Origin of the sequence: Sedimentitalea sp. XS_ASV28 (genome assembly GCF_041224545.1) — a bacterium.
Lineage (GTDB): Bacteria > Pseudomonadota > Alphaproteobacteria > Rhodobacterales > Rhodobacteraceae > Sedimentitalea.
Map to the genome: position 1 here is coordinate 1 of NZ_JBGFGP010000178.1, position 81,806 is coordinate 81,806.

86 protein-coding genes, 2 tRNA genes, 1 pseudogene and 1 riboswitch are annotated in these 81,806 nt (G+C 61.0%); of the genes and pseudogenes, 44 read left to right on the forward strand and 45 right to left on the reverse strand.

The window, feature by feature from the left end:
- The coding region (locus AB9K34_RS23955; RefSeq protein WP_369957413.1) for a transposase domain-containing protein at window positions 1–111 on the forward strand (111 nt) is incomplete at its 5' end.
- Window positions 112–481: 370 nt separating this feature from the next.
- Here the strand turns inward: AB9K34_RS23955 and AB9K34_RS23960 are convergent.
- From AB9K34_RS23960 to AB9K34_RS23970, 3 genes are all read right to left on the reverse strand, one after another.
- A tRNA-Thr gene (locus AB9K34_RS23960) sits at window positions 482–557 on the reverse strand.
- A gap of 203 nt (window positions 558–760) precedes the next feature.
- Window positions 761–1,183 (reverse strand): hypothetical protein, encoded by a 423-nt coding sequence (locus AB9K34_RS23965; RefSeq protein WP_369957281.1) that lies wholly within the window; start codon window positions 1,181–1,183, stop codon window positions 761–763.
- On the reverse strand, window positions 1,177–1,806 hold the full coding sequence (locus AB9K34_RS23970) for a hypothetical protein (RefSeq protein ID WP_369957283.1): 630 nt from the start codon (window positions 1,804–1,806) through the stop codon (window positions 1,177–1,179). The genes AB9K34_RS23965 and AB9K34_RS23970 overlap by 7 nt, the downstream gene beginning before the upstream one ends.
- A 929-nt stretch (window positions 1,807–2,735) precedes the next feature.
- Here AB9K34_RS23970 and AB9K34_RS23975 point away from each other — a divergent pair.
- From AB9K34_RS23975 to AB9K34_RS24000, 6 genes are all read left to right on the forward strand, one after another.
- A tRNA-Ser gene (locus tag AB9K34_RS23975) sits at window positions 2,736–2,825 on the forward strand.
- A gap of 117 nt (window positions 2,826–2,942) precedes the next feature.
- Complete coding sequence (locus tag AB9K34_RS23980; protein WP_369957414.1) at window positions 2,943–3,224, forward strand: isocitrate lyase/phosphoenolpyruvate mutase family protein; 282 nt, start codon at window positions 2,943–2,945, stop codon at window positions 3,222–3,224.
- Window positions 3,225–3,248: 24 nt separating this feature from the next.
- On the forward strand, window positions 3,249–3,491 hold the full coding sequence (locus AB9K34_RS23985; protein ID WP_369957285.1) for a hypothetical protein: 243 nt from the start codon (window positions 3,249–3,251) through the stop codon (window positions 3,489–3,491).
- Window positions 3,492–3,780: 289 nt separating this feature from the next.
- Window positions 3,781–4,839 (forward strand): bifunctional DNA-binding transcriptional regulator/O6-methylguanine-DNA methyltransferase Ada, encoded by a 1,059-nt coding sequence (ada, locus tag AB9K34_RS23990; RefSeq protein ID WP_369957287.1) that lies wholly within the window; start codon window positions 3,781–3,783, stop codon window positions 4,837–4,839.
- The gene (locus AB9K34_RS23995) at window positions 4,836–4,982 is read left to right on the forward strand and encodes a hypothetical protein (protein ID WP_369957288.1); all 147 of its coding nucleotides are present in this window, start codon (window positions 4,836–4,838) and stop codon (window positions 4,980–4,982) included. The genes ada and AB9K34_RS23995 overlap by 4 nt, the downstream gene beginning before the upstream one ends.
- Before the next feature lie 57 nt (window positions 4,983–5,039).
- Window positions 5,040–5,585 (forward strand): 2OG-Fe(II) oxygenase, encoded by a 546-nt coding sequence (locus AB9K34_RS24000; RefSeq protein ID WP_369957289.1) that lies wholly within the window; start codon window positions 5,040–5,042, stop codon window positions 5,583–5,585.
- Between the two features lie 156 nt (window positions 5,586–5,741).
- On the opposite strand, the gene AB9K34_RS24005 is transcribed toward AB9K34_RS24000, so the two are convergent.
- Together AB9K34_RS24005 and AB9K34_RS24010 are read right to left on the reverse strand one after the other, a co-directional pair.
- Window positions 5,742–6,215 (reverse strand): DUF4440 domain-containing protein, encoded by a 474-nt coding sequence (locus tag AB9K34_RS24005; RefSeq protein ID WP_369957290.1) that lies wholly within the window; start codon window positions 6,213–6,215, stop codon window positions 5,742–5,744.
- Window positions 6,216–6,287: 72 nt separating this feature from the next.
- Window positions 6,288–7,268 carry a quinone oxidoreductase gene (locus tag AB9K34_RS24010; RefSeq protein WP_369957291.1) on the reverse strand — a complete coding sequence of 327 codons (981 nt, stop codon included), beginning with the start codon at window positions 7,266–7,268 and terminating at the stop codon, window positions 6,288–6,290.
- Between the two features lie 105 nt (window positions 7,269–7,373).
- Here AB9K34_RS24010 and AB9K34_RS24015 point away from each other — a divergent pair, with 105 nt between their 5' ends.
- Entirely contained in the window at window positions 7,374–8,267 is an 894-nt protein-coding gene (locus AB9K34_RS24015; RefSeq protein ID WP_369957292.1) for a LysR family transcriptional regulator, read from the forward strand.
- 41 nt (window positions 8,268–8,308) lie between these two features.
- Here AB9K34_RS24015 and AB9K34_RS24020 read toward each other — a convergent pair.
- The 5 genes and pseudogenes from AB9K34_RS24020 to metZ all read right to left on the reverse strand — a co-directional run.
- Window positions 8,309–8,830 (reverse strand): annotated as a pseudogene (locus AB9K34_RS24020) (transposase); the annotation flags it as partial.
- A gap of 763 nt (window positions 8,831–9,593) precedes the next feature.
- Window positions 9,594–10,223, reverse strand: a complete 630-nt coding sequence (locus AB9K34_RS24025) for a hypothetical protein (protein WP_369957293.1) — start codon at window positions 10,221–10,223, stop codon at window positions 9,594–9,596.
- A gap of 26 nt (window positions 10,224–10,249) precedes the next feature.
- Window positions 10,250–10,588: an antifreeze protein gene (locus AB9K34_RS24030; RefSeq protein WP_369957294.1), complete on the reverse strand. Its 339-nt coding sequence runs from the start codon at window positions 10,586–10,588 to the stop codon at window positions 10,250–10,252.
- A gap of 216 nt (window positions 10,589–10,804) precedes the next feature.
- Entirely contained in the window at window positions 10,805–11,905 is a 1,101-nt protein-coding gene (gene folE2 / locus AB9K34_RS24035) for a GTP cyclohydrolase FolE2 (RefSeq protein ID WP_369957295.1), read from the reverse strand.
- Window positions 11,906–12,223: 318 nt separating this feature from the next.
- Complete coding sequence (gene metZ, locus AB9K34_RS24040) at window positions 12,224–13,408, reverse strand: O-succinylhomoserine sulfhydrylase (RefSeq protein ID WP_369957296.1); 1,185 nt, start codon at window positions 13,406–13,408, stop codon at window positions 12,224–12,226.
- Between the two features lie 60 nt (window positions 13,409–13,468).
- A riboswitch (SAM riboswitch) is annotated at window positions 13,469–13,546 on the reverse strand.
- Between the two features lie 136 nt (window positions 13,547–13,682).
- On the opposite strand from metZ, the gene AB9K34_RS24045 reads away from it, so the two are divergent.
- Window positions 13,683–14,618, forward strand: a complete 936-nt coding sequence (locus AB9K34_RS24045; protein ID WP_369957297.1) for an alpha/beta hydrolase — start codon at window positions 13,683–13,685, stop codon at window positions 14,616–14,618.
- Window positions 14,619–14,644: 26 nt separating this feature from the next.
- Here the strand turns inward: AB9K34_RS24045 and AB9K34_RS24050 are convergent, their stop codons facing one another.
- From AB9K34_RS24050 to ftsY, 3 genes are read right to left on the reverse strand one after another with little or no spacing between them, the layout of a single operon-like run.
- Entirely contained in the window at window positions 14,645–15,277 is a 633-nt protein-coding gene (locus tag AB9K34_RS24050) for an inner membrane-spanning protein YciB (RefSeq protein WP_369957298.1), read from the reverse strand.
- Between the two features lie 8 nt (window positions 15,278–15,285).
- Window positions 15,286–16,188: an EamA family transporter gene (locus tag AB9K34_RS24055; protein ID WP_369957299.1), complete on the reverse strand. Its 903-nt coding sequence runs from the start codon at window positions 16,186–16,188 to the stop codon at window positions 15,286–15,288.
- A 48-nt stretch (window positions 16,189–16,236) separates the two neighbouring features.
- A complete protein-coding gene (gene ftsY, locus AB9K34_RS24060) occupies window positions 16,237–17,448 on the reverse strand; it encodes a signal recognition particle-docking protein FtsY (protein WP_369957300.1) in 1,212 nt (403 codons plus the stop codon).
- A gap of 127 nt (window positions 17,449–17,575) precedes the next feature.
- Here ftsY and AB9K34_RS24065 point away from each other — a divergent pair, with 127 nt between their 5' ends.
- Window positions 17,576–17,977 (forward strand): hypothetical protein, encoded by a 402-nt coding sequence (locus AB9K34_RS24065; RefSeq protein WP_369957415.1) that lies wholly within the window; start codon window positions 17,576–17,578, stop codon window positions 17,975–17,977.
- 26 nt (window positions 17,978–18,003) lie between these two features.
- Here the strand turns inward: AB9K34_RS24065 and xseA are convergent, their stop codons facing one another.
- On the reverse strand, window positions 18,004–19,551 hold the full coding sequence (xseA, locus tag AB9K34_RS24070; RefSeq protein WP_369957302.1) for an exodeoxyribonuclease VII large subunit: 1,548 nt from the start codon (window positions 19,549–19,551) through the stop codon (window positions 18,004–18,006).
- Window positions 19,552–19,628: 77 nt separating this feature from the next.
- Between xseA and purD the strand changes: the two genes are divergently transcribed.
- Window positions 19,629–20,891, forward strand: a complete 1,263-nt coding sequence (gene purD, locus AB9K34_RS24075) for a phosphoribosylamine--glycine ligase (RefSeq protein ID WP_369957303.1) — start codon at window positions 19,629–19,631, stop codon at window positions 20,889–20,891.
- 248 nt (window positions 20,892–21,139) lie between these two features.
- On the opposite strand, the gene AB9K34_RS24080 is transcribed toward purD, so the two are convergent.
- Complete coding sequence (locus tag AB9K34_RS24080) at window positions 21,140–21,463, reverse strand: 2Fe-2S iron-sulfur cluster-binding protein (protein WP_369957304.1); 324 nt, start codon at window positions 21,461–21,463, stop codon at window positions 21,140–21,142.
- A gap of 263 nt (window positions 21,464–21,726) precedes the next feature.
- Between AB9K34_RS24080 and AB9K34_RS24085 the strand changes: the two genes are divergently transcribed.
- Entirely contained in the window at window positions 21,727–22,401 is a 675-nt protein-coding gene (locus tag AB9K34_RS24085) for a Crp/Fnr family transcriptional regulator (protein ID WP_369957305.1), read from the forward strand.
- Window positions 22,402–22,865: 464 nt separating this feature from the next.
- On the opposite strand, the gene AB9K34_RS24090 is transcribed toward AB9K34_RS24085, so the two are convergent.
- From AB9K34_RS24090 to rpiA, 6 genes are all read right to left on the reverse strand, one after another.
- A complete protein-coding gene (locus AB9K34_RS24090) occupies window positions 22,866–24,284 on the reverse strand; it encodes a Do family serine endopeptidase (RefSeq protein WP_369957416.1) in 1,419 nt (472 codons plus the stop codon).
- A 209-nt stretch (window positions 24,285–24,493) separates the two neighbouring features.
- Entirely contained in the window at window positions 24,494–24,691 is a 198-nt protein-coding gene (locus AB9K34_RS24095; protein ID WP_369957307.1) for a DUF2065 family protein, read from the reverse strand.
- A gap of 9 nt (window positions 24,692–24,700) precedes the next feature.
- A complete protein-coding gene (hflC, locus tag AB9K34_RS24100; protein WP_369957309.1) occupies window positions 24,701–25,582 on the reverse strand; it encodes a protease modulator HflC in 882 nt (293 codons plus the stop codon).
- Window positions 25,582–26,763, reverse strand: a complete 1,182-nt coding sequence (hflK, locus tag AB9K34_RS24105; protein ID WP_369957310.1) for an FtsH protease activity modulator HflK — start codon at window positions 26,761–26,763, stop codon at window positions 25,582–25,584. Before hflK ends, hflC begins: the two co-directional genes overlap by 1 nt.
- Window positions 26,764–26,860: 97 nt before the next feature.
- Complete coding sequence (gene gorA / locus AB9K34_RS24110) at window positions 26,861–28,237, reverse strand: glutathione-disulfide reductase (RefSeq protein WP_369957311.1); 1,377 nt, start codon at window positions 28,235–28,237, stop codon at window positions 26,861–26,863.
- Between the two features lie 55 nt (window positions 28,238–28,292).
- Window positions 28,293–29,045, reverse strand: a complete 753-nt coding sequence (gene rpiA, locus AB9K34_RS24115) for a ribose-5-phosphate isomerase RpiA (RefSeq protein WP_369957312.1) — start codon at window positions 29,043–29,045, stop codon at window positions 28,293–28,295.
- Window positions 29,046–29,235: 190 nt separating this feature from the next.
- Between rpiA and AB9K34_RS24120 the strand changes: the two genes are divergently transcribed.
- From AB9K34_RS24120 to AB9K34_RS24130, 3 genes are all read left to right on the forward strand, one after another.
- Entirely contained in the window at window positions 29,236–29,943 is a 708-nt protein-coding gene (locus AB9K34_RS24120; RefSeq protein ID WP_369957314.1) for a glutathione S-transferase family protein, read from the forward strand.
- A gap of 105 nt (window positions 29,944–30,048) precedes the next feature.
- The gene (locus AB9K34_RS24125; RefSeq protein WP_369957316.1) at window positions 30,049–31,422 is read left to right on the forward strand and encodes an L-serine ammonia-lyase; all 1,374 of its coding nucleotides are present in this window, start codon (window positions 30,049–30,051) and stop codon (window positions 31,420–31,422) included.
- Between the two features lie 219 nt (window positions 31,423–31,641).
- Window positions 31,642–32,577 (forward strand): DMT family transporter, encoded by a 936-nt coding sequence (locus AB9K34_RS24130; protein ID WP_369957318.1) that lies wholly within the window; start codon window positions 31,642–31,644, stop codon window positions 32,575–32,577.
- Here AB9K34_RS24130 and AB9K34_RS24135 read toward each other — a convergent pair.
- Window positions 32,504–33,217: a thiamine diphosphokinase gene (locus AB9K34_RS24135; RefSeq protein ID WP_369957320.1), complete on the reverse strand. Its 714-nt coding sequence runs from the start codon at window positions 33,215–33,217 to the stop codon at window positions 32,504–32,506. The genes AB9K34_RS24130 and AB9K34_RS24135 overlap by 74 nt on opposite strands.
- Window positions 33,218–33,375: 158 nt before the next feature.
- On the opposite strand from AB9K34_RS24135, the gene AB9K34_RS24140 reads away from it, so the two are divergent.
- Window positions 33,376–35,073, forward strand: coding sequence for a hypothetical protein (locus tag AB9K34_RS24140; RefSeq protein ID WP_369957322.1), 1,698 nt, complete (start codon window positions 33,376–33,378; stop codon window positions 35,071–35,073).
- Window positions 35,074–35,226: 153 nt separating this feature from the next.
- Here AB9K34_RS24140 and AB9K34_RS24145 read toward each other — a convergent pair whose 3' ends face one another.
- The 7 genes from AB9K34_RS24145 to nthA all read right to left on the reverse strand — a co-directional run bounded on the left by AB9K34_RS24145 (window position 35,227) and on the right by nthA (window position 40,905).
- Window positions 35,227–36,780, reverse strand: a complete 1,554-nt coding sequence (locus AB9K34_RS24145; protein WP_369957324.1) for an alanine/glycine:cation symporter family protein — start codon at window positions 36,778–36,780, stop codon at window positions 35,227–35,229.
- 12 nt (window positions 36,781–36,792) lie between these two features.
- The gene (locus AB9K34_RS24150; protein ID WP_369957326.1) at window positions 36,793–37,230 is read right to left on the reverse strand and encodes a universal stress protein; all 438 of its coding nucleotides are present in this window, start codon (window positions 37,228–37,230) and stop codon (window positions 36,793–36,795) included.
- Window positions 37,231–37,650: 420 nt separating this feature from the next.
- Complete coding sequence (locus AB9K34_RS24155; protein ID WP_369957328.1) at window positions 37,651–37,908, reverse strand: DUF2842 domain-containing protein; 258 nt, start codon at window positions 37,906–37,908, stop codon at window positions 37,651–37,653.
- A gap of 1 nt (window position 37,909) precedes the next feature.
- Window positions 37,910–39,205, reverse strand: coding sequence for an adenylosuccinate synthase (locus tag AB9K34_RS24160; RefSeq protein ID WP_369957330.1), 1,296 nt, complete (start codon window positions 39,203–39,205; stop codon window positions 37,910–37,912).
- A gap of 91 nt (window positions 39,206–39,296) precedes the next feature.
- The gene (locus AB9K34_RS24165; RefSeq protein WP_369957332.1) at window positions 39,297–39,614 is read right to left on the reverse strand and encodes a nitrile hydratase accessory protein; all 318 of its coding nucleotides are present in this window, start codon (window positions 39,612–39,614) and stop codon (window positions 39,297–39,299) included.
- Complete coding sequence (gene nthB / locus AB9K34_RS24170; protein WP_369957334.1) at window positions 39,611–40,288, reverse strand: nitrile hydratase subunit beta; 678 nt, start codon at window positions 40,286–40,288, stop codon at window positions 39,611–39,613. The genes AB9K34_RS24165 and nthB overlap by 4 nt, the downstream gene beginning before the upstream one ends.
- Window positions 40,285–40,905: a nitrile hydratase subunit alpha gene (gene nthA, locus AB9K34_RS24175; RefSeq protein ID WP_369957335.1), complete on the reverse strand. Its 621-nt coding sequence runs from the start codon at window positions 40,903–40,905 to the stop codon at window positions 40,285–40,287. Before nthA ends, nthB begins: the two co-directional genes overlap by 4 nt.
- A gap of 116 nt (window positions 40,906–41,021) precedes the next feature.
- On the opposite strand from nthA, the gene secG reads away from it, so the two are divergent.
- The 18 genes from secG to AB9K34_RS24265 all read left to right on the forward strand — a co-directional run bounded on the left by secG (window position 41,022) and on the right by AB9K34_RS24265 (window position 57,501).
- Window positions 41,022–41,378: a preprotein translocase subunit SecG gene (gene secG / locus AB9K34_RS24180; RefSeq protein ID WP_369957337.1), complete on the forward strand. Its 357-nt coding sequence runs from the start codon at window positions 41,022–41,024 to the stop codon at window positions 41,376–41,378.
- 165 nt (window positions 41,379–41,543) lie between these two features.
- Window positions 41,544–43,187 (forward strand): CTP synthase, encoded by a 1,644-nt coding sequence (locus tag AB9K34_RS24185; RefSeq protein WP_369957339.1) that lies wholly within the window; start codon window positions 41,544–41,546, stop codon window positions 43,185–43,187.
- Window positions 43,188–43,244: 57 nt separating this feature from the next.
- Window positions 43,245–43,895: a DUF1007 family protein gene (locus AB9K34_RS24190; RefSeq protein ID WP_369957341.1), complete on the forward strand. Its 651-nt coding sequence runs from the start codon at window positions 43,245–43,247 to the stop codon at window positions 43,893–43,895.
- Window positions 43,880–44,818, forward strand: coding sequence for a nickel/cobalt transporter (locus AB9K34_RS24195; RefSeq protein WP_369957343.1), 939 nt, complete (start codon window positions 43,880–43,882; stop codon window positions 44,816–44,818). The genes AB9K34_RS24190 and AB9K34_RS24195 overlap by 16 nt, the downstream gene beginning before the upstream one ends.
- Before the next feature lie 81 nt (window positions 44,819–44,899).
- Window positions 44,900–45,193: a DUF1330 domain-containing protein gene (locus tag AB9K34_RS24200; protein WP_369957418.1), complete on the forward strand. Its 294-nt coding sequence runs from the start codon at window positions 44,900–44,902 to the stop codon at window positions 45,191–45,193.
- A gap of 142 nt (window positions 45,194–45,335) precedes the next feature.
- Entirely contained in the window at window positions 45,336–45,788 is a 453-nt protein-coding gene (locus AB9K34_RS24205; protein ID WP_369957345.1) for a TerB family tellurite resistance protein, read from the forward strand.
- Between the two features lie 54 nt (window positions 45,789–45,842).
- Window positions 45,843–46,280 carry a TerB family tellurite resistance protein gene (locus AB9K34_RS24210; RefSeq protein ID WP_369957419.1) on the forward strand — a complete coding sequence of 146 codons (438 nt, stop codon included), beginning with the start codon at window positions 45,843–45,845 and terminating at the stop codon, window positions 46,278–46,280.
- Window positions 46,277–47,011 (forward strand): phosphate/phosphite/phosphonate ABC transporter substrate-binding protein, encoded by a 735-nt coding sequence (locus tag AB9K34_RS24215; protein ID WP_369957347.1) that lies wholly within the window; start codon window positions 46,277–46,279, stop codon window positions 47,009–47,011. Before AB9K34_RS24210 ends, AB9K34_RS24215 begins: the two co-directional genes overlap by 4 nt.
- A 126-nt stretch (window positions 47,012–47,137) precedes the next feature.
- Window positions 47,138–47,914 (forward strand): ABC transporter ATP-binding protein, encoded by a 777-nt coding sequence (locus tag AB9K34_RS24220; protein WP_369957349.1) that lies wholly within the window; start codon window positions 47,138–47,140, stop codon window positions 47,912–47,914.
- Between the two features lie 28 nt (window positions 47,915–47,942).
- Window positions 47,943–48,671: a transporter substrate-binding domain-containing protein gene (locus AB9K34_RS24225; RefSeq protein ID WP_369957351.1), complete on the forward strand. Its 729-nt coding sequence runs from the start codon at window positions 47,943–47,945 to the stop codon at window positions 48,669–48,671.
- A 55-nt stretch (window positions 48,672–48,726) separates the two neighbouring features.
- Window positions 48,727–49,611, forward strand: a complete 885-nt coding sequence (locus AB9K34_RS24230; RefSeq protein ID WP_369957353.1) for an ABC transporter permease — start codon at window positions 48,727–48,729, stop codon at window positions 49,609–49,611.
- Window positions 49,611–50,420: an ABC transporter permease gene (locus tag AB9K34_RS24235; RefSeq protein ID WP_369957355.1), complete on the forward strand. Its 810-nt coding sequence runs from the start codon at window positions 49,611–49,613 to the stop codon at window positions 50,418–50,420. Before AB9K34_RS24230 ends, AB9K34_RS24235 begins: the two co-directional genes overlap by 1 nt.
- Window positions 50,421–50,564: 144 nt before the next feature.
- Entirely contained in the window at window positions 50,565–51,017 is a 453-nt protein-coding gene (locus AB9K34_RS24240) for an N-acetyltransferase family protein (RefSeq protein ID WP_369957357.1), read from the forward strand.
- A gap of 308 nt (window positions 51,018–51,325) precedes the next feature.
- The gene (locus tag AB9K34_RS24245; protein WP_369957359.1) at window positions 51,326–52,645 is read left to right on the forward strand and encodes a glutamine synthetase family protein; all 1,320 of its coding nucleotides are present in this window, start codon (window positions 51,326–51,328) and stop codon (window positions 52,643–52,645) included.
- Window positions 52,646–52,706: 61 nt separating this feature from the next.
- Window positions 52,707–53,390, forward strand: coding sequence for a type 1 glutamine amidotransferase (locus AB9K34_RS24250; RefSeq protein ID WP_369957361.1), 684 nt, complete (start codon window positions 52,707–52,709; stop codon window positions 53,388–53,390).
- Complete coding sequence (locus AB9K34_RS24255) at window positions 53,387–54,745, forward strand: glutamine synthetase family protein (protein WP_369957363.1); 1,359 nt, start codon at window positions 53,387–53,389, stop codon at window positions 54,743–54,745. The genes AB9K34_RS24250 and AB9K34_RS24255 overlap by 4 nt, the downstream gene beginning before the upstream one ends.
- 24 nt (window positions 54,746–54,769) lie before the next feature.
- Window positions 54,770–56,074 carry an NAD(P)/FAD-dependent oxidoreductase gene (locus AB9K34_RS24260; RefSeq protein WP_369957365.1) on the forward strand — a complete coding sequence of 435 codons (1,305 nt, stop codon included), beginning with the start codon at window positions 54,770–54,772 and terminating at the stop codon, window positions 56,072–56,074.
- 224 nt (window positions 56,075–56,298) lie between these two features.
- Window positions 56,299–57,501, forward strand: a complete 1,203-nt coding sequence (locus AB9K34_RS24265) for a DegT/DnrJ/EryC1/StrS family aminotransferase (RefSeq protein ID WP_369957367.1) — start codon at window positions 56,299–56,301, stop codon at window positions 57,499–57,501.
- Between the two features lie 119 nt (window positions 57,502–57,620).
- Here AB9K34_RS24265 and phaR read toward each other — a convergent pair whose 3' ends face one another.
- The 3 genes from phaR to AB9K34_RS24280 form a co-directional block, all read right to left on the reverse strand.
- The gene (gene phaR / locus AB9K34_RS24270; RefSeq protein ID WP_369957369.1) at window positions 57,621–58,178 is read right to left on the reverse strand and encodes a polyhydroxyalkanoate synthesis repressor PhaR; all 558 of its coding nucleotides are present in this window, start codon (window positions 58,176–58,178) and stop codon (window positions 57,621–57,623) included.
- A gap of 236 nt (window positions 58,179–58,414) precedes the next feature.
- Window positions 58,415–58,858 (reverse strand): phasin family protein, encoded by a 444-nt coding sequence (locus AB9K34_RS24275; RefSeq protein ID WP_369957371.1) that lies wholly within the window; start codon window positions 58,856–58,858, stop codon window positions 58,415–58,417.
- A 129-nt stretch (window positions 58,859–58,987) separates the two neighbouring features.
- Window positions 58,988–60,793, reverse strand: a complete 1,806-nt coding sequence (locus tag AB9K34_RS24280) for a PHA/PHB synthase family protein (RefSeq protein WP_369957373.1) — start codon at window positions 60,791–60,793, stop codon at window positions 58,988–58,990.
- A 117-nt stretch (window positions 60,794–60,910) separates the two neighbouring features.
- Here AB9K34_RS24280 and phaZ point away from each other — a divergent pair, with 117 nt between their 5' ends.
- On the forward strand, window positions 60,911–62,185 hold the full coding sequence (gene phaZ, locus AB9K34_RS24285; protein ID WP_369957375.1) for a polyhydroxyalkanoate depolymerase: 1,275 nt from the start codon (window positions 60,911–60,913) through the stop codon (window positions 62,183–62,185).
- Between the two features lie 170 nt (window positions 62,186–62,355).
- On the opposite strand, the gene AB9K34_RS24290 is transcribed toward phaZ, so the two are convergent.
- The 3 genes from AB9K34_RS24290 to AB9K34_RS24300 all read right to left on the reverse strand — a co-directional run bounded on the left by AB9K34_RS24290 (window position 62,356) and on the right by AB9K34_RS24300 (window position 64,269).
- Window positions 62,356–62,988, reverse strand: coding sequence for a hypothetical protein (locus tag AB9K34_RS24290; RefSeq protein WP_369957420.1), 633 nt, complete (start codon window positions 62,986–62,988; stop codon window positions 62,356–62,358).
- 17 nt (window positions 62,989–63,005) lie between these two features.
- Window positions 63,006–63,434, reverse strand: coding sequence for a VOC family protein (locus tag AB9K34_RS24295; RefSeq protein ID WP_369957377.1), 429 nt, complete (start codon window positions 63,432–63,434; stop codon window positions 63,006–63,008).
- An 82-nt stretch (window positions 63,435–63,516) separates the two neighbouring features.
- Window positions 63,517–64,269, reverse strand: coding sequence for an alpha/beta hydrolase (locus AB9K34_RS24300; RefSeq protein ID WP_369957379.1), 753 nt, complete (start codon window positions 64,267–64,269; stop codon window positions 63,517–63,519).
- Window positions 64,270–64,424: 155 nt separating this feature from the next.
- Here AB9K34_RS24300 and AB9K34_RS24305 point away from each other — a divergent pair, with 155 nt between their 5' ends.
- Entirely contained in the window at window positions 64,425–65,444 is a 1,020-nt protein-coding gene (locus AB9K34_RS24305) for a DUF4105 domain-containing protein (protein WP_369957381.1), read from the forward strand.
- A gap of 6 nt (window positions 65,445–65,450) precedes the next feature.
- Here AB9K34_RS24305 and AB9K34_RS24310 read toward each other — a convergent pair whose 3' ends face one another.
- A complete protein-coding gene (locus AB9K34_RS24310; protein WP_369957383.1) occupies window positions 65,451–66,560 on the reverse strand; it encodes an alpha/beta hydrolase in 1,110 nt (369 codons plus the stop codon).
- Window positions 66,561–66,772: 212 nt separating this feature from the next.
- Between AB9K34_RS24310 and thrS the strand changes: the two genes are divergently transcribed.
- The 5 genes from thrS to AB9K34_RS24335 all read left to right on the forward strand — a co-directional run bounded on the left by thrS (window position 66,773) and on the right by AB9K34_RS24335 (window position 71,462).
- Window positions 66,773–68,719 (forward strand): threonine--tRNA ligase, encoded by a 1,947-nt coding sequence (thrS, locus tag AB9K34_RS24315; protein WP_369957385.1) that lies wholly within the window; start codon window positions 66,773–66,775, stop codon window positions 68,717–68,719.
- Window positions 68,720–68,937: 218 nt separating this feature from the next.
- Window positions 68,938–69,240 carry a DUF2282 domain-containing protein gene (locus AB9K34_RS24320; RefSeq protein WP_369957387.1) on the forward strand — a complete coding sequence of 101 codons (303 nt, stop codon included), beginning with the start codon at window positions 68,938–68,940 and terminating at the stop codon, window positions 69,238–69,240.
- Window positions 69,241–69,296: 56 nt separating this feature from the next.
- Entirely contained in the window at window positions 69,297–70,154 is an 858-nt protein-coding gene (locus AB9K34_RS24325; protein ID WP_369957389.1) for a DUF692 family multinuclear iron-containing protein, read from the forward strand.
- Window positions 70,151–70,909 (forward strand): putative DNA-binding domain-containing protein, encoded by a 759-nt coding sequence (locus AB9K34_RS24330; RefSeq protein WP_369957390.1) that lies wholly within the window; start codon window positions 70,151–70,153, stop codon window positions 70,907–70,909. Before AB9K34_RS24325 ends, AB9K34_RS24330 begins: the two co-directional genes overlap by 4 nt.
- 4 nt (window positions 70,910–70,913) lie before the next feature.
- On the forward strand, window positions 70,914–71,462 hold the full coding sequence (locus tag AB9K34_RS24335; RefSeq protein ID WP_369957392.1) for a DoxX family protein: 549 nt from the start codon (window positions 70,914–70,916) through the stop codon (window positions 71,460–71,462).
- A 99-nt stretch (window positions 71,463–71,561) separates the two neighbouring features.
- Here the strand turns inward: AB9K34_RS24335 and AB9K34_RS24340 are convergent, their stop codons facing one another.
- Window positions 71,562–71,879 carry an ArsC/Spx/MgsR family protein gene (locus tag AB9K34_RS24340; RefSeq protein ID WP_369957394.1) on the reverse strand — a complete coding sequence of 106 codons (318 nt, stop codon included), beginning with the start codon at window positions 71,877–71,879 and terminating at the stop codon, window positions 71,562–71,564.
- Between the two features lie 220 nt (window positions 71,880–72,099).
- On the opposite strand from AB9K34_RS24340, the gene AB9K34_RS24345 reads away from it, so the two are divergent.
- A complete protein-coding gene (locus tag AB9K34_RS24345; protein ID WP_369957396.1) occupies window positions 72,100–72,306 on the forward strand; it encodes a cold-shock protein in 207 nt (68 codons plus the stop codon).
- A 522-nt stretch (window positions 72,307–72,828) separates the two neighbouring features.
- Here AB9K34_RS24345 and AB9K34_RS24350 read toward each other — a convergent pair.
- Window positions 72,829–73,146: an HPF/RaiA family ribosome-associated protein gene (locus tag AB9K34_RS24350; protein ID WP_369957398.1), complete on the reverse strand. Its 318-nt coding sequence runs from the start codon at window positions 73,144–73,146 to the stop codon at window positions 72,829–72,831.
- A 132-nt stretch (window positions 73,147–73,278) separates the two neighbouring features.
- Window positions 73,279–73,887: a cob(I)yrinic acid a,c-diamide adenosyltransferase gene (cobO, locus tag AB9K34_RS24355; protein ID WP_369957399.1), complete on the reverse strand. Its 609-nt coding sequence runs from the start codon at window positions 73,885–73,887 to the stop codon at window positions 73,279–73,281.
- A gap of 187 nt (window positions 73,888–74,074) precedes the next feature.
- Between cobO and AB9K34_RS24360 the strand changes: the two genes are divergently transcribed.
- Window positions 74,075–75,064, forward strand: coding sequence for an NAD(P)H-quinone oxidoreductase (locus AB9K34_RS24360; protein ID WP_369957401.1), 990 nt, complete (start codon window positions 74,075–74,077; stop codon window positions 75,062–75,064).
- Between the two features lie 97 nt (window positions 75,065–75,161).
- Complete coding sequence (locus AB9K34_RS24365) at window positions 75,162–75,686, forward strand: porin (RefSeq protein WP_369957403.1); 525 nt, start codon at window positions 75,162–75,164, stop codon at window positions 75,684–75,686.
- A 12-nt stretch (window positions 75,687–75,698) separates the two neighbouring features.
- On the opposite strand, the gene AB9K34_RS24370 is transcribed toward AB9K34_RS24365, so the two are convergent.
- From AB9K34_RS24370 to AB9K34_RS24395, 6 genes are all read right to left on the reverse strand, one after another.
- A complete protein-coding gene (locus AB9K34_RS24370) occupies window positions 75,699–77,456 on the reverse strand; it encodes a hypothetical protein (RefSeq protein WP_369957405.1) in 1,758 nt (585 codons plus the stop codon).
- Between the two features lie 33 nt (window positions 77,457–77,489).
- Complete coding sequence (locus AB9K34_RS24375; RefSeq protein WP_369957407.1) at window positions 77,490–78,959, reverse strand: tripartite tricarboxylate transporter permease; 1,470 nt, start codon at window positions 78,957–78,959, stop codon at window positions 77,490–77,492.
- An 87-nt stretch (window positions 78,960–79,046) separates the two neighbouring features.
- Window positions 79,047–79,550 (reverse strand): tripartite tricarboxylate transporter TctB family protein, encoded by a 504-nt coding sequence (locus tag AB9K34_RS24380; protein WP_369957409.1) that lies wholly within the window; start codon window positions 79,548–79,550, stop codon window positions 79,047–79,049.
- A gap of 45 nt (window positions 79,551–79,595) precedes the next feature.
- Window positions 79,596–80,567: a Bug family tripartite tricarboxylate transporter substrate binding protein gene (locus AB9K34_RS24385; protein ID WP_369957411.1), complete on the reverse strand. Its 972-nt coding sequence runs from the start codon at window positions 80,565–80,567 to the stop codon at window positions 79,596–79,598.
- A 114-nt stretch (window positions 80,568–80,681) separates the two neighbouring features.
- A complete protein-coding gene (locus AB9K34_RS24390) occupies window positions 80,682–81,536 on the reverse strand; it encodes a universal stress protein (protein WP_369957412.1) in 855 nt (284 codons plus the stop codon).
- A gap of 11 nt (window positions 81,537–81,547) precedes the next feature.
- On the reverse strand, window positions 81,548–81,806 hold a 259-nt coding region (locus tag AB9K34_RS24395), incomplete at its 5' end, for a formate--tetrahydrofolate ligase (protein WP_369954146.1).

The following is an 81,806-nucleotide window of genomic DNA, read 5'->3' on the forward strand; positions in this document are numbered from 1 at the left end:
GGCGTCGAACTATTCGCGTATCTCAGGGCGACCCTTGAGGTGATCGCCGCCGGTCACACAGCCAGCAAGATCGACGATCTGCTTCCCTGGAACTTCAATCCGTCAAGCTGATCCCGCGTGGGCCGCAGACACCGCTTACGGAAATACTCACAACTCTCTGGTCAATGATCATGACGCTGATTGACCTTGCTCATACGAAAAGAAGATCGAAGAGCTGGTCTATGAGAAGGAAATCATGACCCAAAACGAGGTCAATTTGACTGTTAGCCACCCACACTTCAATCAAGTGTTCGAACACTCAATGAAGGTTCTGGGGAGCCCTTATAATATATGGAAAAATTCCAGTTTTTCCTGGCAACGCGCTGTGCTGAGCTTGATTCTTTTCGAGCCAATCAAGTACAAGAAAAATGAGGGTATCGAACACCAAAAACCACCTTTCCATTCAAGGTTTTAGAGGCGATACGCACCGAAGAATGTGAAATGGTGCCCCCACACGGACTCGAACCGCGGACCTACTGATTACAAATCAGTTGCTCTACCAGCTGAGCTATAGGGGCAAACCGTTGAAAACAGGGGCGTTTCCTTGGCTATCGCGACCCCGAATTTCACTGCCACGCAATTACGATGAAATTGATGGCAAGTGACTCGCGCTCGCTCCCCGTCGTTTAAACGTTTGGTGGTCGAGGTGCAATCCATCATAACTGACTTATAAGCAAAATCTGTACCTGATCACATGTCCGTTTTTAGTGTACCAATGTCGTCAGAATGGGATGTCGTCGTCACTGTCACCCTCCTCGCCCGTTCGCTCCCCGTCGCCACCACCTGGCCAATCCGTATCGAAGAAGTCCGACTTGCTGCGGTTCACCTGCATTGGGATAACGCGCAGGTTCCAATAGACGTGCAAACTGCAGACATTACGCTCAAGCGTATGCGGGCACCTACCCTTCAGAGGGACGATGTGATCGACCTCGAACGGGATACCCCTCCACACCGACCGTTGCTCCGCCTCCGCGAAGATGCGTTCAATGACTAACTTGTGCTCGTCGTCGAGCCAAGGCGCTGCGGCTGGGCATGCACGACGCAAAGCCTCCTTGGCCGATAGCGTCAGCCTGTTTTTTGAAACGGTATCGCGCTTTTGGGTCCATGCCAAAAGGTGGCTCACGGCAGGCATTTCAGTCAACATGATCTAGACAACAGCATAGGCCCGAACGATATCCTGGGTTGGATAGGGCCTCGGATATAATTATCAACTCTGGGTTTGACGAAGTTACAATTGGGCGTCTTATCAAGCTCGCGATTTATGAAACTGGCGGAATTGAAGCCGCAGTAGCACTCTCCGCGATTGTCGCAAAGGCTCGCCTCGCTCGCATGCGGCATAGGTAAGCGCAATAACCGCCCAGCAGCGCGCGATTTTTCGGAGGTCGCTGCGCGTGTCTCGTCGAACTCGTCCGGCAGCGGACACGAGCGCGACGAGAGCACCCGGAATTGACGAGAGCACCCGGAATTTCCGTACCATCCCCGCAGATGGCTGACCTTGATGCTCTGCGGCGCGCGGCATTGGGAAGCGAAGGCGGCACGGATCAAACCGATGCCCAAGTCACCGTGACCCGACGCGTTGCGGCTCTGGCTGATCACCATGTTGCCAGCCGCCGTTGTCTGCGTCATGAACGATCCAAGGTCCTCCTCGATCTCCTGCCGAAGCGGCAGGTCGTGAGCGAACTTCAATTCGCCCGCCGCGAACAGCACGCAAGGTTCTCGATCATCATGGTCTTGCTCGCGTTGACATACCGTCCGGAGCGCCGCCATTCCTGCCCGCCCGTCATCTGGATCGCTACATGCGGGACGGACTGGTCGAATAGCATGTCCGACACGACCCAGCCAATGCTCGTGCCGTCGATCACGAGTCCGACTTGCCATCCAACGGCGCGGCGTTGCGCAGGCGGATCAGATAGTCGCAAACATCGACGTAGGACAGCCGGGTTATCAGCCACCTTGTAGCCAATGTCCGGCGTGTTGAGTGTCGGCCTTGCCTTGGCGAACTCACTCACCATCTAGACATGCGACAGTGGCCGTAGATGTGGCGCAGCAAGCCAGCGACGCCGGACTCGTCGAGTAGCATCTTGCTGCCTTCGTCGTCGATTCTTCTGCGAAGCACTTAGCCGATTGTTGGGCGATGCGCATATCCATGGCTGGCCCGTTTTCGCGTTTTTGTGGTACTGTAATCCCCGGACGTAATCTCCCCAAAACCGCCGTTTGAAAAATCCCCAGCCGTGAGCGGCAGGCCTGATGCCCCAAACAGAGAGTGACAGGGGCAGGCAGGTGAAGAGACTGAGGGAGATTACGTCCGGGGATTACAACGCGTTGTGGCGAACTCTTCCGGGTTTTCTATCTCAGGCTGTTATACGGGCGGTGGAGAAGGCACTGGACGCGGGTTCGCCAACCAAAACCCATATCCTGAACCTGCTGCAGCGAATGGATGATTGCGAGCCGGCAGATCAAGCAGACGTCGATCCACCAAAAGCCCTCGCATTGTAAACAAAACCAGAGGCAACGTAGATCGCTATGATATCTTGAGACAAGCGCCATGCGACATGATCCAGCCGCCCAGGTAGAAACCGGGCGGTTACGAAAGAGCGCATGATCCCGACTCAAAACTAAACTCATGGCTGTTCGATGTAAAAACGACACTTGCCACCTTGGGCGATCCAGATTAAACGCAGCCACCAGACCCCCGCGGAGAGGTGCCGGAGTGGTCGAACGGGGCGGTCTCGAAAACCGTTGACCCTTCACGGGGTCCCAGGGTTCGAATCCCTGTCTCTCCGCCATTTTGCAATCCGGCATGGATTCCCCCCTTAACACTTTGAACAGAAACGAAACCTCCAGGGTTCGAAACCCCTCATTCCGGCAGTAGGCCAGACGGCCATTGAAAGCTGTCCGCCACCATTGACCGGTTGCAGGCCTATGCCGAGGCTGGGGCCGATCTGCTTTACGCCCCGGGTGTTTCGGCGGCGGAGGATATCGGCGCCATCGTCCGCGCCGTCGCGCCCAAACCCGTCAACGTGCTGTTGATCAGCCCGGAGATGCGGGCCGCAGATTTGCAGGTTCTCGGTGTCGCACGCGTCAGCGTCGGCGGCTTCCTCGCCGCGCCGGCCAGAGCGGCTTTCATGGCCGCGGCGGAGGAATTACGCCGGACCGGCAGTCTGCCTGCGGCGAGCTTCGGCTGACAACATGAAAGGGAGGGCTGGCTCATGATGCTATATCTGACTCGCGTCATCGCCTTGTCGATCGCCGCCGATACGCAAGAGACTGACCAAACGGCGGATGATGGTGTCGCACAACACCCGGCGCTCACGCCCACAGCCAAAACCGGCAAGGAACGGCTGGGCGCGAAATGGACGGATGAGCAGCGGGTGAATAATTGCGGTGTTCCGCCCGAAAAGCGGAGCTCCAGACCCCGGCCCGACAGTTGTGCGGGCGATCGCGACGATTGACGGCCCGGCACATGCCGATCTCTGCGCCTATACTGAATACACGCAATCTTCTGGACAGAGCGGTGCGGTTGGAATGGGCCTGCGATCTGGTCCGCGCCGGGCTGGCCGAAATGCAGGTGCTGCCTGGCGGCACTGCCGAATTACGATTGCACACCGGCGAGGTGTTTCACCTCTCGCAACACAGAGTTCACCGCATTGCATAAGCGACCGGATTTGAAAGCAAGCGGCGGAGTGAGCCGGGGAAAAGATGGCTTATATTAGTCTCAGGAACAGAAGAGAGAAAAAAACCATGAACCAAGTCCCGACCGAACAGGACCCCCGCTGGCAAAACGTCCTGAACCGGGATTCGGACGCGGATGGCAGCTTTGTCTTCGCGGTGAAAACCACCGGCATCTATTGTCGCCCGTCCTGCCCGTCGCGCCGGGCCAGACCCGCAAACGTAACCTTTTATGACACTTCGAAGGCCGCCGAGTTGGATGGCTTCCGTCCCTGCCTGCGCTGCAATCCAAAAGGGCAGTCCGCGGCAGCGGCCAATGCCGGGATCATTGCCGAGGCCTGCCGGATCATCGAGGCCTGGGACGACATACCAAAGCTGGATGACCTCGCGGCGCGCATAGGATTCAGCAGCCATTACTTTCACCGCCAGTTCAAGGCGATTACCGGACTGACACCGCGTGAATGGGCGACAGCGCATCGCGCCCGCAAGGTCTGCGCAGAACTGCATGACAAGGAGAACACCGTGACCGAAGCAATCTATGACGCCGGGTTCAACGCGAACAGCCGGTTTTACGAGACATCCGACCAGGTGCTGGGGATGACGCCCACGGCCTACCGCCAGGGCGGCAAGGATACCAACATCCGCTTCGCCGTTGGTGAAAGCGCGCTCGGCGCGATCCTCGTCGCCGAAACCGACAAGGGCATCTGCGCGATCAACATGGGCGATGATCCCGAAGCATTGGTTCATGACCTGCAGGACCGCTTTCCAAAGGCCAACCTGATCGGCGGCGATGCAGACTTCGAGACGCGCGTCGCCCAGGTGGTGGGCTTCGTCGAGGCTCCGCAGATCGGGCTGGACCTGCCGCTCGACATTCGCGGCACCGCGTTCCAGCAGCGTGTCTGGCAGGCTCTGCGCGATATCCCAGTGGGCGAGACCGTCAGCTATACCGACATCGCCCGCAGGATCGGCGCGCCGAAATCGGTTCGCGCCGTGGCGCAGGCCTGCGCAGCCAACAAGATCGCCGTGGCGATCCCCTGCCACCGCGTGGTGCGCAGCGATGGCGATCTCTCCGGCTATCGCTGGGGGATCGAACGCAAACGTGCCCTTCTGGAAAAGGAATCCGCCGCATGAACGTCATAAGGGACTTCATCCCGACCAAGGCCGTGGTCGAATCCGCCGAGGAACGTCTGTCCGCCTATGATTGGGACACATTTGCTGATGAGATGAACGGCTTTGGCTGTGCGACATTGAAAGGCGTGCTGAGGTCGCAGTAATGCCGCGACCTTGCGGCGCTCTATCCGCAGGAGCAGCATTTCCGCAGCCATATCCACATGGCGCGACACGGCTTCGGCAAGGGCGAGTACCGCTATTTCAAATATCCGCTGCCGGACCTGCTGGGCGGGTTGCGCACGGCGCTGTGGCCCCGGCTGGTCGGCATCGCCAATAGCTGGAACGAACGTATGGGTGTCGATCGGCGCTATCCCGAAGCGCATGCAGATTTTCTGCGCCAATGCCACGATGCCGGGCAGACGCGCCCGACGCCCCTGCTGCTGCAATACGAAGCGGGAGACTTCAACTGTCTGCACCAGGATCTCTACGGCGATCTGGCCTTCCCGCTTCAGGTGGCGTTCCTGCTGTCGGAACCGGGCCGCGACTTTACCGGCGGCGAGTTCGTGCTGACCGAACAGCGCCCCCGCATGCAAAGCCGCGCCGAGGTGGTGCCGCTCCACCAGGGCGACGCCGTGGTCTTCGCCGTCCACAACCGACCGGTGCAGGGCACACGCGGTGCCTACCGCGTGAACCTGCGCCATGGCGTCAGCCGCCTGCGCAGCGGCCAGCGCCATACAGTCGGGATCATTTTCCATGATGCGAAATGATCTATGCAATGAAGGCATCAGTCTGGATTTCGCACCGCGATTTTCGCCCGATTCACGAATGTCAGGAATGACAGTCTCCACTGCCGTATCAAGCGGCTGAACCTGTTCGTTACGGCAGGACAGGTGAGCGACTACGTCATGGTTTTCCTTTCCAGATTACTCAGCCGCGTCGGCGGGATTGCTGTTGAAGATGTCGGCAATGACCTTCCAGTCGCCGTCGATCTTCTGCCAGACGAGGACATATTTGCCGGTATCGGTAATCGCGCCTTGCGGCAGTGTGGCGGCAAAATCATAGCTGCCGCGATCATGGGCCAGATCGCCCGAGGATGAGACGACCAGCTGCTGCGGCGTCAGGCTGAAATCGAAGCCGTCCAGCGTAAGCTGGCGCGCCCAGCGGGCCTCAATGGCCTTGGCGCCTTCCACGACAGGCTCGCCCGGTGCCATCAGCACAGCGTTTTCAGCGTAGAGCGTGCCAATTGCCGCACTGTCCTTTTCAGCGATCAGTTCCGCCCATTCCTTATGGATAGCCTGTATGGCCTGAGCGTCAGTGCGTTCTTCGGTTGCTGTTTCATTTTGCGCAATGGCCGTGTTCAAGGTGAGGGGGGACAGCGCCAATGCGGCGGCAAACATAATGTTGGATTTCATCTCTGTTTCCTAACTTTGGGGTAAATTGGCTCCCCCGGATGCCGGGGGAGCAGAAAATCAAGGCTTCAGATATAGCTTGCCCTTGGCTCGGCGGTTCTCCAGATCGGCATGGGCCTCCGCCGCGCCGTCCAGCGGGTATTCGGTGGCGCTTTCCAGCTTCAGCCAGCCCTCCTGAATGCCCGTCACGACATCGGCAGCGCGCTTGCGCAACTCGGCCGGATCGGCGACGAAGCTGAAGACAGAGCCACCCGCCAGCCGCAGCGCCTTGGGCGTCAGCACGGTCGGTTCAATCGCGGGGATCGGACCGGAGGCCGCGCCGATGGCAACGACCGTGCCGCCTCGGCGCAACGATCCGATCGTGTTCATCAGGGTCTTTTCACCCAGCCCGTCAAAGGCCAGATCGACACCTTCCCCATTGGTCAGCGCAAGCACATGATCCTTGAAGTCATAATCGCGGCCATAGACGACCACCTCATCGGCACCCAGCGCGCGGACGGCTTCCGCCTTTTCCTCGGTCGAGACGGTACCGACGACCCAGGCGCCCAGATGTTTCAGCCACTGCACCAGCAATTGCCCGACCCCACCCGAGGCGGCATGGACCAGAACCCGGTGACCCGGCTTCACATCGCGATATTCATGGACCAGATAATGCGCGGTCAGCGCCTGAAATATCAGGCCTTGGCTGAGGGTGAAATCATCCGGCACCGGCACGATCCGCTCGGGCGAGATCACCACCTGACTCGCGTAAGACCCGCGCCCGTCCATCCAGGCCACGCGGGAGCCGACCTTGATATCGTCGGTCTCGTTGATGCCGGCGCCCAGTTCGCGAACCCGCCCCACGCCCTCAAGGCCTGGAACCAGCGGCAGTTCGACCTTGTGAACGGCCGAGGTTCCGCTGCGCTGCGTCACATCCAGAAAATTGATCCCGGCGGCTTCCACGTCGATCAGTACCTCGCCCGGCCCCGCCTTCAGGTCGGCAGCCGTTTCCACGACCAGATTTTCCGGGCCGCCAAATTTATTCAAAACCACTTCCTGCATCTCTTGCTCCTTCGCATGTCGATTTCGGTTGGCATGAAGGTAGGCCGAAAGCATTATGATAGTTAGCCACACTGTCTTTCATGAACCTGTGAGAATAATTCAGTAATGCCGTCCGGTCCGCACAGCGACATCTCTTCCTTCCTTGCCGTAGCGAAAGAGCGCAGCTTTACGAAAGCGGCGGCCCGGCTGGGGATGACGCCCTCTGCTCTCAGTCATGCCGTGCGTAATCTGGAAGAGCGGCTGGGGATCCGGCTTCTGAACCGAACCACCCGTAATGTTGCGCCGACCGAAGCGGGCGAGCAACTGATCCAGTCGGTTGGGCCGCTCTTCGAGCAGATCGATATCGAACTGGACAATCTCGGCGATCTGCGCGACCGGCCCGGCGGCAAGGTGCGCATCACCTGCAATGATTATGTGATCGAGACGATCTTCCGCCCAAAACTGCAGGACTTTCTGGAGACATACCCGGAAATCGAGGTCGAATTCTCGATCAACTACGGCTTCACCGACATTATCGAGGACAGCTTTGACGCTGGTGTCCGTTTGGGTGATGCGGTCAGCAAGGACATGATCGCCATGCGGATCGGCCCGGATTTCCGGTTCCTCGTGGTCGGCGCACCTTCATATTTCGACCGGCATCCCAGCCCCGAGACACCCCACGACCTCACCGGGCTGCCCTGCATCAATCTGCGCTCGGTGACCGCAGGCTCGTTCTTTCCGTGGAGTTTCGTGAAGGACGGCAAGGAAATCAATGTCCGCGTAGAAGGTCAGCTTGCATTCAACAGCGTGTTGCCGATCCTGAACTCAGCACTCGAAGGCGCCGGTCTGGCCTATCTGCCCGAAGACCTTGCCGCACCGCATCTTGAAAGCGGTGCTTTGATCGCGGTGATGGAGGAGTGGTGCCCCTATGGGCCGGGCTACCACCTCTACTACCCCAACCGACGGCTTGCCGCGCGCAGCTTTTCAGTCTTTCGAGAGTCGATGCGGTACCGGGGGTAACATCGGCCTAGGTCGGCCCACTCCGCGTCCAAGGTCGGCTCTGAGCCCAAGAGGAATTCGTCATTTGCGCCGCGTGGACCACGTAATCGCAGCCTGTTCAGGCCAAGGGGCCGTGTGAGGTGGGCGAAGAACATCTCGACCTTCTTCCGCAGCTTCACCGAGATGAGGTATTGGTCGGTTTTAGCGATGTCGCGGGCGACCTGGCGGGCGTCTTCATATTCCTCGCGGGTGGTCTTGCGGACATCCGCGTTCGTGCATCATGTCACCTTGGAAGGACAGGCCTGACGGACCTCTTTGGAGGCGCGACAGCGGGCCATTCCCTTGCCTGCCGGACCCCGGTTGGGGTCGGGTTTCGGCGGAATTGCTTCAGCTCGTGCCCCTCGGGCAAATGTATTGATCGTTGTCGGCATCCCACTCGAAGTCGGCGCGAGTCCAGGTCCCGTCACTGCGCCCTGTTTTGTCGAAGACCGGGATGTGCGGGGCGATTTACGCTCGACCAGCCAGCCCAGAATCGGCGCCGTGCCGTAGGTGGTATCAGCGATCAGGCGCTCGTGTTCCAAATCAACTGACAACGGACACGCCGGATTCATCTTGGTCAAATCTGTCCACACGCTCTATCGTTACGCCGTGATATGGACGATATGTGCCCTCTTTCTTCAAAATTTGCGTTAAGGAAGGCTTTAGAGGGCTATGGAGTAGACATAGTTCTCATCGCTATCCCGCATGCCCCGTCATTTTGCAACCCAGCACGATTTCTTCCCTTAACATTTTGAAAAGAAACGAAACCCCCCGGGTTAGAAACTCCTCATTCCGGCGGTAGGCAAAGCGGTCTGTAAAAGCCAGCCTGAGCACGAGTCGCTGCAGGTCGAAACGACCTGTTTCCCAGACTTTCCAAAGGCTTGTGGGAAAGCAGATCGCGAGTTCGAACATTTTCTCGAAGGTTGCTTTCGGATTGCCTGTTGCTTTCGCCTTTTCAGCGAGCAGCAGTTTTTCCTGTTCGATAGGCCCGATCTTCTTTTCATACGCCTTTTGATGACCGTGCTGGTCTCCGCCTCCACGAGACGGGAGAGCAGCGCCTCGATAGGCCGGAAATCTGACTGCGCATTTGAATTCAATCGGACCGTTGCCAGTTGGAAGCCCTGATCAGCGTCACCCTGTTTTGCGCCACATGCCGCAAATTCGTCAAAACAAGCCTGAAACCGGCAGGTGATTCCTGCGCCACGGCCCAAGCGAAGGACGCGGCCAGCAATCTTGCGGGCCGCGTCGGGAGTGCGGGTTATCTAATCTGTTCGGATACTGTCATCCCCAAGCGGGGTCGCCCGAGGTTCAGGATTTGGTCGTCGCCGTGACGGACGGTGCAGGTTTTGTGGCCGGTTTGGCTGTCGCGCGCGCCGATTGGGGTGCGGTTTTTGCGGCGGGCTTCGGGGTCGTCTTGGCGGCGGGTGTCGAGGTAGCTTTTACAGCAGGTTGCGATGCTACCCCGGCGGTTGGTTTCGGCGCAGCCTTCGCAGTGGGCTTCGGTGATACCTCGGCAGCCGGTTTCGCTGCAGCCTTCGCGGGAGATTTCGTTGCGGATGCTGGTGCCGGAGTGTCTTTTGCAGCAGGCTTCGGAGCCGACTTGGCGGCGGGTGCCTGCGCGGCTTTCACCGCCGGAGCCGCTTTTGCCGCGGGCTTCGGGGCCGCCTTGGCTGTTGGTTTCGGCACAGCCTTCGTAGCGGGTTTCGGCGCGGTCCTGGCAGTCGGCTTCGGCGCGATGCTGGTCGCCGGCTTAGGTGCCGACTTGACGGCGCGCGTATTCGCGAATGCCGCGCTCTGCATGGCACGAAGCGGCGCCATCTGTGCCTGAAGGGCGGTGCGGGTCATCATCTCGACGAGCTTGAGGTTGTTGCAAAAAATCTGGCTGGTCATCCGTGCATAAGCAGCCTGTACTTCCAGCGCGTTCGGCAAAGGGGTCATTCTTGTGTTACTCCGTTCAATCATGTTCAGGCGCGGGTCACACGCCGGCCAAAGACCAGCGGACCACGATCTTCCAATCGTTCACGATTGGCGCTGGCCTTGCTCGAAATTGGCTTCAGTGTTTCCCGAAACACCTTGTGGGGGCTGCGTCCGGACATCATAGCAAAGGTTCCGCTCAGGGCCGCCTCGGTAAAGACCGGAACCTTTTCACCGACCATTGTCTGGCTTTCACCTTCCGGCAATGACCAGACGCCGGAAAGCCCCAGCAAACGCATGGTGAGCACACACTGGGCATCCGCCATGAGCCTGGTCACGGCTACCCAAGTGTCGGCCATGTCGCCAAAGCGGTCGATGGCGTGGTTCATCTGCTCTTGCCTCCGGCGGGCCCTTCCCGGAAATCCCGGGATGGATTCAGCCCTGCTTCCGCCGTTCATACACGAGAAATGCGCGCATTGCAGCAATGAATGCTGCGATGCGGCGTAATCGCGCGTGCCCGGCGGTAAGTGACAGAAGTCAATGCCGAATTTCAAGCGGGAATGCGCCGACGGCGGCACAAATCCATTTCATTCACCGACAGGGAATCAGCCGGGATGAACCAGCGTGCCAAACAACCGGGGATCGAGGCTTTGCGCCGCGAAAAGCTCGCCTTCGGTCAGGATGCTGACCGCATCATGGCTGTGCAGGCTCTCCTGGTGACTGGCGACAACGCGGAAATCGCGAATGCGATGATCCGCCTTGAGCTGCTCGCAAAACAATCGTGCGGCATCTTCGACAAAAATCGGGTTGGCCGCGTTCAACTCTGCAAAGGCCTGCTCGTCCTCGCGCTTTACCATGACCTGTGTTTCGGTCGGAACGGCACGGCGGCAGGCGTCGATCAAATCCTCGAACCACAGGCAGCCCGCATCCCGTTCGACCTCGACCGAAATCCGCGCCACGGATCGCTGGGAATGCGGGGTGGCAAGCTGACCGCGCAGGGCGCGGGCATGTTCCGAAAGCTCCAGAGAACAAGGACAGGTCGAGGAATAGACATAGTCCAGATGCATGATCTTCTTGCGTACACCCGCGGTTTCGACAAGTTCGAGCGCGATGTCGTAATACTGGAAACCGGACAAACCCGATCGCAGGCTCTCGACCCGCGTGGGAAAGGAGAACCGCATCTGTATCCGTGCATCCAGACTGTCGAGATCGGTCATGTAATCATCAAGCGCCGCTTCGATGACCTCAAAGCTGAAGGTCCGCTCGGAATGCTTGTAGAAGCTGCGCATGATGCGCGACATGTTGATGCCCTTCTTGCCGGCATCAAGGCTCACGGTGCCGGTGACCGAGGTCTCCAGCGTCAGATCACCGTCCTGCCTGGTGTGAAAGCGGATAGGAAGGCGGAAATTGCTGATGCCCACATGCTGAATCTGTTGCTGCGATCCGCGAATGAGGCTGGACGGGCCATTCTGCAGGTCGGGCATCGACGCCTTGTAGGCCGCATCGACCGTGAAATCCTCCGGATAGTCGCGCGACAGAGACGGATAGTTCAGCCCCGATTCGGGCAGCAGACGCGCAACCGCAGGATCAAGCGCCAGTATCTCAGCCTCGCTCGCGCGACGTGCCCATGCGCGCAAAACATCGAGCGCTGCCTTGGCTTCGCTGTCATCCGGGCCTTTTTCGACGTCCGGCGTATGGATGTTCATCTTGCGCTCCTGTCCTGCCCTGCCGGGCGGTTGTGCAGCCTTCAACATAGTTTGTTGACGTCCGTATTTCCATTGCCACCTTTGACTACGCGAAAAACACCGTGGCGGATCATTCACGGTGGCGTGTCCGATGCCGATGCAGAGGTCGGAATCAGGGCGGGACGTCGCGCAAGACTTCGCCCGGGCGACTGATCCGCGGGCGCGGCGTATTCAGCGTATCGAAACACCCGTCATGCCAGGCGGCAAAATCGGCGCGGCGATCCACCCTTCTGATTGATCGCTTGCTCGCGCCTTGCGACGGATCCGGACCGACGTCGCCTAGCCTGCAGCCGTCAGCGCCTGCCGCAGATCGGCGATCAGGTCATCGGTATCCTCGATCCCCACCGAAAACCGGATCAGGCCCGGCGTGATGCCGAGTTCCGCACGCTGATCTTCGCTCAACCTCTGATGCGTGGTCGTGGCCGGGTGGGTCACGATCGATTTCGCATCCCCGAGATTGTTGGAAATCTTCGGGATGCGCAGCGCGTTGAGAAAGCGGAATGCCGCCGCCTGGCTCCCCTTGAGATCAAGCGACACAACCGTACCGCCCTTGCCCATCTGCGACAGGCACAGATCATGCTGCGCGTGCGATGGATGCCCTGGATACAGCACTCGCGCCAGACCATCGTGACCTTGCAGCGCATCGGCAATTGCCAGCGCCGAGGCCGCCTGCGCATTGACCCGGAGCGACATGGTCTCCAGCCCCTTGAGCATGATCCAGGCGCTGAACGGACTCATCGCTCCGCCCGTATGTTTCATATAGGGCTCAACCGTCTTGCGAATGAACGAACGGGTGCCGAGGATGATCCCGCCAAGCGCCCGACCCTGACCGTCGATATGCTTGGTCGCGGAATAGACCACCACGTCCGCGCCCTGTTCGATCGCGCGCGAGAACACCGGCGTCGCAAACACATTGTCGACCAGAACAGTTGCACCGACCGCATGCGCCAGGGCACTGACCGCCGAGATATCGATCACTTCCAGCGTTGGATTGGACACCGACTCAAAGAACACCGCGCGCGTGTCCGGGCGGATTGCCGCCTTCCATTGCTCCAGATCGGTGCCATCAACGAATGTCACCTCGACGCCGAAACGGCTGAGGACATCTTCAAGCACGTAGAGACAAGATCCGAACAGCGCACGCGCCGACACCACGTGATCTCCCGCCTTGAGCATCGCGGTCAGCGCACCCGAAACCGCCGCCATCCCCGAGGCCGCGGCAAACGCGTCCTCGGCCCCTTCCAGCGCCGCGATCCGTTCCTCGAACATGCGCACCGTCGGGTTGCCATAGCGCGCATAGATGAATTCATCCTCGCCAGCCTCGATGAACCGCGCCTCCGCGGCTTCGGCGCTGTCGTAGACGAAGCCCTGCGTCAAGAAGATCGCTTCGCTCACTTCGCCATACTGACTGCGCCGCGTTCCGCCGTGAACCGCCGTCGTGCGCTTGTTCCAGATCTTGGTCATATCACCCTCTTGTCCAAGTGGGGGCACATAGAAATGGCCCCGATCGCGGTCAAGCGAAAGGAGCCTTTCATCCTGACCTTTTAGCGGTGTTGTTTATCGTGGCCCGCAATCCGGTAACAAATCGCCACGTCGCATGATGGTCCCATAGCCTGACCACGCGCTGCGGGTCAAGCCATTGTGAGCCCGCCGTTACGGTTCCGTAACACGTCCTTCATCATTGTCACCTAGCGTCAAGGCAAGCTGACGACACATCATCTTGTATGAGACCGGAGCGATGGCGATCATTCGACTGAATGCAGGGGACGAGGAATGCGGGTTGCACGGCTCGCCGCAATCCCTCGCCAGTGTCCTCGGCCGGGAAGCGGATGGGGCCGGCCCGGTGGTCGTGATGATCCACGGGTTCGGCTACGAGCCCGGCAGCCTTCGCCATTGTCCGCACCGTCACATCCTGAGTCTTGACCCCGAACCCCTGCCCAGGATCGCGCCAAGCTGGCCGCGCGGGCTGGGCCTTGGCGACACCGCACCAGACGCCGGCCTCGGGCTGGCTCTCGGCTGGAGCGCGCGCGGGTCGATCTGGGGGGCGCGGCGTCGCGCCGCCGGTGCGGGCCGGGCGCTGGCCAGCACGCTGAGGCTGCTCAGGAAACGCGCGCCGCATCGTCGGGTGCATATCATGGCACATTCCATGGGGATCGAGGTGGCCGCCGAGGCCCTGCACCACCTGCCGCAAGGCGCGGTGGATCGCATCATTTCGATGACCGGTGCCTGCTATCAGTCCCGGATGCTTGACGCCCTGCAAACCGAGGCCGGGCGTACCGCCAGCTTCATCAATGTCACCAGCCGCGAGAATGACATCTACGATTGCCTATACGAGCGTCTGATCGCACCGCCACGGCACGACGACCGCACTCTGGGTCAGGGGCTGAACGCCGAAAACGCAGTGACACTGCAACTGGATTGCGCCGACACGCTGACGCACCTGTCCCGCCTCGGGGCCCGGATCGCGCCGCCGGCCCGGCGCATCTGTCACTGGTCGAGCTACATGCGCCCCGGGATACTCGATTTCTATGCCGATCTGATGCGCCGCCCCGCGATCCTGACGCTCGATCGCCTGCGCGCCGGGTTGCCGGCACGCCCGGCAAGACGCTGGTCACGGATATGCCCGCGACCCCGATTGCCGCAACCGGTAATGTTCAAACAGACGTCCACCTGATCGCGCCGGCCCCGCGCATGGGGCCGTCAGGCGCGGACGTCCGGGTCCGATTTGTCGTCGGGGTCGATCATGTATTTCTGCAAGGCGAGAATCTGCCACCACAGAAAGCCGAATAGCGCGGCGGGAAACGCAAAGGTCTCGATCTTGACCCAGGCTGCATCCGACATGTTGCGCCACACCAGTTCGTTTCCGATCGCCAGTATGATGAAGACCACGAACAGGCGACGGGTCAGGATCATCCAGCCCTCGTTCTTCATGGGCATCAGTTCGCCCATCACGTAGGCCAGATAGGATTTGCCCTGCACCAACCCGATGCCAAGCAAGGTGGAAAAGCAGAGGTAGACGATGGTGGTCTTCATCTTGAAGAACTTCTCATCGTTGAACCACGCCGTGAGCCCGCCGAAAAAGATCACCATGATCGCGGTGAATATCTGCATCCGGCTGAGATGACCGGTCAACCGCCACAGGATCGCCATCGACACCAGCAGGATCGGCACAAACACGACCGCCGCAACGATAAAGCCCGAATATTCGGTTCCGTTGAGGGTGAAAACCTCGTCCTGAATGCGCAGGTAGAGCAGGAAAAAGGCGATGGTCGGCCCCAGTTCCAGAACCTGCTTGAGGACCATGTTGATCTCTTTTGGTTTCTGCTCTGCCATGTTCGCTCCTATCCGCCCATCTCAACTATCACCGCGCCAGCAGCGATCAAGGTCATAAGTGTGATCCGGCGCGGGCCCACCGTCTCTTTCAACACCAGCCAACCGATCAGCGCCGCAAACACGGTTGACGTTTCGCGCAACACCGCCGCCTCGCCCACCTTATCCAGACGCGTCGCCAGCATGATTCCCCCGAAACTGGCAAAGGCGACAAGCCCCCCCACCACGCCGCGCACCACGAGCGGGGGCAATTCCGGAGGCTCGGCCATCGCCGGCCAGCGCATCAGCGCATAGACCGGCATCACCACCCCGTCGATCATGAAGAACCAAGCCAGAAAGGTGAAAGGATCGGCCGCGGCACGAATGCCGAAGGCGTCATAGGTGGTATAGAGCGCCACGAAAAGACCGGTCATGACCGCCAGCGCCAACGCCATATGAAGCGTCTCGCGCTGACTGTCCAGATAGCGCAGGTTATACGCGGCGAGCCCGAAGATCCCCGCGAGCAGCACCGCCACCCCGGCCCATTGCTGCACCGTGAAAACTTCACCGAACAGCAGATAGGCACCGATCACCGCGAATAATGAGCCGGTACCGCGCACCACCGGATAGACCACGGTGTAGGATCCCTTGGTATAGGCCAGAGCCTGCAACACCTTGTAGATCACGTGGATGATCCAGGCCCCTGCAAAAATGGGCCACATATGCGGTTGCGGCCAGGGAACGACGAACAAGGCAAATGGCGCCGCCATCAGGCAATAGGAGGCATCGATGGCCCCGCGTGACAGCCACGGGTCGTGCCGTCCCTTCTGCAATGCGCCGAATATCGCATGCAGAAACGCCGCCGCGAGCGCCAGCCACAGGGCAAGCGCGTGTCCGGCGGCGGTGCCTTCGAGCGACAGCAGCCACTCACCCATCGCTGGCGATTGCCTTTCGCGCCATCGTCGCGCGCGCCGGTTCCCCGATCACGCCGGGCTGTCCGCCCCGGTCAGGGCAGCGGCAAATTCCTCGGGGTCAAAGGGCGCGAGATCATCGATCTGTTCCCCGACGCCGATCGCGTGAATGGGCAGCCCGAACTTGTCGGCCAGCGCCACCAGCACGCCCCCCTTGGCCGTGCCGTCCAGCTTGGTCATGACCAGCCCCGAGACATCGGAAATCTTGCGGAACGTCTCGACCTGGCTGAGAGCGTTCTGTCCGGTCGTCGCGTCCAGCACCAACAGGGTGTTATGCGGCGCATCCGGATCCTTCTTGCGAATGACCCGCACGATCTTGGCCAGTTCTTCCATCAGGTCGGCGCGGTTCTGCAACCGCCCTGCGGTGTCGATCATCAACAGATCGGCGCCGTCTTCCTGCGCCCTGGTCATCGCGTCAAATGCCAGACTGGCCGGATCCGAGCCTTCGGGCGCCGTCAGAACCGGCACCCCGGCACGCTCGCCCCAGACCTGCAACTGTTCGACCGCAGCGGCCCGAAACGTATCGCCCGCGGCAATCACGACCGATTTTCCTGCGGCCTTGAACTGGCTGGCCAGCTTGCCGATGGTGGTTGTCTTGCCCGACCCGTTCACCCCGACCACCAGCACCACCTGCGGCCGTTTGGGATAGATCGGCAGCGGACGCGCCACGGGTTCCATGATCCGCGCGATCTCGCTGGCGAGCAAAGCCTTGATCTCGTCTGTCGAGAGCTTCTTGCCAAAGCGTCCTTCGGCCATGTTGGCGGTGACACGCAGCGCGGTATCCACGCCCATATCGGCCGAGATCAACAGCTCTTCAAGCTGCTCCAGCATGTCGTCATCCAGCACCCGCCGCACCACCGGTGCCGCTCCCGACCGGCCCAGCAGACGCCCGAGCAGACCGGGCGATTGAGCTTGCTTCGATGGCACTTCCTGTGGCGCGGATGGGGGCACGGGGTCCGTCGGACCACGCTCCGGTGCCGGTTCCGCCTCGGGAACAGGTTCGGGCGTGATCTCCGGCGCCGGATGCTCGACCGGGGGCACGGGCGCGTCCGGTTCAGCCGGTGCCGGCACCTCGGCGGGGGGCGCAACCGGGGCGGCAGGCGGCTCGGTCGATTGCGAGAGGTCTTCCACCTCGCCGCCATCCTCGACGATCGCATCAAGCCCTTCTTCGAGTTTCGAAGAGGATTTGAACAGCTTGTCCTTGAGTTTCTTGAAAAACGCCATGCCGGTCTCCACGCGGGTCGTTCTCTCACCTAATCGGGTTTGACCCGGTTTGAAAGGGTCTCCGCGATGCTCTGCCTGTATGCCCTTGGAATGTCCCACGGCATTCTGGCATGGTCGCATCATGATGATGCGCGCTCTGATTCCCCTGTGTATTCCCCTGTGTCTTGCCGCCGGTCAGGCAGCGGCACAGGACCCGATGTCCGCAGAGGCCTTTGATGCCTACACCCGCGGCAAGACCTTGTATTACGGATATGACGGCAAGGCCTACGGGGTCGAGCGCTATCTGGACGACCGGCGGGTGATCTGGTCATTCCTCGATGGCAAGTGCATGCAAGGTGTCTGGTATCAGAAGGACGAGCAGATCTGCTTTGTCTATGAAGATCGGCTCGACGTGCAATGCTGGGCCTTTTCGCTGGGCCCGCGCGGACTGGTGGCGCGGTTCGAAAACAGCCCGGACGAAACCCAACTCTACGAGGCGCGCGAAAACGACGACGAAATGCTCTGCTACGGGCCGGAAGTCGGAGTCTGATCCCCCGCTTCGCCTTCGTTGCCCCGTTAAAACAGACTGCCCTGCTCGGGTTTTTTGCGTCTCGTGGCGGATTTGCGCGAGGTGCCATTGGCCACCGCCAGACGCCCGTCGGCAAACTGGATCTCAAGCGTCGCGGCACCGGCCGCCTCTTCCCGGGACGTGACGATACGTTCGTCCGCGCGCACCACGGCATAGCCGCGCCTGAGCGTTGCCTGATATCCCAGCGTGGACAGCAGCCGATCCATCCCCTCGACCTTGCTGCGCAGGCGCGCGGTGCCGGTGGTCGCCGCAACGGCCAGGCGGTTGCTCAGCACGCGGTAGCTGGCGGACTTCTGGTCAAGACGCGCCGCCAGCTGTGTCGGACGCAGCCGCGCGGCGATGCCACTGACGGTCTCCGCTCGCCTGCGCAGCGCCCGCGCCTGGGCCTGCGACAAACGCCGCCCCTTTGCGTCAAGCTCCTGGCGATGGTTGCGCAGCATTCTCTGCAACGCCGAAGGACGCAGGCTGCCTGACAGGTCGGCCAGCCGGATGCGTCGGGTCTGCACCGATCGGATCAGCGCCGAATCAAGCCGGTCGCCCACCTGGTCCAGCCGCTGGCGAGGCGAATCAAGCAGGCTGTCGGGCCGGGGCAGCGCGCGTGCCATGTCGGCCAGCCGCTGGCGTCGCCGTGTGATCCCCTGGCTTATCGCACGACTGAGACGCGCGCCCTGCGCATCCATATGCACAATCAGGTCAAGCCGCACCGGCACCGCCAGTTCCGCCGCCGCCGTGGGTGTCGGTGCCCGCTGGTCCGAAACGAAATCGATCAGTGTGGTATCGGTTTCGTGACCGACCGCCGAAATCAGCGGAATGTCGGATGCGGCGGCGGCGCGGGCGACGATTTCCTCGTTGAAGCCCCACAAATCCTCGACCGAACCACCACCCCGCGCCACAATGAGCAGATCGGGGCGCGGCAACGCCCCGCCCGGCGTCAGCCGGTTGAACCCGGCGATGGCGCGGGCCACTTCCGGCGCACAGGCCGCCCCCTGCACCGCCACCGGCCAGATCAGAACCTTGCGGGGGAACCGGTCGCGCAGCCGGTGCAGGATGTCGCGAATCACCGCTCCCGACGGCGAGGTGACAACCCCGATGATCTCGGGCAGGTATGGCAGGGGCCGCTTGCGCGCGGGATCGAACAATCCCTCGGCCGCGAGTTGTGCCTTGCGTTTTTCAAGCAGCGCCATCAGCGCACCCTGCCCGGCGACCGCCACCTCGTCGACATTCAGGTTGTATTTCGATTGTCCGCCAAACGCGGTCATGCGGCCCGTCACCACCACTTCGAGCCCCTCTTCGGGAACCACGGACAACCCCGCGATCTGGCCTTTCCACGTGGTGCAGGCGAGCACAGAACGGTCATCCTTGACGTCGAAATAGAGATGCCCCGAGCGCGCCTTGAACACGCGCCCCACTTCGCCCTTGACCCGGATTCGCCCGAATTCGCCCTCAAGCGTCCGTTTGACCGCACCCGAGAGTTCCGACACCGAATATTCCGGCAGGTTCTGCCCCGGCAAGGGGTCGTCTATCAGATCGCTCATGAGGGTGCCTTGTTTCGCCTGTGCGCGCAGCTTAGAACGCGAGCGCAACAAGGCCAAGCAGATCGGAGCGCATTTCCATGAACATCCTCATTCTCGGCAGCGGCGGGCGCGAGCATAGCCTGGCCTGGGCGGTGATGCAGAATCCGAAATGTGACAAGCTGATCGTCGCCCCCGGCAATGCGGGCATCGCGCAGATCGCGACCTGCGCGGCGCTGGAGATCGAGGATGGCGGCGAGGTGGTGGCGTTCTGTGAAGACAACGCCATCGATTTCGTGATCATCGGCCCCGAGGCTCCGCTCGCCGCCGGTGTCGCCGACCGCTTGCGCGAAGGCGGATTTCTCGTCTTTGGCCCCTCGGCGGCGGCGGCACGGCTCGAAGCCTCCAAGAGCTTTACCAAAGAGATTTGCGATGCCGCCAACGCGCCGACAGCGGCGTATGGCCACTTCACCGACGCCGATGCCGCCCGGGCGCATGTGCGCGCGCGCGGTGCTCCGATCGTGGTCAAGGCGGACGGGCTCGCGGCGGGCAAGGGCGTGATCGTCGCGATGACCGAAGCCGAGGCGCTCGCCGCCGTCGACGACATGTTCGGCGGCGCCTTTGGCGGAGCCGGCGCCGAGGTCGTGATTGAAGAGTACATGGACGGGGAAGAAGCCTCGTTCTTCGTGCTCTGCGACGGCGAAACCGTGCTGCCCATCGGCACCGCACAAGATCACAAGCGCGTCGGCGAGGGCGACACCGGCCCGAACACCGGCGGCATGGGAGCCTATTCCCCCGCCCCGGTCATGACGGACGAGATCACCGAGAAGGCCCTGAACGAGATCGTGCGCCCGACCATGACCGAGATGGCACGTCGCGACATGCCCTATCAGGGTGTTCTTTACGTCGGGCTGATGATCAAGGACGGCCAGCCGCGCCTGGTCGAGTACAACGTGCGCTTCGGCGATCCCGAATGCCAGGTCCTGATGATGCGGCTCGGAGCCCAGGCCATGGATCTGATGCACGCGGCCGCCGAGGGCCGGCTGCACGAGGCACAGGTTCACTGGGCGGACGATCACGCCATGACGGTCGTCATGGCGGCGCAGGGCTATCCCGGCAGCTATCAGAAAGGCGACGTGATCGGCGGGCTTGATGCCCTGCCCGAAACCAGCGCGCAAATGTGCTTTCACGCGGGTACGGGACGACATGATGGCCGGTTCGTCGCCACCGGCGGTCGCGTTCTGAACCTCACCGCGCGGGGCGACACACTCGCCGAAGCCCGCCGGCGCGCCTATGAGATGGCCGATGCAATCGACTGGCCCGGAGGCTTTTATCGGGACGATATCGGCTGGCGGGCGCTCTAGCCCCCAGGTCACCTGCGCCGCGGCGGTCCGGATAGAACCCGGGGTTTCAGGTCCGTTTGAGCTTTCGCAAGCGACGCGTCTCGCGCCCGCTGTTCCCCCGACCAGGTGGCGGGCGAGACCGGATTTTCAATCGACCAGTCAGGCGACCGGGCAACTTCGACATCCGCAGGAAAATACCGCGGCCAGCGCGGCGCGGCGGACGAAACCTGTCCACCGGCGGGCGGGCAGACGCCGCGCCCGGTCCGATCTCAGATTTGCTTCTCGGGCATCTGGACGACCAACCCGTCCAGCGCATCCGTCACCTTGATCTGGCAGGTCAGGCGCGAGCGGACGGGGTCCGGCTCATAGGCAAAGTCTAGCATGTCCTCTTCCATGTCGTCCTTGGCCGGTACCTTCTCCACCCAGGCCGGGTCCACATAAACGTGGCATGTCGAACAGGCGCACGCGCCACCGCAATCGGCTTCGATCCCCGGAATGTTGTTGTCACGTGCCCCTTCCATCACGGTCAGCCCGTTGGCGACCTCGACGACATGCTCTTTGCCGCCATGCTCGATATAGGTGATTTTTGCCATATCTTCCGGCTCCCTTGCGTGTCTCGGACTTCTCTTTAGTCAAGCATTCTGGAGCATGCCAGCCGATTCTGCCGTCGGCCGGACTCGGAATCTGCCAAAACCGACAGAGCCGCACCGGTGAGCCAACCCTCCCGGCCGGAGTCCGGGCCTGACCGACCAAAGCCGCAAAATGCGCTTCTGACCACACAAGAACGGCGTTTCACGCTTTTGCCGGTCCTGCGAAATTTGCTAGTGTGCCGCCAGAGAGCAGAGGGAAATATCGCATGGCACCGCAGAGCCTGCCCGAAATCGGATTCCTGTCGGATGTATCGGCCGGGCTGAAAAAGATGCTGGCCGAGCAGGCCACCGAAATTACCCTGTCGGCAGGGGAAACCCTGTTCGAACAGGGTGACGAGGGGGATGCGCTTTATGCAATCATCGATGGCGCCGTGGAATTCAGCGTGCTGGCAATGGATGGTCGCAAGCTGACGCTTGAAATGATGCGACGCGGGGAAATGTTCGGAGAGATCACCATGTTCGATCCCGGCGCCCGCACGGCGACCGCAACGGCCGTCGAAGATTCGCTGCTGTGGCGTGTGCGTCACGCGGACGTGCTCAGGCAAATCCGCCAGCAACCCGAACTTGCCGTCGACATGATCCACCTTGCCGGACAGCGGATGCGGTGGATGGGGCGGCAGCTCAACGAGCAGGTATTCCTGCCGCTGCCGACGCGGCTTGCCCGCAAGATCCAGCACCTCGCCCCGGAAATGGCGGCGACGCCCTGCAAGCTGGATCTGTCTCAGGCGGAACTGGCGGAGTTTGTCGGCGCCACCCGCGAGGCGGTCTCCAAAATTCTGTCGATCTGGAAACGGGACGGAATCATTCAGGGCGCGCGGGGCGGGCTGGTGATTGTCGATTGGGAAGGCCTGTCGCGCCTGGCGGAGCCGGACCAGATCTGATCCCGGCACCGGCGCCGCTGCCGGCTCAAAAAAATCGAATTTGTGGAAATTTTCCACTGTTATGTGTGCTGGTTCACATACGCAGGAACGATTCTCGGGCAAAAAGGATGCATAAGACGTGCAACACATCTGACAAAGTCAAGGATTTGAGAAGAAAGGAGCAAACATGACATCCCGTTCTATTTCGCTCCGATATTGTTCCTGCCCCGTGTCCCAAGACCCCGTATTTCCGCGCTTGGATTTTTAATCAGTTCCCCTGTTTCCCCCGATAACCAGTTCATTTTCAATCAGAAGCAATTGCACTTCCCGGGCAGGTGGCCCTAGCCACCTGTCCCCCAGTTTCCAGGGCCGGGCATTTTCCCTGTGTGCTCCTCCCCTCCCGGCCCCAGGAAAAAGAGCCATGCGTGAAAACGCATGGCTCTTTACCGTTTCAGAAGGGGATCGCGGCGATCGCCGCGTTACCTTCAGTCTTCTATGCTGAGCGCGACAAAGCGCGGATCACCGCCACGCCGCACCAGCAGCAACAGCGACTTGCGTCCGGCCTCGCGAGCGGCCGTGATCTGCTCGTCCATCTGGGTCAGGGATGTCACCTTCTGCTGGCCAACCTCGGTGATGAGATCGCCGGCCCGAAGACCTTTTTCAAAGGCTTCGGAGGTTTCATCGATATCCGTCACCACAAGACCACCCGGAGCATCCTCGATCCCGAGATCCTCGCGCAACTGCGGGGTCAGAACCGCGATGGTCATGCCGAGCACCTCTTCTTCCTTGATATCGGCATCCGGTTGTGTCGCCGCAGCAGGAACCGCGCCCTCGGCCTCTTCGCGGCGTCCCAGCGTTACCAGCACGGTTTTGGTTGCGCCGTCGCGGAACACCACCACGCGCACGGCCTTGCCGACGGCGGTGTTGCCGACCTTGCGCACGAGGCTGCGGGTATCGGTGACTTCGGTGCCGTCAAAATTGACGATCACATCTCCTGACAACAAACCCGCCTCCTTGGCCGGCCCCTCGGGAACGTCGGTAATCAGCGCGCCGGCCACAACTTCCAGCCCCATGGCCTCGGCGATTTCCTCGGTGACGTCCTGGATGCGCACGCCCAGCCAGCCACGACGGGTTTCGCCGAATTCCTTCAACTGGTCGACCACACGCGTCACCACGTTGGACGCCATCGAGAACCCGATACCGATCGAACCGCCGTTCGGCGACAGGATCGCCGTGTTCACACCTATGACCTCGCCATCCATGTTGAACAACGGTCCGCCGGAATTGCCCCGGTTGATCGCGGCGTCGGTCTGGATGTAGTCGTCATAGGTGCCCGAAAGCGCGCGATTGCGCGCCGAAACGATGCCCGCAGACACCGAGAATCCCTGCCCCAGCGGATTGCCCATCGCCATCACCCAGTCACCGACAAGCGCGTTGTCGCTATCGCCGAAATTGACAAAAGCCAGCGGTTCATCCGATTCCACCTTGAGCAGGGCGATATCGGTATTCGGATCGGTTCCGACCACCTTCGCCGGCAGTTCGCCGCCCGAGAAGAACTCGATCAGGATCTCGTCCGCCCCGTCGATCACGTGATTGTTGGTCACCACATAGCCATCTTCCGAGATCACGAAGCCCGAGCCCAGGGCCGACGAGCGGCGCGGGCGCTGTTCGCCGTTATTGTTGCGATCCTGGAATTCGCGAAAAAAATCCTCGAACGGCGAGCCTTCGGGCACGATGCCCTGCGGCCCCGTCCGCCCCTCGACCACCGTGGATGTCGTGATGTTGACAACAGCCGGGCTGATCTTTTCGGCGAGCGGGGCAAGGCTTTCGGGCTTTGCCTGCGCTGCGAGCGCCTGTACCAGAAAGAAGCTCAGAGCCAGGAACCCCATCCATAGCAATCGCATCCCCGCCCGGTGGGGGTGATCGTCTGCCGCTGAAATTGCAATTGCCGGTGGCCTCACTGTGCCATCTCCTCTTTAGTATTCCTTGTTCCGGGATCGGCGAAATGCCGCGCCGATCCCGCTTTCGCTGAACAATGTAGGGGCTTTGCGGCCTACCGCAAAGGGTATTGCCCATATTCATGCGGATTTGAACGACGACATCTCTCGTGCGGTTACAGCACGCCCAGCCATTGCGCGCACCACAACAGGATCAGACCGCTGACGATGGCAAGCGCGCCGACCTGGCGGCGCGCCGGGATCGACAGGTTGCGCAGCATTTCGAGCATCTGCTCGACAAGCGAAGGGGCCAGCACCCAGGCCAGCCCCTCGACAACCAAGACCAGCCCGAGGGCCAGAAGGATCATCCCCATCGGGCGTCCTTACTCTTGCGGCACCACGCCTGTGGGCGAGCGCATGTAGTCGAAGAATTCTGAATCAGGCGACATGACCATCGACGAATTACTCCCCTTCAACGCACGCTGATAGGCAATGAGTGACCGATAGAATTCAAAGAATTCCTGATCTTTTCCATAGGCTTCGGCAAAGATGCTGTTGCGCAGCGCGTCGGCTTCACCGCGGATGATTTCTGCCTCACGCTGGGCATCGGAGACAAGTTCGACCACGGTCCGGTCTGCCTGTGCGCGCACCCGCTGTGCCGCCTCTTCACCGCGCGCGACCTCGTCCGCCGCCTCGCGTTCGCGCTCGGCCCGCATCCGGGCAAAGGTCGCTTCGAGGTTGGCCTGCGGCAGGTCTGTGCGCTTAAGACGCACGTCGATCACCTCAAGACCCAGTTCGCGCGCTTCGGAAATCGCCGCGTTGCGAATACGCAGCATCAGCGTGGCCCGGTCGGAACTCAGGATGTCATCCGAACTGACCGAACCCAGAACCTCGCGAATCTGTGACCGCAGGATCGAGTCCAACCGCGCCTCGGCGGCGGGGATGGCACCGACACCGACCGCTTCCCGGAACTGGCGCACGTCATTGATGCGATAGCGCGCAAACGCGTCGACGACCAGCCGCCGGTCATCCAGCGGCGTGACCTCAAGCGGTCCGACTTCGCGACCGAGGATACGGTCATCATAGGTCACGACCTCCTGGATCACCGGAATCTTGAACGCAAGGCCGGGTTCGTCCTTGACGTCGACCACCCGACCGAATTGCAGCACCAAAGCACGCTCGCGTTCGTCCACGATAAAGATCGCCGACAGGGCACCGACCACGATCAGAACGAGAATGGGGAGGAGAAAAGTGGTCTTGCGCATCAGTTCGTCTCCCGGGCTGGCTTGCGAAGCTCGTTCAGGGGCAGGTAGGGCACGACGCCCTGGCCACCGCCACCGGCGCTGGTATCATCCAGGATGACCTTGTTCACATCCCCCAGCACCTGTTCCATCGTCTCCAGATACAGACGCTTGCGAGTGACCTCGGGGGCCTTGTCATACTCCTGGCGCACCGCGCTGAAGCGGCTGGCTTCACCGGTCGCTTCGTTGACCACGCGGGCGCGATAGCCTTCGGCCTCTTCCAGTGTCTGCGCCGCCTCACCCCGTGCACCGGCAAGCACACGGTTTGCATAGGCATCGGCCTGTTTTTCCAGCCGGTCACGTTCCTGTCCGGCGGATTGCACCTCGCGGAAGGCATCCTTGACCGGCTCCGGGGGATCGGCGCCGTCAAAGTTCACCCGCACGATATTCACGCCACTGTCATAACTGTCCATCGTATTCTGGATCAGTTCTTCGAGCCGCTGGGCGATGATACCGCGATCCCGGTTCAGGATCGGCGCAAGGTCGGACTGCGCGATGATCTCGCGCATGGCTGATTCCGACACCGCCTGAATGGTCAGCTTGGGATCGCGCAGGTTGAACAGGTACTTGTCCGGAGCCGCGATGTTCCAGACCACCTGGAAATCGATATCGACGATGTTCTCGTCCCCGGTCAGCATCAGCCCCGCGTCATTGCCACGGGTTCCGGCGCCGATCTCTTCGATCTGTTCGCGGGTGACAGGGATCACCTCTGCGGTCACGAACGGCCATGGTGCAAAGTTCAGACCCGGTTCCCCGATCGACGAGAAATCGCCGAGGAACAGTTCGACCGATTTCTCTTCCGGCTTGACGGTATAGAAACTGGCCATACCCCAGGCGACAGCCGCCACCAACAAACCCAGCAGGAGCGTTCCACGCGTGAAAAGCGGGCTGCCTCCGCCGCCGGATCCGCCGGTCCCGTTCGAGCCGCCGCCCTTCTGGCCGGATCCGCCGCGACCACCCATCAGGACGCGCAGCTGCTCCTGGCCTTTCTTGACCAGCTCATCGATTTCAGGGAGTTGCGCATTGTCCGAGCCGGGCTTGCCCTCTCCGCTTCGCCGTCCGCCGCCCTTGCGACGATCGTCATCGTCGCCACCGCCGCCGGATGAACCGCCGCCCCCCCAGGGACCGCCACTGTTTCCCGCCATATGTTGTGTTTCCCCTCTTCATACCGCGCCTGCCGGCGCTGTTCTGATGATCAGTTGATAGGTGTATGCCCCATCGAATTATTCAACCCCGAAATGGTCAAGCCGTCCGGAGAGGCGTTTTCATCGTCACGATTTCTTCGCTCATCGTCGGATGAACCGCAACGGTGCGATCGAAATCCTCCTTGGTTGCTCCCATTTTGACCGCGATACCGGCCAGCTGAATCATTTCCCCCGCGTTGGGCGCGACGATATGACAGCCCAGAACCTTGCGGCTGGCCTTGCTGACCACCAGCTTCATCATCACCCGGTCGGGCTTGTCGGCAAAGGCCGTCTGCATTGGCCGGAAGCTGGTGCAATAGACTTCGATCGGCTCCTGTTCCGCCGCCGCTTCTTCGCTCAGCCCGACCGTGCCGAATTCCGGTTGCGTAAAGATGGCGCTGGCAATCAGGTCGTGATCCACCGGCGTCGGCTTGCCCCGGAACACGGTATCGACGAACGCCATGCCCTCGCGGATCGCAACCGGTGTCAGGTTGACCCGGTCGGTGACGTCACCGATTGCATAGATCGACGGAACCGCCGTCTGGCTGTAGGCATCCACCTCGATCTGGCCCTTGCGGCCAAGCGTGACGCCGACCTCCTGCAGGCCCATGTCGACGGTATTCGGCGCACGACCCGTCGCGAACAGCACCGTGTCAAATACCCGTTCGCTGCCATTGGTGGCCTTGACCCGCACCGGATCGCCCGCCGTGCCGCCGGGATCGGCCGGGCCCATCTCGACGATGTCGGTGCCCGTATGCAGGTCGATGCCCCTGTCGCGCATCGAGTCGGCCACCAGGCCGCGCCCCTCTTCGTCAAAACCGCGCAACACCTGGGCACCACGATAATACTGTGTCACCTCGACCCCGAGACCGTGCAGAATGCAGGCGAACTCGCAGGCGATATACCCGCCGCCGATGATCAGGATCGATTTCGGCAGCTTGTCCAGATGGAAGATGTCGTCGGATACGATCCCCAGGTCGGCGTTCTCGCGCTCGGGCCGCACCGGGCGTCCGCCCGTCGCAACCAGAATATGCTTGGCGGTGATCTCCTCGCCGGTCGAAAGGCTGACGGTATGCGCGTCCTTGATTGTCGCACGCGCATCAAAGGTCGCGACACCCGCATTTGCCAGCAGCTTGCGATACACCCCCTCAAGGCGGTCCAGTTCGGCATGCAACCGGTCGCGAAACGCGGTCCAGTCAAATTCGCCATCGCCGATGTCCCAGCCATAGGAACGCGCCTCGGATGCCATCTCACCATATCCGGATGCAAACACCATCAGCTTTTTCGGCACGCAGCCCCGGATGACGCAGGTGCCGCCATAGCGATCATCTTCTGCCAGCGCGACCTTGGCCCCGGTTTCGGACGCTGCAACGCGTGCCGCGCGCACACCGCCCGAGCCACCGCCGATCACAAAGAGATCATAATCAAAATTCATCCGTCTCGATCCTCGTTCCGCTGCCGGGAGCAGCCTGTTCCAGTTACCCGTCGACTCAGGCTGAGTCCTGCTTCACCTGATGCAGATCGACCTTCACCTGATGCAGATCGACCGCGCCGTCAGCATGCCCGACGATCACGAGATCACACATGTCGATGAACAGGCCATTCTCGACCACGCCCGGAATCTGGTTCAACGCCGCCGCCAGTTTCGCCGCATCACCGATGCGTTCCAGATGCAGATCGATGATGTGGTTGCCTTCGTCGGTGACAAAGGGCGCACCCTCCGTCATCCGCAGCGAGGTCTCGCGCCCATCCACATCCATCCCCGCGAGCGCCGCCTCGATCAGCTTTCGCGTGCTGTTCATGCCGAACGGGATCACTTCGACCGGCAGGGGATACGCGCCAAGGGTGGCAACCTTCTTGGCGGCATCGGCAATCACGATCATCCGATCACTGGCCCTTGCGACGATCTTTTCCTGCAAATGCGCCCCGCCACCGCCCTTGATCAGTGTCAGATCGCTGTCGAACTCGTCCGCACCATCGATCGTCAGGTCGAGCCAGCCGGCCTCGTCCAGCGTGATCACGTCGATCCCCTCTTCGCGCGCCTGCGCGGCGGTGCGGGTCGACGTCGGCACGCCGCGTATCCGCAGCCCTTCGTCGCGGACCCTCTCCCCAAGGCGCCTGACCAGCCAGGCGGCGGTGCTGCCTGTCCCGAGCCCGACCTTCATGCCGTTCATCACGTGATCCGCGGCGCGGTTCGCCGCGACGGATTTGGCCATGTCGGTGGGTGAAAGTTCTGCGGGCATCGGCAAGTCTCCGTGTCAATCCCGGCCTTATAGGCGAGTTATGCGGAACGGGCGAGGGGCGAAATGCAGCTATCCGTGGTTTGATGGCATGGCGCACGCGCGGTCCTTCGCATCGATCCGGGGTGGTGCTTGCGCAGATCGGTCATTTCTGGTTCTCGTTGCGCCACTCTGAAACGGTTGACACGCGGTCATGACATCAATCTATCGCCTGCATTATGCACCCGACAACGCGTCGCTGATCATCCGGCTTGCGCTGGAACAGCTCGGTCAGCCCTACGAGTCTGTGCTGGTGGACAGAAGGCAAAGGGCGCAACGCAGCGCCGGTTATCTGCGGCTCAATCCAAACGGGCTGATCCCGGTTCTGGAAACACCCGAAGGCCCGTTGTTTGAAACCGGGGCGATCCTGCTCTGGCTGGCGGATCGACACCGGCAGGGCGCACCCGCGCCCTCCGATCCGGATCGCGGAGACTATCTGAAATGGCTGTTCTTCGTGTCAAACACCCTGCACGCGGATTTGCGGATGGTCTTTTATCCGCGTCTTCATATTGGAACGGACAGAACCGCACAGGAAATGCTGCGCAGGAACGTGCAGGACCGGCTGCGAACGCATCTCGCAAATCTCGACGATGTTGCCGCAGGCAAGCCCGAATGGTTCGGCGCCGAGGCACCTACCGGGCTGTGCTGGTACGTGGCCTGTGTCATGCGTTGGATGGCCCTGTATCCGGCTGACGCGGACCGGCGCTGGTTCGATCTTGCACACACGCCCAGCCTGCGTACCCTTCTGGCAGGGCTCGAAGCCCATCCGGCCACGTGCACGGCGCAAGCGGCCGAGGGGCTGGGGCCGTCACCGTTCACCGCCCCGACCTACACCCGCCCGCCCGAAGGCAGCGCAATCTGAATTGCGAAAATGCCGCATCGCCCGGCAAAACGTCGTTTTCTTGTCGCCGCGCCACGGTCGGACATGAGATAGAGCAACACACAGCGCTCAGGCAGGGACCACATCATGTTTCTTTCGGTTTTCGACATGTTCAAGATCGGCGTCGGCCCATCCTCTTCCCATACCATGGGACCGATGGTGGCTGCCGCGCGGTTTCTCGACCAGATGCGCGCCTCGCCGTTCGGGTTTTCCGGATTGCGGGCTTCGCTGCACGGCAGTCTTGCCTTCACCGGCGTCGGGCACGCCACCGATCGTGCCACTATTCTGGGTCTGGCCGGGTTTCACCCCGAAACCTATGACGCAGAGGCCGCCGCCAAGGCGCTTGCCGAGATCAAGTCCACTCACCGCATGACACCCGACGGTCTGGGTACGCTCGCGTTCAACCCGGAAACCGACCTGATCTTTGACTATGAGCGCGCCTTGCCTGGCCATGCCAACGGCATGATACTGATGGCCACTGATGCGCAGGGCGATGTCACCCTGAGCCAGACCTATTATTCCATCGGTGGCGGATTCGTCATGACCGAAGAGGAACTGGCCGCTGGCAAGGCGCGCGATGACGGCGCACCCGTCCCCTACCCGTTCAAATCCGCCGCTGAGATGCTCGCGATGGCCCGCGACTCGGGCAAGTCCATCGCCGCGATGAAGCGCGCCAACGAGCTGTCGCGCGGCGGTGCGGACAGGCTTCGAACCGGAACCGCCCGCCTTTGGGAAGTGATGAATGCCTGTATCGACCGTGGGCTGGGCACTGATGGCATTCTGCCCGGCGGGCTGACCGTCAAGCGGCGCGCCCGTGCCATTCACGAAGCGCTGCTTGCCGAGCGCGGCATGAACCTGACCGCGCCGCACACGATCAATGACTGGATGAGTGTCTATGCCATGGCGGTGAACGAAGAGAACGCCGCCGGCGGACAGGTCGTGACCGCGCCGACCAACGGCGCGGCGGGCGTGTTGCCCGCCGTGCTGCGCTATTACCTGGATCATGTCCCGGGCGCGTCGACCGCGCATGTCGAGGATTTTCTTCTGACCGCTGCCGCGATTGGCGGGCTGGTCAAGTTCAATGCGTCGATCTCGGGCGCCGAAGCCGGATGCCAGGCGGAGGTGGGCAGCGCATCGGCAATGGCCGCCGCCGGCCTGTGCGCGGTGATGGGCGGCACGCCACAGCAGGTGGAGAACGCCGCCGAAATCGCGCTCGAGCATCATCTGGGGATGACCTGCGACCCCGTGCGCGGGCTGGTTCAGGTGCCCTGTATCGAACGCAACGGCCTGGGCGCAATCAAGGCCGTCTCTGCCGCCAGCCTGGCCCTGCGGGGGGACGGAACGCATCTGGTGCCGCTGGACGCCTGTATCGAAACCATGCGACAAACCGGCGAGGACATGAGCGAGCGATACAAGGAAACGTCGCTCGGCGGCCTTGCGGTCAACGTGCCCAATTGCTGATCCGCGATTCGCTGTTCCGGAGGCACGCGGCGGCGGATGTTTGCCGCTGCGGCGTCTTCTTGCCTGCCTCACCTGATCACAAGGTTTTGTAACCGAGTATTTCCATTTTCAGCCAATAGCTTATGAACTTTTTCGAGGCCACTCGCCACAAGGTTACGTTAAGTCAAGTAAACTCAACGTGTCCTTGCATCCCGTCGCTTCGATGCTAGCGTTCTGAGCATGTCGACCGACCGGCCCCTTCTGGGCGTTCTCTTGATGCTTGGCTTCTGCATCGTGGCTCCGATGGGTGACGCGGTGGCAAAGCTGCTTGGCCAATCCGTCCCGCTCGGTGAAATGCTGCTGGTCCGCTTTGCCATCCAGGCGCTGGCGCTGATCCCGATTGTCTACTTTACGAACCGGCTCTGGCAAATGCGGGGGCGGGTCCTGCTACTGACCGTGGTGCGCACGCTGCTGCATATCGCAGGCATAGGAGCGATGTTTACCGCGCTTCAATATCTGCCGCTTGCAGATGCGGTCGCGATCGCCTTTGTCATGCCGTTCATCATGCTCTTGCTTGGCAAATGTGTGCTCTCAGAAGAAGTCGGCTGTCGCAGGCTCATCGGCTGTATCGTTGGCTTCATCGGGACACTGATGGTGATACAGCCGAGCTTTGTCGAAATCGGCTGGCCGGCGCTTTGGCCGCTGGTTGTGGCGATCACCTTCTCCTTCTTCATCCTTGTCACACGCCAGCTGGCCAAGGAAACGGACCCGATCGGGCTTCAGGCGGTCAGCGGCGTGATCGCCACCTTTCTGCTCTTGCCGCTCCTGCTCGTGGGACATGCAGCCGGATGGCCCGGCCTAAACCTGATCCAGCCGAACGAAGCTGAATGGGGCCTGCTGATTGCGATCGGGCTGCTTGGAACGGCCGCCCACCTGCTGATGACATGGTCGCTGCGCTATGCACCCGCCGCCACGCTGGCACCGATGCAGTACCTCGAGATACCCGTCGCCACGTTCATCGGCTGGCTGATTTTTCGCGACCTTCCCAACACGCTGGCGAGCATCGGCATTCTCGTGACGATCGCGGCGGGACTCTACGTCATCATGCGCGAGCAGGCAGAGGCGCGCCAGATTGCCCGGCAATCGCGTGAGGACGAGACGCTGCCAGCGCAGTGATCGCGGCCGCCATCGAACGGCGCGGGAGGATCGCAAGCAGCCCCGGCCCATCGGTTTCGATACGAACCTCGCCAAGCGCCTGATTGGACGTCCCGATCCGTCCGTCTGGCGCAAGCGACAGCCCGTCAATCGGCCATTTCAATCCTTCGGAGCGGCCGGTGACAGCGGCCATCGGAAACAGCGACACCACATCGCCCTCCTGCAGCGCCACGGACAGCGCGCGCGGCAGGTGAAGGACAATTTCGGTTTCACCGATGAGAATACAGTGCGTGTCGGGAAAGCGGGCCAGAACGTTGAACGCGGCAAACTGGTGATCGAGACGTCCGCCAAGAAAACCCACGGCGAGAATCACCGGTGCGCGGACACTGTTCAGCGCCTTTTCGAAATCCGTGCTGTCCTGTTCCGCGATCCGGAGCAACCGGTCAGCGGGAATCCGCGCGCGATCTTCCGGGGTCAGGCTGTCGAAATCCCCGACCACCGCGTGAATCTCCTGCCCGCTTGCCAGAGCGGCATTTGCGCCGCCGTCCACCGCCACGAGCAAGGGCGCATGACCCAGGGCAAGCGGAATATCATCGACGCCGATTTCGCCGCCACCGACCAGCGTGACACCCATATCGCTGCCGATCATCGCCTCTTTCATGTGCGCATTATTCCCTTATTTGGAAGGTGACCACATTCTGGCCACAATGAGGTACTGAAATCAGGAAATAGTCTTACTGCTTTTGACGCCCGCCACAGGGTAAATTAAACCGCATGATTGTGTAAGGGCGAGCGACACGCTCTCTGAGGATGGATTGGATGGCGAACAACAACAAGGTTCTGACGGTATCCTACGGAGCATTTTCCTGCACGCTCGAGGGGTTCGACGACTCGGTGGGCACGCTCAAGGAGATCACCGAGTATTTCCGCGCCCTCTCGGCCTCCGATCCCCGCTTTGGCGAACAGGAAATGTTGCCCGATACCGCGAAACTCGCCCGCATCGCCAGAAACAACGAGCCCCGGCCGGTCGACATACGCACCAGTGAACGGGGCCGCATTCTGCTCAGGGCCGAAGACGCCGAATTCGTTCCCGACCCGGACAGCCTGTCCGAACGGCGGGCCGACCCGGATATCGATACCGATCCAGAGGGTCTCAGCCTGGCCGAGGTGATGGCCAAGGTCTCGGAACCCGGTGACATGGCAGAACAGGACCCCGACGCCCCTGTGACCGACAGCGTGTCCGCCAAGCTGAGGCGTCTGCGGGCGGTCGTCGCCCAGAATGCGGCGGAACTCGAAGATGACGACCAGCCGGAAGATGTCGACACGGTGGAAGAGTTCTTTGCCGGCTCCTATTCGGACGATATGGCGGATGCGCTCCGCGAGGATACGACTGAACCGGACCCGGACGAGGGTGTGACGGAGACTGATAAAGACGAGGCGCCGGACGACGCGACCTCCGAGCCTGAAACGGAACAAGAGGAACCGCACTCCGAAACATCGCAGGACCCCGAGGCAGAGGATGAAGCGGCCAATGCCGAGCCCGACGAATTCAACTTCGTCAAAAGCGTTCTGGGTGGCGTCGAGCCATCGGGGTCCGAAACGGAAAAAGAGGCTGAGGCTGAGGCTGAGGCTGAGGCTGAGGAAGATTACTCCCAACCCTACCTGCTGAAACCCGAACAGATGATTTCTGTTGCCGCGCCTGCGTCATCCCGGCCGGACGAGCAGAACCGGAAGGTCGCACACCGTCAACCAGACACAGAAGAGCTGCTTGAAACTCCGCAAGAGCCCGCCGCCGAACCTGCGGCGGAGAACAGGCCAGGGTTTGAAGGTGACGAACTTACCAGGTTGATGGCCACGGCCGAGGCACGTATGGGCGAACCTGAATCGTCTAACTCGCGCGAAACCTACAGCCATCTGCGTGCGGCCGCAGCGGTCAGCAAGGAACGCGACGTGACATCAGCCGCTGCTTCGGACGAAACCGACAACGCCTATCGTGACGATCTGGCGAGCGTTGTCGAACCACCCCGCCCTGCCGCCGCCAAGCGCCCGGACCGGCCGCGCGATGCGGTCAAGGACGCTCCGCTGAAGCTGGTGGCCGGTCTGCGCGTCGATGGCGACGACAGCGTCGCCAATCGTGGACCGGTGCGCCCGCGACGTGTGTACCCATCCGCGTCCGCACGTGACACCGACCCGACTGTCCCGCAGACAAGCTTTGCGGAGTATGTCGGCGAACAGGGCGCAACGGACATCTCCGACCTTCTGGAAGCTGCGGCGGCTTATCTGGTCTTTGTCGAGGGACGCAAGCAATTCTCGCGGCCGCAATTGATGAGCAAGCTGCGCCAGATTGACGATGCCGGATATGACCGGGAAGAGAGCCTGCGCGCATTCGGCAACCTGCTTCGTGACGGCAAGATAGAAGAAGCCGGCGCCGGGCGCTTTACCGCGTCCCAGGAGATCGGGTTCAGACCGGCAGACGCTCGGCGGGTTGAGGCGCAACGCGATAGGCTGACCCTCTGACCTCTGCCGAAAGTCGGCGATGTCAGACATCTCGTCAGATACTCTGAACACGATATCTACCGCACAATATCAAACGGCGGCCCATGAGCCGGGCCGCCGTTTTCGGGTTCGATCGTGCAACGGGCCGCCCCAGCGGCCCGCCACGTTCATATGTCAGTGGCTGAACTTGCGGATTTCGCCCGATGCCAGCCGGCTGCTGTAGGAGGCCAACTCCTTGCGCACGATTTTCATCAGGAAGTAGAGCGCAAACACGTTGACCACAGCCATCGAGAAGATCGCCGCATCGGAGAAGTCAATCACCGGTCCAAGATTGGCCGCCGCGCCGATAACCACGAACAAGCAGAAGATCAGCTTGAAGACCAACTCGGTGGTCTTGCCCTCACCGAACAGGTAGGTCCAGGCCTTGAGGCCGTAATAGGACCAGGAGATCATGGTCGAGAAGGCAAACAGCACCACCGCGATGGCCAGCACCAGCGGGAACCAGCTGATCGCGGAGCCAAAAGCCGCCGAGGTCAGCTGCACACCCTGAACGCCACCTTCGGTCGCGATCATGCCGCCGTCTTCGGTCAGGATGAACATACCCGTCGCAGGATCGACCTGCTGGACACCGGAAATGGTGATGACAAGCGCGGTCATCGTGCAGATGACAACGGTGTCGATCAGCGGTTCGAGCAGCGACACGAAACCCTCGGTGATCGGCTCCTTGGTGCGCACCGCAGAGTGGGCGATTGCCGCCGAACCAACGCCGGCCTCGTTCGAGAAGGCCGCCCGCTTGAAGCCCTGGATCAGCGCGCCGACCATGCCGCCTGCAACACCCAGGCCGGTAAAGGCACCTGCAAAGATCTGGCCAAAAGCCCAGCCGATCTTGTCATAATTGACCAGCAGGATGATCAGCGCCGCGCCGACATAGAGCACCCCCATGAACGGGACGATCTTCTCGGTCACGCGGGCGATGGATTTGATACCGCCAACGATCACAAGGAAAACAACGAGTGCAAAGACAATGCCGGTGATCCAACCCGGATAGTCGCCGACAATGCCCGAAATCTGCGCATGTGCCTGGTTGGCCTGGAACATGTTGCCGCCACCAAGGGCACCGAGGATACAGAAGATCGAGAACAGTACCGCGAGGATCTTGCCCCCGGGCAGCCCCAATTCGTTAAAGCCCTTGGACATGTAGTACATCGGACCGCCCGACACCGTACCGTCGGGATATTCGTTCCGGTATTTCACACCCAGCGTACATTCGGTGAACTTGGACGCCATCCCCAGCAGACCCGCCAGGATCATCCAGAAGGTTGCACCGGGTCCGCCGATCCCGACCGCGACGGCAACGCCCGCGATGTTTCCGAGACCGACGGTGCCGGACAGCGCGGTGGCGAGCGCCTGAAAGTGACTGACCTCCCCCGCGTCGTTGGGATCGGAATAATCGCCTTTGACCAGTGCAATCGCGTGACTGAAGAAGCGGAATTGCACGAAGGAGAAATAAAGCGTGAAAACCGTGGCCGCGACCACCAGCCAAAGCACGATCCAGGGGAAATTCGTGCCTGGCAACGGCGCGAAGATCAGTCCGACAAAGGGACCGGTCGCCTTGGCGAATGCTGCGTTTACCTTCTGGTCAAGCGACACGGCTTCCTGGGCCAACGCGGGGGCGGCCAGGACGATTGCCGTTGCAGCGGACAGGATTGTTGTACCTATGCGTTTCATTTCATGCTCCTCTCATCCAACAACGGTGACTGGTACGCTGGCTTCCATCACCAGGTTTGCCGTTGAGCTGCCGAATATCCGCTGGGACAGGGTGCGTTCGCTGGAGCGCGCAACGATGATCTGCTCCGCTTTTTCCGTGGCGGCAACATCATTCAGCGCATCCGCCACATTGCCGTGACGCACGATACCGCGCGCGCTCAGGCCGTCCTTGATCAACTGCGCAACCGCAGGCTCGACGATGCGCTCCTTGGCGACCGCAATTTCTTCTTCGCGCCGGTTGTGGCGCTTTTCGTTTTCTTCGGGTGTCTGAAATGAATAGGGCGACCATTCGATGATATAGACCACGAGCAGTTCGCATGCCCCTATCTTGTCAGCGAGCTTTGCGGCAAAGTCCAGGGCGCGTTCGCCCGAACTGTGCCCATCAACGCCGACTACCAGTTTTGCTGTCATTATTTGTTACCTCCAGTCCGCGTATCCGCAACTGTGACCAGGTTACGCAAAAGACTTTCCCCCGGTTGGACCCAAGGCCGCTCCCTGATCGGAATACGCGAGTCATTTCTAATGTCTTTCACCTGCAACTATATGCCCGCGTTCCGAAAACGGGGGCAGATTCTTGCGTGTTTTCCGGGCATTGGCACAAAAATATGACAACTCGAATTTCCTGGCTTTGGTGTCGCGTCAAGGGAATTCAATTTAATTTTATAAATATCAATTACTTACCCTTCACGCGAAAGGCTGCCATGACAATGGCTGCCGGAATTTGTCTGAACGGTAAAAGAAAAATTTAAAGGGCTGAACGCAAAACGGGCAACCGATCAGGCCGCCCGCATTCAGTCTGGACAGGTCAAATTCGACTGAGCGCCGCGGCGGTCAGGGTTTGCCATTGCCCTGGCGGCCTTCGTCCGGATCGGCCTGACCGATACCGCGAAAGACGAATTTGAAGGGCAGCGCCCAGATCACCCCAAGCACGATGTAGATCACGAATTCGACGAGGACGGGCGGGCGGTTGAGGCTGTTCATGATGGTGACCGCAACCATGATGTAGATCGGCAGCCCGACCAGCAGGATCACCAATGCCCAACGACGCCGCGCCTTGTAGCTGAGACCTTTTTTTCCCGGCTTGGCCATCTCAGTCGGCAAACGGATCGGTGACCAGGATCGTGTCGTCGCGTTCCGGCGATGTCGAGAGCAGCGCGACCGGGCATTCGATCAGTTCTTCCACACGACGCACATATTTGATTGCCGCGGCCGGAAGGTCCGCCCAACTGCGCGCCCCCTCGGTACTCTCCGACCAGCCGGGCATCTCTTCATAGATCGGAACACAACGCGCCTGCTGATCCGCCGCCGTCGGCAGATAGTCGAGCCGTTGGCCGTCCAGATCATAGCCCACGCAGATCTTCAGCGTTTCAAACCCGTCCAGCACATCGAGCTTGGTCAGAGAGATACCGTTGACGCCGCTGGTCGCACAGGTCTGGCGCACCAGCACCGCATCGAACCAGCCGCAGCGCCGCTGCCGGCCGGTCACGGTGCCGAATTCACGGCCACGTTCGCCAAGCCGCTGGCCATCGGCGTCGCGCAACTCGGTCGGGAACGGGCCCTCTCCGACGCGTGTGGTATAGGCCTTGACGATGCCCAGCACGAAGTCGATGGAGCCGGGACCGATGCCGGTGCCGGTCGCCGCCTGCCCGGCGATCACATTCGAGGATGTGACGAAGGGATAGGTGCCGAAATCGATGTCGAGCAGAGCACCTTGCGCGCCCTCGAACAGGATGCGCTTGCCCGCCTTGCGCTGTTCGTTGAGCACCTTCCAGACCGGCGCGGCATATTCGAGAATCGCCGGTGCGATTTCCTTCAGTTGCGCGACAAGCCCATCCCGGTCGATCGGATCTAGGCCGAGCCCCTTGCGCATCGGATCGTGGTGCTGCAACGCACGGTCTACCCGCGCCTCGAGTGTCGCGTCATCGGCAAGGTCCGCAACCCGTACCGAACGGCGCCCCACCTTGTCCTCATAGGCAGGCCCGATCCCGCGGCCGGTGGTGCCGATCTTGGTGCCTGCGCTGGCGGCTTCTTCACGGGCGCGATCCAGTTCGCCATGGATCGGCAGGATCAGCGCCGCGTTCTCGGCGATCATCAGGGTTTCCGGCGTGATAGTGACGCCCTGTTCCCGGATCGCGTCGATCTCGCTCAACAGGTGCCACGGATCCAGCACCACGCCATTGCCGATCACGCTCAGTTTGCCGCCGCGCACCACGCCGGACGGCAAAGCGTTGAGTTTGAAAACCTCGCCGTCGATAACCAGCGTGTGACCCGCGTTATGGCCCCCCTGGAACCGCGCGATCACATCGGCCCGTTCGCTGAGCCAATCCACGATCTTGCCTTTTCCCTCGTCACCCCACTGGGCGCCGACCACAACGACATTGGCCATGTCCGTTCCTTCTATACGTCAATGAAACCCGCGCCGGTATAGCGGCGCTCTGCGCGCAGCGAAACCTCAAAATCGCCGGGCTGGGCCGCGCTCAGCGCCCGAGCAGCACCGGCATACCATGTGGAGTCGTCAAATAGGCCCGCTCCCATTCGGCGCGCATATGCTCTGCCTCGGCGCGACCGGCGCTGCCGTCTTCTTCCAACAGGCTTTCGAGCGTTTCCAGCCAGACGTGGAAATAATCGTCGCCGCCGTCCAGATCTCGCTCAAGCCCGTGCCGCGCCAGGTTCGTCCCGAACCGCGCCGCCCAGTCGGTCCAGGCGAACCGCCCGGTCTCGTTGAGGTGAACAGTCAGCGCAAAGGCCTGTGCATGCCAGGGTGCGGAAAAGACCGGTTCGGGTTTGTCGCTCATGCAGGCTCCAGGTAACTTTCCCAGAGATCGAGTGTCACCTCGTCATCGGGGTGTTCCGGGTGGCTCCAAAGCTGCGTCGCCGAGAACACCACGGTGTAAAGGTGTTGCGGACATTCTCCAAGACCGTGGGCATTGCTGTCGGGCAGGACATGCGCCCCATGATGTTTCAGAATATATCCCTGCGCCCCCGACGCATAGGCCGGCAGGCGCGTGTGCCCGCCATCGACCAGCCGGTTGCCGGCGGGGCGCGCGGTCACGACGGCCTGTCCCTTTTCAAACCGGGGCGATGTCGCGATCGGCCGGTCGGCAGGTCCACCCGCCGCCAGGACAGAGGCGACACTTGACGCCGGCAGCGCCCGCCCCGCAAGAGCATGCGGCCCGTCTTCTCCGCCGCCCTGCAACTCCTCGCGACGCAAAACATCCTTTTCGACCAGCAGGTCGGCAAGCGCGGCAATCCATTTCTCGAAATAGGAAAACCGGGCATAATCCCTTGGCGACAACCGCTCGCGGCTATGACGCGAGGTGTCGAGGTTCCATTGCCCGAGCGATCCGGCGGCCAGCGTCAGCGCCAGGGCCCGCGCCTGCCACTCTTCATCGAGTGTCGGAATGCCCTGCGGTTCCGGCACCACGGCACCGTCACCAAAGCGGCCCCCCATATCGTGGGGCCGGCTCATTCGGGCGTCCTCGCCAGCCCTGTGCCGATCATGCTGTCACGCGTGACCAATGCGGCCAGTTCGGCCTCTGAAAACCCTTCCGTGCCCTCCGGGCGCACCGGGATCACGAGATACCTGATTTCAGCCGTCGAATCCCAGACCCGCACCGCCATCGTTTCGGGCAGGGTGACACCGAATTCCGCCAGCACCTTGCGCGGCTCGCGAACGGCACGCGCACGATAGGCATCCGACTTGTACCAGCCCGGCGGAATACCGAGCAGCGGCCACGGATAACAACTGCACAGTGTGCAAACCACCATGTTGTGCAGCTGAGGCGTATTCTCGACCACCACGATATGCTCGCCCTGACGGCCAAAGAACCCGAGTTCCGAGATCACCGCCGTCGCATCCTCGCGCAGCCGGTCGAGAAACGCAGGATCGCTCCAGGCGCGCGCAACGACCTGCGCGCCGTTCTTCGGACCGATCCGGTTCTGGTATGTGTCGATGATCTCGTCCAGCGCGGCGGGATCCACCAGCCCCTTGCGGGTCAGAATGGTCTCGAGCGCCTTGACCCTGAGGGCCGGGTCGGGCGGCAACAGGGCGTGGGGGTGATCCGGGTCTGAATGATCGTGTGGCATGCTGGCAGCATGACGACCAGCACAGCGATTTGTCCAGCCCCCAGATCGTCCCTTGCCCCTTTCGGCAATCTTGCCTACATACCCCCCGATACAAACGCCCTTTGCCGCAGGTCCTCATGGAAAACGTCATTCTCATCGTCCACCTGATACTGGCCCTTGGCCTGATCGGAGTCGTGCTCCTGCAGCGGTCCGAGGGCGGCGGGCTTGGCATGGGTGGCGGTGGCGGCGCGATCTCGGGTCGGGCGGCGGCAACCGCGCTTGGCAAGTTGACCTGGCTTTTGGCGATCGCGTTCATCTGCACGTCGATCGCTTTGACCGTCCTTGCCGCGCAAAAGGCGGCCGGCACGTCGGTCATCGACCGGCTCGGCGGCTCGGCCCCCGCAGCGGAAGATGTGGTTCCCCCGCTGCCGGATGCGCAGGATCTCTTGCCGCCCAGCGATGGCGATGCGCCACTGGTGCCAAAGGCCGACTAACCGAACCACGTACAATACCTTGAAGAGACAGAGAGAACCGTAACAGCATCTTGCGGTTCTCTTGCGCATGGCGGGCGAATCCTGTATGGATGAAATCCCGTGATGCACCGGTTTTTCGAACCGACGCGAGACAGAAATTCGACAGTCACGGGAGCAGCCGACAACATGGCGCGTTTTATCTTTATCACCGGCGGTGTTGTGTCCTCACTGGGCAAGGGGCTGGCCTCGGCAGCACTTGGATCGCTCTTGCAGGCACGCGGCTTCTCGGTTCGGTTGCGCAAGCTCGATCCCTATCTGAATGTCGATCCCGGCACGATGAGCCCGTTTGAGCATGGCGAGGTGTTCGTCACGGATGATGGCGCGGAAACCGATCTCGACCTTGGCCATTACGAGCGCTTTACCGGCGTGGCCGCCCGCAAAACCGATTCCGTCAGTTCGGGGCGCATCTATTCCACCGTACTCGAAAAAGAGCGTCGGGGCGATTATCTGGGCAAGACCATTCAGGTCATTCCCCACGTCACCAATGAGATCAAGGATTTCATCGCGATCGGCGAGGACGAGGTCGATTTCATGCTTTGCGAGATCGGCGGCACGGTCGGAGATATCGAGGGTCTGCCGTTTTTCGAAGCGATCCGCCAGTTCAGCCAGGATCGCCCGCGCGGGCAATGCATCTTCATGCATCTGACCCTGCTGCCCTATATCAAGGCAAGCGGCGAGTTGAAAACCAAGCCGACCCAGCACAGCGTCAAGGAGTTGCGTTCGATCGGCCTCGCGCCCGACATTCTCGTCTGCCGGTCAGAGGGTCCGATCCCCGATAAGGAACGCGAAAAACTGGCCCTGTTCTGCAACGTGCGCCCGGATGCGGTGATTGCGGCGCAGGATCTCAAGTCGATTTATGAGGCCCCGCTCGCCTACCACCGCGAAGGGCTGGATCAGGCGGTGCTCGATGCCTTTGCGATCACCCCCGCACCGAGGCCGAACCTCGCCCGTTGGGAAGACGTGGCCGACCGGATCTACAACCCCGAAGGCGAGGTCAAGATCGCCATCGTCGGCAAGTACACCCAGCTTGAGGACGCCTATAAATCCATTGCCGAGGCCCTGACACATGGCGGCATGGCCAACCGGGTCAAGGTCCTGATCGAATGGGTGGATGCCGAGATTTTCGACACCGAGGACCCGGCGCCCTATCTCGAAGGCTACCACGCGATTCTCGTGCCCGGCGGCTTTGGCGAACGCGGCACCGAGGGCAAGATCAAGGCCGCGGAATTCGCCCGCACGCGCGGCGTTCCCTATCTCGGCATCTGTCTCGGGATGCAGATGGCGGTGATCGAGGCTGCGCGCAATGTCGCAGGGCTCAAGACCGCGGGTTCCGAGGAATTCGACCACGAGGCCGGAAAAAAGCGGTTTGAACCGGTGGTCTACCATCTCAAGGAATGGGTCCAGGGCAACCACAAGGTCGAGCGCAAGGTTGGCGACGACAAGGGCGGCACGATGCGCCTGGGTGCGTATGACGCCTCGCTCAAGGAAGGCTCGCGCGTTGCCGAGGTATATGGCACGACCCATATCGAGGAACGTCACCGCCACCGCTATGAGGTCGACATCAAGTATCGTGAAAAGCTGGAAGAGGTCGGATTGCAGTTTTCCGGCATGTCCCCGGACGGGCGTCTTCCCGAAATCGTCGAGTGGCGCGATCATCCGTGGTTCATCGGCGTACAGTTCCACCCGGAACTGAAATCAAAGCCCTTTGCGCCGCATCCGCTGTTCGCCGATTTCGTGCGCGCGGCCAAGGAGACGTCGCGGCTGGTCTGAGGCGGGCAACGCAGCAATGCGATTGCCGCGTCACCACCAAGGCAATAGGGTCTGCGCATGACACGTCTGCTGGCCATCCTGCTAAGTGCCGCTCCCCTTCCTGCGCTGGCGCATCCCCATATCTTTATCGATACGGGGCTGGAAATCATGCTGGATGAGGCCGGCGCGCTGACGCAGGTGAAAATCACCTGGACCTATGACGAGTACTATTCCCTGCTGATCACCCAGGACCTGCGGATCGATCAGGATTTCGATGGCGTTCTGACCAGCCAGGACAGGGAACGGCTGACCGGTTTTGATATGAACTGGGTTGAAGGCTACAACGGCGATCTTGTCGCCAGGCTCGACGGGATCCCGCTCGACCTCTCCGGCCCGCAGGATCCAACCGCCACATTGCAGGACGGACGCATCACGACAACGCATGTCCGCACGGTCGCGGGAACCCCGGACCTGTCCGGCCGCGTGCTGTCGCTGTTTGCCTATGACGAGACTTATTATTCCGCCTACGAGATATCGTTGCCGGTGCGGATCCTGCCGTCGTCGGTCTGCGCGCTCGACAAGATCGCGCCGGATATCGACAATGAACTGGAACAGATGCGGCAGATGCTGTTGACGATCAATGCCGATGCCGACCTTGAAGAGAACGACATTCCCCTGATCGGTGCCCGATTCGCCACCGAGATCCGCGTATCATGTCCAGACTCCTGATCGTTCCGGTGCTGCTGGCGCTGGCCTATGCGCTGTGGTTCTGGTTCAGCGGCGGCTTCGACCAGATTGCCACGCTTGCCGCGCAGCAACAGCGCGAGTTCCAGAACAGTATCGCCCGCACGCTGCGCGCCTTGCGCGCGGGGGGCGACGGGTCGTTGCTGGTGTTGATGGCCGCCTGTTTTGCTTACGGGTTTTTCCACGCGGTCGGCCCCGGACATGGCAAGGTTCTGATTGGCGGCTACGGTCTGGGCCGTAAGGTGCCCGCGCTGCGGCTGGCAACAATCGGCATGGTCGCCTCTCTCGGGCAGGCGGTTACGGCCATCGTGCTTGTCTATGCGGGCGTTTTCCTGCTCTCCCTGGGACACGAACGGATGGTCGGCCTGACCGAGGACATCATGGCCCCGATTTCTTACGCGGCAATCGCGCTGATCGGGGGCTGGCTGATTTTGCGCGGGATGAACCATGCGCGCAAATCCATCCCCGATCATCCTCATCACGAACACACCGATAGCGACTCCTGCGATCACGACCACGGAGCTGATCACGACGGCGCGTGCGGCTCCTGCGGGCATCGACACGGCCCGACACCGCAGGAGGTCGCCGAGGCGCGCACACTGACCGAGGCGCTGATCCTGATTGCGGGAATCGCTGTCCGCCCCTGCACCGGCGCGCTCTTTGTGCTGCTGATCACCTGGCAAATGGGCATTCCCCTGGCCGGTATTGCCGGGGCTTTTGCCATGGCGCTCGGGACCGGGGCGGTGACGGTGGCGGTCGGTTTAGGCGCGGTCGGGATGCGCGGCGGGCTCGTGGCGTCGCTCGCGAATGGCCGGCTTGCCACACATCTGCTGCCCGCCATCGAGATTTTTGCAGGGTTGTTGATCTTCCTGATCGCCGCGGGTCTACTCATACGTTCGCTGAGTTGAGCCGGCCCGGGCTTTTTGCGTGTTGCATGTGCCGCAAAACCGGACGAGCCTCGAAATGACAATCAAATGAGGGACTACGCCATGACCAAGGGATATTGGGTCGCACATGTCGACGTGGATGACATGGAAACCTACAAGACGTACATCGCGGCGAATGCTGCCCCCTTTGCGGAATACGGTGCCCGTTTCCTTGTCCGGGGCGGCAAGCATCGCGTGTGCGAGGGATCGTCACGCCAGCGCACCGTCGTCATCGAGTTCGACAGCTACGAGGCCGCGCTGGCCTGTTACGAAAGCGCCGGCTATCAGGCCGCCAAGGATCTGCGCGATCCGGTCGCGGTCAGTGATCTCGTCGTTATCGAGGGGTATGACAGCTAAGGCGCTTTCGATTTCGGATCACGAATGATCGCGTCTTTCACGCCTGAACCATGTGGGCCGTCGGTCACAAGTGCCTCATGATGATGAGGAAAAGCATCAGGATTCGCTTGGCGAAGCCAGACAGACCGGATAATCTTTCCCAATGTTGAACAAGCTTTTTGCCGCGTTTCGCGCCAGTAATTCCGACAAACTGCCCGATCCGGATGCAGAACTGGCTCTGGGCGCGCTTCTGGTGCGTGTGGCCAAATCGGATCGGAACTATCAGGTCGAGGAAATCAGCCTGATCGACCGCATCCTCGCCCGGCTGTTCCAGCATAACGCGATCGAAGCGGCCAAGATTCGCGCCACCTGTGAAAAGCTGCATGCCGCCGCCCCCGAGACCGACACCTTTGCCAAGCTGATCCGCGAAACCACCGGCCTGAGTGAACGCCTGGCCGCGCTCGACGCGCTCTGGGAAGTCGTGCTGGCCGACGGAGACCCCAAGGAGGATGAACTGCGCGTGCTTGAGAGCGCCCGCAAGGCCATGGGGCTCAGCTTTCTCGAAAGCAAGGCGGCGCGCGAAAAGGCCGAACAGGCCAACGGCACGATTTCCTGACCCCGCACCGATTCCGTGGTTTGCGTTCTGCGGGGCTTTGCCTATACCTGCATCATGTTTGGTGATTTTCTGAAACGGCTGATCCAGCCGGAGCCCGCGCCGCTTGCCCATTCGGACGCAAGGCTGGCATTGACCGCACTGCTCGTGCGGGTCGCCCGTTCGGACAATGATTATTCCGCAGACGAAGTCTCGCGCATCGACCGGATCATTGCGGATCGCTATGGTCTCTCGCCCTTCGAGGCCGGAAAATTGCGCGCAGAGGCCGAAACCCTCGAAGCCGAGGCGCCGGATACGGTGCGCTTTACCCGCGCCATCAAGGATGCCGTGCCCTATGAAGACCGCCGCTCGGTCGTTCAGTCCCTGTGGACCGTGGTTCTGGCCGACGGCGCGCGCGCGGAAGAGGAAGACGCCCTGCTGCGGCTCGTGGCTAACCTGCTGGGCGTCAGCGACGTGGACAGCGCAATGGCACGTCAACACGCCGAGAAATCATGATCGCCTTCCTGGGCATGTATGACATGCCTGCCATCCGGCCCGTCAATGACCGGTTCTGGGACAGCATCCGCGCGCATCTGGGGAAGGGGCCTGCACGACTGACGCGTGACATGGACCCCTGGCTGATCTGGCGATCTCCGGACCTGCTCCTGGCGCAAGCCTGTGGCATGCCGTACCGGCTTCGTCTGCACGATGCGGTGTCGCTGGTTGCGACGCCGGATTACGGGCTGGCCGGCTGTCCGCCCGGTTACTACCATTCTGTTCTGATCTCCCATGCCGATGCATCCGGTGACCGGCCGCAGGATTTCGCGGGGCGCAGGTTTGCCTATAACGAGGCGCTGTCGCAGTCGGGCTGGGCGGCGCCGATAACCCATCTGAACGGCCTTGGCGTTGCGTTTGATACGCATATCAGAACCGGGGCTCATGCGGCGTCTGCCCGCGCAGTTGCCGAGGGGCACGCCGACATCGCCGGGATTGATGCCGTCACGTGGGCGCTGCTCTGCGAGCATGATCCCGTGGTACGCAAGCTCAAGGTCATCGGCACCACCAAACCGACCCCCGGCCTACCCCTGATCACCGCGCGGAACCGCGACACCGCCCCTATCGCCAACGCAATCCATGCCGCAATCGACGATCTTGCGCCGCGAGACCGTGCGGCGCTGCACATCAAGGGGTTGATCGGTATTCCCGCTGCCGCCTATCTGGCAGTTCCCAACCCGCGCGCGCCCTGATCGGAACCGGGTTCCCTATCGTCAATTCAGGCGATTCCGGACGGGTTCCGCCCGATTGCGCATTGCATTGGCCGGAAAATTCATTCCTACTTGCGCAATAAAACCGTTACAAACACCGGATCGCACGTGCAAGATACCCCCTTCGTCATCGAGATCAAGAACCTGCACAAGAGCTATGGCGACCTGGAAGTGCTCAAGGGCGTGGATATCAATGCCCGGCGCGGCGACGTCGTATCGCTGATCGGATCGTCGGGATCGGGCAAATCCACGCTGCTGCGCTGCGCCAACCTGCTGGAAGACAGCCAGCAGGGCGACATCCTGTTCAAGGGGGAGCCGGTGCTCTGGAAGGGCGACTCCCATCACCGCCGCCCTGCCGATGCCAAACAGGTCCTGCGCATCCGCACCAACCTGTCGATGGTGTTCCAGCAGTTCAACCTGTGGTCGCACATGTCGATCCTGCAAAATGTCATGGAAGCGCCGGTGACGGTTCTGGAGCGGGACAAGGCAGAGGTCGAAGAGGCCGCGCGCCGCTATCTGGACAAGGTCGGGATCGGTGACAAGTGCGACGTCTATCCGGCGCAGCTCTCTGGCGGTCAGCAGCAACGCGCCGCCATTGCCCGCGCCCTGTGCATGGAGCCCGAGGCGTTGCTGTTTGACGAACCCACCTCGGCACTCGATCCCGAACTCGAACAAGAGGTCGTCAAGGTCATCAAGGACCTCGCGGGCGAAGGCCGGACCATGCTGATCGTGACGCATGACATGAAACTGGCCCATGATGTGTCCGACCATGTCGTGTTCCTGCATCAGGGCCTGATCGAAGAACAGGGTCCGCCGGACGCATTGTTCGGCAGCCCGAAATCCGAACGACTGCGCGGGTTCCTGTCTGCGACCCACGCTGCGTGAAAAATAAAAGCCAAGGGAGAACCAAAACATGAAAAATCTGATCCTGAGCGCCGCCGCTCTTGCCCTGACCGCAGGAATGGCTGTTGCCCAAGACAAGACCATCCGCATGGGCACAGAGGGGGCCTATCCTCCGTACAACTTCATCAATGACGCCGGTGAGGTCGACGGTTTCGAGCGCGAACTGGGCGACGAGCTTTGCAAGCGCGCCGAACTGACCTGTGAATGGGTCAAGAACGACTGGGATTCGATCATCCCGAACCTCGTTTCGGGCAACTATGATGTCATCCTCGCCGGTATGAGCATCACGGACGAGCGCGACCAGGTGATCGACTTTACCCAGAACTATTACCCCCCGACTGCCTCGGCCTATGCCGCCGCCTCTGACGGTGTTGACGTGATCGCCGGTGTCGTCGCGGCCCAGACCGGGACCATTCAGGCCGGGCACGTCGCCGAGAGCGGAGCCACGCTGGTCGAATTCGCCACGCCCGAAGAGACCGTTGCCGCAGTGCGCAATGGCGAAGCCGACGCGGTGTTCGCCGACAAGGACTATCTGGTTCCTCTGGTCGAAGAGTCGGGCGGGGAACTGATGTTCGTCGGTGACGAAGTGCCGCTCGGCGACGGCATCGGCATGGGTCTGCGCGAAAGCGATACCGAGTTGAAAGCAAAGTTCGACGCCGCCATCACCTCTATGAAAGAAGACGGCACGCTGAACACCATGCTGAAAAAGTGGTTCGGCGAAGACACCACGACCTACTGAGAAATGGATGTCAGGCCCGCCGCTGCGGGCCTGACGCCCAGAGCCGGCGCATCCCATGTTTTCCTATTGCAGTGATCCTGACACGCTCGGCACAGCCGCCTGGTTTTCGTGCTACCTGACAACCGGCGTGCACATGTCGTTCTACCTGGCCTTTCTCAAGGTCCTGTTGCTGCTGGCGATCACTGCCCCGGTTGCGCTGGGGTTCGGGTTTCTGGGCGCCATGGCGGCCCGCTCACGCATCGCCCCGCTGCGCTGGCTGGGCAAGATCTACATCGCCATCGTGCGGGGCGTTCCCGACATCGCGTTTTTCCTCTTTTTCGTGATCGCTCTGGACCAGGCGATCGAGTATGTGCGGCACCGGGTGCTTTGCCCCGACTGGGATCAACCGGTCAGGCAGGGTTCGGATTTCGTCGTCTGCCAGGCGGCCAAGATGCCGCTTGGCAACGCGCCGCAATATATCCACGAAACCTATGGTTTCTTTCTCGCGGTCTTTACCTTTGCGATCGTCTTTGGCGCCTTCGCGGCCAATGTCCTTTACGGCGGCATGCGCGCCGTTCCCAATGCGCAACTTGAAACCGCCGAAGCCTACGGCATGACCCACCGCCAGACCTTCTGGCGCATACTGGTGCCGCAGATGTGGGTTTTTGCCCTGCCCGGGCTGTCGAACCTCTGGATGGTGCTGATCAAGGCAACGCCCTTGCTGTTCCTGCTCGGGATCGAGGACGTGGTCTATTGGGCGCGCGAGTTGGGCGGGACCAAGACCAGTAGATTCACCGACTATCCGCATGGCGACTGGCGCATGTGGTATTTCCTGTTTCTGCTGATTTTCTATCTCGGCTTCACCCGGATCTCCGAACTTGTGCTCGAACGCCTGATGAAGCGCCTGACGCGCGGACAGGCGACGGCCGGCGGAGAAGCGCAGAGAAAGGCGGCCGCCTGATGTCGAGTTGCCTGCAGACCATTCAGGATTACGCGCTGCGGTCCATCGGGATCGGCGAGCGCCTGCTGCCGCGTGAAGGCTTTACCCTCTGCGAACAGTTTACCCTGATCGGGTCGGGCATGATCTGGAACGTCTATTTCGGCGTCATGGCCCTGTCGATCGGGTTCTTCCTCGCGACCGGACTGGCGGTGGCCAAGGGGGCGCAATCGCGCTGGATTCGCAAACCCGCGGAATGGTTCATCTTCGTGTTCCGTGGCTCGCCATTGTTCATCCAGTTCTTTTTTGCCTATTTCCTGTTTCTCAGCCTCAAGAGCAGCTATCCCGCCTTTGGTGCCTTCACCGCCGCCTGGCTCGGGGCGCTGATCGTGCTGTTCCTGAACACCGCCGCCTATTCGGGTGAAATCTTTTACGGTGCGCTACGCTCTATTCCCAAGGGCGATATCGAGGCCGCCGATGCCTACGGCATGACCGGCTGGCCCAGATTCAAACGCATCATCTGGCCCACCATGCTGCGCCTCGCATGGCCTGCCTACACGAACGAGGCAATCTTTCTGTTTCACGCGACGACGCTGGTGTTCTTCTCGGGCTTTCCCGCATGGCAGCAACGGGGTGATGCGCTCTATTACGCAAGCTACTTTGCCGACAAAACCTTTAACCCCTTCATCCCCTATCCGATCCTCGCGGTGTATTTCATCCTCGTGACCCTGATCATCGTGGCGGTCTTTGCGCTGATCGGCAAACGGCTCAACCGTCACTTGCCCGCCGAGCGCCACCTGCGCACCCGCTTTCGCCCCAACTTGATGCGTTGAAGTTTGAAAGCGGACGCGAGCACTGGCTTGATTTGTCCGGTTGCAAAGACCAAACTGACCATGCGCGACGACGAGAGAGCAGGTTGGTTGTAGTCATGGCAACACCGACTTCGTTCGAGTGGTTCAGGCGTTGGTGTGGGTGCGATGAAGCCAATCGAAATCAATCCTGCGAGTCCATCCGACTATGATGAAATTGCCGACGTTTGGCATGCCAGCGCCAGTCTGCCCGGTGTTGGTCCCGTTCCGATGTTTTCTCGGGAAACACTCAGAAACCGCATAGAACCGGAAGTTGCGAATGGATGGCGGATCACGCTGGCAAGAACAGGCGGAAAAATCATCGGATTTCTGGCTGTATGCCCTGAGCAGAGGGTGCTTTCGCAGATTTTCGTCCGACCTGATTTCATTGGCCGCGGGCTTGGAAGCTGCCTGTTGCGGTTGGCAATGGCACAGATGCCATCCGGCTTCACGCTCTCGACCGCTTCGACCAATACCGACGCACGCAAATTCTATGAAAGATCAGGACTCACCATGACGGGCACCGATGTTCATCCACGCGCCGGGCACGCGATTTCATACTACGAGTGGGCTGGCCGGTAACGTTCGGACCGGTCCGCTGCCATCGGTCTCGTTTTCGACATTCGCCTTTGTCGAGCCGACGCCGTCATCCACCCGGTTCGCTCCCGTCTGGCCCGGATCGTGCGCAGAAGCCGGATCTGATCATCTTGGCCTGCTTTGCGGGTTGCCGAAATCGAGAGCCGGATCAGAGACGCTGCCAATAGGGACGCAACCGGCGCGCACCGCTGTATTGAAGTGCGTGAAATAATTTGATCAAATTTACATGACAGACCGGGTTTCTTGCGTTAAACCTTGTCGGATAATCTGCAACACCACTCAGGATGGCCCTCATGGACCTTCGCGCCTTTCCAACCTTCCGCATCGCGGCGTGCGACCTCAATGGACAGATGAGAGGGAAACGCGTGCCGGCGTCCTTTGCCGAAAAGCTCGACAAAGGGGCGGTGCGTATGCCCTTTTCCGTGCTCAACGTCGATCTGTGGGGCGCCGATATCGAGGACAGCCCGCTGGTCTTTGAAAGCGGCGATGCGGATGGCATCCTGCGTCCGACCGAGCGTGGTCCGGTGCCCATGCCGTGGCTGGCCAAGCCATCGGCACTGGTGCCCATGACGATGTATACGGAAAGAGGTGCCCCGTTTGCCGGCGACCCGCGCCATGCGCTGATCTCGGTGCTTGACCGCTATGCAGCGCGGGACTGGAGCGTGCTTGCGGCCACCGAGATGGAATTCACGCTGGTCGATGACAGCGGCATGTCGCCAACCGCGCCTCTGAACCCGGTGACCGGCCGCCCCCTTTATGGCGAGGCCATCCTGTCGCTGGCGCAGATGGATGCGTTCGATGATTTCTTTACGGCGCTCTATGACGGCTGTGAAGCCATGGGGATCCCGGCACAGACCGCCATCTCCGAAAGCGGCATCGGCCAGTTCGAGGTCAACCTGAACCATCAGGACGCCTTGCGGGCGGCCGACGACGCGTGGCTTTTCAAGGCGTTGGTGCGCGGCATCGCGCGCCAGCACGGGTTTGCCGCGACATTCATGGCCAAGCCCTATGCCGATGACGCCGGGAACGGGATGCATGTCCACTTCTCGGTTCTGGATTCGGCAGGCAAGAATATCTTCGACAATGGCCAGACCAAGGGCAGCGACCTGCTGTTGTCGGCGGTTGCGGGCTGCATTGCGGCGATGCCGCCCAGCACGCTGATCTTTGCGCCACATGGCAATTCCTATGATCGGCTGGTGCCCGGCGCCCACGCCCCGTCGAATGCCGCCTGGGCCTATGAAAACCGCACGGCCGCGATCCGTATTCCCGGCGGCCCGCCCGCTGCGCGACGCATCGAACACCGGGTGGCCGGCGGCGATATCAACCCGTATCTCGTGCTTGGCGTGATCCTCGGCGCGGCTCTGATCGGGATCGAGGATGCGATGACGCCCCCTGAGCCGATCACCGGCAACGCCTATGAAATCGAGGGGTTGCCTCATCTCGCGCCAAGCTGGGACGCGGCGATCGACGCGTTCGAAACCGACCCGCTTATCGCGCGCATCTTTTCTCCGCAACTGATCCGCAATCTGGTGATGACAAAGCGGCAGGAACAGGAGGTCCTGTCCCGGCGCGCGCCGGAAACACATTGGCTGAGTTATCTCGAGTCGGTGTGACCCCTCTTGCCGCGACATCGGCGGGGTGCTATCCTAAATTTGATCAAATTTTTGGTGACTCATGAAAATCGGCATCCTGCAAACCGGACACGCGCCAGATTCCATGCTCGCGTCCACAGGCGACTATGACCGCATGTTCGAAACCCTGCTGCGCGGGCATGATTTCGAATTTGTCAATTTTGCCGTCGTCGACAACGAGTTTCCCGATGGGGCCGATGACGCCGAAGGCTGGCTGATCACGGGGTCCAAGCACGGGGTATATGAGGATCATCCATGGATCGCCCCGCTCGAAGATCTGATCCGCGAGATCGCGGGCAAGGGTCTGCCGCTGATCGGAGTGTGCTTCGGCCACCAGATCATCGCCCAGGCCCTGGGTGGCAAGGTCGAGAAATTCGCCGGCGGCTGGGTCGTGGGCGCGACCGATTACTATTTGAACGGTGAAACCCTGACCCTGAATGCCTGGCATCAGGACCAGGTGGTCGAACTGCCCGAGGGCGCACGGGTGATTGCCTCGAACGACTTCTGCCAGAACGCCTTTGTCACCTATGGCGACAACATCTGGACCGTTCAGCCTCACCCCGAATTCGGGAGCGATTTCATCGACGGGTTGATCCGCACCCGCGGCAAGGGCGTGGTGCCCGACGATGTGCTGAGCGGGGCGTCACGACGCTTGGCCGATCCGATCGATAATGACAAAATCGCCGTGCAAATGGCCGAGTTCTTCAAAAAGGGACGCACCAGATGACCGACCTGATCGACCGCCTGCCCGAACCTGCCCGTGCCTACCTCGAGGGACGACGGCTGGACGAGGTGGAATGTATAATCTCGGATTTGCCCGGCATCGCACGCGGCAAGGCGGTGCCTGCCAGCAAATTTGCCAAGCAGGATTACTTTCACCTGCCCGACAGCATCTTTTACCAGACCATTACAGGCGACTGGGGTGAAGCGGCGGGCGAAGACGGCTTTATCGAAAAGGACATGATCCTGCGTCCGGACATGAGCACCGCGACGGCGGCGCCCTGGACCGCCGACTGGACCTTGCAGGTGATTCACGACGCGTTCGATCGCAAGGGCAACCCCGTGCCATTTTCCCCCCGCAACGTGCTGAAACGGGTGGTCAAGCTCTACGAGGATCAGGGCTGGAAGCCCGTGGTTGCGCCCGAAATGGAGTTTTACCTGGTTGCGCGCAATGTCGATCCGGCCAAGCAGATCGAACCGATGATGGGCCGCTCCGGACGTCCGGCCGCCGCACGGCAGGCCTATTCCATGACGGCGGTGGACGAGTTCGGACCCGTGATCGACGACATTTACGACTTTGCCGAGGCGCAGGGCTTTGAAATCGACGGCATCACTCAGGAAGGCGGCGCGGGCCAGCTCGAAATCAATCTGCGTCACGGGCATCCGGTCCGTCTTGCCGACGAAGTGTTCTATTTCAAGCGGCTGATCCGCGAAGCGGCGCTGCGCCATGACTGCTTTGCGACCTTCATGGCCAAACCCATCGCCGACGAGCCCGGCAGCGCGATGCATATCCACCACTCGATTCTCGACATCGACAGCGGCAAGAACCTGTTCGCCGGCCCGCAGGGGGGCGAAACCGATGCCTTCTACCACTTCATCGGCGGGATGCAGCATCATCTGCCGTCGGCCATCGCGGTCATGGCCCCATACGTGAACAGCTACCGGCGATATACCCGCGAACATTCCGCACCGATCAACCTCGAATGGGGCCGTGACAACCGCACCACCGGGATCCGCATTCCCCTGTCCGGACCCGAGGCGCGCCGCGTCGAAAACCGGCTGGCCGGTATGGATTGCAACCCCTATCTCTGCATCGCCGCATCGCTGGCCTGCGGCTATCTCGGGATCATGGAAGAACGGCGCCCGGACAAGCAGTTTCGCGGCGATGCCTATGAGGGCGAAGAGGATATTCCGCGCGTGATGGGCGATGCCTTGTCCCTTTTCGAAGACGCAAAGGCTTTGCATGCGGTGCTCGGCGAGGAGTTTGCCCGCGTCTATAGCATCGTCAAGCGCGCCGAATACGAGGAATTCCTGCAGGTCATTTCGCCGTGGGAACGCGAGCATCTGCTGCTGAACGTCTAGCGTCCAAGACACCGTGAGGCCATCATGAACCTTTTGTTCTCGAACGATCGGCGCGGCGAATACCCGAAAAGCTGGTATGCCGCGACCGCACATCCGGCCGAAAGGTTCCCCCCCCTGCGCGGCGAGACGCGCGCCGATGTCTGTGTTGTCGGTGCTGGTTATACCGGCCTCTCGGCGGCGCTGCATCTGGCCCGGGCGGGGCTGGATGTGGTGTTGCTCGATGCGCACCGGGTCGGCTTTGGCGCGTCCGGGCGCAACGGCGGACAGCTGGGCAGCGGCCAGCGCATGGATCAGGACGGGCTCGAACGCCTGCTTGGCGATGCCGAGGCAGGCAAGCTCTGGCATCTGGCGGAAGACGGCAAGGCCCTGGTCAAATCGCTGATTGCGGACCACCGGATCGAATGCGATCTCAAGCCCGGTGTTGCCCATACCGCCGCCTCGGCGCGAGACGTGACCGACCTGCATCGCTATGCAGAGCACCTTGAGCGACGATACGGCTATGATCAGATCGAGGTCATGGATGCAGCCAGCTGTCACGATCTCTGCCCCTCGCCAGCCTATAAGGGCGGCACCTTGGATTGGGGGGCGGCGCACCTGCATCCGCTGAACTATGCGCTTGGCCTCGGGCGTGCGGCGGCTGCGGCCGGCGTGCGCATTTTCGAAAAGAGCCACGTTCACCACATTGAAGAAGGTCAGCCGGCGACCGTGCAGACAGACAAGGGCCGCGTGATCGCAGATCATGTGATCCTGGCCTGCAACGGATATCTTGGCGGTCTGAACCGCAAGGTCGCCGCGCGGGTCATGCCGATCAACAATTTCATCGTCGCCACCAAACCGCTTGGCTCCGATGCCGCGAGGGTTCTGACGCGGGATGTGGCGGTCGCGGACAGCAAGTTCGTGGTGAATTACTTCCGTCTGAGCGCGGATGGACGGCTGCTCTTTGGCGGTGGCGAAAGCTATGGTTATACGTTCCCGGCCGATATTGCCGCCGTTGTGCGCAAGCCGATGACGGAAATCTATCCGCACCTTCGGGATGTCGAGATCGACTATGCCTGGGGCGGCACGCTGGCAATCACCATGAAGCGGATGCCGTATCTGGCCCGGCTCGGGCCGAACATTCTGTCTGCCTCCGGCTATTCCGGACACGGGGTCGGCACCGCGACCCATGCGGGGCAATTGATGGCCATGGCCGTGCAAGGCCAGGCAGAAGGGTTTGACACCATGGCCCGCGTCCCCACCCCCGCCTTTCCGGGGGGCGCGATGCTGCGCTCACCTTTGCTGGCGCTGGCGATGACCTGGTACAGCCTGCGCGACCGTCTGGGCACCTGACCCGACCACACCGCCGATATCCGGATCCCGTTGCGATACCGGACGCACGTCTTGTCCGACTGTGAGACCAGCTGCGCGCGAGCGGCGGGCACCTTATCTGCCTTCGGCATATGATTGAGCGCATTGCAAGGTGGCCGGGTTTCGCCGGCCATGCCCGATTTCCTGTTGGCACTTGCCGTCAACTGTTTTAACAAAGCCACAGGTTAAGTTAGGGAAATCGAAATATGACCTTGCCACCGAATGTCCATGACGCAGAACCCATCCCGCAATCCGCCCGCGACGCCATTGACGCCCTGATGCAGTCGGGCGATCTGTTTCGCTACACCGCACCGGGCGATGCTCCGGTCGCGCTGCTCGAGGCCGAGTTTGCCGAACAGATGGGCAGCCGATATGCGCTGGCGGTGTCCTCGTGCTCGGCGGCGCTGTTCCTGTCGCTCAAGGCGCTCGATCTGCCCCGCGGCGCGCGGGTCCTGATCCCCGGCTTTACCTTTGCGGCAGTTCCCTCGTCGGTGCTACATGCGGATTGCATGCCGGTCCTGTGCGAGGTGGGTGAGAATTATCGCATCGATATCGAGGATTTCGAGGCCAGGCTTGCCGATGTGCAGGCGGTCATCATCAGCCACATGCGCGGACATACCAGCGACATGGATGCGATCATGGCGCTGTGCGACGCGCGCGACATTCCGGTAATCGAGGACGCGGCGCATTCGCTGGGGACCACGTGGAATGGCCGCAAGATCGGCACCATCGGCAAGGTGGGGTGCTTTTCATTCCAGTCCTACAAGATGATCAACGCGGGCGAAGGCGGCATTCTTGTCACGGACGACGCCGATCTGGTTGCACGTGCGATCATCATGTCCGGCGCATATGAACACAATTGGCAGAAGCACAAGGGATCATCGCCCGAATTGCAGGCCGCCTTTGCCCGCTGGCAGAACCGCCTGCCACTCTATAACCTGCGGATGAGCAACCTGTCGGCGGTCGTGGTCCGCGCGCAAATACCGGAACTTGCGCGGCGGGTGCGCGATGGTCTGGCGAACCACGACCATGTCGCCGCACGGCTGAACGCCTCGCCGCATATCGACGTGCCAGCGCCATTGCCGCAGGAGGTCCGGGCACCGGATTCGATCCAGTTCAACCTCGTTGGTATGGATGGGTTCGAAATCCTGTCCTTCGCCGCCGCCGCCGAGACACGCGGGGTGAAGGTGCAGGTTTTCGGTCAGAGCGCGGACAATGCCCGTGCCTTCTGGAACTGGCAGTTCATCCCCGACCTTCCGGAACTGCCGCGCACCCGCGCGATGCTGATGCGAGCCTGCGACGTGCGCCTCCCGGTTCGTCTCAGCAAGACCGAACTGAACGTCATTTCGGACATTATCCTGGGCGCGGTAGATGACGTCATGGGCCGGGTCGCGGCCTACGGCACCTGATGCGTTTCGCGAGAAATCCGGATGAACTGACGCTGCCTGAGATCAAAGGTCCCAGCACGTCAGTTTGCCGCGAAACCACCTGACGGCCAGCGCAGACGCACCGCCCGTGCCGGAAAAACTCACTTGAGCCTGGACAGCTTGTTCTGAAGCTCAGCCAGTTGTTTCTTGATGTCTTCAAGGTTCTCGGAGCTGTCGTCGCCCTCGGCGTCATCATCCTTCGCAGGACCGCTCCAGGAATTGCCCATGCCACCGGTCATCGCCTTGAGGAATGCGGCCTGCTGCGCCTGCATGGCCTCGAACGCAGGCATTTTGGACATCGGGTTCATCGCCGTCATGTTTTCCATCATCTTGGCCTGATTCTCGCGCAGCATCTCGAATGAGCTTTGCAGGAACTGGGGCATCATGCCGCCGCCCGGCACCATGTAACTGCGCACAAGGTCATTCAATACGTTCACCGGCAGCACGTTCTCGCCGCGGCTTTCGTGTTCGGCGATGATCTGCAAGAGATACTGACGGGTCAGATCGTCTCCCGACTTCAGATCGACGATCTGGACCTCGCGCCCATCCCGGATGAAGCTCGCGATGTCTTCCAGCGTGACATAATCGCTGGTCTCGGTGTTATACAGCCGACGACTGGCGTATCGCTTGATAAGAAGGGGTTTTTCCGTTTCCGCCACCTGACGTCCTCCCGAGACATGATGCATTGCAGAAAAGCCTATGCGAGCGCAGCACAAAAAGAAAGAGCGCGCGGAATGCCAAGGTGCCTGTCAGACTGGGCGGTGCGCCGCATAATCGGATTGCAGCGTTTGAACTCGCTCCTGGGCGGAACAAAAAAAATGGGGACAAATCTTTCGACCTGTCCCCGCGATTGCACCAGTTGGGAGGATTTGGCGCAATTCGTTGTAAGCGTGGCTTACTTGGCTGCCGCTTTCTTGGCCGCAGCAGTCACGTCGCTGGTCGCTTTCTTGACGGCAGCGGTCGCGTCTTCGCTCATGTCCTTACCGGCTGCCATCAGCAGCTCAACGGTTTCGGTCTGAACTTTTTTCGCGATTTCAGCGAAAGCAGCCATGTTTTCGGCAGCAACTTCAGCCGAAGCGGAAGCGAAATCGGTTGCGGCTTTGGCGTAGTCGGCCGGCTCGGCTTTTGCCTTGGACACTTCGCTCAGCTTGGCGATGGTCTCTTTGGTCCACTTGTTGGACAGTTCAGCGGACTTGGAAGCCGCGTCCAGAGCGACAGCCGACAGTTTCTCGTTCAGGGTTGCCTGGGTCTTGAAGGCTTCTTCCATTGCTTTGGTGTCAACGGGGAAGCTGCCCATCATGTCTTTCATGACGGCGGTGAAATCTTGGGTATTTGCCATTGTCCTAATCCTTGCGTTGTTGACCGGGACGATCCCGCGTCTGTTTGCTGAGGACAATATGCATGCTGCGGCGCGGCATTTCAAGGTTTTTTTGCTGCGCCGCAGCATAAGTTAATTTATAATGCAATATCAGACTGTTGCCTTGGCTCGCACATAGCTTCCGGGGGCCGGCGCAAGCGAAGGGCGAGTCGAATCACCGATTTCCCGCGCTGGAACCTGTTTGCCCGAGCGCTTCTTGAGCCAGCTTTCCCAATGCGGCCACCAGGATCCGTCGTGCCGTTCCGCCCCGGTCATCCAGTCATCCGCGGACAGTTTGAGATCCTTGTTCGTGTAATGCCCGTACTTGTTCTTGCTCGGCGGGTTCACGATGCCCGCAATATGGCCGGATTCCGAAACGATGAACTCCTTGCTGCGCGATCCCATCATCTGCACGCCGCGATAGCAATCCTTCCAGGCGGCGATGTGATCGGTCTCGCAGGTGACAGCAAAAAGCGGCACATCCACTTCCGAGATCCTGAGCTTGTGCCCGAAGAGCTCGAAACCGTCCTGGGTGAATTCGTTTTTCTGGCAGAGCCCGCGCAGGTACTGCATCGACATCTTGGCTGGCAGGTTGGCCCCGTCACCATTCCAGTAGAGCAGATCGAAGGCCGGCGGGGCCTCACCCATCATGTAGCTGCGGATTGCCGGCTTGTAGACCAGATCGTTGGACCGCAGGAAACTGAATGTACGCGCCATGATGTAGGACGGCAGAACACCCTTGTCGTTCACCTCGGCCTCGATGCCATCGATGAAATCGTCGGTCAGGAAAGGCGTGAACTCTCCCTGCTCGTCAAAATCGGTCAGGGCGGTAAACAGCGTTGCCGATTTCACCGACTTGTCGCCGCGCTGCTTCAGCAGTGACAACGTCATGGAAAGGGTGGTGCCGGCGATACAATACCCCACGGCATTTACCTGTTTGGTGTTGCAGATCGCCTTTACCTCTTCGAGCGCGGTCAGGTAGCCGTCCTGGACATAATCTTCCAGACCCGTTTCGGAATAGGTGGCATCCGGGTTGATCCAGCTGACCACGAAGAGAGTGTAACCCTGTTCGATAATCCATTTGATCAGGCTGTTCTGCGCCTTCAGGTCCAGAATGTAGAATTTGTTGATCCAGGGTGGAAAGACAATCAGCGGAATTTCATGCACCGTTTCGGTCACCGGCTTGTACTGGATCAGTTCCATCATCCGATTGCGGTACACCACGTCGCCGGGCGTTGTGGCGATGTTGCCGCCCAGCTCAAACGCCTTTTCATCCGCCAGCCGCACAACAAGCTCGCCATTGTTCGCTTCGAGATCGGAGATCAGGTTTTCAAGCCCCGCGACGAGCGATTGCCCTTCGGTCTCGATGGCCTTTTCCAACGCATCCGGATTGGTCGCGAAAAAGTTGGTCGGCGCCATCATGTCGACGATCTGGTTGGCAAAATAGGTCAGCCGCCGCTTTTCCTTGCGATCCATGTCCTGGACACTTTCCACGGCTTGCTTGATCGCGTCTGAATTGATCAGGTACTGCTGCTTGAGAAAGTTGAAATAGGGGTGTTCATCCCACATCGGGTTGGAAAACCGCCGATCGCTCGGCCCGGGATTGGGCGGCGCGGCGAGCTTACCCTTGGCGAATGTCTCCTGCACCTCGGCGAAATGCTTCAGCGACTTGCCCCAATAGGCCACCTGCTGACCGATCATCTTGGACGGATTCTGCATCGCCTCGGCCCAGTATGCGGTTGCTGCCCGTGCAAACAAATCCTGTTTCGGCGCATCCAGCGCGGCATTGTGGCTGGTCTTGTGGGTCATGACCTCCATCAGGCGCCGGGAAAGTTCCTCGATTTTCTCGAGATTTTTCTGAAAACTTTCCAGATGTTCACCGGAATTTTCGGGTGCGCCGTCATGCTTGGTTGTCATTTTATGGAATACCTCGTAATCTTGCTGCTGTGCAGAATAACGTCGCCGGTTTCGGGGGGCAAAGCGACGGATGGTCCGATCTCATCTGGGATCATTTATTAAACTTGGAGTCCCTAAATGCGCTACATGATCACCTACGACTTGATGGAGGCGACGCGCAACACCAATCAGTGGATGGGCGCGTCAGCCCTTGCACTCGCATCATATCCGATATTCAGCATGATTCCAAACCCCGCGCTCAACTGGATGGCGGCCTGGGGTGAAGTGACCGAACGCACGTTTCAGCGCATGGTTGTCAAACCGGACTGGGGCATCCGCACCTTCACCTGCAAGGACGGCAAGGATCACCTGGTCAACATCGAAACGGTGGTTGAACGGTCTTTCGGAGACCTGATCCATTTCAAGGTGACGGGCCGCGAGCCAAGTCCGCGCAAGGTGCTTCTGGTTGCACCGATGTCGGGCCATTACGCGACCCTGCTGCGCAGCACGGTCAAATCGCTGCTGGTTGATTGCGAGGTCTACGTGACCGACTGGCACAATGCGCGCGACATTCCCGTGTCCGCCGGAAAGTTCGATATCGAGGATTACACCCTGTACCTCGTGGACTTCATGCGCGAACTCGGCCCCGACACGCATGTGATCGCGGTGTGCCAACCGGCGCCGCTGACGCTGGCCGCCACCGCCTATCTCGCTGAACAGGATCCCGAGGCACAGCCCCGGTCTCTCACCCTGATCGGCGGTCCGATCGACCCGGATGCGACCCCCACCGACGTGACCGACTTCGGTCACAGGGTGACCATGGGCCAACTGGAAGAGACGATGATTCAGCGCGTCGGGTTCAAATATCCCGGAGTCGGTCGCATGGTCTATCCGGGCCTTCTGCAACTTGCCTCTTTCATGTCGATGAATACCGAGCGCCACGCCAGCGCCTTCACCGATCAGATCCTGCGCGTCGCACGCGGCGAAGCCTCTGAACACGACGCCCACAACCGCTTCTATGACGAATACCTCGCTGTCATGGACATGCCGGCGGAATTCTATCTTTCGACCGTCGAGCGCATCTTCAAGGAACGCGAAATCGCGCGCAACGTCTTTGTCGTTGACGGTCATCAGGTGGATATCGGCAAGATCACCGATGTTGCGGTCAAGACCGTCGAAGGTGCCAAGGACGACATCTCGGCCCCCGGACAATGTATCGCCGCGCTCGATCTCTGTACCGGCCTGCCCGACAGCAAGAAGGCCAGCCATGTCGAACCCGACGCTGGCCATTACGGTATCTTTGCGGGCAAGTCGTGGCGCAACAATATCCGCCCGCTGGTTCTCGACTTCATCGATGCCAACAGCGGCACCGGACGCAAGCAGGCCGCAAACAAAAACGTCGCGGCCGAATAGAGCCCCGCTTTTATGGCGACCACACCGTTCACGGTCTTTTCCTGCAGCTGCGGGAAGGTGCGTGGGCGGATCAGTCCCGTCCGCGCGAGGAGCGGTACACATCTGATATGCCATTGTCGCGATTGCGGGGCGGCGGCGCACTCTACGACTGGCAGATATCTGACCCGAGCCTATCCCGGCCCCATGGCGAGAGGCATGGGGATCCCCCGAAAGGGCGGGAAATCGGCATAGCGCCTCTGGCGTTCTGCCGTCGTTTCTTCCGGTTCCTGGCCCGCCCGCAACAGACTGCCCCGTGGCGCGATGTAGCTGTCGATCCGTCGCAACGGAACGGGCCGCCAGACGAGGTTGAAGGCGCAGAGCTTGGGAAAGAACCAGATTTCGGAATAGGCAAGGTGATCGTGCAACCACCATGCGAGGTCCCGCCAATCGCGACCGGCCTCGTATTGATCGGCAAACCATGGAATGACCACCGACGCCCCGGCGATGCGTTGATCCGCGGTGCCGCGATCCCATATGTGACATTCCAGAGGGTTATCGTTGCGCGCGCAGTTCAGGTGGTTCCGGTTTCCGAAGCTGTTCAGCGTCGGCGAGCGATAGCCTGAGCGCACCGCAATCCGGCCAAAGGTCTCTTCCAGAGGGTCCATCAGCAACCGGCAGAAAGAGCGGCCGTTTTCAATCGCACGGTCCGGATTCTCAGGGATATTGCTCAACTGGTGGATGTTGGCGATTTCGGAATAGAGAAAATCGCGCATGAAAAAATATCGGGACAGTCGGACGCGCCCCAGAGTCTCAAGTCCGCGCATGCTGCCCGGAGGCCGCATCACGCGTAGCCCAGCCAGCGAAACGACCCGTCCTCGGCGAGAGGTGCATAAGGGTTGAACGCCACCTCCCAGATGCAGCCATCCGGCGCCCGGAAATAACCTATATGTCCGCCCCAGAACACGTCATGCGCGGATTTCAGGACGGTTGCGCCGGCGCGTTCCGCGGTGTCGATCAATTCGGCGACCTGCGCCTTGTCCCGCACGTTATAGGCCAGTGTCATCGCCCCGTGCCCGAGCGCCTCGACCGACAGCCCCATGTCCCGCGCGAGATCCGCGAGAGGATAGAGACCGAGGGTCTGGCCGATGAGATCAAAGGCGATCACCCCTTCCTCCCCCGGGACCCTTTGCCATCCGAGCGCCTCGTAGAACGCTGCGGCTGCTTCGATGTCGGCAACGCCCAAGGTCACAAGACTGATTCGTTGTTCCATGATCATATCCTTTGCTCCTGTTGGAAATCAGCTGTGATCCCCGCCCGCTCCGGCGGCATCAGAAGCCCGACGAACGGGCGCATCATCCAGCACCGTTCAGGATGTCGGCCACTGCCGTTTCGATCAGCCCAAGGCAGGTTTCGTCGGAAAAACGGTGGTCCGCATCCTTGACCAGCGTCAGCCGCATATCCGGACATTGTGCATGATCCAGCAGGCGCAGGGCGGTCTCGGTGCTGACCGCCGTGTCATTGGTGCCCTGCAGACTGCGCACGGGAAACGGCAAGGACAATGGCGCGCGCAGGACCAGCCGTTTGCGGCCATCCTCGATCATGCGTTTGCTGATGATGTAGGGTTCCATGTAATCCGACGGCAGTTCGACATGGCCGACGGTCTCCAGCGCCTGTTTCTGTGCATCCGTAAAGTTCGCCCAATAGCCATCCTCGGTAAAATCGGGCGCGGCGGCGATGGTGACGAGGCCCGCAATGCGGTCTGGAATCGCCCGCGACAGCAACAGCGCCTGCCACCCGCCCATCGACGATCCGACAATCACCAGCGGGCCCTCGGTCAGCGCAGTGACGGCGGCCAGCGCGTCCTCGGCCCAATCGCCGATACAGCCATCTTCAAAGCGCCCGCTGCTTTCTCCGTGACCGGAATAGTCGAACCGCAGGAACGCCTGCCCGCGTTTTCTCGCCCAGGCTTCGAGGTGCACGGCCTTGGTGCCTTCCATGTCGGATTTCAGCCCGCCCAGGAACACGATGCAGGGCGCTTTTCCGTCGCTCTTGTGATAGGCGATGCGCCGGTTCTGCGGAGTTTCAAGAAAGGATGGCTCGTGCATGTGTCCTCCGGGATTTTCACAGATCATGCACCACCCGGCAGCGGCTGCAACTGCCGAATTGAGCAAGGCCCCGCCGTCGCGGCCGACCTCATCGCAAGCGGCTTGTGGGACGGTCACGGAATACGTAATGCGTGCCCAATCATCAAGGATTGCCCATGTTCAGGATCATTCGCCTCATCCCCATCCTGTTTTGCCTGTTGGCCGTCACGCTGGCGACAGTCTGGGGCTGCCTGGCGCTCTGGTATCACGGCCCGCTGACCGAACAGAACAAGCTGTTCGCGATTGCAGGATTCGCGGTATTTGGCCTGATCGTCGCCATTGCGCTCTTTACCCGGCGCAGGATTGGCGCGCTTGGCCTCTTCGGGCTTGGGCTGGCGGCACTCTTGTTCTGGTGGAATGGCATTGCCCCACCCACCGAGCGAAATTGGTCGCCCGACGTGGCGCGGCAGGTCACCGGCCGTATCGAGGGCGATATCCTGACCCTCGACAACCTGCGCAATTTCGACTGGACGGGGCCCGACGACGCGATCCCGCGTTGGGAAACCCGCAGTTATGATTTGAACGAGTTGCAAACGGTTGACATGTTCCTGTCTTACTGGGCGGGTCCGTTGATGGCGCATTTCATCGTCAGCTTTGGCTTTGCCGATGGCGAACAACTGGCATGGTCTGTCGAGGTCCGGCGCGAGGTCGGCGGCGCGTTTTCCCCTCTGGCGGACGCATTCAAATCCAACACTCTGGTAATCGTCGCAGCAGATGAGCGCGATGTCGTGGGTGTACGGTCAAATTTACGCAACGAAGATGTGCAACTCTTCCGCCTTGCCGCCGACCCGCAAGTGGCTCGCGCTCTGCTCACCGAATACGTGCGCGATGCCAATGCGCTCTCCCAACGGCCCGAGTTCTACAATTCCATCACCACGAATTGCACCACCGTCGTTGTGCGGATGATGCGCGCCATTGGCGATGGGCTGCCGCTGGATTGGCGCCTGCTGGCGAACGGCTACCTGCCCGATTACGCCTATGACCAACAGGCCCTGGATATGCGTTATTCGCTCTCCGACCTGCGCGCCCTGGGCCGGATTGACCGCCGCGCCAAGGCTCACGGGCTTGAACCCGGCTTCTCCGAGGCTATCCGGCGCGACGTTCCGCAACCGCAACCCGGTCCGAGCGGATCATGATGCGGTTCAATCCGGAACGAGCACCTGCATCACCGGAACATCGTTCAGCACCTCGACCAGTGTCGGAGGCTTCACCTTGGTATCGAAATTGTCTTTTTCCAGGCTCGACCCGATCAGTTGAACCACTTCCGGAGAGCCTGCAAACTTGGAATGCGTGCCCGATGCGGAATCGTCAATCTCGCTGAGGTCGATGACCGTAACGCCGAGAGCAGAGAGTTCGGCGGCATCCGTTTCGCCCACGCGGTCCACCCCGCCCGAGATCCGTCGCGATACCATCAATGCCCTGTCATCGCGCGACACGAACACAAAGACATTCCCCGTCTTTCCCCGTATGCGGCGCAACTGCGTCTTGAACAGATCAAGATCGATATCCGGCGCCGCGAACATGATATTGTTGACACCCGTGAACGACCAGGGGGTGTTCGAGACCGTGGCTTCGACCAATGCTTCGACGGTAAGCAGGGAACCCATGGAATGCGCGAACAGATCGACGCCATTGGCCCGCGTTGCCCGCATCATCCGGGCCGTGTTCAGCAATTGTGGCCGTGCCGCGAGCGCACTGTTCAGGTCGTAGACATAGTGTGATGCCTTGCCCGCCGAAGCCCAGGAGAACAACACCGGTACACCGGAGAAATTCGTGTCCTCGACGAATTGCGCGATGCGAAGGACCGAATCGGTAAAGGTGTTGTTGTAGCCGTGCACGAATAGGAGGATATCGCGATCCTCAGGAGCCCTTGTTGCAAGTTCGGCATTGATCCCCGCCACGAACGCGTTCGAGTTCCCATAGACTGCAGGCTCGATCACCGCAAACTCTGTCCGAGGGTCCGGGGGCAGCCGTTTCGGCCGCTCGATCATGCCCGGCTTGTGGGTCGGAGGGATCGATACGACAACCGAGGACAGACCCAGATCGGGTGCCCGCTCGCCGGAATAAAACACCCCGATCGCTTCCGTGGCTTCGCGCGTTGTCGCGATAAAGATCTTCTGCCTGCTGGCTTCGGTGACGGCGCGGGCCGGTGCAGACGCGTTGTCGATGCCGATCAGATCCGGGGGACGCGTGCAGGACAACAACCCGATGCACAAAAGCAGGGCTGCTAGCGCGCGAATGGTGGCGATCATGGTGCAATTCTCCGGGTCTGGTCCTGAGCGGCCCGCTCCGTTTCGACCGCGAGCCATTGGGCGCGAATTATCACGGGGCGCCGCCGGACTGACAAGTCCCGATCTGGTGCAATAGACGGTTGACTTGATACAGAACGCGGCCCAAACAGGCGCCCGCAGACATAACCCGCAACCGGGCGTTCAGTGGGCGCCAAACCGACGAGGAGGCCCAGATGGCCCAAATCTCCCTCACCCTTCCCGATGGCAATGCACGATCCTATGACGCCGGCATCACGGCGGCGCAGGTCGCGGCCGATATCTCCACCTCGCTCGCCAAAAAGGCCATCAGCGCCACGGTCAATGGCCGGCATTGGGACCTTGCCTGGCCCATCGACGCCGATGCCGATATCGCAATTCACACGATGAAGGACGAGGCGCAGGCCAACGAGCTGATTCGCCATGACCTCGCTCACATCATGGCGCGCGCCGTGCAGGAAATCTGGCCCGATACCAAGGTCACGATCGGCCCGGTGATCGACAATGGCTGGTACTACGATTTTGATCGCGAGGATCCGTTCACCCCTGAAGATCTCGGGCTGATCGAAAAGAAGATGAAAGAGATCATCAACAAACGCGACCCCGTGGCCACAGAGGTCTGGGAGCGCGAGCGCGCGATCAAGCACTACACCGACAACAACGAACCCTACAAGGTCGAGCTGATCGAGGCGATTCCGGGCGACGAACCCCTGCGCATGTATTGGCATGGGGATTGGCAGGATCTGTGTCGTGGGCCACACCTGCAACATACCGGGCAGGTCCCGGGTGACGCATTCAAGCTGATGTCGATCGCGGGTGCCTATTGGCGCGGCGACAGCGACCGCGCGATGTTGCAGCGCATTTACGGCGTCGCCTTTCAGAACAAGGAAAAGCTGAAGGCACATCTCACCATGCTGGAAGAGGCGGCCAAGCGCGATCATCGCAAGCTGGGTCGCGAGATGGACCTGTTTCACATGCAGGAAGAGGCGCCGGGCCAGATTTTCTGGCATCCCAACGGCTGGACCGTCTATACCACGCTGCAAGACTATATGCGCCGCAAACAGCGCGCCGGCGGCTATGTCGAGGTCAACACCCCGCAAGTGGTGGATCGCAAGCTGTGGGAAGCGTCGGGACACTGGGACAAGTATCAGGAGCACATGTTCATCGTCGAAGTCGACGAGGAGCACGCGCGCGAAAAATCGGTGAATGCGCTCAAGCCGATGAACTGCCCCTGTCATGTTCAGATCTTCAATCAGGGCCTGAAATCCTATCGTGACCTGCCGTTGCGCATGGCCGAATTCGGCAGTTGCAACCGGTACGAGCCTTCGGGCGCACTGCACGGCATCATGCGGGTGCGCGGGTTCACGCAGGACGACGGACATATCTTCTGCCGCGAGGATCAGATCGAGTCCGAGACTGCCGAATTCATCCGTTTTCTCAGCGAGATTTACAGGGACATCGGTTTCGAGAAGTTCAGCGTGAAATTCTCGGACCGTCCGGAGACGCGTTCCGGATCGGATGAGGTATGGGACAAGGCCGAGGCGGCGCTGCTGTCAGCCACCCGTGCTGCCGGTATCGAACCCGAGCTGAATCCCGGCGAAGGTGCGTTTTATGGACCCAAACTGGAATTCGTGCTGACCGATGCGATCGGGCGCGATTGGCAATGCGGCACCCATCAGGTGGATTTTGTCCTGCCGGAACGGTTGGACGCGACCTATATCGGCGCCGACGGGGCCAAGCATCGACCGGTCATGCTGCACCGCGCAACCCTGGGCAGCTTCGAACGCTTCATCGGAATCCTGATCGAAGAACATGCGGGCAAGCTGCCCTTCTGGCTGGCACCGCGCCAGGTCGTCGTGGCCTCGATCACCTCCGAGGCTGACGACTACGTGCATGATGTCGTCGCCGAACTGCGAAGAGTCGGCGTGCGCGCAGAACCGGATACGCGCAACGAAAAGATCAATTACAAGGTGCGTGAACACTCGGTCGGCAAGGTCCCGGTGATCCTTGCCGTCGGTGGCCGAGAGATCGAAGAGCGGACCGTATCCGTGCGCCGCCTTGGCGAAAAGCAAACCAGCGTTCAGGCGCTGGCAGATGTTACAACCGCCCTGTCGCGCGAAGCGACGCCACCGGATCTTTTGTAATAATCGCGCCGCACACGAAACAATCCGGCCCTGAAGCGCGGGCCGGATTGAAACATTTGACAAATATCTCCTTATTTTGGACCTTTGCGCCGCCGTTCGTCGTAACACGGCCTGACGGGGACGTGAGACACGGGCTCGTGAGTTCACGCGGCCCGGCAGATCACATATCTTTTTTCATCACAGATCGAAGATGTTGAACAATTCGAGGGAGACCAACCATGTCCAACACCGCAAAGACACTGGCCGTTGCAGGCGCCGTTGCTGCTGCGCTGGCCGCCACCACCAACGCCGCCAGCGCACAGGCCAAGGAAAAATGCTATGGCATCGCGCTGGCCGGTCAGAATGACTGTGCCGCGGGTCCGGGCACCACATGTGCCGGAACCTCGACCGTTGATTACCAGGGCAACGCGTGGACGCTTGTTGACGCCGGCACCTGCGAAGACATGGAGCTGCCGGCAATGGCAGACGGCACCCCGCGCCAGGGGTCGCTCGAAGCGCTGACCCGCGACCTGCCGGCATAAGCCATACAACCGGGCGGGCCGTCACCGGCCCGTCCTGTCGACGGGAAAGCACCGCCATGCTGGATGCCTCAGTCAAAGCCGGATCGCTGCCAGCGGGTGCCGGAGTCGGCTACAAACCGCAACATTTCACAGACATCACCGACGCTCCCGGTCCGGTCGAGTGGCTCGAGATCCACGCCGAGAACTACATGGGAGACGGCGGCCGCCCCCTCGCACAATTGCGCGCGCTGGCCGAACGATTTCCGATCTCGGTTCATGGTGTCGGTCTCTCGATTGGCGGCGAGGCACCGCTGGATACAGATCACCTCGGGCGGCTTAAGCACCTGTTGGGCTGGTTGGAACCGGCGAGCTTTTCCGAGCATCTCGCCTGGTCCACGCATGGGGCCGAGTTCCTGAATGACCTGCTCCCCCTGCCCTATACCAATACCACGCTCGCCCGCGTCGCCGCGCATATCGATCAGGTACAGACCACCCTTGGCCGTCGGATGCTGCTTGAGAACCCCTCAAGTTACCTTGCTTTTGCCGAAAGCACCTGGTCCGAACCCGAGTTCCTTGCCGAACTGGTGCGGCGCACGGGCTGCGGTCTGCTTCTCGATGTGAACAACGTCTTCATTTCCGCCACCAATCTGAAAACCGCTCCGCAGGACTATATCGATGCCTTCGCCCTCACCGAGGTAGGAGAAATCCATGTGGGCGGCCACGATGAAGACGCCGACGAATACGGCGCGCCGCTGTTGATCGACAGCCACGGCAAACCTGTTGTCGATCCGGTCTGGGCGCTGCTGGATCATGCGCTGATGCGCGCGGGACCGCTTCCCGTGCTGGTCGAATGGGACAATGACGTGCCGGACTGGCCCGTTCTGCGCGATGAAGCCGCGCGGGCCGCCGCCTTACTCAGCCGGGTCGCCGCGTGACCACCGTGTCGCAATCCCTGTTCCGCCAGGCATTGCTTGCGCCCGACCGCGCCGCGCCGGACGGATTGCGTGACAGCGACGGGCACCCGGCAGGAGCGCGCTTTGACGTCTATCGCAACAACGTGGTCGTTTCACTGGTCGAGGCGTTGCACGCCGGTTTTCCCGTTCTCGCCAAGCTGCTCGGCAAGGACAACATGGATGGCATGGCGCGCATGTTCGTGCGCGCGCATCCACCGACCTCGACGCTGATGATGTTTTACGGCGAGGCCCTGCCGGATTTCATTGCGCGCCTGCCGCAGCTTTCGCATCTGGGTTATCTGCCCGACATCGCGCGACTGGAACTTGCTCTGCGCCATTCCTATCACGCCGCCGATGCCACGCCGATCGCATCCGAGTCGCTGGCTTCGCTGTCGGCAGAAACCTTGCTCGCGACACGGCTGACACTCACCCCGTCCGTCCGGCTCGTGCGGTCGCCCTGGCCGATCCACGACATCTGGCGATACAACACGCAGGCCGGCGCGCCCAAGCCGACACCGACCGCTCAGGACGTCCTCATAACACGCGCGGAATTTGATCCGTCGCCGGCATTGCTGCCACCGGGTGGCTATGCCTGGGTTCAGGCTCTCTTGCAGGGCCAGAGCATTGGCCAGGCCCTCGACATCGCGCATCAGGACGCCGCCGACTTCGACATGACCGGTCCGCTGACCCTGCTGCTGACCGGGAATGCAATCACATCACTGACAGACAAGGACTGAGCCCATGACCGCGCTGATCTCGTTGCATAATGCCGTGTTCGACTGGCTTGACCGCCATGCCGGCCTGATCCTGCCGACCCTGGCGCGGTTCGTATTCGCCGCCGTTTTGCTGGTCTATTTCTGGAAATCGGCGCTGACCAAGGTCGGCAGCGGTATGTTCGGTCTGTTTTCACCCTCTGACGGTGCCTATGTGCAGATCTTTCCCCGCGCGATGGAAGCGGTGAGCTATGACAGTTCGCAACTGGGTTTCTTTCATTGGGCGGTGGCGTTGCTCGGCACCTGGGCGGAATTCGTCCTTCCCGCATTGATCCTCGTGGGATTGCTCAGCCGTCTGGCCGCCATCGGCATGATCGGATTCGTGATCCTGCAATCCGCCACCGATATCGTCGGCCACGGCGCGACCGATGCGACCACACTTGGAGCGTGGTTCGACGCCGCGTCGGGCAGCCTGATCATGGATCAGCGAACCTTGTGGGTGATGGTTCTGCTGGTGATCGTCGTCAAGGGCGCCGGGCCGCTGTCACTCGACCGGCTGATGGGCCGCCTGTCCTAGGGTACGATTTGCACTCTCGGATGCGGCGACGGCTCCCAGAATCAGTGCTGCGTTGCGCATTCAGGCCCTGCTGTGCGTGATCCAGGAACAGACACCGCTCTAGGAAACGCCGAGGGCCGCCTGCACGTCTGCGTTCCAACCCAGCGTCAACTGGCCATTGTTTTCGATCAGCGGTCGTTTCATCAGCGCCGGATGATCGACAAGCAGATCAAGCCGTGGGCGTGCGCGTTCCGTTTCGCTGAGCCCACGCCAGGTCGTCGAACGCGTGTTCAGCAGCGCATCGCCGAATTGCGCCTCGGCCCGTTCAAGAACATCCGGCGGAACGCCTTCGCCGCGGACATCCACAAAGCGCACCTCTTTCAATGATTTCAGCGCCTTGCGGCAGGTATCACAGTTTTTTAGCCCATAAAGAACCATCGTGCATCTCCTCTGTTGATGCGCAAATTTCCGTCAATCCAACGTAATAGATCGCCTTTTTCTTGATTTTTCATCGGGTCGTGCGATCTTAAGAGTTGCTACACTCCTTCTGCGTGCACTTGTTCCGGGCGGCCGGCGCGATCACGGCTCGGGAGCGTGCGCAACAATGGACGCCACCGCGATTTCGGGGCACAAAGTAAATTAGAAGGAGACACGGGAAATGCCAACCGGCACCGTGAAATGGTTTAACACGACAAAAGGCTACGGCTTCATCGCCCCCGACACCGGCGGGAAGGATGTGTTTGTACATATCTCGGCCGTAGAACGATCTGGTCTGACTGGCCTGGCTGACAATCAAAAAGTCGACTATGAACTGCAGGAAGGCCGCGACGGCCGGGAAATGGCCGCAAACCTGAAGCCGCTCTGACGCAAGCTAAAAAGAACGCCGCGTCCCGGCGTGTTCACGGGACGCGCCAAGACCGGCAAAATCGTGGCATCAGTCGCACTCATCCCGCCGCAGAGAATCGCAGCAGAAGCAACACGGAGGTCGCTCGGAAAATTTGTCGGCGACTTGCGACATGAAAACGGTCGCAGAATTATGACCTGTGTGGCCTGTACATCAACGTACGCAACACGCCCCAAGCCGCCAACACTTTACTACTGAAAATTGGCCCACCACTCACGACAGGCTTACGCACCAATGCGGGGATAATCCCGGGCTGACCGAGTCGTGTCTACCCCAAAGGGGCAGGAAACAGTATGTTTCCAGCGGATCTCGTGCAATTTCTTTGAAGGTTTCGCCCCATGCGTGACGTAAGGTAACGGTCGCTCTCTCTTAGGTAGAGCCGACGCCGCGATCCATACCGCGGCAGCGACGAGCGTCCCCGATAACGGGGCCGCTCAACACGATCTCAACCGAACGCAGGGCAATCCTGCGTGGAAATGCAATTCAATGATGTGCGTCTTGCTTGTCAAACTCGCTTGAAAGCCGTGCCCGCAGTTTTTTCGCGGCGCCTTTCAAAGCGGCGCGGATGTCGGCCGCATCGTGATGGGCCGCCAACGGATCCATGCCGCGTGGCCGCGCCTCGATGGTGCAACGGATGTGCTCCGGCCCATGCTTGTCTGCGTTCTGATCCTTCAGATGAACCTCGATACGGGTCAGTCGCTCCTCAAAGTGACCAAGGTCCGACCTCACGGCTGCTTCGGCGACCTCCGCCACTCTCTCGTCACCATGAATGAAATTGTCGGTGTTGACCTGAATCTGCATTTGCAGTCTCCCTTCAGTATTATCCCAAGGGGTATGCTTGCCCGAGGCGGGTTTCAAGAGCGGACGGGCAACGTCTGATCCGGTCCGCACCTCGCTCGGGTTATTGCCACCGATCTTGCAACCGGTCCCGTCTCAGAACTCGACTCCTGCCTGGGCTTTGATGCCATCTCGGAACGGGTGTTTCACAAGTGTCATCTCGGTCACCAGATCGGCGGCTTCGATCAGCTCGGGCTTGGCATTCCGCCCGGTCAAAACCACGTGCGTCATCGCAGGCTTTTCGGTCAGCAGAAAATCGACAACCTCGTCGATATCCAGATAGTCATAGCGCAATGCGATGTTGATCTCGTCCAGAAGGACAAACCGGATATCCGGGTTGCGGATCAGCTCCTTCGCCTTCGCCCATCCTGCCTGCGCAGCGGCGATATCGCGCTCGCGGTCCTGGGTTTCCCAGGTGAACCCTTCGCCCGAGATGACAAAGGTGCACTCGTCGGCAAACCGTTCACGCAGGAAATCTGCTTCGCCGGTTTTCCAGTTTCCCTTGATGAACTGCACCACGGCACAAGGCATCCCATGCGCGATACACCGCATCACCATTCCGAACCCTGATGAGGACTTCCCCTTGCCCGGCCCCGTGTGCACGATCAGCAACCCCTTCTGGTCGGTCTTGGTCGCCATCATGCGGTCTCGCGCGGCCTTGATCTTGCGCATCTTGTCTCGATGGCGGGTGTTTTCATCTTGCATGGCTCTGTCCTGTGCGTAGGGGCGAATTTCCGATGGGTCTGCTTATACCAGCGCCTGTCGGAACGCGATGGCCAGAGCCGATTTTTTACGCGTCCAACCCGGTATGACCGTTCTTTGCGTTTGCCATATTCTCTTGAAAATCATAGGCTTTGACCGAAAAACAAGCCCCCGGCCAGGAGAGAGACACATGCTGCCTGAAACCATGAAAACGGTAGAAATGCGCGAACCCGGCAAGCCCGAAGTGCTGGTGCCCGGTGAACGAGCGGTGCCGGTCCCGCGCGATGGCGAGGTTCTGATCCGCGTGACTGCCGCGGGCGTCAACGGCCCCGATCTCGTTCAGCGGCGCGGTCATTATCCGCCGCCCAAGGGTGCGTCCGATCTGCTCGGTCTTGAAGTCTCGGGAGAAGTCTGTGCCGTGGGATCGGGGGTATCGCACTGGGCCGTGGGCGACCGTGTCTGCGCGCTCACCAACGGGGGCGGCTATGCCGAATATGTCGCGGTCGATGCCGGCCATTGCCTGCCGATCCCCGAGGGTATCAGCGAACAGGATGCCGCCGGCCTGTGCGAGACGTATTTCACCGTCTGGAGCAACCTGTTTCACGCTCAGCCCGACCCGAAAGGCAAACTGTTGCTGGTGCATGGGGGTGCGGGTGGCATCGGATCAACCGCGATCCAGTTGGGCAAGGCATTGGGCATGCGGGTGTTCACCACCTGCGCCAATGCGGATGATTGTTCGTATGTGAAGAGCCTCGGAGCGGAACGGGCTATCAATTTCAAGGAAGAGGATTTCGTGGACGTGGTGCGCGATGCCGGTGGCGCGAACCTGATCCTTGACATCATCGGCGGCGACTATGTCGCCCGCAACGTCAAGGCCGCAAGCCCGGATGCCCGCATCGTGCAATTGGCATTCAATGCCGGCTCCAAGGTCGAGATCAACCTCATGCCGATCATGCTCAAGCGGCTGGTCTATACGGGATCGACGCTGCGCTCGCGCCCTGAACGCTTCAAGACCGAGATTGCCAGCGAGTTGCGGGACAAGGTCTGGCCGATGTTTGCCGCCGGACACTTGTCGGCACAGACCCACCGCGTGTTTGGTTTCGACGCGGCGGCCGAGGCGCATGACATGATGGAAAAGGCCGCGCATCGGGGCAAAATTCTGCTCGCGCCCAAGGCCTGAACCTCCGGCCCGCGCAATCATCCCCATATATGGCGAGGTTCGCTCACCCCATGGCTGTGCTATCGACGTAAGGTAGCCATCTTTGGGGAACGCGCCAATGCAGAACCTGGCCGGTTTGGTTCTATTCCTTATGTTTGCAACGGCCCCAGCCCTGTCTTCGGCCGACACGTGGACGGGCTTCTACGCCGGCGGGCAGATTGGCAGAACCGACACAGAGTTAACCTATTTCGGCCGGACGATGACCGAAGAATCCGACACATACGGATTGCTCGCCGGGTACAATCGCATCATCGGTCACGGCATCGTGCTGGGGGCCGAACTGAATGTTGACAGGCTGAACTACGCGCAGATGCCATTTGAACACGATCTGATGGCGCGGCGGATCAAGGCCAGGCTGGGATACGACCTGGGATCGGTGATACTGTACGGCACCTACGGATATTCCGAGATCGGCGATGGCACCGGCAACAACGAGGATGGAACGGCTGTGAGCCTTGGTCTCGATTACAGGGTGAACGACGTACTCTCCATCGGCGCGGAATGGCTGCGCGATTCCTACGATTTCAAGGGGCTGGATATGGAAATTTCGTCCCTACGCATGCGGCTGGCGTTCCAGTTCTGAATCTTGCGGCGATCAATCTCCGCCCCATGCCCCGACCGTGAATTTCCGATCCGCCTCGATATCGACCGGCGTCGCGCTGTCTGGATCAGACGGGATGGCGGTGCCGCGTCCCGCCCGCTCTGCAAGACGCTTGCAGATCCCGCCGAGTGAAAGCTCTTCCAGAAACCCTTCCCGCGCATAGGCACAGGTGCCATCCCGCGTCTGCGCGCCGATTTCAAGGCTGATCTGGTCGGCAAAGGTGACGTTGGCCACGCGCATCATGCAGTCGCGCAGGATGTCTTCGCCGGGCGGATCGCCGGGCAGAAGAACCTCTTCGGGGCTGCGAGCCTCGATATTGATGTTGTGATAGCGCCCCATGCTGCGCATGCAGTCGGGATCAAGTATCGTGATGCTGTCATTCCAGCCAAAGGCCGCCGTCCTTGGTCGCTCGCCAAGCGGCACGCTATTGTCCAGAAACTCGAAATGGATCTTCTGGTTGGTTTTCTTGACCCAGTTGAAGAACAGTTGCGGCATGCCGATATTCGCTTCGACATTGAAATGCAGCATATCGTCAAGAGCCTTGTAGCGTCCGGTCTTGAGCCCGCGTTGCCATGCCCGCTCGACCGTGTCCTCGGGCGGTGTGATCATGAAGAACAGGTAGACCGTGTCGGCAAAGCGGCTGAGCAGCGTGCCGCCGGGCTTCTGATAAGGTGCGGGCATGAAACTGTCGAAGCGGAACCGATCGACAAGCACATGCGGCATCTCGGAATTGGCCGCTTTCGCCTCCATGTAGCCGTCGATCTTGCGATCGATGATCTCGAGTTCCTGTGCGGTAAACGACGAGGCATAGCGGAAATCGTCCCCGAGGCTGTCGTAATCCAGCAGGAACTTGCGACAATAATCCGGGCTGATCTTGGCGAAATCCTCCCACGGGACGTTCAGACGTCCGGCCAGCTCGCGTTGCAACGGGCGCAACGTGCTCTTGCCGGCGCCGGGACCGCCCTTGACGCTCATGAAAAGCGGTGCCGATTGGAATGGCAGGGTTCGGTAGCCCTCGCGGCGCACGGCCTCCTTGATCAGCGGTTGGATCTGCTGGCCGATCCGATGGGTGCCATAGCTGTTTGAGACCCAGTTTGTCGCCCATTTCAGCACCAGATCGCGCTCGGCAAACAATCGCCCCCTCTGGCCCACAATCCCGCCGACAATAGCGAGAAGACCGCGCAGGCACGCGCGCTCGAACGCATCACCGGGGCGGTCCACCTCTTCTTTCCATTGCACCAGAGCCAAGATTTCGGGCGCCTCGGGCGTCTCGCCGGGCGTGGATTTTTGCAGGCCGAGCCGCGCCAGCAATCCCTCGGCTTTGCCCTGGTCCGCCGGGCTGCGCGTATAAACGTCCTGCTCGAGCCGCGACGAGAGGCGTTGCGAAATACGCTCGCGCAGACGGTCGAACTCAAGCTCGAGCGACGCCATCCTGGGTTCGATATAGCCGTCCAGAATCGTCTGCGCCATCGCACGCAGATGCTCGCCCAATTCCGGATATTCCGGTCCGTCCGGTATGTTGATGTCGGCCATCAGCCGGATCAGCAACTCATGCCGGACCAGTCGCCTTGCGGTAAAGGCGTTCATCTCCATCGGCTTGCGCCCACAGAATTCCGAGGCCTCCTTGGCCTCGGCATAGGACACCGTAGATGCCTCGGGGCGATAGAGCGTGACCATCGGCATCAGGTGCGCAGGAATTTCCGAACTCAGGCCCGGGTTCCAGGCATGGAAGTCTTCGGTTTTGTCCGTCATGACCGTTCCTCCGATTGGGATATGCCCCGCGACCTAGGCCTCGCTCGCCTTGCGAGACCGGTCGCGGATCGCCTTGAACAGTGGCAGAAGGATCAGGATGATTGCAATGATCGTGATCGGGCCCGCAATCGGCCGGGTGAAGAAGATCGTCGCATCGCCCGACGAAAGCAGCAGCGACTGCCGCAAGGTCGGCTCGGCGATCGGGCCAAGCACGATGGCCAGCACCGCAGGCGCGAGCGGATAATCCAGCTTGCGCAGGAAGAATGCGCCGAACCCGAAGAAAAGCATCAGCCAGACATCATGCATGTCCTGCGTTGCCGCATAGCCGCCCACAACCGACAGGACGAAGATCAGCGGAGCCAGAACCGTGAAGGGCATACGCAGCATCCAGATGAACAGCGGGATGAAGGCCAGGTTCACGATCACTGCGAACAGGTTGGAAATATAGAACGACCCGATCAGACCCCAGACGAAATCCGGCTGGTCGGTGAACAGGCGCGGCCCCGGTGTCAGACCCCAGATCACCATGCCACCGAGCAGGATCGCGGTCGTGGGCGAACCGGGAATACCCAGTGTCAGCATCGGCAGCATGGCACCTGTAGAGGCCGAGTTGTTGGCCGCTTCCGGCGCGGCGACGCCACCGGGATGCCCCTTGCCGAATTCCTCGGGTCTCTTGGCGACAAGTTTGGCGACACCATACGACATGAGCGAACCCGGCGTCGCCCCGGCGGCCGGCAGGATACCGACAAAGAAGCCCAGGATCGATCCGATCGCCGTACCTTTCCAGCCGCGCTTCATCCCCTCTTTGGAGTCATTCACGATCCCCTTGACCGTCATCTTGGCCTCGGTCGTGGTGATCTCACCCCGAGTACTCTCGATGGTCCAGATCATCTCGCCGATACCATAAACACCGATGGCCAGAACGAGGAAATTGATGCCATGCAGGAAGCCGGGGATATCAAAGAACACCAGTCGCGGCGCACCCGAGATTTCATCAAAACCGACGGCAGCAAACACCAGACCAAGGCAGATCGACAGGATGGTCTTGGGGATGTCATCACCACCCAGCCCGACGAATGTGGCAAAGGCCAGCAGCATCAGCGCAAAGATCTCCGGCGGGCCGAAAATCAACGCGACCTTGGCCAGCAGTGGCGCAAAGACGGTGAAGAGCACGTTGGACACCGTTCCGCCGATGAAAGACGCCAGCGCGGCAGTGACGAGCGCCAGGCTCGCCCTGCCCTTCATCGCCAGTGGCCGTCCGTCAAATGTGGTGGCCACGGCGGTCGATGCGCCGGGAATACCCAGGGTGATCGAGCTGATGGCACCGCCATACATCGCACCGTAATAGATTGCGGCAAGAAAGATGATCGCGGATCCCGGCGGCACGAGAAAGGTGATTGGCAGCAGGATCGCCACACCGTTCACCGAACCCAGCCCCGGCATCGCCCCGATGAAGAGCCCCAGTGTCACCCCGACCAGTATCAGCAAGATATTGATGGGCATGAGCGACGTCATGATGCCGTCCGTGAGTAGCCCCAGAATTTCCATGGCCTTAGTCCTCCGTTACCGTGCGCGCGCCAGCTGGCCGGGTCAGTAGATGATCGAGTAGAGAATGTTGAAGAACGGCTCGGTGAACTTCATCCCCTTGGGCAGCGTGATCCGCATCAGCGCCTCGAAGAAGAAGAAGAAACCGATGGGAATCGCCGTCGAAAGGATCAGGGTCAGCGTCCAGGTGTGCCGGCCCAGAAAGCGCAGGTAATACAGCAGGAAAACCGCCATTGCGCCATACATCGAGATGATGCCTGTCAGCCCGACAAAACCGAGAAGCCCTCCGCCGACCAGCACCAGAGTGCGTTTGCCATATCCGTCAAGCAGCGGCTCTGTCGAGCGTGAGGGTGGCGAGCTTTGCCGATACCAGTTGATTGCGATCATGATGGTGCAAATCAGCATGATACCTGACAGCCAGAACGGCCAGGCCCCGCCGCCGGGGCCTTCACCGGTGATGTAGCCCACGTTCAACTCGGTGCTTTTCCACATCAGGTAGATGGAAAGGAGGGCAAGAACCCCCGCGGTGACGATTTCTGCAAGGCGCATGTTGCCCTCCTTAGACTCCGAGACTGTAGTGCAGGCTGACCGGGCTTATTCGCCCATCGACGCCAGCAGTTCCTTGTGACGCTCGACCTGGACCGCCCAGTATTCCTTCTGCTCTTCCGGGTTCATCCAGAGCGGCGAAAGGCTTTCTGACTCCATGTAGGCCTGCCACTCTTCGGTGTCGTAGATGGCCTTGAACAGATCCTGATAGTAGGCCGCCGCTTCATCCGACATGCCGGGCGCTCCGACCACGGCGCGCTGGTTGTAATAGCTGAAGTCCTGGCCCAGTTCCTTGACCGTCGGAACATCCGGGTAGGCCGACAGGCGTTCGTCCGAAAACGCAACCAGCGGCACCACGTCCCCCGCCTGATAAAAGCCCTTGGCTTCTGCGGGGTTGTTCACACTGGCCATAATCTGCTGACCGGCGAGATCCTTGGCGACCGCACCGCCGCCCTTGTAGGGGATGTACTTGATGTCGAGATCATACGCCTGCTCGAGGAAGGTAATGACAAGGCTGTCTTCCTGCCCCTTGCCCGTGCCGCCCATGACATAGCCGCCCTCTCTGACCTTCGCGAGCCACTCATCGAAGGTGGTGATGCCGCTGTCCTTGTGAACCCAGAGTACGAAGGGGTCCACGCCCATCATCGCCACGGGCGTAAAGCTCTGCACATCGATACCCAGGTTTTCCTGGCGCAGCGGCGTGGTGAAGAACGAGTTCAGCGTGACAAGAATGGTATGATCCGGGTCGTTTGTGCCTTTCAGGGCGATCAAGGCCTCCGCCCCCGATCCACCGCCCTTGTTGTTGGGCACAAGCGGACGTCTGGTCAGATCCTTCTTCTCGGAAACGGATTGCAGGAAACGGGCGATCTGGTCAGCGCCGCCACCCGCACCGGCCATGATCACGAAATCGACCGGCTTGGTCGGTTCCCACGCGGCAGCGGGCCCCGCGAGCATACCGGCAAGCGCCGTGGCACCCGCCAACTTGACAAACATACGCTTAGTAAGAGTCATCTTAGTCATCTAATCCTCCCTGGATACTCCTAGAGTTACGCGAAAGCGTCGCGCCGCACGGCCCACCGTTCAGGTCGGCGGATCTGTTATGGTTTTCCCCTCGTCTGCTCTCCGATCAACATCTCAATGCACCAGAATCACGGGCATTTTTGCCTGATCGACAATGTGCTGGGTGTTGCCGCCAAAAACCGTTTCCTTTTCGTGGCTGTCACCATAGGCCCCCATGATCAGGGTATCGGCTCCGACCTCGCGGCTGGAGGCAAGCAGAGCAGGACCGACCCTGCGCGCGCCTTCAAAGCGATGGATGGCGGCCTTGATCTGATGCGCCAGAAGATAATCCTGCAAATCCGCTGCCGTCGCCGCGTTGGGCTCTCCGCCCGATGTCAGGATCGTCACCTGCCCCGCCGCTCTCAGGACAGGCAAGGTCATGGTGACCGCGCGCGAGGCTTCCATCGACCCGTTCCAGGCAACCGTGACATGCTCGCACAGCTTTTCCGGCGGCTCGACGCCATTGGGCACCATCAGAACCGGACGCCCGGTGCGGAACAACGCCGCCTTCAGCGTGTTTGCACCAAGGTTCCTGTCAATATCCGGCTGTGGCACCGCGATGACATCGGCAAGCCGCCCGTGACGGCGTATCACATCAACCTGCTTGCCAGTCTCCTCGACCCATTCCGCCGTCGCCCGGTCGGAATGCGGATCTACGTCAGTCGCCAGGTCAAGCTTTTCAACCAGCGCCTTCAGCTCTTCGCGCATGCCCGCTTCCTCGACATCCGCGAGTTCTTCGGCCTGTTTCATCATCTGCTTGCGAAACACCGCCGGGATAGGAACCCCGAAGGGCAGCAGGTCTTCGGGCCGCGCGCGACAATGGGTGACCACCACGTGGCTATTGTTGCGATGCGCGAGCGCCGCAGCGTGCGCAAGGACGTTATCGCCCTTGCCGTCACCGCGTACCGGAACCAGGATCTTGCGTATCATGGCATTCTCCCTCAGAAGAGTCCGTCGATTTGTCCCTTTTCGTTGAGCCTGATGGCTTCGGACGATGGGACGCGGGGGAGGCCGGGCATGGTCATGATTTCGCCGCAGATGACGACCACGAAACCGGCACCGGCGGAGAGGCGCACTTCGCGGACCGGAACCGAGTGGCCGGTGGGGGCGCCGCGGCGGTTGGGGTCGGTGGTGAAGGAATACTGCGTCTTTGCCATGCAGATCGGCAGGTTGCCATAGCCCGCCTCTTCCCACTGTTTC

Excerpts from the sequence above, each read along its gene's own strand:
- AB9K34_RS24320 (WP_369957387.1), top strand. The coding sequence starts at position 68,938 with ATGTCCAACACCGCAAAGACACTGGCCGTTGCAGGCGCCGTTGCTGCT.
- AB9K34_RS23965 (WP_369957281.1), bottom strand. The coding sequence starts at position 1,183 with ATGTTGACTGAAATGCCTGCCGTGAGCCACCTTTTGGCATGGACCCAA.
- AB9K34_RS24015 (WP_369957292.1), top strand. The coding sequence starts at position 7,374 with ATGCCGTCCGGTCCGCACAGCGACATCTCTTCCTTCCTTGCCGTAGCG.
- AB9K34_RS24215 (WP_369957347.1), top strand. The coding sequence starts at position 46,277 with ATGATCGCCTTCCTGGGCATGTATGACATGCCTGCCATCCGGCCCGTC.
- AB9K34_RS24085 (WP_369957305.1), top strand. The coding sequence starts at position 21,727 with ATGGCACCGCAGAGCCTGCCCGAAATCGGATTCCTGTCGGATGTATCG.
- AB9K34_RS24005 (WP_369957290.1), bottom strand. The coding sequence starts at position 6,215 with ATGTTTGCCGCCGCATTGGCGCTGTCCCCCCTCACCTTGAACACGGCC.
- AB9K34_RS24125 (WP_369957316.1), top strand. The coding sequence starts at position 30,049 with ATGTTTCTTTCGGTTTTCGACATGTTCAAGATCGGCGTCGGCCCATCC.
- AB9K34_RS24255 (WP_369957363.1), top strand. The coding sequence starts at position 53,387 with ATGACCGACCTGATCGACCGCCTGCCCGAACCTGCCCGTGCCTACCTC.
- AB9K34_RS24375 (WP_369957407.1), bottom strand. The coding sequence starts at position 78,959 with ATGCCCATCAATATCTTGCTGATACTGGTCGGGGTGACACTGGGGCTC.
- AB9K34_RS24365 (WP_369957403.1), top strand. The coding sequence starts at position 75,162 with ATGCAGAACCTGGCCGGTTTGGTTCTATTCCTTATGTTTGCAACGGCC.
- AB9K34_RS24265 (WP_369957367.1), top strand. The coding sequence starts at position 56,299 with ATGACCTTGCCACCGAATGTCCATGACGCAGAACCCATCCCGCAATCC.
- AB9K34_RS24350 (WP_369957398.1), bottom strand. The coding sequence starts at position 73,146 with ATGCAGATTCAGGTCAACACCGACAATTTCATTCATGGTGACGAGAGA.
- AB9K34_RS24225 (WP_369957351.1), top strand. The coding sequence starts at position 47,943 with ATGAAAAATCTGATCCTGAGCGCCGCCGCTCTTGCCCTGACCGCAGGA.
- metZ (WP_369957296.1), bottom strand. The coding sequence starts at position 13,408 with ATGACCAAGATCTGGAACAAGCGCACGACGGCGGTTCACGGCGGAACG.
- secG (WP_369957337.1), top strand. The coding sequence starts at position 41,022 with ATGGAAAACGTCATTCTCATCGTCCACCTGATACTGGCCCTTGGCCTG.
- AB9K34_RS23995 (WP_369957288.1), top strand. The coding sequence starts at position 4,836 with ATGAACGTCATAAGGGACTTCATCCCGACCAAGGCCGTGGTCGAATCC.
- AB9K34_RS24095 (WP_369957307.1), bottom strand. The coding sequence starts at position 24,691 with ATGGGGATGATCCTTCTGGCCCTCGGGCTGGTCTTGGTTGTCGAGGGG.
- AB9K34_RS23985 (WP_369957285.1), top strand. The coding sequence starts at position 3,249 with ATGATGCTATATCTGACTCGCGTCATCGCCTTGTCGATCGCCGCCGAT.
- AB9K34_RS24325 (WP_369957389.1), top strand. The coding sequence starts at position 69,297 with ATGCTGGATGCCTCAGTCAAAGCCGGATCGCTGCCAGCGGGTGCCGGA.
- AB9K34_RS24055 (WP_369957299.1), bottom strand. The coding sequence starts at position 16,188 with ATGGGTGAGTGGCTGCTGTCGCTCGAAGGCACCGCCGCCGGACACGCG.
- xseA (WP_369957302.1), bottom strand. The coding sequence starts at position 19,551 with ATGAGCGATCTGATAGACGACCCCTTGCCGGGGCAGAACCTGCCGGAA.
- AB9K34_RS24030 (WP_369957294.1), bottom strand. The coding sequence starts at position 10,588 with ATGAACCACGCCATCGACCGCTTTGGCGACATGGCCGACACTTGGGTA.
- AB9K34_RS24290 (WP_369957420.1), bottom strand. The coding sequence starts at position 62,988 with ATGCGCGGACTTGAGACTCTGGGGCGCGTCCGACTGTCCCGATATTTT.
- AB9K34_RS24260 (WP_369957365.1), top strand. The coding sequence starts at position 54,770 with ATGAACCTTTTGTTCTCGAACGATCGGCGCGGCGAATACCCGAAAAGC.
- nthB (WP_369957334.1), bottom strand. The coding sequence starts at position 40,288 with ATGAGCCGGCCCCACGATATGGGGGGCCGCTTTGGTGACGGTGCCGTG.
- nthA (WP_369957335.1), bottom strand. The coding sequence starts at position 40,905 with ATGCCACACGATCATTCAGACCCGGATCACCCCCACGCCCTGTTGCCG.
- AB9K34_RS24065 (WP_369957415.1), top strand. The coding sequence starts at position 17,576 with ATGCGCGCTCTGATTCCCCTGTGTATTCCCCTGTGTCTTGCCGCCGGT.
- hflK (WP_369957310.1), bottom strand. The coding sequence starts at position 26,763 with ATGGCGGGAAACAGTGGCGGTCCCTGGGGGGGCGGCGGTTCATCCGGC.
- hflC (WP_369957309.1), bottom strand. The coding sequence starts at position 25,582 with ATGCGCAAGACCACTTTTCTCCTCCCCATTCTCGTTCTGATCGTGGTC.
- folE2 (WP_369957295.1), bottom strand. The coding sequence starts at position 11,905 with ATGAACATCCATACGCCGGACGTCGAAAAAGGCCCGGATGACAGCGAA.
- AB9K34_RS24310 (WP_369957383.1), bottom strand. The coding sequence starts at position 66,560 with ATGATCGCCACCATTCGCGCGCTAGCAGCCCTGCTTTTGTGCATCGGG.
- AB9K34_RS24300 (WP_369957379.1), bottom strand. The coding sequence starts at position 64,269 with ATGCACGAGCCATCCTTTCTTGAAACTCCGCAGAACCGGCGCATCGCC.
- AB9K34_RS24090 (WP_369957416.1), bottom strand. The coding sequence starts at position 24,284 with ATGCGATTGCTATGGATGGGGTTCCTGGCTCTGAGCTTCTTTCTGGTA.
- rpiA (WP_369957312.1), bottom strand. The coding sequence starts at position 29,045 with ATGCCCGCAGAACTTTCACCCACCGACATGGCCAAATCCGTCGCGGCG.
- AB9K34_RS24160 (WP_369957330.1), bottom strand. The coding sequence starts at position 39,205 with ATGGCCAATGTCGTTGTGGTCGGCGCCCAGTGGGGTGACGAGGGAAAA.
- AB9K34_RS24205 (WP_369957345.1), top strand. The coding sequence starts at position 45,336 with ATGTTGAACAAGCTTTTTGCCGCGTTTCGCGCCAGTAATTCCGACAAA.
- AB9K34_RS24185 (WP_369957339.1), top strand. The coding sequence starts at position 41,544 with ATGGCGCGTTTTATCTTTATCACCGGCGGTGTTGTGTCCTCACTGGGC.
- AB9K34_RS24235 (WP_369957355.1), top strand. The coding sequence starts at position 49,611 with ATGTCGAGTTGCCTGCAGACCATTCAGGATTACGCGCTGCGGTCCATC.
- AB9K34_RS24245 (WP_369957359.1), top strand. The coding sequence starts at position 51,326 with ATGGACCTTCGCGCCTTTCCAACCTTCCGCATCGCGGCGTGCGACCTC.
- AB9K34_RS24240 (WP_369957357.1), top strand. The coding sequence starts at position 50,565 with ATGAAGCCAATCGAAATCAATCCTGCGAGTCCATCCGACTATGATGAA.
- AB9K34_RS24295 (WP_369957377.1), bottom strand. The coding sequence starts at position 63,434 with ATGGAACAACGAATCAGTCTTGTGACCTTGGGCGTTGCCGACATCGAA.
- ftsY (WP_369957300.1), bottom strand. The coding sequence starts at position 17,448 with ATGGCGTTTTTCAAGAAACTCAAGGACAAGCTGTTCAAATCCTCTTCG.
- AB9K34_RS24025 (WP_369957293.1), bottom strand. The coding sequence starts at position 10,223 with ATGACCCCTTTGCCGAACGCGCTGGAAGTACAGGCTGCTTATGCACGG.
- AB9K34_RS24370 (WP_369957405.1), bottom strand. The coding sequence starts at position 77,456 with ATGACGGACAAAACCGAAGACTTCCATGCCTGGAACCCGGGCCTGAGT.
- phaZ (WP_369957375.1), top strand. The coding sequence starts at position 60,911 with ATGCGCTACATGATCACCTACGACTTGATGGAGGCGACGCGCAACACC.
- AB9K34_RS24360 (WP_369957401.1), top strand. The coding sequence starts at position 74,075 with ATGCTGCCTGAAACCATGAAAACGGTAGAAATGCGCGAACCCGGCAAG.
- AB9K34_RS23970 (WP_369957283.1), bottom strand. The coding sequence starts at position 1,806 with ATGGCGGCGCTCCGGACGGTATGTCAACGCGAGCAAGACCATGATGAT.
- AB9K34_RS24250 (WP_369957361.1), top strand. The coding sequence starts at position 52,707 with ATGAAAATCGGCATCCTGCAAACCGGACACGCGCCAGATTCCATGCTC.
- AB9K34_RS24335 (WP_369957392.1), top strand. The coding sequence starts at position 70,914 with ATGACCGCGCTGATCTCGTTGCATAATGCCGTGTTCGACTGGCTTGAC.
- AB9K34_RS24210 (WP_369957419.1), top strand. The coding sequence starts at position 45,843 with ATGTTTGGTGATTTTCTGAAACGGCTGATCCAGCCGGAGCCCGCGCCG.
- AB9K34_RS24385 (WP_369957411.1), bottom strand. The coding sequence starts at position 80,567 with ATGACTAAGATGACTCTTACTAAGCGTATGTTTGTCAAGTTGGCGGGT.
- AB9K34_RS24135 (WP_369957320.1), bottom strand. The coding sequence starts at position 33,217 with ATGAAAGAGGCGATGATCGGCAGCGATATGGGTGTCACGCTGGTCGGT.
- AB9K34_RS24275 (WP_369957371.1), bottom strand. The coding sequence starts at position 58,858 with ATGGCAAATACCCAAGATTTCACCGCCGTCATGAAAGACATGATGGGC.
- purD (WP_369957303.1), top strand. The coding sequence starts at position 19,629 with ATGAACATCCTCATTCTCGGCAGCGGCGGGCGCGAGCATAGCCTGGCC.
- AB9K34_RS24340 (WP_369957394.1), bottom strand. The coding sequence starts at position 71,879 with ATGGTTCTTTATGGGCTAAAAAACTGTGATACCTGCCGCAAGGCGCTG.
- thrS (WP_369957385.1), top strand. The coding sequence starts at position 66,773 with ATGGCCCAAATCTCCCTCACCCTTCCCGATGGCAATGCACGATCCTAT.
- AB9K34_RS24280 (WP_369957373.1), bottom strand. The coding sequence starts at position 60,793 with ATGACAACCAAGCATGACGGCGCACCCGAAAATTCCGGTGAACATCTG.
- AB9K34_RS24305 (WP_369957381.1), top strand. The coding sequence starts at position 64,425 with ATGTTCAGGATCATTCGCCTCATCCCCATCCTGTTTTGCCTGTTGGCC.
- AB9K34_RS24080 (WP_369957304.1), bottom strand. The coding sequence starts at position 21,463 with ATGGCAAAAATCACCTATATCGAGCATGGCGGCAAAGAGCATGTCGTC.
- AB9K34_RS24155 (WP_369957328.1), bottom strand. The coding sequence starts at position 37,908 with ATGGCCAAGCCGGGAAAAAAAGGTCTCAGCTACAAGGCGCGGCGTCGT.
- AB9K34_RS24120 (WP_369957314.1), top strand. The coding sequence starts at position 29,236 with ATGACATCAATCTATCGCCTGCATTATGCACCCGACAACGCGTCGCTG.
- AB9K34_RS24130 (WP_369957318.1), top strand. The coding sequence starts at position 31,642 with ATGTCGACCGACCGGCCCCTTCTGGGCGTTCTCTTGATGCTTGGCTTC.
- AB9K34_RS24345 (WP_369957396.1), top strand. The coding sequence starts at position 72,100 with ATGCCAACCGGCACCGTGAAATGGTTTAACACGACAAAAGGCTACGGC.
- AB9K34_RS24230 (WP_369957353.1), top strand. The coding sequence starts at position 48,727 with ATGTTTTCCTATTGCAGTGATCCTGACACGCTCGGCACAGCCGCCTGG.
- ada (WP_369957287.1), top strand. The coding sequence starts at position 3,781 with ATGAACCAAGTCCCGACCGAACAGGACCCCCGCTGGCAAAACGTCCTG.
- gorA (WP_369957311.1), bottom strand. The coding sequence starts at position 28,237 with ATGAATTTTGATTATGATCTCTTTGTGATCGGCGGTGGCTCGGGCGGT.
- AB9K34_RS24380 (WP_369957409.1), bottom strand. The coding sequence starts at position 79,550 with ATGCGCCTTGCAGAAATCGTCACCGCGGGGGTTCTTGCCCTCCTTTCC.
- AB9K34_RS24165 (WP_369957332.1), bottom strand. The coding sequence starts at position 39,614 with ATGAGCGACAAACCCGAACCGGTCTTTTCCGCACCCTGGCATGCACAG.
- AB9K34_RS24000 (WP_369957289.1), top strand. The coding sequence starts at position 5,040 with ATGGCGCGACACGGCTTCGGCAAGGGCGAGTACCGCTATTTCAAATAT.
- AB9K34_RS24140 (WP_369957322.1), top strand. The coding sequence starts at position 33,376 with ATGGCGAACAACAACAAGGTTCTGACGGTATCCTACGGAGCATTTTCC.
- AB9K34_RS24145 (WP_369957324.1), bottom strand. The coding sequence starts at position 36,780 with ATGAAACGCATAGGTACAACAATCCTGTCCGCTGCAACGGCAATCGTC.
- AB9K34_RS24200 (WP_369957418.1), top strand. The coding sequence starts at position 44,900 with ATGACCAAGGGATATTGGGTCGCACATGTCGACGTGGATGACATGGAA.
- AB9K34_RS24195 (WP_369957343.1), top strand. The coding sequence starts at position 43,880 with ATGTCCAGACTCCTGATCGTTCCGGTGCTGCTGGCGCTGGCCTATGCG.
- AB9K34_RS24190 (WP_369957341.1), top strand. The coding sequence starts at position 43,245 with ATGACACGTCTGCTGGCCATCCTGCTAAGTGCCGCTCCCCTTCCTGCG.
- AB9K34_RS24010 (WP_369957291.1), bottom strand. The coding sequence starts at position 7,268 with ATGCAGGAAGTGGTTTTGAATAAATTTGGCGGCCCGGAAAATCTGGTC.
- AB9K34_RS24045 (WP_369957297.1), top strand. The coding sequence starts at position 13,683 with ATGGCGATCATTCGACTGAATGCAGGGGACGAGGAATGCGGGTTGCAC.
- AB9K34_RS24390 (WP_369957412.1), bottom strand. The coding sequence starts at position 81,536 with ATGATACGCAAGATCCTGGTTCCGGTACGCGGTGACGGCAAGGGCGAT.
- cobO (WP_369957399.1), bottom strand. The coding sequence starts at position 73,887 with ATGCAAGATGAAAACACCCGCCATCGAGACAAGATGCGCAAGATCAAG.
- AB9K34_RS24150 (WP_369957326.1), bottom strand. The coding sequence starts at position 37,230 with ATGACAGCAAAACTGGTAGTCGGCGTTGATGGGCACAGTTCGGGCGAA.
- AB9K34_RS24050 (WP_369957298.1), bottom strand. The coding sequence starts at position 15,277 with ATGGCAGAGCAGAAACCAAAAGAGATCAACATGGTCCTCAAGCAGGTT.